Below are 92,157 nucleotides of genomic sequence, written 5' to 3'. Positions count from 1 at the left end.
TTTTAAACCGAGTATACGACTTTATCTTTTAGTATATGACTTTATTTCGAAGTATACGACTTGATTTTCAAACTACAACAAAAACCACAGCCACAAATTACGGCTATTACTCCACCGTCACACTCTTCGCCAAGTTCCGCGGCTTATCCACGTCACACTCCCGAGCTACTGCTGTATAGTACGACAACAGTTGCAACGGAACCACAGCCAAGATCGGTGTCAGCGCTGCATGAGTTCGAGGGATGGTGAGTACATGTTCGGCAAACTTACCGATCTCACTATTCCCTTCCTGAGCCACAGCGATGACAAACGCGTCCCGAGCTTTGACTTCCTGGATGTTAGACACGGTCTTGTCGAGGACCTGCTCCTGGGTAGCCAGGGCGATGACCGGGATCCGGTCGGTGATCAGGGCCAAGGTGCCGTGTTTCAGTTCACCGGCGGCATAGGCTTCGGCGTGGATGTAGGAGATTTCTTTGAGCTTCAGCGATCCTTCCATAGCGACAGCGTAGTCGATGCTGCGGCCGATGAAGAAGACGTCATTCCAAGCCTTGATCTGTTCGCTGATCTCTTTTACCTTGTCCGCTTGGGTCAGGACTGTTTCCACTTGGGCAGGGATCTGTTTTAAGGTTTCGGCAATAGCTTTGATCTCGCTGCAGGGAAGGGCGCATTGGCACTGGGCCAAGGCCAGGGCGACGATGTTCATGGCGACCAATTGGGTGGTGTAGGCCTTGGTGGAAGCCACAGCGATTTCCGGGCCAGCCCAGGTGTAGAGGACCGAGTCGGCTTCCCGGGCGATAGTGGAACCGACGACGTTCGTGATGGCCAGGACTTTGGCCCCTTTGGACTGGGCTTCTCGGAGCGCAGCCAAGGTGTCTGCCGTTTCGCCGGACTGACTGACGACGATGACTAAGGTCTTTTTATTGATGATCGGGTTCCGATAACGGAACTCAGAAGCGATGTCCACTTCTACGGGGATGCGGGCGAGGTTTTCGATGACGTATTTGCCGACTAAACCGGCGTGATAAGCGGTGCCGCAGGCGACGATGACAACTTTGTTGGCCTTGCGAAGCAGTTCCGGATCAATGCCGATTTCATTTAAATTGACGCCTTCTTCGTCAAAGCGTCCTTTGATCGTATCCCGCAGGGCCTTAGGCTGCTCATAGATTTCCTTCAACATAAAGTGGTCATAGCCGCCTTTTTCTGCGGCGACAGCGTCCCACTTCACTTCAAAGACTTCCTTCTCAATGGGCTCACCGGTTCTAGCATCCTTGACGGTGGCGCTGTCTGCGGTGAGGATGACCATTTCACCGTCATTCAAGATGTAGGTCTGACGGGTATGATTCAAAATGGCCGGGATGTCCGAGGCCAGGAAGTATTCCTTGTCGCCGAGCCCGACGACCATGGGGCTGTCTTTGCGGACAGCGACGATCTTATCGTCCTCACGACGGCAGACAAAGGCCATCGCGTAGGAGCCTTCGATGACAGAGGCGACTTTACGGACGGCTGCTTCCAGGTCCCCTTCGTAGAAGGATTCGACTAAATGGGCCAGCACTTCTGTGTCTGTTTCCGAGGTGAAACGGTGACCGTCAGCGATAAGGCTCTCTTTTAAGGTTTGGAAGTTTTCAATAATGCCGTTATGAACAACGGCAAAATCGCCCCAGCAGTCCTGATGGGGGTGGGAATTTTCATCGGAAGGCTTGCCGTGGGTAGCCCACCGGGTGTGTCCGATGCCCATAACGCCTGTAGGCGCGGTGTCGCCCAGTTTTTCTTCTAAGATGGCCAGTTTGCCTTTTGCCTTGCGGACTTCAATGCTTCCCTCTTCCATAATCGCGATACCGGCGGAGTCATACCCGCGATACTCGAGTTTTTTCAGACCTTCCACCAGGATCGGAGCGGCCGGTTTGCCGCCAATGTAACCAACAATACCACACATCGTTTTTGTTTCCCCTCTCTTATGTTGTCGGGTCGTGCCCCTCGAATCAAAACGGGCGCAAAAAAGCCGCCTCTTTCGCATCCTTTGGCGAAAGGCTTGGCGGCTCAAAGGCACAGATCTATCCCGACACTCACTGCCAGCTTTTTGTCTCCGCGATTGCTCTCGGGATTTGTAGCTTGGCTGTCGACCGTAAGCGGCCGAGGGGCCATCCGCCGAAACCTTCGATAAGCCCCTTCCTCGTCAACCGGAGTCCACCTATGTACACACTTGAATTCTACGAATGGAGTGGAATACCGGTTCTGGCGCTGCATATTCACCTGTCGAGTTCTGATACCTGTTAAGCCCATTTTCGAGTCATGATCATTGTATCAGTGGGACAAGAAGGCTGCAACCCTCCCATAAAAATATTCTTTGCCCTCATCATTCCTTAACTTCTAACTTATAGCTTGATTCTTCTTTTTTCGACAAATTGCTCGTCTGCGAGGCTATTGGGTTTCGATTCTGTCGTGGTTATTGATACAAAAGAAATCGGGCAGGTCCAAAACGTAACCGGACCCACCCGCTTCCTAATCTGTAGGTTACAGTTTAAACCTTGAAATCGACTGCTGCAATTCTTGAGCGGTAAAGGAAAGGGATTCACTGGCTGAGGCGATTTCCTCCATGGCTGCCGATTGTTCTTGAACACTGGCGGCGATGTTTTGACTCTGACGGGTCGTATTCTGACTGGTTCGGCTTACTTCGTTTAGTTGATCCTTCGCTGTTTTACTATTCTGGGCGATGCTTTGGGCTAGTTCGGCAATACCTTCCACATTGGTGGCTAAGGTCAACACCTTGTCGGTTAGATTATTGAAAATGGTTCCGGTACCGGTGACGATTTCGGTACTGCGGCTGACTTCCTGCTGACCGGTAGTCATTGCTTGGGCGATCTGGCTCATTTCCTGCTGAATCGTTTGGATCAGGACGGTGATATCTTCTGTCGCCTTGCGGGACATCTCCGCTAACTTGCGAACTTCATCGGCAACAACGGCAAAACCGCGTCCGTGTTCCCCAGCACGAGCCGCTTCGATCGCTGCGTTGAGTGAAAGCAGATTTGTTTGCGCAGCGATATCGGCGATAGTGTTAACAATTTGTCCAATCTCCTGCGACTGCTCATCCAAATGGGTTACAAAGGTGGAGAGGTTTACGACTGCGTCGCGAATTCGGTCCATCGCCTCTTTCGCGGTTGTCACCGATCCGTGACCGTCCTTCGCCATTTCGGCAGTGTTGTGAGCCACGGTGGCCACTTGTCCCGCCCGTAGGGAGGCTTGATCGAGTTGAGAAAAAATCGACTGTACCGTATTGATGGCATCTTCAATGCTGTGGGATTGCTTATCTGTATTGTCCGCGACGTCGGAAACAGCGGCAGCCATATGGTTGACCGTTTGGGCCGTTTGTTCGGCGCCGGCTGTCAGTTCTTCTGATGAGGCCGATAAGGTTTGCGAGGCCGTGGCGACGTCGCCAACGACACGGCGAAGATTGGCCGTCATCTCCCGAAAACTGCCCAGTAAGGAAGCAAACTCGGTGCTTGCCGCATCAGACTCAGACCAGAGCGTATCGGTGGTCAAATCACCGGCAGCAATTTGTTGCGCATTTTCGGCGAGGTGGGTCACCAACCGGCTGATACGGCGGGATACGATATAGATGATGACGATCAAGCACGCGATGATGGTCACCGTAGATATGAATGTCTTATGTTTTAAGGAATCTACGGCAGCATACTCTTCACTGATCGGTACACCTACGACGAGAACCCAACCTGTATTACCTACTATATGTGAGGCGTACTGCTTTTCCACATTATTAAAGGTGAAGCGCTGTAGGACCGGCTTGCCGCTGAGAAACTCTTTGCCCGCTATCGCAAAGTCTCCGTTATCTTGGGTATTGATGTTATCTTTTAGCGTTAAGGTGGGGTGAGAAATGAAGTTTCCTTGGCTGTTAATTAAAAAGCCGTATCCTGTCTGACCAATCTTTATGTTCGAGACCGACTCTTTCACCATGTTTAGATCTAGATCCGCCACGACAACCCCGAGGAACTGATCGTTTCTTAGGATCGGTGCGGCTACGCTGATGATGTCATTGCCGGTGATTGCGTCTTTATAGATCTCCGTGTAACCGACGGTTCCTAGTTTCGCATTTTTGCCGAGAGAGTACCAAGTCCGTTTTCGGGGGTCATAACCAGCGGGCGGAACCCAGCCCTTGGCATCGATGGCTTCCCCGTTTTCTAAGCCAATGAATAAGTTCGTCATGCCCGGATTGTCTTTCAAGATGGCAAGGCCAATTTCCCGTTGTTGATCTTTCGTCAATTGATTGTGAGCGACGATACCGGCATAATTGAGAACGGAATTTTCGCTTTCTCGCATCATTTGTTCAAGTTTGCGACTTTCACTTTCTACCTGATAGGCCAAGGTTTCTTTCAGTTGCTTGTCCATGATTACCGAAGCGTCATGATGAGCAAGGTATCCGAAGGCCGCTAGACCCAGAAAAACAGGAGTAATCAGAAATAAGATGAGTTGGGTCATCAGGCTCGCTTTAAGGATTCTCATTGGAGTGCCCTCCTCTCAAAGAATATGTACTAATCAATTATACACTGCCTTTCGACATTTTGTAATAATCATCTCAAGAACAAATATATAGTACCATTTAACTGAAAAACGGGCTGCCCCATCGGTTCCATGGGTCAGCCCGTTTATACATTTACTTATATATACCTTTTTCGAAGGAAATTAGGATTCCTATACCTCGTATCTTTCATTCAGTTACAGCATGATTATCAAGTTCGATCATCACTGCCGTTCTCGAGCCGAAAAACCATGGATAGCTAGGATAGCTCGTCCTATTGGAATGACCGGAACACGTCAGCGATCTCCTCTACAATCTGCTTCAACTCGACGAGATCGGGACCTTCTCCCATGACCCGGATGAGCGGCTCTGTGCCGGAGGGGCGAACGAGGATCCGACCACGACCGTCCAGTTTTTCTTGACCCGCCTGAACAGCTGCCAAGGCTTCCGGTGCATTCATGCAGCCTTTGTCTTTCACCCGCACATTGACCAGCAGTTGCGGAAGGCGCTGCATCTGCCCAGCCAGTTCCGAAAGGGGTCTTCCGGTCTCCTTCATCACGGTGATCAGTTGGAGGGCGGTAAGTTCCCCATCGCCAGTGGTGTTGTGCTGCAGGGAGAGGATGTGCCCTGATTGTTCTCCACCGAAGACGGCATCATGCTGCAGCAAAGCCTCTAGGACGTAGCGGTCGCCCACTTTGGTCTCTAGGATGTGAATCCCTGCTTGTTTTAAAGCGATATGTAAGCCCATGTTGCTCATGACGGTCACGGCGACGGTATCTTTCGGCAGTTGTCCTTTCGTTTTCATATGTAAGGCACAGGCGACGATGATCTGGTCACCGTCGACGATGTTTCCCTTTTCATCGACAGCAATGAGCCGGTCGGCGTCGCCGTCCAAGGCGAGTCCCAAGTGGGCACCATGATCGACGACAGCCCGGCTGAGTGTTTCTGGATGGGTGGAACCGCAGCCGTCATTGATGTTCGTGCCGTCCGGTTCGCAGAAGATCGGGACTACTTCGGCGCCCAGTTCCCGCAGCACACGGGGAGCCACATGAGAGGCGGCACCGTTCGCACCGTCCACGACAATTTTCAAACCGGTAAAGTCCACAGGGACAGTCTGTTTCAAAAACTTGATGTACATGGTCTCGGCATCAGCCACCGGGCAAACTCGTCCCACTTGGACACCGGTTGGGGCCGGCAAGCCATCACTATGGTGGCCCTCTGCATCGCCCATACAGTCGGTCGAACCGGCGTCACCGCAACTATCCTTGTCACAGCACTTATCGACAGATTCTTTGCCAGTTCCCAGAATGTAACTCTCGATTTCTTCCTCCACAGCATCGGGAAGTTTGAAGCCCGATGCGGAGAAGAACTTAATGCCGTTGTCAGCCACCGGGTTATGGGAAGCGGAGATGACGACGCCTGCCGTTGCTCCGAGCTTCCGGGTTAGGTAGGCGATACCAGGCGTAGGAAGTACGCCGACCGGTAAGGCTTCCCCGCCGACAGAGGTGATGCCGGCGATGAGGGCCGCTTCCAGCATATCGCCGGAGATCCGCGTGTCTTTTCCGATGACGATGCGCGGATGGGGGGCTTCTTTACTGAGCACATAGGCTCCAGCCCGGCCTAGTTTAAAGGCGAGTTCCGGTGTCAGTTCTTTATTGGCGACGCCGCGAACACCATCAGTACCAAAGAGCTTACCCACAGGTTCCATTCCCCTTTATCTCTCTTATTACCTAATGATTTTAATCTTATAATTGTCATCACATTTTTTTGCAGTAATTATTAAACTTTGCTTTTATTTGCTAATTTTACTTTTTAATAACCTTTGACTTTTTCTTTTCAAATGTCGCTATTCTATGCCCTTACTCTTTCACCAACCGGTAGGTAGAGATGATCGCTTCGGCCACCCGCAGGCCGTCAACCGCAGCACTGACGATCCCTCCCGCATAGCCGGCGCCCTCACCAGCGGGGTAAAGGCCGTGGATGTCCGGCGACTGCAGAGACTCATCTCGAAGGATGCGCCAAGGGGCCGATGTGCGCGTTTCCACACCTGTCAGCACCGCTTGGGCCATGTCAAAGCCCTGTATTTTCCGTCCGAAGTCTTTCAGCCCTGCTTGCAGCGCTTCGCCGCTCCCTTTCGGCAGGCTCTCATGCAAGTTGGCCGAAGTGACGCCCGGTTGATAGGTGGGGGTAACTAGCGCTCCTGCTACATCGCCTTTTTGGTCGGCCAAAAAGTCACCGACCGTCTGGGCTGGTGCCCGGTAATTTGAACCACCCAGTTCAAAGGCTTTTCGTTCCCAGATGCGCTGAAACTCGGCGCCGCCGAGCGGACCGGGCGAAGGAAAGTCTTCCGGGCTGACCGAGACGACCAGGGCCGAGTTGGCTACGCCCGTGTCGCGGGCGTATTCGCTCATGCCGTTCGTGACGACGCCTCCTTCTTCCGACGCCGCTGCAACCACGGTGCCGCCGGGACACATGCAGAAGGAGAAAACAGTCCGTCCCGCTTCTTGGATTTTCGTGTGTAGTTGATAGTCAGCCACGCCGAGGCGTTCGTGTCCAGCCATTTCCCCATACTGGGACCGGTCGATGAGTTCCTGAGGATGTTCCACCCGCAGACCGATGGCAAAGGGTTTCGCTTGCATCGGCACATCCTGATGGTATAAGTTCTTTACCGTATCTCGGGCACTGTGGCCGATGGCTAAAACGACGAGTTCAGCTGGTATCTCCCTACTTTCAGACAGACTATCTACGGGCAAACTACCTACGGGCAGACTATCTGCAGACAGCCCCCCTGCACCAGAGCCACCCGCACTAGACTTAGTCAAACCCTTTTGGTTAGCACGTTTATTCGAATGTTTGGCCATAAGCTCGCTCTCTTTCGCGAGCTTCACCCCGGCTACCCGGCGGCCGAGCGCCGTCTTCTCGAGGATCAGTTCGTCCACCTGAGCGCCGAAGAAAACGTCTCCGCCCTGTTCCTCCAAACGCTTCCGGAGGTTACGGACAACCTGACGGAGGACATCGGTACCCACATGGGGCTTGGCCTTATAGAGGATCTCCTGGGGCGCTCCCGCTTCAGCTAGCCGCTCAAAGACCTCCGTGATCCGGGGATCGTGGGTACGAGTGGTTAGCTTGCCGTCGGAAAAGGTCCCGGCACCGCCTTCCCCAAACTGAACATTTGAATTGACCTGTAGTTCTCCCGTCTCCCAGAACCGGCGTACGTCTTCCGTTCGCCGGTCCACGTCGTAGCCACGTTCTAAGAGAATCGGTCGGTAACCGGCTTCAGCGAGCTTTAAGGCGGCAAAGTAACCGCACGGCCCCGCACCGACGACGATAGGACGCCGGGTTAGGGGCTCGTTTCCTCGCAGCAACGGTTGGACTTTTTCCTCTTTGACGATGGTGATTTGGCTATCCTTTTCTACAATCCCATTGGGGATTTTTACGCCGGCCTTGAGGAGGACTTCCACCGTATAGACGAAACGGATATCCGTTTTTTTGCGAGCATCGACAGCTTCTCGTACGATATTCAGTTCAGCGATTTGGCCAGGCTTCAAGCCCAGCCGTTTTGCCGCTTTCGGCAAAAGACGGCCGGTGTCTTCCGACAAACCGGCCCGTAAGTTGGCAATCCGTATCTTCAAATTCGTCCTAAAGGCTCCTTTCGGCTCACTGACCTTCCTTCGCTGGTTCCTTCGTTCCATTCGGGGTTCCCGTGCCCGTCCCCGTTCCAGCAGGGGGAGGAGTTTGACCGCTTGCCGGCGGTACCGTCTCTGTCGGTGCTGTAGCCGGTACGGCCTCAATGACGACAGTCACTCTCACCATGCCTTGGGCGGCGTTCTGCGGACGCATCCCGTTCGGGAATTGAAGGGCCACATCTTTGACGACATCTCCTTTGGCATCAGTGATGTCTACCGGCGCGGTAGACAGGCTGCGTAGCTCCGATGACATTTCGACAGGCAATTGGACAGCAACGGATGCCGGTTCGACCCGGGTGGAGGCGACATGGTATCCTTTTGCCGGTGTTCCGACGACTTGCGGCTGGACATTCGCCGTCTTGGAGGTGATCTCCTGGGTAATCGGTAAGTTGACTTCGACGGAACGAGGCGAAATCTGGATCCGCCCGTCATCGTTATTGATGTACGGTTCCATGATGCTCACCGGCAGGCTGCGAAGGATCGGTTCTTTCCCCCCGACCGGTATCTGGACGCCGACCTTCCGGATCGCCTTTAGTTTTTCCCGGGGTCCGCTGAGTACAACGTCGGCTGGTTGAAAGGTGGGATCTCCCATCTTATATCCTGTCGGCAGAGTGCCTTTGTATTCCCATGCAACAGGAACGGTGCGGGTCTCTAAGACGTCTACGTTCAGGTTTAGCTCTGCCGGGGTACGACTGATCACCTGTACGTTAGAGGGTGAATCGACTTGAATACTGACCGTCAGTGGACCGGGCTTGGCGCCGGATAAGCTGAGCCGGGCCCGGAAATCTCGCGACGATAAGTTCGCTAAGACCGACTTCGGTCCCCGGACCTTAAGTTCCACCACGTTTGGCGGTTCCGGGTCGAGCACATAGCCTGCTTCCAGGCCTTCTCGTTCGAGCGTGACGGGAAAGGTCTGTGTTCCTTGCTGCTCCGCTTGTACATAGATCCATAACAGGATCGCCAAAGCGAGGGCAGCCGCCTTATAGAGCCAGTTACGGCGTGCTGTTTCGGCGAGATCCATTATTGCTGCCCCCTCCAGTGCCAGAATGACCGTGTATTCGATGACTTCGGTTGCAGCAATTCTTCTAATCGCGAACGCAAGGATGTCTCATCTAAGAAGCGGGTCAGTCTCCCATCGACAGAGAGCGATAAGTTACCTGTCTCTTCCGAGACGATCACCGCTACGGCGTCGCATTGTTCGGTGATACCGATGCCGGCTCGATGGCGTGTGCCCAGTTCCCGGGACAGATCAGGGTCGTCCGTCAAGGGAAGATAACAGGCCGCCGCGATGATCCGGTCGCCCCGGACGACGACAGCACCGTCGTGGAGCGGCGTCTTAGGGATGAATATGTTCACGAGAAACTCGCTCGATACTTTCCCGTCGATATATGTGCCGGTCTCGATGACGTCATTGACACCGGTTTTTCGTTCGATGATGATCAGTGCACCGATCTTGTTTTTGACCAGTACACCAACGGCACGAACGATTTCCCCGATGACTAAGCTTCGGTCTTCATCGCCCATCACAGCGAGCTGAGCCGGAAAGAGTTTGCCCCGGCCTAACTGTTCCAAGGTGCGGCGCAGTTCCGGTTGGAAAACGACAGGAAGCGCCACGATGAGTGCCGTCCAGGCTTGTTTTAAGAGCCAGCTCAAGGTGGTCAAGCTGAGAGCTTCGCTCAGATAGGAGGCGATGATTAACACACCGAACCCTTTGAGCAATTGCACCGCCCGGGTGCCTTTTATAAACATGGTAAGCCGGTAAATGATATAGGCAACGGCCAAGATGTCTATGAGTGCGATCAGGTTGAACTTTTCCAAGGCCGGTGGAATCATCAGATCACCTCCTCGTTTAGATTTTCTCTGTTCAGGGGCAAAATCCCTTGTGGCAAAATCCGGTTTGCGACTATAATGGAGGCAGAATCGTATTTCTTTTTTTGACAAGATTTTCATTTAAGGTGGTGCCAGGAACAGATGTGGTTACCTCTCGTCGGGCTCGCCCTGGGGGTTTTTATTGGTTCCGTATTATCCGTTACGATTCCTATTGAGTATGCCAAGTACATGTCGATTGCGGTCCTGGCGGCGTTAGACTCTGTCTTCGGCTCTTTACGGAGCTTTTTGGAGGACAAATTTGACGCCCTGATCCTGCTGACAGGCTTCTTCACCAACGCCGTATTGGCAGCCCTGCTCGCCTATATCGGCGATCGGCTCGGTGTCGACCTGTTCCTCGCAGCCGTTTTCGCCTTCGGTGTCCGGATTTTCCAGAACCTCGCCGTCATCCGCCGTTATATCATCGACCGGATCGTCCGGCCACGGGTGAAAACGCCGCCGAACAATCTGGAAAAAGCCTAGGCAACGATCATGTCCGATCCGATGGGGGATTTGTTGACGTCGTAACCTCTATTTTATCTTTACTTTTGTGGAAAAGCAAAGGCCTGCCCAGATTTTGGGCAGGCTTTTTCACTGTTTCTCTTTTGTAGTCTCGCGATTCCGTGTTACGCCGTCGTTTCCATTTGGTCGTTCTCTACCCGTCCGTGCTTGAGCAAACCGTACTGGAAGGAATCCATCAACGCTTGCCAGGACGCTTCGATGATGTTGGCCGAAACGCCGACGGTGCTCCAACTGTCCTGATGGTTCCGGGTTTCGATGAGGACGCGAACTTTCGCACCGGTAGCATCTTTCTCATCGAGCACCCGCACCTTATAGTCGGTGAGGTGGCAGTCGCCCAAGAAAGGATAATGGCTGATCAGCGCTTTGCGCAGGGCGTTGTCGACGGCGTTGACGGGACCATTGCCTTCGGCCGCGGTGTGGACGACCTGGTCGCCGACACGCAGTTTAATCATGGCTTCCGACGTGAACTCCGCATCAGAACGCTTTTCGATGATCAGGCGGATCGAATCAAGGACAAAAGGAACAGGATCCTCGCCGAAGGCGCGGCGGAGAAGGACTTCGAAAGAAGCTTCGGCACCTTCAAACTGGAAGCCCTGATGTTCCAGGTTTTTGATGTTTTCAATGATCTGTTTCGTGTCGGCATTTTCCCGATTTACGTCGAGGCCGAGTTCTTTCGCCTTGTAGACGATATTGCTCATACCGGACAGTTCGGAGACGAGCACACGGCGCTGGTTTCCGACTTGTTCGGGCTCAATATGTTCATAGGTGCCGGGGTCTTTTAAGAGGGCCGATACATGCATGCCGCCCTTATGGGCAAAGGCAGAGTGTCCGACGAAGCCCATGTCGTTGCGCAGGGTCACGTTGGCGATTTCAGCGACGTAATGAGCCGTTTCCGTCAGCAATGCTACGTTTTGGGCGGGCAGGCATTCCATGTTCATTTTCAGTTGCAGGTTGGGGATGATGGAGCAGAGGTTGGCATTGCCACAGCGTTCCCCATAGCCGTTGATCGTCCCTTGAATCTGGCGGGCGCCGGCCATGATCCCCATCAAGGAGTTGGCGACAGCCAGGTCTCCGTCATTATGGACATGGACGCCGACAGGGGCACGGAGGGTAAAGACCATTTCCTGGGTGATGGCGAGCATATCTTGAGGCAAGGTGCCGCCGTTGGTGTCGCAGAGGACGATCCAATCGGCACCGGATTGTTCTGCCGCCAGTACCGCTTCTTTGGCGTATTGGGGATTCGCTTTGTACCCATCATAGAAGTGTTCTGCATCAAACATGACTTCCAGCCCTTGCTCTTTGAGAAAGGAAATGGAGTCACGAATGATGCGCAGGTTCTCTTCCAAGGTCGTCCGCAGGGCGGCGGTGACATGGAAATCCCAGGTCTTGCCGAAAATCGTAACGACTGGGGCACCCGATTGTACCAACGCTTGCAGGTTGGCGTCTTCGCTGGCTTTTAAGCCGGGCCGGCAAGTGGCGCCGAAGGCGGCAATTTTAGCATGCTTCCAGGGCATGCTTTTCGCCCGCAGGAAAAACTCCATGTCTTTGGGGTTCGATCCGGGCCATCCGCCCTCAATGTAGGCTACACCAAGTTGGTCCAGTCGTGCTGCGATTTTGAGTTTGTCTTCCACACTGAGGGAGATGCCCTCCCCTTGGGTTCCGTCGCGGAGCGTCGTATCATAGATAAAAACACGGTCCAATCGGGGCACCTCTTTCTCCATCGGTAACTCTTATAGGTACAACGACGTGTTTCAGCCGGTATGTTTGCACTTGTGGGCACAATATTCCGGCGTTGATATGCGTGAAGAGCCGGCTTAAGCCAGCTCTTCTAGTACGCGATCAGTCATCTCTTCGGTGTTGACGAGGATTTTTCCTGCTTCCATGATGTCGCCCGTGCGGAAACCTTTCGATAAAACTTTTTCGACGGCATCTTCGATGGCCCGAGCTTCCGTCACCAGGTTGAAGGAATATTCGAGCATCATCGCCGCCGACAGGATCGTGGCCAAGGGGTTGGCTTTTTTCTGTCCGGCGATATCGGGCGCAGAACCGTGAGCCGGTTCGTAGAGAGCCACGTTGCCGCCGATGGAGGCCGACGGGAGCATCCCCAGAGAGGCCGAGAGCATGGAAGCCTGGTCGGTGAGGATGTCGCCGAAGGTGTTTTCGGTGACGACGACGTCAAACTGCCGGGGGTTGCGGACGAGCTGCATGGCAGCGTTGTCAACGTACATATGCGTCAAGGTCACATCAGGATAGTCAGCAGCGACACGGATGGCCGTCTCCCGCCAGAGCCGGGACGCTTCGAGGACGTTGGCTTTGTCGACGGAGCAGACTTCCTTGCGGGTGCGCTTGCGGGCCGCTTCAAAGGCCAGGCGGACGATGCGTTCGATCTCCGGTGTCGAGTACAGCATGGTATCCCAAGCTCTTTCGACACCGTCGACGGTTTCGCGGCCTTTGGGACCGAAGTACATACCTCCGGTCAGTTCCCGGATGACGACCATGTCGGTGCCTTCAAGGACTTCCTTTTTCAAGGTTGAAGCATCGGCGAGGGCGCTGTACATCCGGCAAGGGCGGATGTTGGCGTAGAGGCCGAGCTCCTTGCGCAGGGGAAGGAGTGCGCCCACTTCCGGACGGAGATGAGTCGGCAGGTTATCCCATTTGGGACCGCCAATGGCGCCGAGGAGGACAGCATCGCTGTTGTAGCAGAGTCCTAGCGTTTCTTCAGGCAGGGGATGGCCGGTGGCATCGATGGCGGCGCCACCGATGAGGCCTTGTTTATACTCAAACTGGTGGCCGTATTTTTCGGCGATCTTATCGAGGACGCGAATCGCCTGCGGGACGACTTCGGTACCGATGCCGTCACCGGGAAGGACTGCGATACGGTAAGCCACGGTTATCTCTCCTTAGGATGTCGTTGAGGTCATCGGCCGGTTCGCTATGAGTTCCGAAACGCACACCGTCCGATGACCCCAAGCAACCATCTGTGATTATGCTTGTTCATAGAAGTCAATTGGGTCGCTGAGCTAGTGTGCAAATTAGGCCTTAGCTTCGCTCAGACGGGTCTTCACATACTCCATGAGGCCGCCGTTGCGGATGATCTCTTGCATGGAGGCGTCGAGGGCTTTGGCGGTATAGGTTTGACCGGTGGTCATGTTGAAGATGACACCGCTGTCGGCATTCACTTGGATTACATCGCCTTCCCGGATGCCGTCAACCGCTTCAGGGCACTCGAAGATGGGCAGCCCGATGTTGATGGCGTTGCGGAAGAAGATGCGGGCAAAGGATTTGGCGATGACGCAGGAGACGCCGGCGGCGCGGATGCAGATGGGCGCATGTTCCCGGGAGGAACCGCAGCCGAAGTTTTTATCGGCGACGATGATGTCGCCGTTTTGCACTTTCTGCGGGAAGGTGGGGTCAGCATCTTCCATGCAGTGCTTAGCCAGCTCTTCCGGCACGCTCGTGTTCATGTAGCGAGCAGGGATGATAGCATCTGTATCGATGTCTTTTCCGAATTTCCAAACGCGGCCTGTGAACTCCATTTATTCCACCTCCCGGGGATGTACGATGCGGCCGGCGATGGCCGATGCGGCAGCGACGTTAGGTCCGCAGAGGTAAACTTCGCTCTCGGGATGGCCCATGCGGCCGACGAAGTTGCGGTTGGTGGTGGCGAGGGAGCGTTCCCCTTTGGCGAGGATGCCCATGTGGCCGCCTAAGCAGGGGCCGCAGGTGGGTGTGGAGACGGCACAGCCGGCGTCGATGAAGATCTCGATGAGGCCTTCTTTCATAGCCTGCTTGACGATGGCCTGGGTGCCCGGGAAGATGATGCAGCGCACGTTTTTATGCACTTTCTTGCCTTGCATGATCTTCGCGGCGACACGGAGGTCTTCGATGCGGCCGTTCGTGCAGGAGCCGATGACGACTTGGTCGAGCTCGACATGGCCTGCTTCGCTGACGGGTCGGGTGTTTTCGGGCAGATGCGGGAAGGCCACGACAGGCTCCAGTTTTTCGACGTCGTATTTGATGACGCGGTTATACTTGGCGTCTTCGTCAGACTGGTAGACTTTGTAGGGTTTGTTCGTCCGTTCTTCTACATAGGCGATGGTCTTTTGGTCGGCGGCGATGATGCCGTTTTTCCCGCCGGCTTCGATGGCCATGTTGGCCATGGTCATGCGGCCGTCCATGGACAGTTCGTCGATCGCGGAACCGGTGAACTCCATCGATTGGTACAGCGCGCCGTCGACGCCGATGTCACCGATGGTATGCAGGATCAGGTCCTTTCCGGTCACATCTTCCGGCAGTTTGCCGTCGTATTCAAATTTGATCGATTCGGGGACTTTGAACCAGGCTTCCCCTAAGGCGATGCCGGCGGCTAAGTCGGTGGAACCGACACCGGTGGCAAAGGCACCGAGAGCGCCGTAGGTGCAGGTGTGAGAGTCAGCGCCGATGACGACGTCACCAGGGGTGACAAGGCCTTTTTCCGGGAGCAGGCAGTGCTCGATGCCCATTTCTCCGACATCGAAATGGTTGGTGATGTCAAATTTACGAGCGAAGTCACGAACGACTTTCGATTGTTCCGCTGACTTGATGTCCTTGGCCGGGACGAAGTGGTCTTGGACCAGAACGACTTTATCTTTGTCGAAAACCTGTTCGAGGTTGATTTTTTCCAGTTCCTTGATGGAGACAGGAGCTGTAACATCGTTAGCCAAGACCAGGTCCAGTTTCGCACGGATCAGTTCGCCCGGCTCCACGGTGGCTTTGCCGGCGTGGGCGGCCAGGATTTTTTCGGTGATAGTCATACCCATGGTCGTTCCAGTCCCTCCTTCTGTCTTCAAAAGTATGTATTTTTCTACACAGCCCGCTCCGGCTTCGGTACGGGTGTTCTGTCATAGACGATTTTGTTGACGGCGTTCAGATAGGCCTTCGCCGATGCGACGATGATGTCTGTATCGACACCGCGGCCTGTATAGAATCGGCCTTCTCGCTCCAGCTTGACGCTGACTTCGCCCTGAGAATCTTCGCCCGAGGTGGTGGCGCTGATGACGTAGGCTTTCAAACGGGCGCCGACGCCGGTGATCTTGTCGATCGCTTTGTAAGCGGCATCGACGGGACCATCGCCGCAGGAAGCTTCTTCGAAGGTCTCTTCTTCCCGTTTCAGACGGACTGTCGCTGTCGGAACGAGGACGGTGCCGCTGGTGATGTGCAGGTAATCCAAGCGATACGCCTCAGGTACAGCCCGCAGTTCGTCTTCGACGAGTACGACCAGATCTTCATCGGTGATCTCGCTTTTACGATCAGCCAGGTTCTTAAAGCGGGCAAAAGCTTTCCCTAATTTTTCATCGTCCAGCTCAAAACCCAGCTCCTTGAGGCGCTCCCGGAAGGCGTGGCGGCCCGAGTGTTTCCCCAAGACGATGTTATTGGTAAAGATACCGAGCATTTGGGGATTCATAATCTCATAGGTGGTCCGCTCTTTTAAGACGCCGTCCTGGTGGATGCCAGACTCATGGGCAAAGGCGTTTTTACCGACGATAGCTTTGTTCGGTTGAACCAGCATCCCCGTCAAGTTCGAAACCAGGCGGGAAGTGCGGTAGATCTCGGTGGAGTTGATCGACGAGTCGAGCCCATATACAGACTTGCGCGTGTAGAGGGCCATGACGAGTTCCTCTAAGGAACAGTTGCCGGCCCGCTCGCCGATGCCGTTCATGGTGCACTCGATCTGTCGGGCGCCGTTTTCCAGGGCCGACAGGGAGTTGGCCACGGCGAGACCCAGGTCATTGTGACAGTGGACCGAAACGGTAGCCCGATCCATGTTGGGCGTGCCGTTGATGACCGTCTTGATAAAGGCGCCGTATTCTTGCGGTGTCGCATAACCCACCGTGTCAGGGATGTTGATGGTGGTCGCACCGGCATCGATGACGGCTTTGAAAATGCGGCAGAGGAATTCTACATCGCTGCGGAAAGCGTCTTCCGCCGAGAATTCGACGTCGGCAGTGAAGGTCTTGGCCAACTTGACAGCCTCGACAGCCGCTTCCAGCACTTGGTCCGGTTCCATGCGCAGTTTGTGGCGCATGTGGATGGGCGATGTGGCGATAAAGGTGTGAATCCGGGCTTGTTCCGCCGCCCGCAAGGCTTCGGCGGCCCGTTCAATATCTTTTCGGTTCGCCCGGGCGAGACCGGCAATGACTGGTCCTTTGACTTGGGCAGCGACGGCGCTGACAGCTTCGAAATCGCCCGGTGAGGCAATCGGGAAACCGGCTTCGATGACGTCCACGCCGAGTCGGGCCAGCTGATGGGCGATCTCTAGCTTTTCCTGAAGGTTCAGACTCACCCCCGGTGATTGCTCGCCATCGCGAAGCGTGGTGTCAAAAATAACGACTCGCTTGGACATCTCGAATCCCCCTTCTTTCGTTCAATCCGGTAGATTTATTCGTTCCATAGGCATTGGGTCAACCAACGCTTCGAAAACAGTAGTTATTGCGGCAGTGTATGCTGTTGCAAGATTTTGAATTAAGCAATTTTCGAAGGATTTTCACTGGAACGGAAGCTCCCTAGTTCGCGACCGTCTATCCTGCGTCTCCCTTGAGTTCGTCAGTCACAGACGATCAATTCGTCGAGGCCTTTTCCCCCTAAAACGGTGGGATAGACCATTTCCTGTTCGTCAACGGCCACTTCCACCATGACCATGCCCGGATGGGCAAAGGCTTCTTTCAGGGTCGACTCGACGGCCTCTTGGCTGGAGATATGGTAGTATTGAATGCCGTAGGCCTCCGCGAGCGATGAAAACTGCGGGTTGAAGGTCATCTTGACGCCAGAGTAGCGCTTGCCGCAGTAGAAGTGTTGCAGTTGCCGGACCATGCCTAAGGCGTGGTTGTTAAAGAGGATGATTTTTAAGGGGAGGTTTTCCTGCCGGGCTGTGCCCAGTTCCTGCATCTGCATCTGAATGGACCCGTCACCGGTAAAAAGGATGACCATGTCGTCGGGCCGGGCCATCTGTACACCGTTGGCGGCCGGGAGTCCGTATCCCATGGTACCTAATCCGGCCGAGGTGATGAAGCTTCCGGGACGGTTAAACTTGTAGAACAGCGCCGTCCAGATCTGGTGTTGGCCCACATCAGTGGCTACCCAGGCTTTATCGCGGGTCAGGTTACCGACCGTTTCGATGACCTGTTGAGCCGTCAGTTGATCGGTCCGAAATTTAAGCGGACGGTTCTGCTTCCACGCGGCGATCTGGTCCATCCATTCAGCTTGCTCCATCGGCGGGGTCAGCTTCAAAAACTCTTTCAGGACAATGCGGGCGTCGCCGACGATAGGCACATCGATATCGGCGTTTTTCCCGATTTCAGCGGGGTCGATATCGACATGAACGATTTTGGCATCTCGGGCAAACTTGCCTACATCTCCCGTCGCTCGGTCGCCAAAACGGACGCCGATGCCAATGAGCAGGTCTGCCTTGGAGATAGCCAAATTGGCGTAGGGAGTGCCGTGCATCCCCATGAGACCTAAGGACAGGCGGTGCGTCTCCGAAAAGGCGCCAATCCCCATGAGGGTCGTCGCCACAGGGATGTTCGCCCGCGTGGCCAGTTCGAACAGCTCTGCCGATGCCTGGGCATGGATGATGCCGCCGCCGATCATCAGAACGGGCCGTTTGGCCGCCTCGATCAGCTTGACGGCGTTTTTAATCTGGGACGGATGGCCTTTGACGTTCGGCCGGTATCCCTTGATGTCGACGACAGGTTTTTCGTCGGCATCGGGGCATGGGCATTGTGCCTGGAGCACGTCTTTGGGGATGTCGATCAGGACGGGACCAGGCCGGCCTGTCGAGGCGATGTGAAACGCTTCCTGCACTACCCGGGGGATCTCGGCGGGGTCTTTGACCAGATAATTGTGCTTGGTAATCGGTAAGGTGATGCCGGTGATATCCACTTCCTGGAAGGCATCGGTGCCGACCATGGAAGTGGGAACCTGCCCGGTGATGGCGATCATCGGAATGGAATCCATATACGCGTTCGCGATTCCGGTCACGAGGTTGGTCGCTCCCGGTCCTGAGGTAGCCAGGCAAACGCCCGGTTTGCCCGCAGCCCGGGCGTAGCCGTTGGCCGCGTGGGCCGCCCCTTGCTCACAGCGTACAAGGATGTGCCGGATCGGCGAGTCCAGTAGGGCATCGTATATCGGCAGCACTGAACCGCCGGGGTAGCCGAAAATCATCTCGACCCCATTGGCCTCTAAACATTTCAGCAGCGCCTGGGCTCCGTTCAAATCGTTCCACTCCCTTCTGTATCGCCGGACAAGAAAAGCCCCTTTGCGGGGCCTTCTTGCCGTAGTTCAGGCCAGATTATTTCTTATCTTTCAACCAGGGCATCATAGCCCGGAGCTTTTTGCCGACGATTTCGATCTCATGGGTTTCATCGGCTTGGGCCAGGGCGTTGAACTTCGGCCGGTTGACTTGGTTTTCCAAGAGCCATTCTTTGGCGAAGGTGCCGTTTTGGATTTCGGTGAGGACTTTCTTCATTTCTTTTTTGGTTTCGTCGGTGACGATGCGAGGTCCGATGATCATGTCGCCCCACTGAGCGGTGTCGGAGATGGAGTAGCGCATCCGGGAGATGCCGCCTTCGTACATGAGGTCGACGATCAGTTTCAGTTCATGGAGGCACTCGAAGTACGCCATTTCGGGAGCATAACCGGCTTCGACGAGGGTTTCAAAACCGGCTTTGACGAGGGCGGATGCACCGCCGCAGAGGACAGCCTGTTCGCCGAAGAGGTCTGTTTCGGTCTCTTCACGGAAGTTGGTTTCGATGACGCCAGCGCGGGTGCCGCCGGTGCCTTTGGCATAAGCAAGGGCGTAGTCTTTGGCACGGCCGGTCGCATCTTGGTGGATAGCGATCAGTGTGGGAACGCCAGCGCCCATGGTGTACATGCGGCGAACCATATGGCCGGGGCTTTTTGGGGCGACCATGAAGACGTCTACGTTTTTCGGCGGCTGGATTTGGCCGAAGTGGATGTTGAAGCCGTGGGAGAAGCAGAGGGCTTTGCCTTCGGTCAGGTGCGGGGCGATTTCTTTGCGGTAGACTTCGCCTTGCCGTTCGTCAGGGATGAGGATCTGGATGATGTCCGCTTTCGCAGCAGCTTCGGAGACAGGGTAGACTTCAAAACCGTATGCTTTCGCTTCGTCCCAACGGGCAGAGCCGGGGCGAAGGCCGATGATGACGTTAACTCCGGAATCTTTCAGGTTTTGGGCTTGGGCATGGCCTTGGCTGCCGTAACCGATGACAGCAATTGTTTTTCCATCTAATAACGAGAGATCGGCGTCGGCATCATAATACATTTTCATTGTTGGGGTTCCTCCATTCAAACGTTTAAACATATATTTGCTAGCTGCTTACTTGCTTCCCCGGACCATGGAGATCCGCCCGGTGCGGGCGAATTCGCGGATACCGAAGGGGCGCAGGGTGGTCAGCATGGCTTCGATTTTTTTCTGGTCTCCCGTCGCTTGGATCATGACGGAGTTGCGGCTGAGATCGACGATACTGGCCCGGAAGATCTCGCAGATCTGCATGATCTCACCACGGGTCGATGCGTCGGCAGCGACGCGGACCAGGATCAGTTCCCGGTGGACCGATTCTTCTTGGGTGATGTCGGAGATCTTGATGACTTCAATCAATTTGTGGAGTTGTTTGGTCACCTGCTCGATGATCTTCTCGTCACCGTCGACGACGATGGTCATCCGGGATACTTGCGGGTTTTCCGTCTCCCCCACGACGAGGCTCTCGATGTTGTACCCCCGGCGGGCAAATAAGCCGGCCACGCGCGTCAAAATCCCCGGTTTGTTTTCCACTATGACGGACAGGGTGTGCCGCATCGATTCCGCCTCCTTGTTATGTTCTTGCATTAGAGGTAATCATGGTTAGATGGGTACTCTGTAACTTTGTCTCTTCTTTTCGGCTTTTATCCTCGTCGTTGGAACTTTTATCTTTGAATGAGTTTTGTCTTCGGTGAGTTTAGTCTTCGGTGAATTTTTCCTTCGACAAGTTTTTTGGGGCGAGCTAGGGCGCCTATACCTGGCGTATTTACCCAGCATAGACACCCTAGCTCGGCCAAATCTCGAGATTTAAAATTTAGCGCATCCGCGCGCCGGTGGAGGCGGAAAGGACGTTCTGGGCGTAGCGCTTCATGTACCCTTTGGTTACACGGGGCTCCGGCGGCTGCCAGTTTTTCCGGCGTTCAGCCAGTGTGGCTTCGTCCACTTCTACGTTCAGCTTGCCTTCGGGAATGTTGATGGAGATAATGTCGCCTTCTTCCACAAAGGCGATGGGTCCGCCGTCGGCTGCTTCTGGAGAGACGTGTCCGATCGATGCGCCCCGGGTGGCACCGGAGAAACGACCGTCCGTGATGAGGGCCACGTCTTTGTCCAGGCCCATCCCGCAGATGGTCGACGTGGGGGAAAGCATTTCCCGCATGCCCGGGCCGCCACGGGGACCTTCGTAGCGGATGATGACGACGTCACCCTTTTGGATCTTGCCGCCGGTGATGGCTGCATAGGCCTCTTCCTCGGAATTGAACACGCGAGCGGGACCTTGGTGAACGTGCATCTCTGGAGCGACAGCCGCTTTTTTGACGACGGCGCCGTCAGGAGCGAGATTCCCCCGCAGGACTGCCAAGCCGCCGGTCTGGCTGTAGGCATTATCGACAGGCCGAATGACATCGGGCCGCAGGTTGGCACGGTTGGAGACGTTTTCAGCCACTGTTTTGCCGGTGACTGTAGGCAGGCTGCCATTGATGAGGCCTTGCTCGAGAAGGATGTTCATCACCGCAGGGATACCGCCGGCTTCGTCGAGGTCTTCAATGTGATGCTCACCAGCCGGAGCTAGTTTGCACAGGTGGGGTGTTCCCTTGCTTATTTCGTTAACGACGTCCAGGTTCAGATCCACACCGGCTTCATAAGCGATGGCCGGCAGGTGCAGCAAGGTGTTGGTAGAACAGCCGAGGGCCATATCGACAGTGATGGCGTTGCGGAAAGTCTGTTCGGTCATAAGATCGAGAGGACGAACGTCTTTTTCCAAGAGGTCCATGATCTTCATGCCCGTCTGTTTCGCCAAGCGGATCCGGGAGGAATAGACGGCGGGAATCGTCCCGTTGCCTGGGAGGGCCATGCCGAGAACTTCTGTTAAGCAGTTCATGGAGTTCGCCGTAAACATGCCCGAGCAGGAGCCACAGGTGGGGCAAGCGTTCTCTTCCAGGTCCTGCAGTTCGTCCGAGGTCATCTTGCCGACGTTATACTGGCCGACACCCTCAAAGACGCTGTTCAGGTTGACCTTTTTCCCTTGGAAACGACCGGCCAGCATGGGGCCGCCGCTGATGAAGATGGAAGGAATGTTTAATCGAGCTGCTGCCATGAGCATGCCCGGTACAACTTTGTCGCAGTTAGGGATGAAAACGAGGGCGTCAAAACCATGAGCCGTAGCCATGATCTCCACCGAATCGGCGATGATCTCCCGGGATGCCAGGGAGTATTTCATGCCGATGTGGTTCATGGCAATGCCGTCGCATACGGCGATGGCCGGAAAGGCCAGAGGCGTTCCGCCAGCTAAGCGAACACCCGCTTTTACCGCTTCGGCGATGGTATCCAAGTGGATATGGCCCGGGACGACGTCATTCTTGGCGTTCACAATCCCGATGAGCGGGCGGTTCATCTCCTCTTCCGTCAGGCCCAAGGCGCGAAATAGAGAACGGTGCGGCGCTTTTTCCACACCGCATTTCACGGAATGGCTGCGGGTGTTTTTGCTATCCAATTGGATCCCCCCTAGGTTTTGTTTTCTTCTGTTCGTTGTTCTCGCGATTGAGGAAAAGGTATAAAAAAACCTCCCGCCCAGACAGGTCCAAAATCCTGTCAGGGACGAGAGGTATTTCCCGCGGTACCACCCTGATTGTCGTACCATCGAAGTAGATGGCCGACCTCTTGTCCAGCGATGTTATCGCTGGAAGCTTGATAACGGACGCTTGCACCCGAAGGCGCTCCATCCGGCACCACCTACTACGCCGCGCCCTCAGGCTCGACAGTTCGGATAGCGACTTCGGGGAGAGACAACACTGTCGTTTTAGTACCGGTTTTCAGCTGCCCCGGCTCTCTGCTACTAAGGGACGTTCAGTGCCATAGTACCCCATCATCGTCTTTGCGTAGTATGTTATTAAAAAATAGTATAGTCATGGCTGCTCCCGGTGTCAATAACCCCTGGCAGTAAAAACTTTGTAAAGCTTTTTACGCTTTCCAGTTGCAATATTCACAATCTTGTGCTACCATAAAGGTGAGCAACACCCCTACAGCAAATTGACTCCGGTTCACCAAATCGCTAGGGTTTCGGAAACAGGTTTTCCCAGTCCAATGCAGGTGTTTACCAGTCTAACGGTGGGTCCTCAGGTTAGCCGAATCGGTCCTGAACGGTTGTTATCCCGTAAATCCCATCGGACACAAGTTAGGGTCTAGGTCGCTCAAGGGTTTCCAAGTCTCCCGTTTGTTGTCTCAGGTTTAGGTTTTTTCCCCAAGTGCGTTGTCTATCTGAATCAGTCCCTTAAGGTCCTTCGGTAGTTCGGTTCGTACCCGGTTCGGTTTAAGGTTCGTTCTCGGTATCTCCGGTTCGGTCCATCGGGTTAGGATTCAGGTTATTTCCTAGGTTGGGTCCCTATCTGGTTAAGGTTCAAGTTCTTTCTCAGGTACGGTTCCTTTCAAAACTCAGTTCTCGGTTTTTCTCGGTTTAGTTCCCTTTAGGTTTGGTTCCCGTTAGGTACGGTTCCTATCTCGTTCGGTTCCTCGCTCGTTGGATCCCGGTATCCCAATGGTTTGTTCCCCTATTGTCCGGTATCCCGTCTTCCCCCTGGGTAGGTACTCGTCTTGGCCCCTGGTCTATCCTTGGTCGGTTAGCTCAGTTGGTTCCTTGAACGATTCAGGTCCAGGTTGTTTGGTGAGATTTTATCCCTGGTTAGGTTCTTTCCTAGGTCTTCTGGTAACTGGGTCGATTCCGTATTGGTCAGTCGGTCGGTTCTTTCCTAGGTCAGTTCTTAGGCAGTTTGGTTATATCTGGTTCGGTTCCATCGTAGATTGGCTTTGACAAGGTTAGTATTTTCGCCTATCACTCAGTGGTGTCTTGTTGTTAAGGTAAGAGGTAGTCTTGATGCTCTTAGGAACGGTTACGCTGTAGGGGTAGTTGCTTCAAAGGAGAAGGCGCAAGCCTTCTTCTTTTATTTTTCTAGAGATTTCTTTTTCTACGGATATTTGCACTTTCTGTGGTAAATCAATAGGACTGAAGGCAGTTTCGTAGAAGGAGATCTGATCGACTTGAAAAAGTATGTCTGTGTTCCCTGCGGTTATGTCTATGACCCGGAAAAGGGCGATCCTGATTCAGGCATAGAGCCTGGCACCCCCTTTGAATCGATTCCCGATGATTGGGTCTGCCCCGTGTGCGCTGTCGGAAAAGATCAGTTTGAACCTATGGATTAGCTTAAGAAAGAAAAAGAGGCCCCTCTGTGCGGCCTCTTTTTCTTTTCTATATCTTAGAGAAAGTGCTATTTTTTCACTCCCTCTCTCGCTATAATGATAATGATAAAGTATAGTTCGGAGGTGAGCTCGGTGCATGACATGATCATAGTAGGCAGCGGTCCCTGCGGCCTCGCTTGTGCCATCGAAGCGAAGATCCACGGTTTGGACTTCGTGGTCCTGGAAAAAGGTTCTATCGTCGATTCTGTCGTAGGTTACCCCACGTATATGATCTTAAGCAGCACCACCGATATGCTGGAGGTTGGCGGATTGCCCTTTGTCGTTCAAGGTTGTCGACCAACCCGTCAAGAAGCCGTTCGGTATTATTTGAGAGCCGCCCAGCATTTTGATGTTCCCATTAAAACCTATCGTCAGGTGACCGATATTCAGCGCACGGATACGGGCTTTATGGTGCACGCAAAAAATGTATTTACCGGTGAAATCCGGATATATTTTTCGAAACGCGTCATCGTGGCGACCGGATGCTACAACACCCCCAACCTGCTTGGCATACCCGGAGAAAATCTACCCCATGTGAGCCATTACTATAAAGAGGCCTTTCCCTATTCGGGCCGTAAAACAGTGGTCGTCGGCGGGGGCAATTCTGCCGCGGAGACCGCCTTAGACCTCTATCGCCATGGTTCAGATGTGACCCTAGTCCACCGGTGTGAGCAACTCGATGGAAACGTAAAACCCTGGATCGGCGCCGATATCCTCTCACGCATTCTCAAAGAAGACATCCCCACTTTCTTCAACAGTCATTTGGAATCTATCCAACCGCGCTCAGTCACAATACGGCGAGACGGCGACCGGTATGAAGTAGAAGCAGACTTCGTCTTTTTGATGACGGGCTACCGGCCGAACGCGAAACTGCTCGTCGATGCCGGTGTCGCTCTCGATGAATACGGCTTCCCTACTCATAACCCTCTGACGATGGAGACAAACATTCCCGGTCTCTATGTGGCTGGTGCCATTTCCGAGGGCTGGCGTGTGACCCAAGCGAATATCGAAAAAGGCCGTTTTCACGGCAAACGGATCATCCAATCTTTTGACGAAGTGTAATCAGACGGATCGTGGCTTCATGTCCTGTGTTCCCTGACAGACTTGCTCGTCATCATCATGAGGGGGCTTCCTTACCGTGTCTACGTCGACTCCTATCCCCAATCCCGGCGATGTAATACCTCATTTTCAACCGATCCTTACGATGGATACACAGCGGATCTTCGCCTATGAAGTGTTGGGGCGCTGGCAGACGCCTCAAGGGACTCGCAGCCTGGGTCCTTTTTTTCACGATCCCTTCATAAGCACGGAGGATCATATTCGGATCGATCGCATCATCCGGCAGAAGGCGATCGCTGCCCTGGCGAAAGCACCGGAAGATACACGCCTCTTTCTCAATCTGAAACCCAACTGGATCTATTCGTTTCGAGACCACCCAGAGAAACTTCCGACCTTACAGTTTTTGCGGGAACATAACGTCGATCCGTCGAGATTCACCGTAGAGATCACCGAAGACAGTTTTAACGATGATATCGAAGATCTCGCCCGGGTCACCCAGACCTACCGGGAAGCGGGCTGTCAGATCGCCATCGACGATGTGGGCAGCGGTTTTATCAACTTTGACCGCATCGCCTATATCAAACCAAATATTCTTAAACTGGACCTAGAGCTGGTCAAGAAGTGCACTCGAGAAGACTTCTTTAAAGAAGTTCTGGCTTCCTTCGCCAATACAGCCGAAAAAATCGGCGCCTCGTTGCTCTTTGAAGGCATTGAGACCGAAGAAGAGGTGCAAATCGCCCTCTCTTTAGGCGCCCGTTACCTGCAAGGGTATTTCTTCGCGAAGCCGTACGATGAATTTCTAAGTCCAGACGTGTTCCATCACTGCCTGAGCTATCAGATCCGTCAGTTCGTCGACCACGCTCTTTGGGAGACTCATTCGGATCAGCGCGCCTCCGACGCGCTGCGCAACTCCTTGCTGGAGTGTTTACCCCGTTGGCCCGAGGGCACCGATCCACGCTGGCGAAAGGCCGACGAGTTCATCCTCCGTTTTCTCGATTCTCTTCCGAGACTCGTGTCTCGCGTCTATCTTTGTGACGAGCGAGGCTATCAATATTCATCGAACTTTACTCGCCATCACGGCGAATGGATCACCGAAGAGGAGTTTCGCGGACGAAACTGGGCCTGGCGGCCTTACTTCCTCAACAACATCGTGAAAGCCACCTATAAAGAAACAGGCAAACTGTCCAGCACCTACACCGATGCCCATAGCGGTTGTAAGATGCGGACCTACATATATCCCGCTGGTGACGAATTGTTTTTATGCCTCGATCTATGCATCGATTAAATTCTCACTATTCGAATAAAAGACGTTAAAAAATTAGAACAGGCCGGAAAGCGTAGTGCTTCCCGGCCTGTTCTTTTTTGATATCAGTTGACAAATTTCAGCCCTTCCGGAATCGTATCGGAAGGCAGTCGTTTCGGCTCTCCCGGTCCAGGCAATCCTTCAAAAGAGGGGATCTTATTCTCTTCGTTGCTGGGTTTCACCACGGCGGGAACCGTCGCTGTGGAACTGGACGCCCCCCCAGACGAGGTTTTGTCCGGGTATTTGCGGATGATCAACACTTCAACCCGCCGGTTATTCGCCCGCCCCTCAGCGGTATCATTCGTGTCTTTCGGATGATACTCACCATAACCGACAGCGGTAAACTTAGCCGGATCTAATTTTCCTTGGTTTAGAATGCGTTTCATCACATTTAAGGCCCGCTTGGCGCTCAGATCCCAGTTGGAAGGAAACTCGGCCGTACTGATGGGCAGATTGTCCGTATGACCGGCGATGCGCACATCATTCCCCTTCAACCCGCTCAGGAGTTCTGCCAACACATCCAGCGTCGGAAGTGCCTCCGGCCGCAGGTTGGCCTTGCCGGAATCAAAAAGAGCTGCGTCCCGAAAAGAGATCTGCAATCCTTCTTGCGCCAAACTGGTTTCGATCTGGTTTTGCAATCCTTTATCTTGGATGTATTTATCCATCTGGGTTTTCATCTCTTGAAAGTTCCGCGCTTCTCGGAGCGATTCCATTACGGCCATTTCTGGCGGCTGGTCACTCGCTCCCTCTGTGGGCATGGGACTGGAATTCATCATGAGGCCGGAGCCGCCTTTGAAGACTGTTTCCATCGCTTTTTTTAAGGCTTCAAATTTTTTTGTATCTACCTGGCTTACGGCAAACATGACGATGAACAAAGCCAGCAAGAGCGTCAACATGTCGGCGTACGGAATCAGCCATGTCTCATCAACGTGTTCTTCATGGTGCTGCTTCTTTTTGCTCATCAGCGAGCTCCTTCTTTGTCCATTGCCTGCCGTTCCGTCTGTGTCAAATGAATCATCATTTTTTCACGGATTTGAATCGGGCTGCTGCCGACTTGGATGGAAAGAATCCCTTCCAACATCATCGTCTTTAGCTTAACTTCTTCTTGAGATTTCCGCTTCAGCTTCGTAGCAAAGGGGTGCCAGAGCACATACCCGGTGAAGATACCAAACAAGGTCGCCACGAAGGCGGCGGCGATCATGTGACCCAGCTTTTCCACGTCATTTAAGTTACCGAGAGCCCCGATGAGACCGATAACGGCACCCAAAACACCGAGTGTAGGCGCGTATGACCCAGCGGAGGTGAAGATCATGGCACCGACCCGATGCCGTTCTTCCATGGCGGCGATCTCTGCCTCAAGCAGTTCCCGAACAAACTCTTCCCCCTGACCGTCGACGATCAGGCGAATACCGTTTTTGAGAAAAGGTTCCTCCAGCTTTTCAATGGCCGCTTCCAGCGAGAGCAGACCTTCCCGCCGGGCTTGTTGAGCCATTTCGGTCATCTGATCAATGATCACCTTCGGCGCGGTCAGTTTTTGTTCTTTAAAGATGATCCGGAACAGTGTCGGTATCTTTTTGACCTCATTCATCGGAAAGGAGTTCAGCAGTGCAGCAAACGTTCCGACAAAGATGATGATGATGGCGGCTGGGTTGACAAGAACAGAAACGTCGGCCCCTTTGGCAATCATGCCCCCGACAACCGCGAAGATGCCAAGAAATAATCCGGCTACAACGGCTGTATCCATGCTTTGCACCTCGTTTTTCACATTTCGGGATTCTATATTTTTCCTTCACAAGGAAGCTCAATTGTGACCCGGTAAAAGCTATTCGACGTCGATGAATTTGTTACCTTCCGCCAAAAGTCTCATTTCTCAAAAAGATTTCATGAAGGACAGGTAAAAAATAAGCCCCCGGCCGTTCGAATCTTCGAATTGCTCCGGGGGCTTTTAGATGCAATTCCGATATGTACCGACTTCTTACCGTTTGTGGCTCCGGCGCCAGATACCCATTTTTTCGGCGTCCTTGATCAGCTCTTCCCGGAAATCAGGATGGGCGATGCCGATCAAGCCTTCGGCCCGCTGCCAGGCCGATTGGCCTTTGCAGTTGAACATGCCGTACTCGGTCACCACGTACATGGTGTTGGAACGGGTGTCGGTGATAATCCCGCCCGGGGTGATCGTCGGCAGAATGCGCGATTTGAGGTTCCCCTGCTTATCCTTGTATGTCGATGACAGGCAGATAAAGCTGCGGCCCCCTTTGGAGAGGTAACCGGCGATGACGAAGTCCAACTGGCCCCCTTGACCGCTGATGTGGCGAACACCAGCCGATTCCGAACAGACCTGTCCAAAGAGGTCAATCTCGACGGCGTTGTTGATGGTGACGAGGTTGTCAATCTTAGCGGCCACTTCGGCAGAGTTTGTGTAATCGACGGGATAACTGGCGCAGAAGGGGTTGTCATCGAGAAAATCGTATAGTTTTTTGCTACCTAAGGCGAAGGTGTAGGCAATCCGGCCGTTGTCGATGTTTTTGCGGCGTCCGTTCATCCGTCCGGCCATAAACATATCGACGAAGCTGTCGGCGAGCATTTCCGTATGACCACCGAGATCTTTGAGGTCTGATTCAGCGATCATCGCGCCGAGGGCGTTCGGCATGCCGCCGATACCGAGTTGGACACAGTCGCCGTCGCGCATTTCCTTCATAACCAGCTGGGCGATAGCGCGGTCGACCTCACTGGGCGGTGCGGAAGGCAGTTCCGGCAGCGGCAGGTTATCTCCTTCAATGATGCAATCAACTTGGTCGATGTGGATGCCGTGGCCATAGCCGCCATGGACGCGAGGCATATTTTCGTTGACTTCCACCACGATCTTTTTGGCCCGTGCGATCGCGCCGTAATGATGGCTGTTGCTGATACCAAAGTTGAAGAAACCAAACTTGTCCATGGGAGCCGATTGGACGACGAAGATATCGGTCGGTTGATTTTCCAGTACATAGCGAGGTAATTCGGAGAATTTGATGGGATTATAGAAGGCGGCACCCATGCCGGCATACTTGCGATCCAGGCCTGTAAAGTGCCAGGAGTTCCATGTGAAATGTTCCCCGGTCGGATCGGATTCAAAGGCTTTCGAGGGGTGGACGGAAACGCCGACTCGAATATTTACATCGAACAATTCCTCTTTTCGCTCCGCCATGGCGGCGTCGAAGGCTCGCGGGGCCGTTAAACAAAAGCCGTATTCAATCCAGTCCCCCGATTTGACTAACTGTGCCGCTTGTTGTGGCGAAACGAGTTTCGAACGATAGATGTCTTGCAGACTCATCTTGTTTGGTTACCCCCTGTTGTTTTTCTTGCTCCTATAAACGAGGATTGAGCGAATGTATAGACTATTTGGATTATACTGAAATTTTTGTTGCCAGTAAATACCCCAATTGGCAACGCTTTTGGGAATTTACAGGATAAAAAAGAAAAAAGCCGCTCCCTTTTTAAGCGGCGACTTACCGTGACGGATAGTTTCATTTACCATTGGCTAGCCTTTCCTGCCGGTCACTTTTTCACGACGGATTCCCGCCTTTGATTCTCATTTACCCTTACGATTCACGGAAGAGGTAAGAAAGCAATACGTATTTCAAAAGTATTTTTGTGTATCAACACTTAGTCGAGGTTCTTCCGGAATCGCTTGGCCGCGAGGAAAAAGAGGACGAATGAAAAGGTCGCTAGGACCAATGTTTCCTTCCAGAGGTACTCCAGTCCGATTCCTTTTAAAAATATCCCTCTCACGATGACTAAGAAATAGGTCAATGGAACAACGCCACCGAGTCCCTTGAGCAAAAGCGGCATCGTATCGCGGGGAAAGATAAAGCCAGAAAGCAGGATGGATGGGAGAATCAGCAAGATGGTCATCTGCATCGCTTGCAGTTGGGTTTGAGAGATCGTAGAGATAAGCAAACCGATAGCGAGAACGGTCGTCACGAACAGCATCGATAATATGATGAGTAGCAGAAAGCTCCCTTTCGGCGGAACGCCGAACCAAAAGATGCCGACGCTCAGAATAAGCATAAGCGAGACAAAGGCGATGATCACAAAGGGGACGAGTTTACCGAGCATCAGTTCAGTGGGCCGCACCGGCGTCACGACTAATTGCTCCAAGGTACCCCGCTCTTTCTCCCGGACTAACGAAAAAGCGGTGAGCATGGCAATGACGTTTTGAATGATCAATCCGATCAGCGCGGGGATGTTAAAGACGAGCGATTTCATGTCCGGGTTATACCAAACCCTTGTCTCCACCTGTACCGGAAGGACCGGGGTTTGTCCTCCCTGCTGGGCGAGCCGTTCCGCTTGTACTTCCCAACCGGTGTTAAAGCCGACCGTTTGTACCGCCGACATTGCGGCCCGGGCGGCCGTCGGATCAGAACCGTCGACGAGAACTTGTACAGCCGTATTTCCGTTGCCCTGCACCTGCTTGCCATAGTCAGGGGGGATGATAACAGCAACCCGGGCCGACGAACTATCAAGATAGCCTCTGATCTCATCATATCCCCGGACGTAAAAATCGGGGTCAAGATAAGTGGAGTTTCGTAGGGAACTGATCACTTCACGGCTATCTTGGCTCATGGACTGGTCCCAGACGACCGTCGGCATGTGGTCTACGTCGGTATTGACAGCGTATCCGAAGAGCAAAAGCATGATCACAGGCATACCGACGGCCATGATGACGCTCGGTTTATCTCGGGCGATTTGACGGAACTCCTTGATCAAGATGGCCATAAAACGGGACCAGTTAAACCTCTTCATCCTTCTCCCCCCTTACCGCTTTCCCTTGTTTCGCGGATCGTCAGCGGCTTCCCGTTCGACGTAATGGATAAAGAGATCATCTAGGTTGGCTTTATTTTCCTTTGCCTTCATCTCAGCGGGTGTGCCAAAGGCGATCAGTTGGCCGTAGAAGACGAATCCTAGGTAATCACAGGTGTCGGCTTCGTCCATGTAGTGGGTGCTGACGAGGATGGTCATGCCTTCTCGAGCTAACGTATGGATAATCTGCCAAAAGACCCGCCGGGACACGGGGTCGACACCGGCCGTCGGTTCGTCGAGGACGAGCAGTTTCGGTTCGTGGAGCAAGGCACAGGCCAGCGCGACCCGCTGTTTCCAACCGCCTGACAGAGAGTGGACGAGTTGAGGCAGGCGTTCGTTCAGACCAATCCGCTCGATGACTTGCCGCTTGCGCTCAGCCGCGAGAACTCCCGTCAGGTTATAGATTCCCGCGTAAAAGTCGATATTCTCGCGAACGGTCAGATCCTCATAGAGGCTGAATTTCTGAGACATATAGCCGATATGCTGCTTGATTTCTTCGGGCTGCGTTTTTACATCAAAGCCGAGGACAGTAGCATGTCCCTCCGTCGGCATCAAGACGCCACAGAGCATGCGGATCGTTGTCGTTTTTCCGGCGCCGTTCGGCCCGACAAACCCCATGATCGATCCGACAGGCAGTTGAAAGGTCACACCCTGCACTGCCGTATAGTTTCCAAACCGTTTGCCCAGGTCTTGGCAGTCGATAGCCAGTTCGGTTTTTCCCATTCCCTTGCCTCCTTTCGGCGAGGGTAGTATTACTTAGATGTACGTTCTAACGTCTAGAGTTCTCAATCTCTAGAAATCTAGATTTCTGTAGTTCTAGATTTCTACAGCCATACAGTCTTGCTGAGCCACTGAATCTTATCTAGACGGTCAATCGGCTCAGTTCGTGTTTTCGAAAGCAACGTCTGCTGGCATCCCTGGCTTTAGCAGATCTAGTCCATTTTTTAGTTGAGTCTTTACACCGAACACGAGAGCCGTACGCTCTTCCTTGGTCTGTACGTTTTTCGGGGTAAATTCGGCCTTGTCACTAACTTGCGTGACTTGTCCGTCAAAGACTTGTTCCGGATAGGCGTCGACACTGACCTTGGCCGGTTTGCCGACGGCCATGTTGCTCAGCTCCGCTTCGGGAATATAGACTTTCACCCAAAGATCCTGTTCATTGAGGATCGTGACGAGGCGCGATGCCGTGTTGACGACTTGACCAAGTTCTACATGCTTATATAGAACCCGCCCCCTGACGGGGCTTTTGATCACGGTTTTGTCCAGATTGACTTGGGCCAGTCGTACCTTTTCCCGTAGACTGTCTACGACTGCTTTCTGGGCTTGAATGGTCGGTTCTGTGTATCCTGCCAAGGCTTGATCCAGGTTCGCTTGAGCGGCAGCTAACTGGGCACGGACAGATCCAATTTGGGCTTGACTCCCGTCCAACTGCGCCCGGCTGCTATCCAGTTGGGCTTGCAAGGTCTCTACCTTATTCTGCTCATTTTCCAGTTCGCGGCTGCTCAAGGCACCAGCGTCATGGAGGGTTTGGCTGTCTTTGAGTATCTTTTCTTCATGGCGTAAGTTCTCCTCATCTCGGGCTACGAGGGCCTTCACCTGCGCCGACGAAGCAGCCATCTGATCGACCGTCGCTTGATACTGATCGACATTGGCTCGGTAGCGGCGAATTTCCTCGGCACGGCTGCCGTTGACCAGGTCCAACAGCTTTGACTCGGCCTGTTTAAGATCATCTTCTGCGACGGACATATTCAATTGGGCTGTCTGTGGTTCTAAGACGGCGATCACATCACCCGCATTGATTTCTTGTCCTTCCTGAACGCGAAGTTCGGCAATACGTCCAGATATCTCCGGCTGAACCGGGACCATGGTACCTTCAATTGTCCCGGAATAGAGTGTCTTGGCTGGTTTGAAGATTCCGGCCATGATCGACGTGCCGCTATGCTTAGAAGCGTACAGGCCGATTCCCAACAGTGTCGCAGCGACAATAACGACTACGCCGCCTATGACGAGACCCTTCCCAGGCTTCATCGGTAAATCCCCCTCCCCCTTGTTTCTCCTCAGCTCGGTTTCGGTTTCTGCCTATAGATTCGTTTTCTATATCTGCTTCGGTTATCGGTTTAGCTTTGCTTTCTACACCGGTTTTGCTTTATGCACCGGCTTTGCTTTAGCTTCAAGCTATTTCTCTGCCACTGCCCCATTCAAAAAGAGATCGATAATTTTCAGGATCTCCTCTCGGTTGTCTTTTCCCGCTTCTCGTTTCGTCAACATCACCCCGGAGAGCATGTAAACGACTACCATGCCGAAAAAAGAACGGACTAACACCCAAGCGGGAAGGTCTTGGCGAATCTCCCCCTTTTGCTGCCGCTGCTCTATTAGACGGATGAGCTGTTCCTGGCTTTTGTAAGCTACTTCACCGATGATTGCTTCCCGGAGTTCGGGATGGTATTGGGCTTCCGTTAAGATCAAACGAAGCAGGGCCTGATTTTCTAAGAGGAAATCTTGCCGTTCAAGGGCAATCATGAGCAGCACTTCCCGCAGGGGAAGGTTTTCGTTTTTTACAATCATCTGGGTCAGGGAGTTTACGCTCTTGGGTCCCATCGTGTTTCGGATCAATGGAACCAGCATGGCCAGAAGGATGTCCTTTTTCGTCTTAAAGTGGCGGAAAATCGTTCCCTCGGAGACGCCGGCTTGACGGGCGATCTCGCTCGTCGTGGCGGCACTGAATCCTTTTTCTGTAAAGACAGCTAGGGCAGCGTCGAGGATGTTCCATTGTTTGTCCGTGAGTTGCAGGTCGGAAGGTTCTTGGAGACCCGTTGAATTCGGTCGTTCTGATAAGCTTCGATCATCCATCGAGTTTCCCACCTCTAGTTCAAGTTATTGCTCACGCTTTGAATGTATTCACTTCTAAAAAGTGAGTGATTACTTACATTGTGAACTGGCGACCAATACCTGTCAATAGCTAGTCACTATAATATTTCTTCGGGAATCTGGACAAAACTCCTGGAGCGGGCTAAGGTAACATTGAGGTGATTGTATATGGACTCGCTGACGATGAAGGAAGTACAGGCTCGGGTCGATGAGTATATTTCTCAATTTGAAGAAGGTTATTTTGATCCGCCCACACTCGTGATCCGTCTCTGTGAAGAGTTAGGGGAACTGGCTCGGGAAGTGTCTCACCAATTCGGTCCCAAAAAGAAAAAGCCCGGCGAAGCGGACGGCGATATGGAACTGGAGATCGGTGATATCCTCTTTATCCTGGTCTGTCTCTGCAACTCCCGGGGGTACGATCTAGGCGATATTTTCCGGCGGACGATGGAAAAGTACGAAGTCCGGGACAAGGACCGGTGGACGCGGAAAAAAAATTAAACCCATCGTTCGAAGGATGGGTTTATCTTCAGTAATGGGCTTTTGGATGGACTTTTTGAATGTCCCGGTTCCGTTTATGAGATCGACTGTACAATTACCTCACCGGTAAACAAGTCGATACGGCGGATGTTGTTGTATTGGGGATGGACCGAATGTTCCCGGATGACGATGGCGCTTCCTTCGACGGTAAAAGCCATCTGGTTCTTCCGGCGTGTCAACCCTGCCGAGAGACCGTCGACGAGTTGGAGCAAGCGCAGCATGGGCAGCAGCCGGAACGGGAAGGTGTCCGGAAGCTCTTGCTCCCGGTGATGATGGTACCGAATCAGTTCCACCACGTCCGGAGGTTGCCGGTAGTAATGAGCAGCGAATTCGGCACTCCGTTCGGCATGTTTTCGTCCATCCTCAAAGAACTGAACCGGTGTGACTACGTCTCCGATTTTGGCTTTCGGTTGGACTTTGCCTAAATCGTGAAAAAGGATGGCCTGTACCAGTGTATCTTTTTCGATGCCGATTTGTTCGGTAATGCCTTGTTTATGTAGATCGGCAAGAACTTTCAGCGCGTTGATGACATGGCGATAGGATCCATCTTGGATGATATCTGTAATCGTTATAGTCCCCGAGCCGGCGTCATAGACGTCGACATATTCCGGCGTCGTCTTGAGCTTTAGGGTCACTTTGGAGTTCGGCAGTGTAAGCGAGAAGGCCTCCTCGAGCTCTTGGTTGGCCCGGATTAGGCTTTCTTTCAGTTGTTTACTCGCCGTCACATCTTGAATCGTCGCCAAGACGCCTCGGACCTCTCCCTCTTTGATAACGGGAACGAAGTTCACCTGCAGATTTTTCCCCGACAAGGTTCGCCGTTCTACATCAAACCGAGGCACTCCCGATTCAAGCACTTGTTTCCAATGGCTCAATTGTGCATACTCTGCAGGAGTTGGGTTAAAGACTAGACCGACAGTCTCTTCAATTAACGTTCCCCGTACGGCTGCTACGCTTTCGAGTCCCAAGATGCGTACCGCCGCCTCGTTGATAATATTAATCCGTCGACGACAATCAATGAGCAGCAGCCCTTCATGCATCGACTTGATGATTACCTCAAAGAGATCCTCTTTACCCAGACATCCTTCTTCGCGGTTGCGCCGCGAGTCAGTTTCAACTGGGGTGCCCGAAATGCTAGGATTACCAGGAGTGTCCGGCGTGTCCGGACCGTTCGGATTATCGATCGAATCGATAGGATCGATAGCACATTCATTGGATGATACGGATTTACTCATGGTTGATCGCCTTCCTCCACCGAACAATAACGTTCATTAGATCCCTATTCGGCAAAAGCGAGCGAATTCCTATCCCCGGGTTTTATGATTTTTTCTCCTTACTGACGTCGAGTAATTATGAGAGTCTGGTGATATAGCCCTAGAAAATTTTCCAGTTGACTCGTTTTGCTCTTTGTGTTAAACTGATTCTCGTCCCAAGGGGAACGATACTCAAAGCAACAGAATACGCCGGTGTAGCTCAGTTGGTAGAGCAATTGATTCGTAATCAATAGGTCGCCGGTTCGAGTCCGGCCATCGGCTCCAGTGGAAATCAACGCCTCCAGGCATCTGGAGGCGTTTTGTTTTTCTGTTTTGGGGACAATCTGGGGACAAACAACACCTAATTACCCTAATTCAACCTTAAATCACACCCCGACGTAGCTTTTTAAGTAACCGAAAATGAAGGTAGCCCCATCTGAAAATCCGTTTTAATACACAATCCGTCAGACTTCAATGTACCGTAGAATTTTGGTGTAGTTAGGTTTACCATGATCCATACTTACACATAACAGTTGCTGGTATCTCTCATCGAAACTAAGGCAATATCGTAATTGATACTCCGAAATACGAGTAACCGTTACTCCCAATTCATTGATGAGCGAAAAGTCATAATCGTCGTCACCATAGAAGAGCGTATATGTCCGTCCATTATCGCAAACTAGTTTGTCGCCAACTTTCATAGACAAACATTCCTTCATAAACTAAACGTTAACAATTAAACTAGCCGAAGCGGATTATAAGATAAAAACAGGGAAGCCCTGATTTTCAATGAAGGAAATCAGGGCTTTTTCAACCTTAAATTAGCCTAGACTTCTGCAGTAGTCGTTTGACAATTACTGCGACTTCTGCCCTGGAGATATCATCTTTCGGTGCAATCATCGTTCCACTTTTCCCCGTTACGATTCCAGTCTTTATGCAATTAGCTATGCTTGTTTTTGCCCACTCAGATGAATCCCCGGAGTCTAGATACTGTTTCAGAAGATTATCCGATTCATCAATCTTCAAATCAACCTTTAAACCAGTAATCTTCATTGCTTTTGCAATCATTGTCATGGCCTGTTCACGAGTTATCATATCCGTGGGACCAAATTTATTGTCCCCGTACCCGTTAATGATGCCACGGTCAAAAGCTGTTTCGACGTATTGGCAATACCAGTCTGAAGGATTAACGTCGGTGAAATTATTCTTACCTGTCCCAGGTTTTAGACCAAGTGCCCTGACGATAATAGTTGCAAATTCAGCCCGAGTAATATTTCGTTCTGGCTCAAAATTTCCGTTTCCGACGCCACTAATCACCATTCTTGATCCCATGTCATTGACGGAATCCTTTGCCCAGTGATTAGATACATCGGAAAATTCTATGGGATGCCATATTACCGAATAGGCACTGTTTGTTAGGCTGTTAATTTTCGCAAAATACTTGCCGTTAATAGCGACGACCTTTGTGGGTACATGCCGAATTGTTCCGTCTACATCCAGGATGACACCAGTTGTTATTTTGCTCGGATCAATTCCATCCGGTATCGGGATAGTTCTTTCTACATAAGCGCTAAAGGTATTAACTTCTACTGTTTTTCCTGCGTATGAACATTTCACATTGAATTCTACCGGAGGTACCACGATAGTAAGCTCATTCGCTTTCGCTACATTTTGGATAACTTTAACCGTGTCCTCATTTGGCTTTGAAATCTCAACTTGTACGTTGACATCTTTTAAGGTGATGTTATTCCCCAGCTCTTTCGATATCTCATCAATATTAATTTGCTGAGCAGGAAGCGTATAGGTAGCCCTATCCGTTTTTACTTCCAGGACCGCCTCCTTGTTTTCCATATTTTTAATCATTTGACCGTTAATTTGGCCTACAATAATATCTGCCTTGGCGTTAACTGGAATGGTTATGACCGAATTTACCCCTTCGCTTTCTAGCTTCTGCTCGATTCTTCTTTCGTCAACCGTTATTGTTGCAACAGTTTTTCCGTCAATATTTGACGTAGTCAAGGTGCCAGCGTTTTCTGCCTTATTATTAACCAGAACGTCTACCTGATTATTCTGCGAGGGTGTAGAATTCTGGGTACTGCCACCTCCGCTAGAAGAGGAGTGAGGTGCAACTTGGTTGGAAGGGACTGACTCAGCACTTTCACCGACCGCGTTTTTTGCCTTAACTGTAAACGTATAACTTGTGCCATTACTCAGCCCCGTTACCGTAATGGGAGATCCATTTCCCGTAGCCGTAATGCCGCCTGGGTTTGATATCACTTCATACGATGTAATGGGAATACCGCCACTATACAATGGAGGGCTAAAACTTATAGTAGCTTGTCCATTACCTGCGGAAGCTGTTACATTGGTAGGGGCATCAGGCACGACGGCAACAAAGCGAATGAAACCATCTCCAAGTTCAAAGTTTTCTGGCTTAAAAATTCCCCTTAAATTTACCTCTAACTCAGGAACTCCTGAATTCCCATCAGTATCAATGTAGAGCTTGGTGGTATTTCCTGAAGTGAAAACCTGTACGGACTTTGCAGCAACATTAGTTCCGTCGCCGCTAGTTACCGCTCCTCCTGTAAAATCCACCACAGGCTGTCCATAGACATAACCATTAACGGAATTAGTAGCAAAACCGATTACATTAATGGCATCACCGGTGCCAAAATTGGTTAGAGTGTCTACCCCATTACCACTTTGGTTAAAAGCAATTACTTCGGCGTCTTGACCTAAGGTTATTTCGTCATTCCCTTGGCCGCTCCAAAAAGCGATTGCGTTATTTGTCAATTTATTTCCTGATGCACGCAAATGTGAACCGGCACTTGAACTTTCTTCTAAAATCCCATAGTCAAAACCGGAAACTACATTATCTTCAACAATGGCATTCGAATCCTCGTAAATATCAATGCCCATATTTGAGAATCCACCATCATCGGAAGTTCCATCGTTATGCCATGAAGTATACGGATGCCTAGTAATTGTATTTCCTTCAATCTGAACCCCATCACCGGCATAATAAAGTAAAATCCCTGAAGGCCCAGATAGTCCTAGGTTGAGATAGCTTCCTTCCTCGCCCTCCGGTGGAATTACAACCCCGATACCAAGAATATTATTATCCCTAATAATCCCCGTAGTTCCACGGCGATCACCATTAGCGCCACCTTGACCAGAACGATCGGAAGAGCCTACCTGTATACCATTTCCGGTGCTGTATAGCGTCTGCCCGTAACCCTGGATAAGGTTATCATGAATATTAACTTCCAAAGTTGGTCCCCAGGCAAGTATGGCTGTTTTCTGGAACTTATCTATTGTAGAGTTCTTTACAGTAAGAGTATGGGCTGCTGTTCCTTGGGCGCTTTCAGCGAAAATACCCTCGTTATGATTCGCCCCCGCTGGTTGGTCTGAAGGCAGGTATCCGCTTGGTGTAGACATGCCATAATCTGATGCCAGTTCACGAACACCGGTTACCCTTACCGAGTCGATGGTTACATTTGTGTTATAGGCACCGATTCCGACAAAGTCAAAGTCCATCCTATGATTTACATCATATGTACTTTCGGGTAGATATCCTTGATCATTACCATCCACCGTTAAGTCTTTAATTAGGACTTCCCCAGAATCCGAATCAGTTTTAATACCGATTACAGCGTATACGTCTTGGTTTTTAAGGTTTTTCCAGTCACCACCACTTTGAGCTAGCTCATTTCTGCTAGGTGATTGAATAATAGTTTGATCTGTGCCAGCTCCGTGTAGGGTGATATTTTTCGTTATGCTTACTTGTTCAACAAATGTTCCTGGATCAATATTAACAGTATCTCCGTCTACCGCTTCGTAAACTGCGTCTTGAACTGTATCATAGTCCCTTACGTTACCTGTATGGAATAAATGTACTTTCGGTGATGAAACACCAGCGCTACCCTGAGAAGCATAACAAGTAAAAACGATAAGAGTTAGCGAAAACAATAGTAAGATCTTTTTCACTAAAGTATGATTCAACGTTTCTTCCTCCTTCTTATCAAATATTAATTGAGCTGTTTCCTACTCCGATATAAAAACTTTACCCGCCTCCCTTTAGCTTTTTTGTAGTTCTGGTTAATGAACGTTATGCACTCCTGTTATTTATGTCAATATCACTTTATTACTAGAAAATTCTCTCTTTTCCTGCTTACATCGACTCCTTGTTTGTTAAAAGTTTAAAAGCTGACCATTCAGACAGGACTCCGAATGAAAAAACCCCGACACATAGGTCAGGGTTTGTTTTATTCCAACACATCGATAATGTCGCTCAACCTTACTTCCTCGATCGACACCCATATCCACTACATACAAAACTTCGCCGACAGCCACTTCCCGTCTTGCAACCAAATCCGCACCTCTCTCCGGTTGCGCATGGCTGCTGACAAAATATACTCCATCTCTTCCTTCTTTACTTCCTAGTACAACAAGTCTCACAACTCTAATCGAATTTAACACTTTTAGACTTCAACAGATTCATAACAATAGGTAGCTGGTTCGAGCCCGGCCATCGGCTCCAGTGAGATCGAGGCTTGCGAGAAATCGTGAGCCTTTAATTTTTGTCCTTACCGGCAATTTGACGGCGGAATTTCAAGAACTAGACCGGGACTTTCATTCAAAAAGAATTCCCCCTGCTAGCGTTTCGTACTCTCTAGTAGGGGGATAGTGAGTTGATGGGCCGGTTGCATCACCATTATATCATCCAGTAAATTATTGCACATACACAAAATACAAATATTAGCAAATATTTTTTATTTCTCGAGTTTTATCCGTTGAGAAGGTCTCTGTTAATGTTTCGAGTCATGACAGTGGCAATGTGCCGGGGGGGGTTACTATACGAAAGAGGACCGAAAGGCTGAACGAGTCAGTTCTCTTGATGATTTAAAAAGGCATATTGCTGATTATAAGCACATATATAAATGTTGACATGCCTTAAGTCTCTCTATGTCATTGCCCCGCAAGTTATCGCGGGGTATTTTTTCTAATTTGGTCCGTAAATTGATTGATTTCAACGTATATTTTACAGTCATGAATCAGCACTCCTTCATAACAAGCCACCCTTTCTATCCCCCCCGATTATTTCGTGGGGAATTTTTGTTTTTATAAAAATCACTGAGTGATAACATAGCACGATTAGAAAATCCATTAGTCTGGTAATAATATGTACTGTTGCACTGTTCTTTTGCGTAACTGGTTCATGTTCAATGCAACCCTCAATCTCTCCAATCTCTCCAATCTCCCTATACCCTATCAGAAAGAGTCCGTATCAACGGGCTACTTTCTATTTTGCTCATCTTATCGCTTATTGCGGCATATATTCTAATGTGCTTTTGCCCTCTGAAGAGCTCCAGTTAGTAGCACTCCGCGTTTTTGCGGGGTATTTTTTTATGCGTTCGTCTTAGATTTATCGGTCAATTTCTCCATAAAAAGCCGTTACATCGTACTCCCAAATGGTTCAATTGCTCTTATCGCTAATTCCGCAGTGGCAGCTTCCGGTCTGCGGTTAGCTCTGGCATAATGCTCCCTCCCTAAGAAATTTCCAGAAATTGCTCACAGTTTGTTAACAGGTGTGGATACGTCTTGAAAAGTCGACTTGAATCGTTCAATTTCCCCGGTCAGTATGTTTACTCGTCTAATCGGTGGGTCGATTGTGCTCTCTAGCATCTTTGGCCCGGATTCTCGTTTCGTCGCTGAAACAATCAGCTTGTCCGGGCGCTTTATCGTCAGTCGGTGCCCCGGGTCATATCGATATGTTCAAATAATTTTTTGTTTAAGCATGAAATTGTTTCGTTGAGTATAAATTATTAGTGGAGTAGAAACATTTATATGAAAGGGGAAAGGAAATGTTCAAGAAGGTTCTTATTGGCGTAGTGGCTTCTGCCATTCTTGCACTGACCGGTTGCGGCGGAGGTAGTAATCAGGCTCCGGCTAGCAGTAACCAGCAGCAAAGTACCGCTACAAATGTCCCCGCTCCCGAACCTACTCCATCTTCGAGTCAATCGTCTCCGACAATTGAGGCTGAAACGGCTGAATATCTCTTAAAAATTACACCTATCTTCGCTGATATCGAAAAAAACAATACCAACTTTGAAAACCTCCGCCAACAAGCTGCTAATGGTACCTTGAGTGGAAAAGACTTCGCCCAGAAAATAAGGGACGAAATTCTACCGTCTTACGCGAAGTCGTCTGAACAACTTTCAGGGATTAATCCGCCTTCGTCAATGCGTGAAGCCCAAGATACCATGATAAAGATGATTACAAAAAACAATCAGGGAATGAACGAGTTTATAGCGGCTTTAGAAAACAACGATTTATCCAGAGTTACTGTCGCTAACGGTTACTTTGCCGAAGCCAGTGCTTTAGATCAGCAGGTAGCAACCATTTTTCAAAATGCCGCTCCGACACCGGGCAAGTAAAACAAAAAAGCCCCAACCTTATAAGAGGAATGGGGCTTTTTTTCATTTTTTTGTAACGGATCAAAAAAGCGCCTGACTCGGAGCTCTCCTTAAAGCTGTTTTTACTTTCTTCAATGCTCTGGATTCTGGGGTATTCCAAAAATTTTTGCCATGGCGTCGGCTAACTTCTTTTCTATAGCCGCATTGTTGATCAAGATGATTTCTTTCACGATTTCCTTAACCTCTCCGGCAGATAATAGTTTGTCGTCGTCGATACCTTTTTTCAGAAAGAGTTGCTCCACTTCCGCATGGTTTATCCCTATCATCTCTAACCTCCCTTTCAATAGAAATTATAGCAATAATAGGTACGAGTTAGACATTCTTTTGTTTGTAAAGTTTCTACTATCTTTTCGTATATAGGCATATACCGTGGCAAAAAAATCCACCTTTCAAGATGGATCTTCAAAAGTGTGGTTTCCCTGTCGAGTAAACTTACATTTTTTCGATGATAATCTAACTGGCGTTCCCGAATGAAACCAACCAATAACACGATCAGTACAACCGTCAGAGTAACTAAGAATACAAGATTTCCATAATCCATCAATATTCTGCTGGCTACGCGCTCTGAAAAGTTAGCGTGAAGTATTTTTTCAATCTCAACAGGAAAATATCGTTCGCGTCTCTAATTGGTATCCATTAATTCCATATTACGGATACCAATTGTCTGCGAAAAGCAATGCTATTTAAACGGGTCAAATAGCAATACTGTTCTAGATATAACTGAATTCTGTGAACCACTTAGTGAAATTATAGGGTGGTGCCTATCGTGTTTGATGATGGATACGGGTATTTTTCGATAATAGGTATACTTGTCGGATGGTTGTTCATCGCGGTGCATAAACGGGAAGACTTTGTGAGGTTACAGCATCGAATTATTCGTTCCTCTTTGCCTGTTTTATATTTGGTTTCATTTGTTGTATTCATCTATGCTGTGGCGAGGATGTTTCTCCATTAGGGAGTACTACGATCGATATACATGGAGGGGTTACTATGGTGAAATCGGGCTTGTTGAAGAGTTTCAATAGCAACAAATTGGCGACAAAAGCCGCAATAAGCTGCTGTCTGTTGCTGTTCCCATTGACTGGATGCAGTGCTATTCATCCATCGCAACCTGTAAATGCGGTTCCTACAGAAAATCCACCAACCTCTCATGATATTTCCTCTTCAGCGTTACCAGACCTAGCCCTACAAAAGGAACTTGAAGATTATAAAGAGTTTAACGAAGTGGCTCTGAAAACAATGACCGAGGAACAACTCATCTCTGTTGCCGAAAAACTCTGTCATTATACTTTAACCGTTAATGATACACCCATCCCCAGCGACGGTGTGATAGAGATGCACGATTCTAAGATTCGGCTTGTCCTATCACAGCGGATTCAAATGTCTTCGACGCTCCCCGCCAAGTATGAGCAAATGGGTCCACTGAAAGGATTACAGGAGAGCGGTGACTATCACGATCACCTGAAAATCCTATCAAATATACCTTTTGATATACAGGGTTCCAGTGGAACCACCGTTTCAGGATATCACTACATATTTGAATCTCTTCAAGCTGGTTCGACGATTGTTGTAGGAGTGGCACCTGACCTTCAACGGCGTCTCGGTTTAAAAACGTCGAAAATTCAAATCCGTATTACGGTGTAGATCTGCTTATCAACTGTTGTTGATGGGTAGGGTATGAAATGAAGAGATATTCCATAGGATTCATCGTCGTTTCATTCATAATGACAGACGTTCCCAAAACATAACCGTTCCAAGTACATTAATCCAAGTCATTAACCAGTTATAGTTTCTACCCAACTATGGTTCATAGTGAACCGAATACCCCTTATACGATAATCGAAAAAAGAAAAACGGCATTAAAACAACGAAGTATCTACGATATTTCGTAGATACTTCGTATTCGAAATGTCCGGTTCGCAAAGGTTTATCTTTTATCGCATTCCGCGTCCGTGGAAGCCGCCACCGAATCCACCGAAGGATTTCCCCCCGGCGTTTCCTTGTTTGGTTCCAGCCTGTCCATTATCATTTGCCGGACGTTGAGGGAGTTTCGCTAAGATTGCATCGGCTTGGGCTTGAGTAATGGAACCAGCTGTGACCAAGTTCGCCAAGGTATCTTTCAGCGATAGGGGAGCTTTCTTTTCGGCAGGCTGACTGCCAGGCGTCGGCAGAAGGGCGACCGCTGCATCAGCTTGAGCTTGCGTGATGGTACCAGCCGTGACGAGGGGAGCCAGTAAGTTCGCCGGGCTGTGTTTTTCCCGTTCCTGTTGAATCGATGCTTTCATAGTGTCAACTTGCGCTTGCGTCAGGGTACCGTCGCTCACCAGTGTAGACAAGATATCTTCGTATTTTACAGGTGTACCTTGTTGGTTATCTCCGGGTTTCGGGAATTTGTCCATAATCGCTTTGGCTTGTTCTGCAGTGATGGTTCCTTCTTGAACGAATTGGGCGAAGGGGCCATCATGTTTGGGCATAGCGGCGGCAATCGCCTCGGACTGTTCTTGCGTCAGCGTATTATCGGTTACAAGAGAAGCGAGAATATCTTCAAACTTTACAGGCGCTTGGGATTTGTCGGCAGCTTTTTCACTGGGTTTGGGGAATTTCGCTTTGATCGCATCGGCCTGGGCCTGGGTAATCACGCCGTCACTCACCAGTTTAGTAAGCGGGTTTTCCCGTTTATCCCCTTTTAGGTCGCCTTGTTTGTTTCCGTGAAGGGCTTGCAGAATCGCATTGAGTTGATCTTGAGTTACCGTACCGTTTGTCACCAGCTGATTCAGCGAATTTTGGGGTGGTTGCGGAAGGGCCGCTGTAATCAGATCGGCTTGTGCTTGGGTTATCGTTCCGGCAGTCACTAACGAGGAAAGAATATCTTTAATATGGGTCCCCATCATCCGTGGACCTTGTTCTTTCCCTTGGCTCTGATGCCGTCCCCACATGGACGGTTGCGCATTGGTGGAATCGGCTGCAAAAGCGATACCGCCGATCAGCAAGATTCCGCCCATCACGAGGCCACAGATAGCTTTATTCAATTTGGTTGGTTTCATGACTTTCATCTCCTTGAGTTCGTTTTTATTTTTCTGTGGTAAGTTCTCCTTACAGATATATCGTAACGCTTGATTGTGTCCATTCTGTGAACAAATCTTGGGTATTTTATGAATTTGGTTTTAAGATTTTTTTAAGACAAAACTTATTTCTCGTGGTTCACATATTTACATGCGTACCTTTATACAAAACGGGTATTGCTGCTGCGATAAGGATCATACCCATAAACGCGGGCGCGGCATGACCCAGGGATACATAGAATTGCCCTCCCATGATAGGCCCAATCATTCTTGCTAAAGCCTGAATCGATTGGCTACCTCCTTGAATCCGTCCTTGTTCACTAGAATCAACAGATTTGGAGAGCATCCCATTGAAGGAAGGCCCAAAGATCGAATCGCCAAAACCAAATATAAACGTTCCAACGATAAAAAGGGGATAGAATGAGAACAACGCCGATGCTGCAATAAGACCGTATCCCATAATCTCCGAAACCATTCCAAGAATGGCTATCTGTTTATCACTACGTTTTATCAAAAGCTTTGGCATGATGAAACCTTGGGAAATGATGTCTTGGACACCCATAATTGAAAACATAAGTCCGATTAGGGCAGGCTTCCAACTGAAAGTATCCATTGTAAATTGTGAAAAAACTGCCTGTAATGATCCGTTGGGTATCCAAAGTAAGAACGCTGAGGCAAGTAGCATTTTTAAGTTTTTCATGGAAAGTACGTTTGCGAGCTGTGTGAATGGATTCAGTCTTACTAAGGTAATCTCTTTCAGCCTATTATTCTTGTCAAGGCTCTCGGGCATAAAAAAGAACCCATAAACCACATTCAATAAGGTTATTATGGCTCCAAAATACATGGGTACAGAATAACCAAACTTGGCAAGTAATCCGCCTAGCGTTGGGCCAATGACGGTACCTACACCGACAACTGCACTCATCCATCCAAAGTATTTGGTTCGCTGTTCTCTGGGAATGATGTCTGCAAAATATGCGAAGATAGTGCTTATGCTTCCGCCTGTTATACCTTCGATTATGCGTCCAGCAAAGAGTACCCATAGAGCTCCTCCGATGCCAAAAACGAAGTACCCGATGGCGGAACCTAAAAGGCATACTAAGAGCAATGGACGACGGCCATATTTGTCGCTCAAAGCGCCAAGTACGGGGGCCGCAAAAAACACGCAGACTGCATAAACAGAGGTCAGCAACGTAACAACGATAGCCTGATCTCCCGGATTGCTTATATAAGGCTGCACTAAGAATGGGACAACCGGTGCTATGATGCTGAAGCCTATTCCGCAAAGAAACACAGACATAAGACCGAATAGTAACGCCTTTTTATCTACAGTTTGTGCGGTGTTCTGTTCATTGTGTGATCTAAATTTGAACACTTACATTCTCCCTTCAAAAGTTATGATTTTGCTTCCTCGGAAACATATTTATCGTATCGTTATTTTGTTTCCTTGTCAACAAAATAATCACAATAAAAAGGCAGCCTGTTCTCAATAGAGTTGGGCTGCCTTTGGTTTCATTTTGATTATTTAAATTTATTCCGACTGAATATCTACACCCAGCTTCTTTATTTCTGCATCCAAATGCCTACTATACTTTTCTACAAAGCGAAGCATACTGTCAAACTGTTCCTCAGTTACCTGCTCAAATACGTCTTTATCCCGCTCTTGAAACTCTTTGTGCAGTTCCGCATGGATTTTATAAATTACTTTCCCCTGCTCCGTAAGCCTAAAATAGATTTCTTTCTTGTTATCCGGCTTCTGGTAGCTTTCGATGAGACCTTTTTCTATGAGCTTCTTCGTTAATTTACTGATGGCACCCCTAGTCATATAAAAGGACTCCGCAAGTTTTGTCACGTTGGAATCTAGATTTCTTCCAATGTATTCGATGCAATGTACTTCGGAAGACTTATACCCCTTAAGACTCTCTTCCATCTTAAACTTATTAAGCCAAACCATCTTGTTAAATAAGTCCCTAAAGCCCATTATAACCTGTTCTTCTTTGTTCATGGGTTGTCCTCCCACCCGTTGGTGCATTAACTATATAAGACACGTGTTTTTCAAGTTTTCCATAGCCCGGTAAATTTTAATGAAAGAACGGCTGATTATATCTCTTCTTCAAATGAAATTATCTCATTAATAATTTTAGTCCACGTTTCTTCATTGAACTCCCCTTCTGGAAAATTAAAAGTAAGGTGATCGTATCTCATTGCATACCCACTCAGAAGATTCTTCTCTGCTGAAATGGTGTAGGAATAGTGTTCGTTCTCTATGTACAGATTAACCCACTGTCTTTCTTCTATTATCTCATACTCATGCTTCATACCTGCGATGATAGGCGTATTGGATCGTAATTGTTCCAACCGCTCTTTAATTTGTTCAATTGTCATTTGTTTATCTCCTTGATATATTTGAAATCAGCACGTTTGACACTCAGAGTTCCCTTTTTGAAACCTTTTTCTCGGATACAGTCGAACCTCAATGGGGCCAAACTCGTCTACGCAAATGACCCGTCCGTCTTTTGGTGGTATTTCGTAGAGCGTATCAATTCTTTTCTTTTATTTTTATAGACAATTCTCCTGAATATTTTACCAAATGATTCACTATTTACAACTACCTGAATCCGAAAGCGACAAACAGAATAAGCTTGATTTCTTTTACGATGCTGAAAAAGCCAAGGCGGTTACGCCATTGGCTTTTTCCATTTATTCCGAAACAAAAGTAGGGCTAAGTTCTACCAACTCTTTCGACGAATCTATTCCATCATCGTCGACTTGCTTAACGGGGATGAGCATGACCAAAAACCCCGCAAAAACAATGATTCCAGAAACTAAAAAGGGATATTTCGGGGCAACCATGCCGCCGATGAGACCGGATAAGATGGGCGCAATCGCCGCCCCTAACCAACGAACAAAGTTATAAACACCGGATGTAATCCCTCGTGCGTACGGAGATGACTCCATGACATAACTGGTAAAGAGTGCATTATTCAGGCCAGAAATCAACCCGGAAAGAATGATAATTAGAATTTCCAACCATATGGGCTGTGCCAATAACAGCATGAGAAGCAACAAAGCGTAACCGATCAACCCAAACCGCAAAAGCGACTTTGTTTTCCATTTCTCCTCCAACTGATGAGAAAGTATCGCCGAGCCATAAGCTAGACATAGACCCCATCCAAAAAAAATGAATCCTAACTGAATGGCGGACAATTTAAGGATTAAGGGGGAATAGGCCAAAACGGTAAAGAAACCGTAATAATAAAACATACCGCCTACAGCGCCTTGTAGAAACGGCATATGGGCAAAGAGACGGCCCATTTCACGAAGTCCCGCCGATTTCCGTTTTTGCATATTTGCCGGTTCTTTCACGAAAATCAACTGAAGAAGAAAAGCGATGAAAATCAAGCTGCCTGTCGCGTAGAAAGGATACCGCCAGGAATAGCCCCCGAGGATTCCGCCTACGAGAGGTCCGCCAGCCATTCCGAGGCCGATCGCTGCCTCATACATGCCCACGGCGGAACTGACATCCTTCGACAGCGCGATCAGCAAAGTCATGGCCGTGGCAAAAAACATGGAATTCCCCAATCCCCATCCGGCCCGAAAGATGGAAAGCTGAGCTATCGAATCCGAAAACCCGCAAAGCATCGAGAATACGGGTACGATCGCTAAGCCGGACATCATCATCACTTTGTCGCCTAGTTTCCCGGCCAAGAGTCCTGAAGGGAGCATCATCAAGGCCATCGTAAAAATATAGGCGGTAAACAGCATCTCCACTTGCCAGTGGCTGGCTCCAATTTGTTCGGCAATCACAGGCAGCAGCGGGTCCACCACGCCTATCCCCATAAAGGCAAGGAACGTGGAAAAAACCGTAATCATTCTTCCGCTGCGTCGTTTACGTTCCGTTAGTTCCAATGGTTTTACTCCTTTTTCGATTTGCATTGACCGCATTTTTATCCGATAACTATGATAATGATAAACTTCTCTCGTGATAATATCCAATATATAATTAGTTATAAAACCATTCTCCTAAAGCTATGAATTGAGGCGAAACAACACGAATGGATCTGCTTCAGCTCAAATATTTTCGAATGACCGCTCAACTGGAACACATGACGAAAGCCGCGCAAAAACTTAACATTGCGCAGCCGTCACTAAGCAAAACCATTTCCCGCCTAGAAGAAGAACTGGGCGTATCCCTATTTGACCGCCAAGGCCGGCAGATTCGGCTTAATTCCTTCGGAAAAGCCTTTCTCCGGCGGGTAGAGAATGTTTTCATGGAACTCAATGAAGGAAAACGAGAGCTACAAGACCTAGCCGGCTTAGACCAAGGGGTTGTCTCTTTTGCAGTCACGAACCCCCGAATCCTCCCCGGCCTGCTCGGTTCGTTCTTACAGCGATACCCCCATGTTCGCTTTCGTCAGTTTTTAGGCTCCACCTTGTCTATGAAAGAGCAACTCGAAACGGGAGAGATCGACCTTTGTATCTCCTCCGTCCCCATCGAAGGCCTCTCCATCGATTGGCAATCTCTCTTGGAAGAGGAGATATTTTTAACCGTGTCGGTCGAACATCCATTGGCCGGCCAGCAATCCATTGATCTTAAAGATGCAGCCGATGAACCCTTTATCAGCTTACGAACAGGCCATGGATTCCGGGACATTACAGATGCGTACTGCCGGCAGGCTGGGTTTACCCCGAATATCACCTTTGAAGGCGACGAGCCAGCCGTAATCCGTGAATTAGTCAAGGCCGGATTAGGCGTGGCCTTTCTTCCGGCCCTTTCTTGGATTGGCGTTTCCGATCCCTTACTGCAGCCGCTGCCGATTCGAAATCCAAAGTGTCAACGGACCATCGGGGTAGCGAGGGCCAGAGGGCGTTATCAATCGAAAGCGGCACAACAATTCTATGACTTTGTCGTTGACTATCTTCAAAAAATGACGGCTAATCTTCAAGACCCCGTTTAATTCTGTGAGCGGTTTTTTACGTAAAGCATAGCGACAATGGCTACGATGAGTAGACCTGTGACTACACCACACATCAGAAAACCAAAGCCAGGACCCAACCCTTCTGTAAAGCTGCCGGCAAAAAAATTCCCTATCGGTGTAGTTCCGGCAAAAGTTAACGTATAGACACTCATCGCTCTTCCCCGATAGGCATCATCAGAATTCAACTGAATCGTTGAATTCACTGACGTCATAAAAATCATATTAAAAAATCCGATGATCGCCGTGACTATAACCGCTAACGGGGTGTAATGAATAAAGTTCATCAAGATAAGAAACAACGATATCATCATCGCGCTTAGAAAAATAATTTTTTGGCTGGGGTTCGTTTTTAACTTTGCCGCTAACAACACAGACCCAATAAGGGAACCGATGCCGGATGCGGAGAGCAACAACCCATAGCCATGTACTCCTTGGTGCAACACCCGGTCGGCAAAGACAGGAATAATTACATCCATATTCATGGCAAAAGTCCCAACGACCAGCATGGCCAGCACCGCGCTGAATATCGCCGGTTTTGCGGCTACATAGCGCAACCCCTCCCCAATGTCCGGAAGAATTTTTTGGGATACCCTTTTCGTGTTTAAGGCTATGGGTCTTGTCAGAAATAGACCGAGGATGACTGGGATAAAGCTAATCCCGTTGAGGAAAAAACATAGTCCTGCTCCAAAGCTGGCCATTAAGAGTGCCGAAACAGAAGGGCCGACAATTCTCGCCAGATTGACAATGGTGGAGTTTAAAGCAATGGCGTTCGTTAAGTCCTTTTTCCCGACAAGCTCGATGATGAAAGACTGCCTTGTGGGCATATCTAAGGTATTGACCAATCCCAGAGTTATCGCCAAAGTAAGAACTTGCCAATACCTGACGCCTCCCGAAAAGACCAAGTAAGACAATACAAAGGCCTGAATCATTAAGACGATCTGGGTAATTATCAGTATTTTCTTTTTTGAGTATCTATCGATAAGTACACCAGCAAAGAGAGAAAAAATCATCATGGGACCAAATTGGCCCACCCCCAAAATCCCCAACAAAAAAGCGGATTTGGTCAGTGTATATACCAGCCACTGCTGGGCCGCTCTTTGCATCCATGTTCCCAACAGCGAAATACATTGTCCGTACCAAAAGTATTGAAAGTTCCGGTGACTCAATGCCGGGAAAACATCGGTAACTTTCTTCGTGATTTTACTCATATTGCACGACCTTTAGTCGATATTAAGAGCACTTTCCGAACTTCTATGGATGAAGGATAAGCTGATCCTTGGCCATCAAATGATTCCTTTACGATGATTTTGTCCAGTTTCCCCCTTTAGCCAAAATAAAAACACCCCACGTCATTTATCTGACGTAGGGTGTCCGGAGTTAATCTTCTTTCGAGCAGGTTGATTTTTTAAGCCAATTAAGTACTCCCAAACCCATGGTTTTATGAGGTTTTTGGTGGAGGCGGCGGGAGTCGAACCCAGCGTCCGAAGAAATGCCCACAGAGGACACTACGAGCGTAGTCTGTCGTTTTAGATTTCGCCTTCCTTCCGCACGGCAGACAGAGCGTTGGTCAGGCTATCTCGATAAATCTCGCTTGGACCTCCGAGAATTGGTCGAAGCCAGCTCTCTTAAATGACCCCTTACATCCTCACCGAGAGCACAGAGGAGAAGAGGTTAGACTGCAATTAAGCAGCTAAAGCGTAGTTATCTTCGGCAATTAAAGCCTTCCGCCCTTTTTACGGTCCTGGCGGCAACCCGGCTCGCATCCCAAGCAAACACGTTCCCCGTCGAAACCATTACGCCCCCATGTTCATCTTCCTGAAGGCCTGATCGGCCTTTCAGGGAATCGGAGGGTATCCGAACGTAGTTATAGTATACCCGAAAGTGTTTGGGTTTTCAATGTTAATACAAACCAGTTAAATCAAAGGATGATTTTTAAGGAATTTAATTTGGTGATTTTTTAGGAACCGATTTCTTTGTCCAAATTTGAGCGCCGGTAGTACCAATATGCCTTAATTGGCATATGATGGAGCGAACATGAGGAGGTGCTCATTTACATGAATCGGATGAAACCGCCCGTTTACCCGGCGCCGCCGCAGATGCCTTATACTCCACCGATGGCCCCAATGCCCCCGGCTCCACCGGTGCAAGTGGCTCCGGAGGCACAAGTGCCGAAGATGAAACCTTTACCGCCAACTCCGCCGCCCCCGCCGCCGCCAGTGATTGAGCCGGTGAAGATGGAGCCGGTACCCTGCCAACCGGTCCCCTGTGAGCCAGTACCCTGCCAGCCTGTACCTTGCGAACCGGTCCCTTGCCAACCGATGCCCTGCCAGCCCGTCCCTTGTGAACCGGTCCCTTGTCAACCGACGCCCTGCGAACCCGTTCCTTGCACGCCTGTTCCCTGTGAGCCTCAGGAACCGATCATCGCACCGATTGAATACGTTCCGATGCCTCCTTGTCCCCCGATGCCCATGCCTGTCGAGACTGCGCCGATCGAGCAAATGCCCTATCGACCGATGCCTTGCCCCACGATGCCGGAATACGGCGAGGCCATATCTCCTTGTGAGCCCTGCATAGCTGGGTGGACGCTCGCCCGGGCCTATGTTCCCTGGCAACCTTATTGCCCGCCTTTTTACTCGCCCGCAGAGGCTTTATGCAAAGGAACCATCTTCCCCCCGCTCTATCATCCTTATGTTCGTCGCCGGCCCTAAAAAGTCATTTTATCGGGAGGGATTGTGAGGAAAATGGATCGATGCCAACGTGACCTTCTCCGGCGAATTCAAGAGCTTGAGTTCGTCGCCATCGACTTAAACCTCTTTCTGGACACTCATCCAGACAACCGGGCTGCGCTTCGAGACTACAGCCGTGTTGTCGACGAGTTGAAGAAGCTGAAGATGGCCTACGAACACAAATATGATCTGTTGACCGTGGAAAGTCATGCCGCCGGAAAGTACCCCTGGAACTGGATCGAAGCGCCTTGGCCTTGGGAGATCGAGTATTGAGTCTGGATCGGGGAGGTCGATAAACGAGCATGTGGATTTATGAGAAAAAACTGCAATACCCGGTCCGCGTGGAAAAATGCGACATCGGGATGGCCAAATATCTTTTTGCCCAATACGGCGGTCCCGACTGTTAATAACGATAAGATGATCAAGGGGCGGCCGATCCGGTTGAACACCACCGTTACTTCAGTGAGCGACTTTCATGGATGTTGGTTACATTGGCTACGTTGGGTACGTCGATTACGTGGTTACGTTGGTTACGTCGGGGAGCGTCACCAAAAAAGTCGTCTTAACATCGTTGCTGTCTACACGAATCGTACCGTGATATTTCTCTGTGATGGACTTTACTAAGGACAAGCCGACCCCGGAATTGGGGTTATCTTTACTGGAGACGCCGAAAACAAAGATCTTGCCGACCATCGCCGCCGGGATGACCGGTCCCGAATTAGAAACTCGGATTGTGGTTGCCTTATCGGCCCTTTTCGTCTCTATTTCAATGAACCGTTCTGATTCCTCCACTTTCTGCACTGCTTCCAAGGCGTTTTGCAATAAGTTACCTAGTAACGAGACCATCTCATTAGACTTAATGGGAATACCGGATAGATCATCTTCGAAATTCATAATGAACTTCGTCGTTTCTCCGATTCTCGAACTCATTTTACTGACAAGGATCGCACCTACGTCGGCCCGTGCAATTTTCCCGATATGGATCCCCTGCCGGTACCGAATATCATATTCTTTGATGTATTCGAGTGCCATTTCAGGCTTTTGAATCTGGATAAATCCGAAGATGACTTGAAGATGATTTAAGAACTCATGTTGATTTTTCCTGTACTGATCGACCAGCAGCTTCGACTTTTCCAAGTTCTGTTCCAGTTCGACACTATGCAGGGCTGTTCGATACATGGTCATGATTTTGCTGATCATTATGATGATGGTTATGGTCAGCACGATGGTACCGGCACCTACGGTCCTGACCATATTCGAAACATTCGCTTCTTCCCCGAAGAAATATTTGGACCAATTGGAGAAAAACATGATTAAATATATGACAATGAATAGCATGAGAGCTATACATGTGATGACCATCTGCACATTGGCTTCAAGCTTTTTAACTTTTTCATCTAATGGAATATCGGTTATCGCAACGAGCGCTTTATTCTCGACTTTTTTCTTGACCACTTGAATAATCATCGTCAGGATGATGATCGCAGCGAGTGTCATCCATCCGCCGACGATGTGCGTGCTCGAATTAATAAGAACGTATGGCATGTTTCCAAACAATTCGGTTTCGAAGGGCATGATAAACGCTTCCATGCAGGCAATCAAACTTAAGCCAAGGACGACTGTCGTGATGGCGTACCCAATGGGGATATTCAAAATAACAAACGCATTGACGATAGAAATAAACACAAGCGGAATCACGTGTAATCCAAATAAATACTGACTCAAGATTCCCCGGATTAGCCATGCGATGATTCCTGTGATGATGGAATAAATGCATAGCCTTTTCCGGGAAACTTGTTGCCCCATTAACACGAGACCTGGGATTAAGGAAATAGCCGGTTCGAATATTTGATAAAAAAAAAGGACCCTCAAATCTTCCATCGGTGGTCCCCCTATTTTTTCAGACTGTTAGGTACTTCAGGCTGATAACCATGCACAAAACAAGCGGAAGCGGAGCCGACTTGAGCCAGGAACGTGAGCACCATAGCCAACAGTGCCAACATACGATACTTCATCCGTCAACACCTCCTTCTAAACCATTTTGATACATTAGGAGTGATGGAGGATTTGAGGGTCTCTAGGGGGCATAAGTTGATCGGCGATCCTATCGATGAAAGCGGCAACGGCAAAGCCGGATTTCGTCATCGTAAAGGCTTGCCAGGTCAGGCCTAAGATTCCTGCATAGGCCATTGGTGTATAAGGAGATATATACAAGACCGCCAATGTGGGCAGGGCTAAGCCATATACCACGATGGCACGTTTTCTGTAGCGCTTTTTCTCTTCGTCTGTCAGCGGTTTTGTCGGTGCGGCCGCAGGGGCATATCGATATATTGACCATGTGATAAAGCCAAAGGCGGCGATGGGGATGAACCACCCCTGTGAACCGAATACATACCCGTAATCGGTGACGATACGCGCACTCATAAGGTGAACCGAAACGGTGACAAAGGCGCACATTTCCGAACGTTTTTGGTGAGCTCCCCCGCCATAGATACGGACGGCACTGGCAAAGATACTTGATACGAGCACAAGCAGAAGACAGTTCATCATCCAGCCACAAAAGATTATAAGTATGTAATTGATCAGGGTGCTTCCCCACACTCGCAGGGCGTATAAGTAAACCGCACGTTCTTCTTCGTCACTGCCTAAAATTTGCGCCAGAATTTGGGCAGCCCGTTTGTAAACACGATCCATGGAGTCCCTTCCCTTGCTTCATACCTTTTGATTATTTTTACATGATTATGGATAACTTCCGTTTATTCTCTTTCGTCGAATTTACCGACCAATATTCTCCATATTCACTGAAAATCCTCCTTGTTTTTTGTGCTTTTTTATTTAAATTTTTAATTATGTCGAATTTTGTAACTTAATATCGAAATTTTAAGGTTACTTTAGGTTTTCAAAACTCCAATGAATGGCGATCTCATACTGGGAATAGACGTCGACCCGGGAAATCATCTGATCGATTAAGGTGCGTTTTCGATCGCTGCTTAGCTGTTCAACACTACCTAATGAACTCATAATGTGAAGAGTTATGGCCTGTACGTTATCCTCTGTGGAATCGGTACAGGCCATTTTTTGGTTTAGTCTTTCTAACTTTTGCACCAAGTCTTCTTTTTCCTCTCGGAGCTTAGCCAGGCGTATTTTATATTCGTTTAGATCGATAACTTCTTCTTCGTACGCGACCTGTTGCAAGAGCACGGCTTTTTTATTTTTTTCCATCAACACTTTCAACTGTTCTCGCTCTTTTCGCTCCTTCGATAGATTTTTATGAAAGAAATCTTTATGGCGTTGGACATAAGACCCTACTTCTTCTGGACGGATAAGTTTGGGAAGCACCTTTGTAACCTCTTTTAGGATCATCTGATCAATGATGTTCATTTTGTAATACTTCGTCGGTCGATCGCATCGGCCGTTTTTGCCTTGACAAACATAACGGTATAAAAAACATTCTTTTTCTTCTTGTGATTTGACTTTATAGCGTTGACGAAAAAAGGAGCCGTGCATCCGTCCGCCGCAGACGCCGCAATAGACGAGCCCACTGAGTAAGTATTTTCTCTCAAAACACGACCGGTCCCGGTTGTCCTTTTCACGCCGTCGCCGGATCAAGTCCTGGACTCGATCGAATTTCTTTTTGGTGATCAGCGGCGGATGGGCCTCGTGAACGATTACCCATTCTTGTTGCGGACGGATGACTCTTTTTCGCTCCCCGCTGGCGGTCCGGACAAGCGTCGTCGTGTTGTAGATCATGATCCCTAGGTAAACGGGGTTTTCCAGGATGAACTTCACGGAGGAAGGGCACCACTTTCCCCCGCGAGGTCCCGGTATATTCTCACGGTTCAATTCTTTGGCGATTTTCAACCGGCCGTATCGGTCGTTCAAGAAGTTTTCGATAATCTTGCGATATACGGGGGCCTCGATGGGATCGGGAAGATAACGGCCGTCTTCTCCATAGCGGTACCCGTAGGGCGGGGGAACGTTGCCCCGCCCTTCCTTGGCTTTGAGCATTTGGGTAACTTTGATACGGGAACTGGTCGTTTTCCGCTCTTTCTGGGCGAGGGCCGCATGGATAATGAGAAGGAACTCATCATCGTCGGTACGACTGTCGTAATTTTCTCGAATACTGATGAGAAAGGCTCCCTGATCACTCATGTTTCGCTTTAGTTCGAGCGTGTCCATCACATCTCGAGAGGAACGGGCGATTTCTTTGGTGACGATCCCGCAAATTTTCTTTTCTTCAATGTCCGCCAGCATTTTGTTCAGATCGGAACGCAACCTGGCAAACTGACCGCTTTTGACGTCGATATAGACTTGATGCAGCTGGTATCCGTTGACTTCACACCATTCCCGTATGTACTTCTCTTGATTTTCAATACTCGTTTTCTGCCCCTCCTTTGCAGTGGATACGCGGATATACCCACCTACGAAGAGGTTTGGCATGTTCAATGTGCTTTTGATATCGGTTAGCGTTTCGAAGTTTCCCGATTGTCGCGGCTTTATTACTAGATCATCCGTGACGATTTCTCTGTCATCCAAAATGATTTCTATGTCATCTGTAACGTCTGCCTTTGTGGCAGGGTTTGTGTTTTTAGTCGCGTATCTTTTACCTATTTCTCCCATTTTTCCTCTTTGGCCGGTCTCTATCTTGAGGGTATCTTTTTGGGGGGTCTCTCTTCTGGGAATCTCTCTGTTTAGGCGCTCTCTGATTGGAGTCTCTTTGTCGAGATTTTGTCTTCTTGTCGTGGCCGACACCTCCTAGCTCCGGCGATTCATCTCCTATATCGATATTTACCTGCTCTCTGTCTTCCAAAGCCCATTGAAGAAAAAGCTTCAACAGCATTTGTCGGATTTCTTCCGGTTGATATTGAGACATGCAGACACCACCTCTAGGTTTCCTGTCTACATATATGCAACGGGCCTTGTCCAGGTAGCTTGGCCCCACGTAAAAAGCCCACTCCCCCTGCTTTGCCGGGGTTGTGAGCTTTATCAGCCTCCTTCGGCTACCTTATCGTTTTGGTCAGTCTGGCGGTCCCGACTCTGAATTGGCCGCTTCGCTGCGTTACCTCACCCAACGTTACTCCATGCCTACCAAGAAAGCGAAAGGGCTTTTTCTATGTTGATATGACATGGCTCCATCGCCGCTTGTGCTATTGGAATCCTCATTGAAAAGAAAAAAGGCCTTAGGGAAAACTCCCTTGGCCTTACTCTGAGGGAACTACTTCGTCTATGTCGCCATCCGTAATACATATCCGATCAGCTTGATGTACTCAGTAATCGTTACCATGATACCTCTATTTTTTTCCCACCATCTGGCCGGATTATAATCCTGATTATCAAAGGGTACATAGGCAAAAACATCGCTCGTTCCTTGAAAGACCTGCTCAAAAACTAATTTCGTACGTCTCATATGATAGTTCGAGGAAACGACAATCGCAGATTTGAACTGATATTTTTCCATAATCTCCTTACTGTGAGCTGCGTTCTGGTAGGTGCTGCTGGATTTGTTCTCGAGAATAATCGCTTCTTTCGGTACCCCCAACTTTATGGCATGCTTCTGCATCAACTCAGCCATAGTCGTTTCTTGGTATACCCGTCCGCCCGAGAGTATGATGTATGGTGCGTAACCCTGGTGGTACAGTTCAACAGCGCGTTCGGTTCTACCCCCGTCATCTCCAGACAGTACAATGATCGCGTCGGCTTTGGTAGGCTCGTCGGCCAATACCAGAAAATCACCGGCAAAGCGTAACATCAGGAGCAAAGTGCTCAAGGCTACCAATATCCATAAAAGCTTACTCTTAAAAAGACGCGCCAAACGCTATCCCTCCCTGGCTTTTGGGTTCGCCCTCAAGGGTTTAGTTTCCTTTCATTGAACTACGCTTTAGCAATTATTAACCATACTCTTTTCCGGAGATAATTAAGCTTTTCAAGAGATCACGTTGAACGGGGGTGCCTGAAAAAATCGTGGTTGTCCATTCCTTTCCTTATCATACACTCTACCATGACAAAGAACATTTCTCCGAGAACCTTGGCAGCCATTCGAATTATGGTTAAGGTCGCGATTCGTATCATCCAACAGAAAGAGGTGAAAAACCAGTCTACCCAGAAGAGTGGCGACTGTCTTCCCGATAAGAAAAACCCGGTCCCTTCATAGAGAGCCGGGTCTATAGATAATCGAAAACCCAGCCTCGCTAGAGCCTGGGTTTTGCGTTCAACTAGTTTGCTGGCTTACCAATGGTCCACCGAAGGCCCTTCAAATCACCGATCGTGATGTTTGTTTCCCGGCCTTGTGTGGTTCCGTCTCCTCTTCCTACTTTATAATCGCGTCCCAGTTCTCCATTTAGGAGAATAATCGGATAGCTTCCGACATCAGTTCCTTGTCCACTCGATTTCCAATTCCCATCGATTTGACCCGAGGCCGTGTTCCACGTATATGTGCCATCGCTACGAATAACAAGCGTCCCGATCGTGCCTGTCCCTGCACTTGTGATCTGAGTATCATAGGAAATTCCCGGGATGATGGTCGATCCGCCACCCACATTCAATTTCCACTCTTTGAAGAAGAAGCTTAGATCTTGGGTATTATCAGTCGATGCCACTTGATCATTGTTTGTCCCAACTTGTGGTGAGCCCGAATCCATCGTAATCGTTACTTTTTGGTTTACGCCGTCCCATCCGACATTAGCCCCTAATGACTCGCTGACAAAGCGCAGAGGCACATATGTCCGACCATTATGTAGCTGCGCAGGCGGGTCGACTGATACCAGTTGATCATTAACAAAAGCCTTGGTAGCGTTGATGCGCAGCACGACTATTTTACCTTCCTTGATCCCTGTTACAGTCTGGGTAGGACCATCCCATCCTACGTTGGCACCTAGAGCTTCAAAGATTTTACGCATTGGAACCATTACCCGGCCGTTCATCGTGATGGGATCTTGTCCATCAAAGTTCAGGAGATTGCCGTTATAGACTACGGAAATGGGCTTTGCTATATATTCTTGTACGGGATCGGAATAAATCGGTTTCACTTCTGTTGCTTGGTAATACTCAATCGGTTGAGAAGTAACCGGTTTCGTTTCCGTCGCCTGGTATTGAACTGGATCAGAAGTAACCGGTTTTACCTCTTTTGCTTGATATTGCTCGCTGTTCGTTTGGGCAGCGGGAACCGGTTTTACCTCTTGGGACTGATAATAGGTTGGTTGCGAAGGGATTGGCTTTATTTCTGTCGATTGGTACATTTCTATCGCTGTCGCCGGAGAGATTGCCGCCAGAGCCATACATAATGTGGTCGCTGTAATTGCTATCTTTCTCTTCATAGGACCTCTCCTTTCCAAATTTGAAGAAATTTAATCACAGACAATTTCGATGTTTTTTAATATTTCCCTCCATTATTAATACATATTTCTGTTTTCTTATTGAAAGACTCCCACACTTTTTAAATCATACTCCATAATATTCAGTCTTCGTAATGATTCAAGGTATTCTTTTTCTATCTCCTTATGGGATGGTCTCTCCAATGAAAGAATGACCAGGTATGCAGCACGAATAAGGGCTCCATAATATTCATTTTTTCGTTGTTCTAAAACTTCCTTGAATTTTGTCTCCGGGCCATCTTTGAGTTGAATTAATTTCGGTTCCATTGGATACCTCCCATCAAAAGTAATTTTGCCTATGTTCTTATGAATACATTCTAATGGTATATATTTATTTTCTAAAGTCCCAAAGAATTGTATTTCAATTTATTACCGCAAAAACAACCCTTTTTAATAGGAATTGATTCTGGATATTGTGATTGAAGAATAACCCAACCCGGAATATAGTTAGAAGTAAGTATCGTTAAAAAATTACGAATGGTGGTGATGCACGTGTATATTTTTATCTATCACGTCCCCTGTATCGATAACCGCAAGGTATTCTACGGTTTAGTAAAAGCAAACTCAGAAACCGAAGCAAAATCAAAGGTGATTGAGCTTTATAGAGGAAACAATATTCAGATTTATACTTCACAAATTGAGTTAGAAACAGTCGATTTGTCCGGACTGGAATCGAGTGCTATTCGTGTGGGAACCTTTTATCATCAATGACAATAAAAAGTAAACCGCCCCATCTCTCCTTTAAAAATGAGAGATGGGGCGGTACTCGTTCCAATACGTAATTAAATCGCATAACTGTGCTTCCTTGTGCCTGTTCATCGACATTTTCTCCTACCAGATTCATTTACCGTCACTTATTCGCCGTAGTTACAGTTCACAATTCGAAACCGTTGACCTCGGTGGATAATAAAGTATCCGCTCTTCAGTTCAGACGGGGACAGTTCCTAACCAAGGGTCGACCTTGATTTTTAGGCAAATAAAATCTTATCCAAAGTGGTAACAACGTGATATATCTGTTGTACTAACCCTCAGAAAACGTTATGATTCAAAACAAAGAAGACTGAATAATCTTTACGAAAAAGATCGGAGGGTTGTTTATGAAGAAATTAGTACTCTTAACTCAAGCCATCTTATTGGCAACCGCCCTGTACCCTGGCATAGTATCGGCTTCAGTGAATCCGGACATCGTGCTGAACGGATCAGAACTAACCACCTTAGAGGCAAAACCATTTGTTGACGCAAAAACAGGGGTAACGATGGTCCCACTGCGTACGATTTCCGAGGCACTCGGAACAAAGGTGATTTGGGAGAAGCCTTGTGTAATACTGACGAAAGCCGGTATGAAGTTAACGGTTCGGGTTGATTCGAGCACAGTGATGATCGGAAAAGGGGAAAAGCAGATCGGTGCACCCGCCGTGATCCTTGAAGATAGGGTTTTTGTTCCTCTCGGCTTTATGTTTGAAGAACTCAAAGCACAGGTAGAGTACGATCAACAGACGAATACGGTGCGAGTCAAAAATGGCCCGTGGGAAGAACCCTATAACCGTGCAGTGGAGCTAATGCAAACGGGAGAATTCGAAAAAGCTATTCCCCTTTTTACGAAAGCGATAGAGTTAAACCCCGATTGTGTGGACGCCTTTAGTAAACGGGGAGCCTGTCACGAAGGTCTAAAAGATTATCCGGCGGCGTTGGTTGATATCAATCAGGCGATTCGTCTAAACCCGGAGTATCCAAATGCATATAATAATCGTGGCTTAGTATTTTGGGATCAAAAAGACTACGATAAAGCGTTAGATGATTTAAACATGGCCATCCAGCTCAATCCCGATTTCGATATCGCCTATCATAACCGTGGAATGGTTTATGCCGATAAAAAGGTATATGAAAGAGCCATCGCCGATATAAAGCAATCGCTAGAATTGGCCCCTGATAGTTACGAAGACTATGGTTTGTTAGGGTTCTATTATTCTCAACTCAAAAACTATGATCAGGCACTCAAAGAATTGAACAAAACAATTGAACTAAATCCAGACTATGAAAACGCCTATATCAATCGCTCCGACGTTTTCATCCGCATAAATGATGCAGAGCGGGCTCTCAAAGATGCGACCATGGCAATTCAATTAGATCCAAAAGACCCGTTAGGTTATAACAACCGAGGGATCGCTTATTATTTAAGGAATGAAACGGATAAGGCAATGGACGACTTAAATAATGCCATCGAATTACAACCCGATCTTTCCGAAGCATATTTTTATCGCGCTAAAGTCTTTACATCTAAAGGCGATAAGGCAAGAGCGAACAAAGACCTCGAAAAAGCAAAAGAACTGGGATATGGCAACTAAATGTTCGAGAAAGCCCCGATTTCTTTTTAGATATCGGGGCTTATTGTTCGCCCAATACGGTATTAAATTTTTGTAATCACATAGGAATTAGGGCTGACTCTTGTTATTATTTTGTTGGGTGAAAAATACTTTAAGGAGGAGTTGGGACCATTGTCAACGGGTCAATTCGAAGTCTCTGGCGCCGGGCCAACGAATTCAAAAATTCAGGTCGGGGTTTCTAACGTTTTTTACCTAAAAGACGCTCATACTTACACAGTTATTGACAAAAACATCTATTTTCATTGCTATTGGACAGCAGAGATTGATGACGAATTATTCTTTCCGAAACAAATTTATTCCCCCGACAAAACACCACTGGGAACAGAAGTAGACTGCAACCTATACATAGCCCGCGGACTCGCTGAATTTAAATTTCCTTACCCGAGAAAAGACCCCGATCCGACCCGAAGGCACTACTCGGACCTGAACCGCGAGGATGGGTACAAAGATTGGTGCGGGATCATCTACGCGATTACAGGCGTCTGTCACCAAATGTGTAATGTGATCCTCTTTTCGGCAAGCAAGGGTACCATTGACAGTGCCCCGTTAAACTGGCCAGATAATTTTGATAATAGCCAGAAGTATTTTGGCCGTCATGGACTGGGACTGGATCATATCCTCCCCTTAATGTACGCCATATTAGAGAAGCGTTCGAAAAACATCGAAGACCCGGCGACCATCCTGGAAGACGACGTAAAAGAATTGCAGGAAGCCTATTATGGTTCCATTCGTAAATGGTTGGATACAACCATTCAGAAGGATAGCCCCCATATTGAAACGCTGCTGCGCAACTTTTTAGTATCTGACGAAGATAAGCCTTCTGTCATAGACGAATTTCATAAGTTCGCGTCAATTAAACAGGATTTGGATAACCAACTCATCCGGGGAACCGTATCGATGAAAGAGTACCTCGAATCGGTAAATAAAAGCCATAATGGTTTAGCAGAACTGATGGCTTCAATAAAAAACTGTGCTTCTTTTGAACCTACGAACTTAATTCACCCTGCCCAAATGCCGGATTCAGCCTATTACGAATTCATAAAAGAAACATTAGGTATTAAATAAACCGAGAAAAAAGCCCTAGTCTCCCTCTACGGAGATTAGGGCTTTTTTACGGCGATATTTTACGGTAGAGGATTTGGTAGAGGATTCGCGGTTACAGTTATGGTTCCGGTTACCACGTTATACATCGTCGAATTATCAGGGATAAATCTCCAACCAAACAAACCCGTCTCATTGACCGTCGTTCCGGGACTGTCCCATATTAATGTTCCATCTACGGATGTAGTATCAGACTCTGATACTTGAAATGTTCCGCTTAATATTGAGGACGATAATGTGTGCCCTATTGTCACTGCTGTGGCTGATACAGGTTCTGCCGCCACTGGGGTTATCGACGCTGGGGTTATTACTTGTTTGATCCAATTCCCTTCTTGTAAGGTGTAAGTTCCTTTTCCTTCTTCTATGTAGACGAAGCGGAAACTGTTATCTGTTTCATTGAGTAAATAATCTCCTAAAGTCACACTTGTTCCGATCGTAATTGATGATAACGAGTCATTTTGGAACGCCATATCGCCAACATTTACGTTATCAGGCAATGTGACCTCAGTGAGAAGTACGTTATCAAAAAAAGCACCATTGCTGATGATGGCTACACCGTTGGGAATTGTTACATTAGAAAGTGAGTTAGAACGAAAAGCATACCGGCCGATATTAGTTACACTATTAGATATGTTTACACTGGTAAGATCGTTATAAGCAAACGCATAGTCTCCGATGCTAGTTACACCGCTAGGTATTGTTACACTGGTAAGAGCATTGCCCATAAATGCATAGGCACCAATGGAATCTACGCTGGTGGGTATTGTTACGCTGGTAAGTAGATTGCCGGTAAAAGCGTGATGGCCGATGCTGGTTATGCAGTTCGGTAACGTAACATCGGTAAGATGGTTGCTCTCAAAAACCGCCGCACCAAGGCTAGTAACACTGTTCGGTATTTTTACACTAGTAAGCGCATTGCCTGCAAAAGCCTCATCACCAATACTGGTTACACCGTTAGGTAATGTAACACTGGTAAGAGCGCTTTCCTTAAAAGCGAGAGCACCAATACTGGTTACGTTATTAGGTATTGTTATGCTAGTAAGAGGGTTGTATTCAAAAGCCGAATCACCAATGCTTTGTAGACCCTTAGGTAGTATTACACTGGTGATACCCTTTTCAAGAAACGCTCCGTTGCCAATAGTTACTACGGTCGATCCATCTATTTGGGTGGGTATGACAACCTTGATTCCACCTTGTGAATCATCGTCCCATTGTGGATCACCGCCCCCTTGTGGATTATAGCCTATAATGGTTCCAGTTTCACTATCAAACATAAAGTGCTGCTTGTAAGTGCTGATGACCAACGTGTACGTATGGTTTATCGCCGCTGGCGGACTTGCACTATCTGTCGCTCTTACCGTGAACGTGTAGATTCCATGCGTATTTGACGCAGGAGTTCCGCTGATTATTCCGTTTTCAAACGAAAGACCGGTTGGAAGATTTCCTGTTATTATCTCGTAGGTCTTATTTCCCGTGCCACCTGTGGCACTAATCGTCGCACTGTAGCTTACACCGACTTGACCCTCCGGGGGGGCGACCGTTCCTAACGCCAGCGGTGTAGGTCCGCTATGATGCGTAGGTCTCGTCGGTATCACCGGTGTAGGTGGTGGCGGAGCTGCATTGTTAGAAAGAGCCGTTGCAGCAGCTACCTCCTCCTGATTGATCGACTGGTACAGCGATTGAATTGCTGGCGGAACTGCAGGTGGAACCGGTGTCGGGGCTATGGTTGGAGCCAATTGGGCTTGTAATGCGGGTGGAAGAGCTACTGGGGTTGGTTGGTTTTGTACGGTTCGTGCAGCTTGTTGGGTCAAAAATGATTGCGCTGCCACAAAGCTCTCGATTGCCGCCGGCGATAAGGGCGCAGGCGGGGCAGGTGGTTGACCGGGTGTAGCCACTGTTGTTTCCAGGCCAGGCGGAACAGCAAAGGATTGTCCGGCTGCGGAGATGCTACCCCGGCCGTCCATGACGCTAAACGATCCGGTTCCACCAGAATTTCCGCGAGCCGCAAATCGCGTCCCTTGGACAGCAGCAACTCCCCAAGCCATATCCATCTGAATGCGAGTCTTTTCTTCCGCCGAAACTTTCCACCACTCTTCGCCCGTAGCACCTTGTTCTTGTGCTTCCTCTGCTAAGCGAAACCGCTTCAATGCTTCCGTAAGGGTATTTTCGTCGGTCGAGGCTAATCGTAAGCCGGATGGATTCAACATGGCATTGGGTGTCGTTGTATGCTCTTTTCGTAGGATTCGGTTGGTGGCCAACACACCGATAGTTTCACCATCCGGCATCTCTACTCGGAGCCAATCGACAGATATCCCGGGCATACCCAAACTTTTTATGTAGGCACGTCCTTTACCCTCTTTCACAGTCATCCGGGTTCCATTTTTTAAGAGCATACCGGTACCGTCTTCAAAGAGAAGTTCGGCACTTCCTGTTTCCACCCAAATGGAGTCTCCAGGTTTTACCGATGTCTCACCCTTGATCTGCTGGGAAGCAGAATTAGTCGTCAGGGTCGTTTTTCCTTCCTTCACTACCAATGTCATCGGCAGTTCGGTTTCACGAAGTGATGGGGCCAACGTATACAACATCGATAGGGCTCGGGCCATCTCGCGCCGAGTAAAGGTTTGATTGGGAGAAAATACTTTGCTGTCCCTCAGATCAACTAAACCAGTTTCCGCTGCTACAGCAGCTTGTCGCTTCGCCCAATGGTCTTCTGAAACATCCGTGAAACTTCGCTTCACCACCGGTAGGGGCGTCTTTTCAAGGCGAAGCAACAGGGCAACCGATTGAATTCGTGTTAATGGTTCGTCAGGCCGGAAGGTTCCGTCTTCAAAACCCCGCAATAACCCGGCTCGGCTGGAAGCAGCAATCGCTGACTGTGCCCAATGGTCGGCGGGCACATCGGGAAACGGAGATTTGACTGTCTCGTCCTTCGATAGATGCATACCCTTGGCGAGCAGAGACGCCGCTTGCGCCCGTGTCAGTCCCTCATCGGGATGAAAAGATCCATCAGGGTAGCCCGTAAGCAATCCTCGTTTTACGGCGTAATTAATAAAAACGTAATTCGGATCATCGCCCGTTACATCACTGAAAAGTGCCGGAAGTGGCGAAGGTGTCGCTTGTTTGGTTTCATTAGCCAGCGCGGCGAGTGGATTTAACATGATTACTAGGGTCATCGCTATGACCAATGTGGCACTTAACCAATTTCGTTTTGGCGATCGTCGATACAATAGCTCCATTTGCACCCTCCTAATTCCAAATTAAATTTTGGTATAAGCTTAGATATTTTGGTTATTATTATTTCTACGTCGGCCATATTTTTCCTTTAGCGAAAGTGTTAACTATATTAAATTATTTGGAGAAGAGCCCCTACCTCGGACGGGACTGATTTAGTCAACTAGTGATCGGAACTAACAAAACCGCCCTGAATAAGGACGGTTTTAATCATGTTTTATATGAAATTAGTTTCACGTAAAATAACGGAGAAGATCTCGGCTTACGTTCTTTTCTATGTTTGCTGTTTCGCTCTGGACTTTTACTATTTTGTAACCGTTATACGTTCTATATGGTCTTTCGTCGAATACCCTTTCTCTGGTGAATATCTATCGACTGCATAAAAGGTATCTACTGTAAACCCGAGGTATTCCGCAACTTTAGCTGGTACACACATTATTTCGTCTATGTTCAAAGGGTTGCAGCCAATATTTACTTCCTTTTCATCAACATAAATTATCTGACTACCTGGATGTACAATCACAGTATGTCCATTCGCTTTTATCGTCGTATCATTTAGAGCTAAGTCAAACGTGAAAGATGCACCTAAAGGAGATAGAACATCTTTAATCGGTATGTATGGAACTTCATTACGCCAGAATGGTGAAACCGACAACCACAGGGGTTCTGCAGTATCATTTGTCCATACACTTCCAACTCGGAACTCCCCAAAGACGTTTACAGATATATGTCCAGACTCGGGAAGCTTAGGGTAAGCCTCCATAGGTAGTGTTCTTGTCCAACCAAATACTTCTCGATGGTTTAGTCTAGCATTGTATCTATCCCCAAATTTTTTTACCGCCCAAGGATCTGCTTTCCACGGCTTACCATTTATGGAGATTATGTCTTCCCCGCTATAATTATCTAGTAATATCCTCACATCAGCCCAATCGATTTCATCTTTTCCGACGAAAGACAGATCGGGTTGACATCCAAATACCGTATTACCCATACGGTATAGGACATATGGCCGAGTTTTAAACTTGGGTACATACTTCTTCGTAGGCGTTGCGGTGTCTTCCTTAGAGGAGAATTCATAGATAGTACCTATAAAATTAAACTTATCAACTTCTTCTTTAGTTTGCCAAGCGTATGCTTTTGTCGGTAGTAGGCTTAACAGTATTACTCCAAAGAAAAATGCTATGAAGGAAGATACGGTAAGCAGCTTTTTCATTTTTTTCATGTTCACTGGCCCTAAACTCCGTTCGCTATATTCATAGGAACACTTCGTGTTTTATAGTTTACCATTAAATATTCACATTTCAATAAGGAGGATGTATTTTATAGGAAATAAACCAATTCTAAAAAGAAAACACCCCGAAGAGTGTCTTATCGCTCATACTTCTTTTCCACAGCTACGTACAAGTGTTTAACATTTTTGTTCGTGTCGACTTTTAATATCCTAGACTTTACTTTGTAATGTGAAGTTTTCTCTGGCTCCTGTATGACTACATAATCACTGCCTATAAGCGCTGATATTTCGGCAGCATCAAATTCTGACTCGTATACTGCGTTTTGTGGATCTACATGTGGCATAAAAACAACCTTCATCTATCCACCCCCACGATTCCATCATAGGATGAATCTGGGGAGGATAGACAAACTATCGATCGTAATATTCCGTCAAAATTCGTATGTTTTACACACTCGGTTCGTATACCGGTACAAAGGCTACTTCGTATCCGCCGTTATACAATTCTTCTAAAGGATAAATATTTTGCTGTATGTAATTTCTTTTGAAGAGCTCAATTCTCGCTTTTAATCTATTCGCGATCGTGAATCCAATTTTTTCGTTTTTGTGTTCATCGTAATATTCCTGGTCCAATACGTTTTCGAATGCAAGAACATTAAAGGCGTTTGCTAACTGCACTTCTTTGTTTTGGACATGAACAGGGATAAAGTAATTTCCTCTTTCGTCGACAAACAAGTCTTTGCCCGTTGTTACAATCATTGCTACATCCCCCTCCTATTTCCTATCATAGGCAATTCAAAAGGTATTCGCAACGCATTGTTCTTTAAGTTTCGGAAAAACCCGTAAAAAAGTTTATACTTCCATTTAAATGGAGAAAATATTTCTTGTTGCGCTGCTTTTTGTGCACCTTCGTAACCGGTTCCTGGCTAGTGCAACCGCTCATATTCATCTCCTACCTCTTGAGGGAGTCCGTCGTCAAAACGGACTCCCTCACATTTTATGTAGACCCCGGCAGGAGATTATAAACTAAATAAAGGGCACTTTTAGGACATGCCCTTTGGGTTCGCAGCATATATAAAAATAGTACCCCAGTAATTCCAAGTCCTCCCTGTTCATGCCTCGTAAGTAATTACGAGGTCTTTTTTTATTAGTGATTTATGAAGTAACTTATCACTTAACCTCAAAAAAAGAAGAACCAAATCGATTTATCGAACATGTGTTCTTAAGATTTTAGTAGATATTGGGAGGTATTGGAACGTATGTGCTATTTATCAGGCCTAATCCGTCCTCAGAGGGTTTGTCCAATTTCCATTCCTCTGGTACATTAAAACCGTAGCCGGCACAAACAAACGTTCGAAAAGGAGGTCAGATAGAATGGCTATCAACAAATCCGCTATCACCGCCAGTCTGCGCTTATCGGTCCAAACGGGCACGAACAGCAAAGGGGAGCCGCTGGTGCAAAACCGGGATTACAAAGGCTTGAAGCCCAGTGCCACCGACGTAAACGTTTTTACCACCGCTCAAGGCCTGGCGAGCTTGATGAGTATCCCTGTCAGCCGCATCTCCCGGATCGACCAAAACGCCTTAGTCGAAGCCTAAGGCCCGGTGAAGCTGAGACAAGCCCTTTCATAACCGTAACTCAACGCACATAAAACTCGACCGGGTAGAATTCTGCATCCTCCGCCCGGCCTCTCAAGGAGGTGACAATTCGATGGCAACGAAAGAAACCCTTGAGTTGGTATTTACCAACCAACTGGGCCGCGACGTGGTGCTGCGGGTCCGCGACCCCAAGGCGGGCCTCACGACGGACGAAGTAACCACCGTCATGGACACCATCATCGCCAACAACGTGTTCACGACCTCTGGCGGGGACCTGATCGGCAAAAAAGACGTCCGCATGGTCTCCTCAAACGTGACCGACCTCTACAACCCATAAGAATAAACCCGGGGATACGGCAAAGAAAGAGCCATCCCCATAAAAAAGGGACCGGGAACTGAAAGATAGACATCGTTCCCGGTCCTCTCTGATCTTCAACTTAAATCTCTTTCACTTCAAATGACATCAAGGAGGTGCAAAAGACGTGGACGGTCTCCTAGAGTCCGTGGCCAATGTGGGGTTTCCCGTGGCGATCGCCTCATACCTGCTCATTCGCATGGAGGGAAGGCTCGAAACGCTGAGCAGTGCCATCAGCGAACTGGCTAAGAACGTGGAAATCCTAAAAGGACAGGTGTAACAAATTGTAAGCCCCTGCTATTGGTTAGCAGGGGTTTTCTTGTGCAAAACTACCGATTATATGAGTTGTAACTTGACACGGATGTCCATGGGTCAAATCTCTTTCGGTAGAGGGAACTCAATCCCGTCGTCTTACGTTCGTCATTTCAATAGCCATCGTGTTTGCTTTTAGCCCCGCCGTCGCTTCCACAATTCGATCGAGGATATTTGACTTGGCTTCTGATTTTCGGATACGAATGTTCAATAGGCCAGCCAGTTTCTCTAAATCCGCTTTTTTCGAGAGATGTTTTGCATTCATGATGTAACTACGAGCTTCTTCACGGTTATCATAGGTAAGCAACAAGTTTGCCGATTGCTGAATTAATTCTTCATTTACCATTAGAGAATCTTTTGGAGTTGTCGATTTCGATTCCCCTTTGGTCTTCCTTCGTTGCGGTTTTTCTTTCGTTTCTTGACGATACGAATCGGAACTATCCATAAAACCATTCTCGCGTTCCTCGATAGATCCATCCACGGGATCATCAGATAGTATGGTTTCCATTGGATTTGGTTCTCGCGGGCATTGATGATAACGGTTTGAGACGAATCGCCAACTCCCTTTTCCTTGGATAAGTTGCTCATATTCTTCTGGAGATATTTCCTGTAACGCAACCGCAAATGTCATCAATAGATTCGATAACTCATCCTTTCTGTGGGTCATTCACTTCATCTCCCGCTCTTCATTTGTTGAATTTTCGCCTCCACTTCGCTCGTCAATGCTTTTAATCGCATGTGGATCGAGGCATATCTATCCTTACTTGCCGGCGTAAGTACGACGGGGATACCCTTTTCTGGGGCTTCACTATAATCGGTTTTGTTTTCGGTGATGAGCGTTTCAAAAGTACCGATTTGCTGGCGTTTTACCCTATCGATATAATCCTGCAACGTTTGGTAAGGCTCGTTTTTCCACAAACCTACCATCGTAAAAACAACCCCGAGCCAATAGGGACAAATGGGTTTGTATCCATAAGGCTCCATTTGCGCCTTTGAATTATAATCTTCAATCAATTGATTCAAATGCTGCTTTAATTCACTGATTCCCAAGGTAGATAGATAGTCCGGTTTCGCCGGAATGAGCAGTCCATCACTGGCAATGATGGCTGTTTGGGTGACGTAGTTCAAATTGGGGGGGCAGTCGATCAATATGATGTCGTATTCGTTCTTCGCCAAGGGGATAAGGCCTGTCTTCAATCGGGACAGGATACGCAAATATTCGTAGCGATGGGATCGTTCCGTGACGCCTTGATTCCCTTTCCATATTTTTATGGCCAAATCATTATCTACGTTCACTAAGCCCAAGTGAGACGGGATTAAGTCCAAGATTCCAGTCGCTTCTAATGCACGCAATCGTTTATGGGCTCGTTCTGGTCGGGTGATAAAATCTTTCAAGTCCAGTTCCTCGTCCTTATCAATGAAGGCATCATACCAACGTTTAATCGTTTGATGTTGATAAGCATGCTGCCATTGCTCTACCGTCAAAAAGGAAAATGTCAAATTTGTCTGCGGATCTAAGTCAAGAACAAGTACTTTTTTGCCACGGTAAGCCATCTCAGCCGCAATATTGGCGGTCATGGTTGTCTTACCTACACCGCCTTTATAATTGATTACCGATATGATCATCGATTGGTTTCCCCCTTCACCAGGTGTGCCTGTCTAATTGTTATGAGATAAAGAAGCAACACATAGCTTGTCCCGGCCTGGGAAAGAAAGGGAGATGTTGTATTGGATTTGTACCGGCAGAATTAAAGTGAAAACAAGAACCCCCTATCACTTCGTTATGAGGCGATAGGGGGTTCTTGTCGACCTTGGGATTAGGTCTTCTACTTGGTAAAAATCGAGCCATTAAAATGAAGCATTTCGAATGTGCTTTGGCCGCTAAAGACAGGTCTACTCATTTCAATTGCCGACTATTTTATCTTCTCATAATAATTCTACTCTCCAAAAGGATGAACCTGTTATCGCTCTGAAGAAATTGTTTGAATCACCGCCAATGATCTTTCGACCTATCCCACCGCGTATTTAAGCGGAATTCATGTAAAAATACACGAGTTGCCCCATCTATACTATAATAATACCAACAATTCAAGAACATAAATCCCAGCAAGGAGCACATCCCTTCTTATGAGCTATCAGCCATCAAACCCAATCATCGTTCAAGGCGATTTCAGTCTGTTGCTTGAAGTGGACAACCCTCTTTTTCAATCCGCTCGGGACGAAGTGGCCCAGTTTTCCGATTTGGAAAAAAGCCCGGAACACATCCATACATACCGGCTTTCTCCCCTATCTCTCTGGAACGCCGCCGCAAGCGGCCTCACTGCCGAGCACATCCTTACCGCCCTAGAAAAATACAGCAAGTTTGATCTTCCGCAGAACGTCCGCCAGGAAATTGAAGACCAAGTGCAGCGCTTTGGCCGGATCAAACTGATTCAGGAAGACTGCGGCCTGTTTTTAGTCTCCGACGATCCCTATGCCATTCAGGAAATCGCCAGTCATAAAAAACTTCAGTCATACTTCCGGGGACCCGTGGAAGGTCAGCGGATCCCGGTAAACCCCATGATGCGGGGGCATGTAAAACAAGCCTTGATCAAGCTAGGCTTCCCCGTGGAAGACCTGGCCGGATACGAACAAGGCACGACATGTCCCATGTCCCTGCGGTCAGTCACTTCGCAAGGACAAGCCTTGGCATTACGGGACTACCAACAAATGGCCGCCGATGCTTTTTACGCCGGCGGATCCAACCGGGGTGGCAGCGGTGTGATCGTGCTCCCCTGCGGTGCCGGCAAAACAGTCACCGCCATGGCCTTGATGGGGCAGCTCCAAACGGAGACCCTCATCATCACGACAAACATTACGGCCCTTCGCCAGTGGCGACAGGAACTACTCGCTAAAACCACCTTGACGGAAGACCAGATCGGGGAATATAGCGGCGAAATAAAAGAGATCCGCCCCGTAACGATCACCACCTACCAAATCCTGGCCTACCGCCAAGATAAAAGCAGCCACTTCCCCCACCTGGAGATTTTCACAAAAAAGAACTGGGGCTTTATCGTCTATGACGAAGTCCACCTTCTGCCGGCGCCGGTCTTCCGCGTCACCGCAGAGATTCAGGCCAAGCGCCGCTTAGGCCTGACGGCCACCTTAATTCGTGAGGACGGGCTCGAAGAAGACGTATTCAGCCTCATTGGGCCGAAAAAGTTCGATGTCCCCTGGAAGGAACTTGAGAAAAAAGGATGGATCGCCTCGGCTCACTGCATCGAAGTGCGCGTTCCCATGCCCGGACCTATGCGTCTGCCTTATGCTGTCGCTGACAGCCGCGCCAAATTTCGCATCGCCTCGGAAAATCCCGAGAAAGAAGCCGTGGTGCACCGCCTCTTACAGCGGCATCCAGACGATCAGGTTCTCATCTTCGGTCAGTACATCGATCAGCTTGAATCCATCGCTGCTGTCCTCGGCATCCCTGTCATCACCGGGAAAACGCCAAACCAAGAGCGCATTCGCTTGTATGACGCCTTTAAATCAGGAAGTCAAAAGCGCTTGGTCTTGTCCAAAGTGGCCAACTTCGCCATCGACCTGCCTGATGCCAACGTAGCGATCCAAGTCTCCGGTACCTTCGGCTCTCGGCAGGAAGAAGCCCAGCGGCTTGGCCGGGTGCTTCGCCCGAAAGTCGGCGACAACCGGGCTTATTTTTACAGCCTCGTCACTGCAAATAGCCGGGACCAAGACTTCGCGGCCAACCGCCAGTTGTTCCTTACCGAGCAGGGGTATAAGTACTCGATCGTCCGACCGGAAGAACTCAACGATTGAACCATAGAGAATATCATTCATGCACACCACGTATGGAGTCCATAACGCATGGAGTATACAATTAATTCATGGGGTACACAATTCACAGAACATACAATTCATGGAATATGCAATTTATCGAATATATAATTCACGAAATTTACAATTCACGGATCACACCATTAAGGAGATAGAATACGAATGAAGGCATTACTCGAAACATTGACCACCCAAGGCTATGGCGACTCCCTGCCGAACCTATTGCGCCTAGCGTCAAACCCGCCCCGACACGGAAAGCTGACATGATTACAGCCCTGGACAACTTTTACTGCCGTGAGGAAAATCTCACCGCCCTCTGGGGTCGCCTCAATGCCTTTGAAAAGGAACTACTGGCGGAATACGTTCGTTCTGGACGGCTCGATAGCGATGATCTAACAGAGCTATGTCAAAAACACGGCCGCAGTCGGAAAGATCAATACTACTTTCAATCCTACCGAATTACCGACGTCCTCGATGCAAAGTCACCGGCTCGGCTCTTTTTAATTCGCAACAGCGTCCCCGTCCCACTGGCGGCTTTTATAAAAAAGCAACTTAAGCCCCTCAAACATCAATATCAAGCCGTCAATGCACTAGGGGAAGACGATGCCGATGAAGTCGTCGTAATCCGGGAGAACTTTGAAAAAGAATTTTTTCGTCTGATCAAACTGGCCAATCAGACAAAACTGAGTTGCACCCGAGTCGGCGGCTTGCCAACAAAGTCGGCCATGAAAAAAATCAACGAAGCGTTGGCGATAAAAGAATACAGTTTTGACGACCCCGACGGGGTCAGTTCATTTCGGACTATAGAGCAGTCCGTTCGAATCTATGGAATGGCTCGTTTGGCCCTGGAAAGCGGTATTTGGAATATCATCGGTGACCGCTTCGTGCCTGGACACCGTTCGGGTGAGTTCCTCCAGGCAAGCCGCGTCGATAGATGTAAGATGCTGCTCAAGGAATACATAGCTTCAGCGGACATTGATGAATTGTCCCGCATTCCGGAAGTGAAAGTACAAACAGAGCGAGATCCAAAGTATTCTAGCTGCCGGAGGTTGATTTGCGACCATCTCGCCCACTGTCCCGTCGACCAATGGGTTCATATCGATGAATTCCTTAAATATATAAAAAGAAGCGACGCACTCTTTTTGGAGCGAGTTACCGGTGAAATCGAGTCCTACGCTGATTATGAACGAATGTATCTCGGCCGCTCTCAAAACTGGCGCCAACTTGAAGGACGGTTCGTCGAAATCGTGTGCTTGGAATACTTATGTACCATGGGCATCATCGACACTGCCATAAGATTTAGCAGCGGTGGAACCTACGGGGAGGTCGACACCATTGAAGTCGACTACATCCGCTTGACCCCTCTCGGCGCCTATGTTCTTGGAGCTGCCGATTCCTATGAGGAACCAAAACTGGAGGAAGATTCGGGATTTATCGTCCAGCCCAACTTCGAAATCCTCTTATCAGAAGGGGCCATGAAAGAAACCCATGAATTATTCCTCGACCAAGTGGCAGAAAAATTGTCGGACCACCCCGCCTGCCTATACAAACTCAGCTTTAAATCTGCCGCCTCTGCCCTTGATCAAGGGATACCCATCCGTGAAGTGATCGAGTACCTACAGGATTGGTCCTCCAAGGAAGTCCCGCAAAACGTACTTCATACCTTGGAAGAATGGAGCCAATCCAGTCAAAAAATCCGCATCCGCAAAGCGATCATCTTAGAGACCGACGACCCCTATGTTCTCGAAGAATTAAAAAGCTACAAATCCCTCCGGAATCACATGATCAAGGAACTACCCTATGTGATTGAACTTGATCCGAAATCACCGATAAAAGTAAAGCGGGAGATTGAAAAAAAGAACCGTTTTTGTATATACGACGCAGAATCATAGTAAAAACTGAAACCCAGGGCAAGCGTCCCTGGGTTTTTGCTCATGTAATAGTACAGCAATCGTTAACATTTCCCTCAGACAAAGCCATCCCAATATCCCCAATAATCCGCTCTCGCAACAGATGAACATCATTCATAGTAATATCGAAATTCAGAACATGCAACTTCATAGTGCGCCCTTCTACATCGAACGGAATGGACGCCAAGGGATTTGCCCATCGAACATTATCCTTAAACTGGGGATACACCAGGAACAGGTTGTCGCAATTGTAACGAACAGCATAAGCGATCAGTTGATACACGTCCGATTGGGCCGGTTTCACGGTACCGACGGTCACCGGATTTTTATATTTCGCATCGAGAATCATTTGGATCGCTTTACCTTCCGACCCTCGCCGCGCCATGCCAGTGCTTGACCACGGGAGGGATGGTAACCACGTCGCCGGGGTGCAATGCTATAACGGAGAGCAAATAAAGAAAAACTGGACCTTCTTGCCTGTACCGATACAAGAAGTGGTCCAGTTTGTTTGCCGGGAAATGTATGTCCACAATGCGACTTTATTCTCCTAAACGGGCCTTCTGGAAAGAGTACGGATTTTAACTTCATGCTCACCTATGATTGCAGTCATGGATCGCTGATCCTCTTGAAGATCGTCAATCTTACGACTGATGGTTTTCAGCATCCCCACGATATCGTCTTCTTGGCTACGCTCCATGCGATCCAAGCGACGATGTATTTCCTTTTGGCCTTCTTTTAGCTCCTTCAATTCTTGGAGCACAATGCGTTGAAACTCCTCGTTGTTCACCCTTAAATCCCTCCCAGGGGGCTACTTTTCAAGTACATCCAGTATAGCACGTTTCTTTCCCAGTTTAGCACGTTTCTTTCTCTGTTACGATGTGGCTGCACTGGATTTGACGCCTAACGTTACGCCTACGGTAGTTCGACAACGTTCGAAATAGTGAGAAAAACGAAGGCCAGGATGATTGTCCTGGCTTTTTGCTGTGGATTATCGGATTTTGTGGTGCAGCGTGGTGGAAGTGACGCTGAAGTCTGGAATTTGGTGTTGAGGGCGCCCGCCGATTCAACGTTTCGAATCGGCGGGCGCCCTTTTTTCGTTCCACGGTTACGCAGCAGCACTCATGATCTCGGAGCCGTTCTAGGTCGGCGTCGGTGAGTTCAGTTAGCGGGATTTTTGGCTCACCTTAGTTACAGATTCGTCCGAAGAGGATCGACCGGGTTGGCCGCTTTGGCCTGGAAGACAAAGGAGCCCAGAAAGTACTCCGAATCGGGCTTTTCCATCATGGCATAGGTGAGATCATCGAGGAGTTCGACCACTTCATCGGCGCCCCACACATAGGGGCGTTGGTACTCAGGGATGCGAAACCACATATGAGAAAAAATATCTTTGATCAGGATTTTTTCGCTTTTGATTTCTCCTTTGCCGGACATGGTACGGTTCTCCTTTCTTTACTTCAATAATCCCCTTCTACGATGCGTCGAATATTCCTGCCACAAGGCGCCTTCACCAGAGGGGAACTCACGTAAGAATCTTAAATTAACCTTGAGAAGAAGGGACTTGTAACTCTAATCGCTTCTTCAAAAAATGATCCAAACCAATACTTTCAAATCGTTGAGCAAAGTCTATAGTGATGAGTCGGACATGATTGTGGTTCGCTTGAATCTGAATTAGGTTCTCTTCAAGCTATATTAGGTTCTCTGTGGCTGTTCAAAGTTCTCTCCGGACCACCCAAGGTTCTCTCCGGACAATAGATTCAGGTCTCCATCGCCACCGTGGAAAAAGAAAAAGCTTTCGCCATATGGGGGATGCATTGCTTAGCTTAACTGCAGCAAAAGGCCCTGTGAGACCTCTTTCCTTCTCACAGGGCCTTTTCTTGTTCTCATCGAAGGTCTTATAGCGGTAGACTTCATTCCGGCGAGTACAAATTGCCACAACACTTTTTATATTTCTTGCCACTGCCGCAAGGACATGGATCGTTTCTGCCGATTTTGTTGAATTTCCCACTCTTAGGAAGAGGCCGTAAATTAGGCCTTTCCTTCATGTTAAATATCTCGCTCGGCGTGTGTCCATTATTTTCCCAAATCCTCGTATTGTTTGCCAAATCCATGACTCGCCGTAGCACTTCATTTACTTGATCTTCATTCTTAAAGATCACATCTTCACGATTAAAGACGTTAAAAATGAGTTCCATTGAAAAGCAATTTTCACATATGCCCTGAACTTCTTCACACAGTTTTTCTGCTTTAACCTCATCACCCTCAAAGATGTTCAGGGTTAAATAACTTCGTAAAGCCTCATACTCTTTCGTAACTTCAAAGTAGGACTCTTCTTTATATTTCAAAAGCTCTTCTCGCTTCGGAATATAGAAGGGCTTACCCTTACGCTGCCGTAATTGTTCTTCAAACTCGCCAACCTTCATAATCGCTTCAGCTACAAAATAATTGCCATGAATCTTCACAAAGTTATCTGTTAGCTCTTGATTCGCTTGATGAACAACATCGTTCATCATCTCTATATCAACCTTGTCATCATTTTGCAGGTTATAAATATCGATCACTTTATCCTTAGGGACCAGACCATACAGATGGGTGAGAGAAATTACGTAGTCAAGCAATAAATTGTTTTCCACGCCGGATAATGTATGTTTAGAATTCACAATAATACCCCATTTTCTAAAAGTTATATGACTCCCTATCTCCATGGCTCTCTTCTCTACGCTGCTCATCACGGTGGCCCATTCGTAAAAGGAGTCTTCTCTCGCATGATAAAGGGCCATGGCTTCTTCGTCTCTTCGTAAATCGTTCATCCGCTCATAAGCCGCTTATTGCAACATCCCTTTGGGCTACCTCCTTGCGGTTCCCACGCGTAACGTACTTGTCATAGAAGTAAAGCCAGCGGTGCAGTGGAGTATTATCTAGATCGTTAGCACCATCGAAGCGAATTAAACATGGACTCGGACTATCCTTATCTATTCTAACAGATTCTCTTAATTTGAAATCATAAACATATCGGGATGTTGTGCGATGGCTGTTCAAAAGCTCGCATAACCCTTCGTTAATATCTCGAATTGCGTTTGTAACTTTATTTCTAATGCCTTCTCCATCTATAGGGTATGCCTGTCCAACTCCTTTTACGGAGTACCTTATCATTTAACCTCAAAAAAAGAAGAAGCAACTCGTTTTATCGAACATGCGTTCTTGAGATTCCAGGAGATATTGGGAGGTATTGGAACATATGTGCCAATCAATAGTCCTAATCCGCCCTCAGAGGGTTTGTCCAATTTCCATTCCTCTGGTACATTAAACCCGTAGCCGGCACAAACAAATGTTCGGAAAGGAGGTCAGAAAGAATGGCTATCAACAAATCCGCTGTCACCGCCAGCCTGCGCTTATCGGTCCAAACGGGCACGAACAGCAAGGGGGAGCCGCTGGTGCAAAACCGGGATTACAAAGGCTTGAAGCCCGGTGCCACCGACGTAAATGTCTTTACCACCGCTCAAGCCCTGGCGAGCTTGATGAGTATCCCCGTCAGCCGTATCTCCCGGATCGACCAAAACGCCTTAGTGGAAGCCTAAGGCCCAGTGAGGCTGGACAAGCCCTTTAATAACCGTACCTCAACGCACATAAAACTCGACCGGGCGGAATTCAGCATCCCCCGCCCAGCCTCTCAAGGAGGTGACAATTCGATGGCAACAAAAGAAACCCTTGAACTGGTCTTTACCAACCAACTGGGCCGTGACGTGGTGCTGCGAGTCCGCGACCCCAAAGCGGGCCTCTCGACGGACGAAGTAACTACCGTCATGGATACCATCATCGCCAACAACGTGTTCACGACCTCAGGCGGAGACCTGATCGGCAAAAAAGACGTCCGCATGGTCTCCTCAAACGTGACCGACCTGTACAACCCGTAAGAATAAACCCGGGGATACGGCAGAGAAAGAACCATCCCCATAAAAAAGGGACCGGGAACTGAAAGATAGACATCGTTCCCGGTCCTCTCTGATCTTCAACTTAAATCTCTTTCACTTCAAACGACATCAAGGAGGTGCAAAAGACGTGGACGGTCTCCTACAGTCCGTGGCCAATGTGGGGTTTCCCGTGGCAATCGCCTCGTACCTGCTCATTCGCATGGAAGGACGGCTCGAAACGCTGAGCAGCGCCATCAGCGAACTTGCCAAGAACGTGGAAATCCTGAAGGAACAGGTGTAAGAAATCGTGAGCTCCTGCAATGAGTTAGCAGGGGCTTTTCTTTTGATATGGCAAATTGTTTTTCTTTCTTTGGTGCATTTCATTGTCCACTACTCATCTTCAGTAATATCAATCATTCTCAATTGGAACTTCCAACCTTCCCATGACGACATCATCTTGCCGAATTCATCCCATGTAAAAGTACGTCCATCTATAACTACTTTGGGCCCTTCCGCGTGTGGACTTTCCTCGTATTCTACACGTCCACGAACTGTTCCTGGGTAGACAAAGGCCGGTAGTCCATAGTTAAAGGAAAGAGACGGTTCGGCTAATACTCGTACAAGTTTAGCCATCAATTTTTCATAGATGATCTCTTGAGCTGTACCCACTGGCATTAGAACGGATTCCTTATAGCCTACAGTCTTTTCACCATTTTCGTCTATCCACTCAGTGGCTTCTAGTGCCATTCCATTCGGTGTGAGCAGACTCGCTATTTCAAAGGTATGGCCTTTTCCCTCAAAATCACTCAGCGTAATCCGATTATTCTGAATGGGGCTAAAGGGCACGCCCAATTGTTTGGCCATAATCTTGCTGAAACAGTCCCTGCAGATTTTTTGGTTACTAGTGCCTTCTGTAAGGTGAACCATTGCCTGTTGGAACGTTTCCTGACCGCAGTGTTCGCATAAAAACTGTTTGATAAATACCACCCCTATCAACTTCTAGCCCTGTTTGGATTATCGGCTCGTAAGAGTTGGCCCAAGGTATACATAGGCACTGTGCATCAAACCTCTTCTGTCCATACTGTACAAGCTCCCGATTATATAAGTTGTCTCTTGAATGAGGTTCAGAATTTAATCGGTAACATTTTTCTCGGACAAATCCATCCCAATATCCCCAATAAGCCGATCAAACCGAAAAGGTACATTCATGTTTCAACGCAGGCAAATATAGACAGGGTAAGTGATTTCACGCAATAATGTGGTAAAATATGAAATATATTGAGATATTGTATCGCTAAATCCATGAAGGAAAGATAAATTATGAAAAATGGGAGTGAGCAATGTCATGATTTTAGAAGTACCGGAATTTGAGCCTAATATTTTAGAGCAAATGCAGGGGATATTGAAAAAGCTCCCAGATACCCACCCCAAATACAAAAGAATTGAATCAGATATGCGTAAACTGGCAAGTGGAAATGCCGGCGAGAATAACATTGCCTACCATATCAAGTTCTGGTTCGGAAATAATCATAATGTCATCGGAGTACATAACTTAACTCTTGAACAGGATGGGCGGAAAGCTCAAATCGATTACATTCTTGCGGTTCCAGCCGGGTTCCTTGTGATTGAAAGCAAATCAATTACACAACATATCCGAATCGATAACTTAGGCAACTGGGTGAAAACTGATGCAAAAGGAACCGCTCAAAACAAGGGAATGTATAATCCAGTCGAACAGAACCGTCGTCACATCGCCGTGTTAAAGGATTTATCCAACAAAATTTGCAACTCAGAGACTACTATCCCCTTTGGTAATGTTATCGTTCTTTCAAATCCTGATACCATTATTGAGGGATATAAACCCAGTAAACAATATTCCGTATTAAAGATTGACCAACTACGAAACTTCATCGAACGTTGTTTACAAAGACCTGCTGTGCCTTCACAACCCGGTCCACTTGAACTTATTCAACAATTTACCCAGTACCATATTCCAAGCCAGTGCAACTTAATGGAGAGATACGGTCTTGATTATCGGGATTTGCTGCCTCTAAATGAACGTGTTTCTTTTGATATTGAGTCCAAGTCAATTAAATGCACCTTTTGTGACGCTAGAATGATTCTGAAGAAGCGTAAAGACAATTTATTTTGGGGCTGCAGTAATTACCCTTCATGCAAGAATATCGTTCCGGCACAGATCGTTGCCCTAGTTAGTAAGGATCGTATAAACAAACATGAGAAAGATAAAAGCTTTCTATCATCACTGTTTTCAAATCCAATCCGAACTTGCCCGGTGTGTGGAAGCTCGTTAATCATTAAAGAGAATCGCAAGGAAAAATACCATTCTTGCCCGAACGCAACTCTGTGTAAATATTATCGGGAGAAATAGAAGGAAGCGCCTTGGTCCGCTTCCTTCTACATTTCCTATATTTACGTTCAGTACTTTCACATGGAAAAATAAATGACATTAGAAACTGGTAACCATTCTTCTTGGAAGCAATTCGCAGATCTTCAAACCATCCATTAGTAAAATATTGTTGTTTTCCGCCAATCTTTTGGCGTCATCATCAAAGTCATCGGCCAATGACATCACACAACCATCCGCATCTGGTTCGGTTTTCATCATTTGAAGCAATTGTTCTACAGCCCATTTATCTGTTTTTCCAACATGCTTCTTCACTTGAACGAATAGTTTCACCTGACCGTTTTCAAAAGGAGACTGGTCCTTTTTCGAATGCAATAGAAATCGATATCCCCGCCTTTACCGTCGTATTTGTTCCGTCCAATAATCGTATAGCCGTTGAATTCCAATAGATCTTTACATATGTTCTCAAAGGAAATGCTGCTTAGACTTGGGTTCATTAGGTTCAGACTTTTCTTCAATTCCTCAAGAATCCGCTTATACTCTTTTTCGAGAAATTGTTCTAAGCTTGATGCCGGGAAGTCTGTTTGGGGATTCTGTGTTAACGCGCCAATGATTTTCTCAAATTCAGAAGTATATTGTTCTATGGGAAAGATAGGTAGGCGCATCCACTGTAACTTTCCATACCAAGCGGTAAGGTCACTATGATACACACTAATATTCTCATCGAGACCGAAAGCGTTTTTTATCTTAATTCTGTGATTAAGATGGGTTTGGTCATTCGGCAAGTAATCATAACAAGTAGGGAAATCGCCATCGACCACAAAGATAGACACACGTCCATGTTCGGGTAGATGGGGTACAACGAGCAGATCGCCATCTTTAAAGTCTCTTAATCGTGATAGATTAGTGGGTATCCGGGTGCTTGTCATGCCATAGTAGTTCTTGCATCGCTCAACAAAATCGGACCGTTCCACTCGCAGATCGTAGTCTCCGCCTCCCCACCCCTGGGATAAGAGGCTTTCTTCTCTTATTCTTCGAATCACTTCTTCCTGTTCATTACGGTCATAACGGACATTATAAATCATGCCCGTCACCTCGATCAGTATATTTCCAGTTCAATAATTTTCCTGTTCGACAACGATATGTAATCTCCCTGTTACTCGCCTATTGCAATTCCATGTGGTCGATAAATTCGGCTTAGTTTCTTTCACCGGGATTCGGTCCAAAACACCTGCGACCCTCGTTTACGAATGGCCCTTTGCGCTTGCCAAAGCAAACGACCACCATGAGACGCCGGATTGGTTCGCAGTGGTAGTCCCGGAGGCGTCATCGGTCTCGTTCGTCTCGCCGCCGTTTGAGGCAACCGACTCCATTGAATGTTGTCAAAATAACCTAGTGGCACGGGCACGCATCATCACTCCTCGGTAATGTGTGGCTTTTTAAAAGCGGTGATATTCATTAACTTTTGCTTGCTTCGTTCCTGTTTCCCCATGGCTTTCTCCAGATCGTTCATCGTATAACTGGATTCGCCTCTTAACACAGTCGCTCGTAATCGGTGTTTGTCAATATAGTTGACGCATGGACCTATGTAAACTTTAACGTATATGCAACCGCCGGTCTTGACAAATGTGCTGTGAAATAAGTCACCCCGACCGACGGACATACGCCTGTGGAACATTAGCTCTGGTCGGCTTTGCTCAGTCTAGCACATTCGTCAAGACGCTTCGCTTCGCTCCGACCGCAAGCGGCAGCTGCCGAGTTGCTTAGCATCCGTTTTACGAACCGACCCCCTCCCTCGGGAATCCGCCTGTGATCTTCTTTTATCGGATTTAGGGCCACGTTATCAATCAAAGCCCAGTTTCGGGTTCCTCTCGCCCAACGTTCGGGGTGACGGTTCCGAGCTTCTTCGTATACCTTGCGGCGTTTTTCCAAGATCTTCACGGCGCTTCCCTCATGACGTTGTCGAGGTGTAACAAATTGCAAACCGCTGTGCCGGTGCTTTTCGTTATACCAGTAGACAAACTGACTCATCCACTTCCGGGCATCTCGTAGGGTCCCAAATCCTTTGATGGGTAGTCCGGACGGTACTTGCACGTTCTGAATAACGACTCGGAATACGGGTTGTCGTTACTGACACGAGGTCTTGAAAAGGATGAACTGACCCCCAACTTTTCGAGCTGAACAAGGAAAGAGGATGCCTTCATGGGGCTGCCGTTATCGGAATGGAGCACCAAGGGTTGTCCTTTAATCTTCTCTGAAATGACTGCTTTTTTAACCAATTCAGACGCATACTCTGCGGTTTCCTTCTCCCAAATCTCCCAGCCCACGATGTATCGGCTAAAGATGTCTAAAATCAAGTACAACCGATAATAGATGCCCTGGGCAGGACCGGGAAGCCAACTAATATCCCAAGACCAAACCTGGTTGGGGGCTTTGGTAATGTGTGTTTCCGGTGGATGCGAGCTCAGCCGTTTGCTTCTTCCTCGATGGTGTTGCTGTTCCGATTCTCGTAGGATTCGATACATGGTCGACTCGGAGGCGAGATAAACACCTTTATCGGCTAAGTCAGGCACGATTTGAGATGGGGGCAGACTACTGTATTCCTTTTGATTGACGGTGTTGAGAACTTCTTGTCTCTCTTCTTCCGTCAGCTTGTTCTTCGGCACGGGACGCCGTGCCCGTGGTTTTCCGTCGGCAATGTTATCTCCGGATTTGCTCCATCTTTCATAGGTCCTTCTTGATATATTTAGTATGTTGCAAGCCTTTGAAACCCTGGCTCCGTTCGCGTTCGCTTCATTGATCAGTTCTACAGCTGTTTTGCGATCTTGGGCACTGATCATTCGTCCTCTGGCTCCCCCCAAATCGCTTGGACCTTTTTTTGCAAAATCAAAAGGGCTACGGTTTCTGCCAGGGCTTTTTCCTTTCGACGCAAGTCTCTCTCTAGGCTTTTACTGCGTTTTTTCTCCTCGCGTAGTTCCGTCTTTAATTCTTTGCTTTCCGCCGTCTGTCGAGCGTTGGCATGAAGGCAGGCTTCCCGCCATGCTTCAATTTGTTCCGGATACAACCCTTTTTTGCGGCAATACTCACTCAGGGCATTCTCATTCATGGCGTAGGTTTCCATGACAATAAGAAACTTGTCTTCCGAACTCCATTGCTCGGATTCACGCCCGTCCCCTGGTGTTGCGGTTCCGTTTATCCGTGCTTCTCGTCTCCATTTATATAAAGTCACCTAAGTGACACCCGTCTCTTCTGACAATTCGGCTACGGTGGCGTTCTCTGGCGGCATCATCCGACGGATGATGGATTCTTTAAACTCTGGACTGTATTTATGTCCTCGTTGGCCAGTCATGTGTACGTCCTCCCTAAAGGCTTTTTATTATTATAATCCTTTAGGTCCTGCGTCAACTAGCCTAACACAGGGGGTAATACATCCAAACAAATTCGCTCGATTTCGGCATGGCTCTTGCCGGTAAGCCGGGCGGTCACTGATTCCATTGGTAAACTGGGTCCCTTTCCGGGAGACAGTTTTTTTCGCAGCAATTGGCCGATCTGTTCCACCTCTGTCTTGCCGAAGCGGATAATCTCGTCAAAACAACGCCACAATGCGGGATCCAATGATTGTTCAAAATTAGAGACCGCCACTACAAGCGAACTACCTGAAAACTGGCCCAACATCTGCAAGAAAGAATTGACGACTCGTTTTAGTTCACCATTGCTCTAAGTTATCATCTCGGGAACGGCTGATAGCATCAAACTCATCAAATAAGATGACCCAACAGCCTTGAGCCGCATAATCGAAAACCTTGCGCAGATTGGCCGCAGTTTCAGCAAACTGGAAACAACAGCGTCGAAACGTACGTATAGAATCGGGATTCCCAATTCGCGCGACAAAGCTTCCACCGTTGTTGTCCGGAACTCCAATAAGGATGCACCACGATCAACGTTCTTCGGTAGCGGCTCCAGCGGAATGAATGCACCCGGTCCAGCAAGAGGCTTGCCATTTTCCAATATCCGTGCCAGTTCGTTGGCAAGAACCACATGAGTTTTTTCCGCTCTTCAGTCGATAATGTCATTTGCTGCTTCCAAAAACATCCGACGGTCGCCTAGCTTGTATCCGCAAAATTTTTTTCAACAAATCGGCCCTTGCCATCATGCATAATCCTTTCTTAATCCATGCGGCACGACTGAATAGCTGTAAATTAAACTACTTTAAGAAATCTTACCATACACTCTGTAGTACCGTCCCAGCGACACGGGACACTTAGGACAAACTTCCTTCTATTAATAGTATGACTGCGGAGAACAGCTGCAGGAATGCGGGAATCATTTTGCCCCTCCTTATGTGGGGTATCTTCGTCAAAAAAGCCTTTGATTCCCTCGATTCATTTGAGATCGTATAATTCTTTGGACGCTCGTATGATGAACTATATTTCAACGATATTGTTGAAATTCTTTCGTTTTTCCTATAATTTATTTTAATTCCTTACGCAAGTGTAAGTTATTGAAGGTAAATAAAAATACCATGCTATTTCTTTGCATGGTACCAAGCTTTTCGTATTTCATTTTCTGGAACGTTTAGCATTGCTGCCATCTTCTTTATGGTCTCATCACCGGGGCGCATCTTTCCAAACAGAATATTTGATAAACTTGCCGGGCAAATATTTGGGATAAGAAGGAAGCCTTCCATAAATAAGACTTCCTTCCACGCTCTTGTACAACTTACCGTAGGCCCAATAATTTACTAACGCTAAAAAACCGCCTGATTTCTCCTTGGATGATTAGAAACCTATCTTCTTACACACTTCGTATTGAATCTAATAACTGCAGTCCATTTAAGGTTATAAGGTTATGAAACAGTTTTGCATTTATATCGAACCGGCTTATTTAACTTACTTTCGACCAAAACTATTGACCGATCCCAACCCTCTGCGACTGCTCGTTTTAGCCAATCTTGAATTTGCTTTTTTTCACCTTTGTTATTTCGACGAGTTCCTTAACTGTTCTTCCCTTTTCAACTAGTTTACATAATTTAGGAATTACATAACCATACATATCATACTCACCAGCAGGAGGATCTGTACATTGTTTTATCCTATTTATAGCTAATTGAACTTTTGCACTTGCTGTTTAGGTTTCGCAAATGTTTTAGCTTTCTAAAAAAAAATCGGGAATTACAGGTAAAGCCAGCCATTGGGCAAACATATTATATTTTTTAGCAACTTCTTTAATCATAAGAATTACCTCTTTTGACCCAGCTATTGTCTTATTAAGCTCGGAGTCCTTATCATTAAACTTAGACAGAAATCTACGTAGCTTATTTAATGGACGATTGAAGTCCTCCTTTTTACTCTCGGGAGATAAAGAGTCAAGCTCATCAGCGATATCTTTTAGTTTAGGATCAACTGTTGACGCAACTTGATTTATTGTATCTCTTAGTTCGTCAAAATACGATTGTAACTCTGGAAGCTCCAAACTTAAATTAATATTACAGTTTAAAGAGCTCGACTGTTGCTGATTGACGCTTTGATTATTATTCTGAATAAAAGAAGGGGTAAGATTTATTGTCGTATTTAAGTTAATTTCTTTATCACTTAATAATTGGTTTTTAGTTGACATTCTATCTTCCTCTCTTTCTATCCCATTCAGCAATAGCTTAACATCATAATCTTTCCCTAATGTTCCCACAGGATAGTATCGGTGACCCTTTTGCTCACAATAAATTAGATTTTGATATTCTATCGCCTCATTTGGATGATCGGGTAACGGAATCATTTCTTTAACTATTAAATTTGTAAAATTTTTATTAATGTCTCTAAAAGTATGTCTTATAATCGAAAAGTAATCTCTTGCTAAATTACCATTTACTGATATATATATTTTCTTTTCAATTCCGTCAGCCTTAATTAGGGCCCTAGTTTGGTAATCACTATTTTCCAAAACCATACCCGTTTTCCATCTAAGACTTTCTTTGATATCTGACTGCATTCTCACCATAAATCTTGGAATAATTGATTTTGGTAAAAACAAATCATAGTCGAGTCTAAATCTAAGTGAATTTTCTAAATCAAAGCTAAAGTTTGGTTCCTCTACACCAAGTAAATCGGGTACCAAAATATTATTTCCATCTAGACTATAACAAAGTTCAAACTTCTTCATTAACTCGATAATATAATGATGTTTATCTCTCGGATATATAATGGGATCTAATATATCTTCTAAATAAGATAAACATAAAATCCCTTGATTTTTCGATAATATTTCCGAGTTTAAGATTGCATATACACCACCTGTTACCCATCTTGGATTGATAACACTTGTATCTTTTAATCCGATTTCATCAAAGTGTAATGCAACACCTAGGTGATGGATAAATCCTAACAACGCAATTTGGCTTTCATTATCATATATCTTTTCATCCCTGCAAATCATAAGATAATCTTCATGACTAATATAATCACATGTTAATTCTTCTATTTTAAATTTAACATTAAACCACGCTTCAGGCCACATTACTTTTAAATAATCTAGTTTTGACAGCTCTTCAAACACTTTTGAAATTAAATCTTCAGTTCCGTAGCCATTTTTACAGGAAACCTTGTAAAAAGCTTTAATGTTCTTGTACTTTTCTATCAACCATTTTCTATTTACATCAAAAGAGGGATTTTCATCACATTTGTTAATTACAATAATAACCGGAGAATCCCCTCCAAAACTTTCAATATGTTTTAACCAATATTCCGTTTTATCCTCTCTTCTTCCATCCAAAACTAACAAATATATACTGCGTAATGATAAAAAGAATTGATGCGTAGCGTGCATAATTTCTTGACCGCCAAAATCCCAAAAATGAACAATCAGATCTTTTTCATTCACTTTAACTTTCATATCCTTAATAACTATACCATGGGTTTGTGGTTCATTTTCGTAAAAGGGTTCTTTAAAAAATCTCTTTACTAAAGAGGTTTTTCCAGATCCACCTTCACCTACAAGAACAACTTTCACTTCGTTTAAAGGCCGTTTTGCCCCCTGTAGGGATTTAAAGTACGTATTTATGAAATCTTTTCCTTTTTCCAATATTTCAAGTGGAGGTGTTTCAACTGGATTACCTTCTAAACAAATCCCTCCATTAACTTTTTCTTTTCCTTTTCCTTTTCCTTTTAATATGATATCTAAATCTAAACTAGTAATTGATGCTGGTAGTTCTGTAATTCTATTATTTCGAATATCCAATGTTTTTAACTTTTTTAAACTACCAATTTGCCACGGAAGTTTTTTAATTTGGTTGTTTGTTAAATTTAGATGTTCTAGGTTTTGTAACTTACTAATACCTTCAGGTATTACCTTAATATTGTTATTCGATAAAATTAGCGTTTTAAGTGACTTTATCATGAGAACATTATTTGGAATACCTTCTAAGTCACAATTGGGTAGAATTAGTTTTTCGAGGTTTTGTAATCTTACAATGTCGTTAGGTATATAACTAATTTTATTTCCTCCAATCGACATGCCAACTAAAGAATTAATTTTTGTTATTACTGAAGGAAATGTTGAAAACATATTATTGTCTAAAAAAAGATTCTTTAAATTACACAACTGAGCTAAATCACTAGGTAAATCTTTTATTTTATTGTTACTTAGTAATAAGTCACTTAAATTATTTAAGCAAGCTATTTCTGGACATAATTTATTTATATTGGTATGTATTATTATTAATATTTTTAATTTTTTTAGATTGTAAATTGATTTTGGAAGCTCATTTATTTTTATTTTGTCAATTACAAGTTTCTCAAGATTTTCTAAATCACTTATTTTATTGGGTATTGTATCTAAGTTTAGGCCTGACAAACTTAAACATTTTAAATGTTTAAGTTTGTACAGAGCTGAAGGTAATTTATGAACTATACTTTCACCAACACTATTTATGTATAAATCAGTAATGTAATCATTGTTATCTATAATGCAAGTTGCCGGATAAAACGCAATTGTATATGGAAAATGACTACCTTTTTGTTTGGAAATGGAAATTTCAATACCTAGCTCACTTTCTATCTCTTTCAACAGCCTTAAATCAGACATATTTATCCTCCTTAATTGTATCTAATTTACTATATCACTATTTTTTTGTCGAAGTAAGGCTTTTTATGTCATAAAAACAACTTTATTGGTTAAATAAACTTTTTAATAAATAAAAAAGAACCGTAAGGTGTATACCCTACAGTTCAAGAAATTAATATTTTATTTACCTCAATCAGCTCTTTTGCTCCATCAACGCCCGCACCTTCATCGGTAGGCCGAACAGGTTGATGAACCCTTCCGCATCCTTCTGATTGTACACTTCATCCCGACCGAAGGTGGAGAACTCTTCATTGTACAGCGAGTAAGGAGACTTCGCACCCGCCGGGGTGACGCTGCCTTTGAACAGCTTCATCCGCACCAGACCGGTGACCGTTTCTTGAGTGACATCGACAAAAGCATCGATCGCTTTGCGCAGCGGATGGTACCAAACGCCATCGTAAACAAGTTCGGCGTAACGTAAAGCAATCATTTCTTTATAGTGCATGGTAGCCCGGTCGAGGCAGAGATACTCCAATTCGCGGTGAGCCGCGTAGAGAACCGTACCAGCCGGAGTCTCATAGACGCCACGGGACTTCATACCGACGAGGCGGTTTTCCACCATATCGCAGATGCCTACGCCATGAGCAGCGGCGATCGTGTTCAGTTTCTCGATCATTTCAACAGGGCCGAGGGCTTCGCCGTTCAGTTTAACGGGGATGCCCTTTTCAAATTCAATCTCTACATACTCCGGCTTATCCGGTGCTTGTTCCGGCGGCGTGCAGATCATGAACAGGTCGTTTTGCGGCTCGTTCCAAGGGCTTTCCAGGTCGGCCCCTTCGTGGCTCAAGTGCCAGAGGTTCCGGTCCATCGAGTAGGGGCGGTCTTTCTTGACCGGCACAGGAATGTTCCGGGCCGTAGCGTAATCGATGGCATCTTCCCGGGAGCGGATGTCCCATTCACGCCAGGGAGCGACGATTTTGAGGTCCGGAGCCAGGGCTTTGACGGTCAGTTCAAAGCGAACCTGATCGTTGCCTTTACCAGTGGCGCCGTGAGCAATCGCTTCGGCACCTTCTTTGCGGGCGATCTCGACGAGTCGCTTCGCGATGAGGGGACGAGCGAAGGAGGTGCCCAGCAGGTATTTGCCTTCATAGACGGCACCCGCTTTGAGCGTCGGCCAGATGAATTCGGTGACGAACTCTTCTTTTACATCTTCAATGTAGATCTTGGTGGCGCCTGTTTTGATGGCTTTCTCGTTTAGGGGTTCCAATTCTTCCCCTTGACC

At 47.8% G+C, this 92,157-nt stretch carries 77 protein-coding genes, 1 tRNA gene, 1 other RNA gene and 3 pseudogenes; 25 read left to right on the top strand and 57 right to left on the bottom strand.

Features of this window, described 5'->3' with window-relative positions; genetic code table 11:
- Positions 1 to 106: 106 nt before the first annotated feature.
- From glmS to cdaA, 6 genes are all read right to left on the bottom strand, one after another.
- On the bottom strand, positions 107 to 1,933 hold the full coding sequence (gene glmS / locus H1S01_RS12900) for a glutamine--fructose-6-phosphate transaminase (isomerizing) (RefSeq protein ID WP_188040865.1): 1,827 nt from the start codon (positions 1,931 to 1,933) through the stop codon (positions 107 to 109).
- A gap of 578 nt (positions 1,934 to 2,511) precedes the next feature.
- The gene (locus H1S01_RS12895; protein ID WP_188040864.1) at positions 2,512 to 4,515 is read right to left on the bottom strand and encodes a methyl-accepting chemotaxis protein; all 2,004 of its coding nucleotides are present in this window, start codon (positions 4,513 to 4,515) and stop codon (positions 2,512 to 2,514) included.
- 290 nt (positions 4,516 to 4,805) lie between these two features.
- On the bottom strand, positions 4,806 to 6,230 hold the full coding sequence (locus H1S01_RS12890; protein WP_188040863.1) for a phosphohexomutase domain-containing protein: 1,425 nt from the start codon (positions 6,228 to 6,230) through the stop codon (positions 4,806 to 4,808).
- Positions 6,231 to 6,390: 160 nt separating this feature from the next.
- Positions 6,391 to 8,163 carry an NAD(P)/FAD-dependent oxidoreductase gene (locus tag H1S01_RS12885; protein WP_188040862.1) on the bottom strand — a complete coding sequence of 591 codons (1,773 nt, stop codon included), beginning with the start codon at positions 8,161 to 8,163 and terminating at the stop codon, positions 6,391 to 6,393.
- A 25-nt stretch (positions 8,164 to 8,188) separates the two neighbouring features.
- Positions 8,189 to 9,238: a CdaR family protein gene (locus tag H1S01_RS12880; protein WP_188040861.1), complete on the bottom strand. Its 1,050-nt coding sequence runs from the start codon at positions 9,236 to 9,238 to the stop codon at positions 8,189 to 8,191.
- Entirely contained in the window at positions 9,238 to 10,050 is an 813-nt protein-coding gene (gene cdaA / locus H1S01_RS12875) for a diadenylate cyclase CdaA (protein ID WP_188040860.1), read from the bottom strand. Before cdaA ends, H1S01_RS12880 begins: the two co-directional genes overlap by 1 nt.
- A gap of 138 nt (positions 10,051 to 10,188) precedes the next feature.
- Here cdaA and H1S01_RS12870 point away from each other — a divergent pair, with 138 nt between their 5' ends.
- Positions 10,189 to 10,566, top strand: a complete 378-nt coding sequence (locus H1S01_RS12870; RefSeq protein ID WP_155475425.1) for a small basic family protein — start codon at positions 10,189 to 10,191, stop codon at positions 10,564 to 10,566.
- A gap of 143 nt (positions 10,567 to 10,709) precedes the next feature.
- Here H1S01_RS12870 and cimA read toward each other — a convergent pair whose 3' ends face one another.
- The 9 genes from cimA to ilvD all read right to left on the bottom strand — a co-directional run bounded on the left by cimA (position 10,710) and on the right by ilvD (position 22,385).
- Complete coding sequence (gene cimA / locus H1S01_RS12865) at positions 10,710 to 12,326, bottom strand: citramalate synthase (RefSeq protein ID WP_188040859.1); 1,617 nt, start codon at positions 12,324 to 12,326, stop codon at positions 10,710 to 10,712.
- Positions 12,327 to 12,419: 93 nt separating this feature from the next.
- Positions 12,420 to 13,493 carry a 3-isopropylmalate dehydrogenase gene (gene leuB, locus H1S01_RS12860; RefSeq protein ID WP_188040858.1) on the bottom strand — a complete coding sequence of 358 codons (1,074 nt, stop codon included), beginning with the start codon at positions 13,491 to 13,493 and terminating at the stop codon, positions 12,420 to 12,422.
- A gap of 144 nt (positions 13,494 to 13,637) precedes the next feature.
- Positions 13,638 to 14,141: a 3-isopropylmalate dehydratase small subunit gene (gene leuD, locus H1S01_RS12855; protein WP_155475427.1), complete on the bottom strand. Its 504-nt coding sequence runs from the start codon at positions 14,139 to 14,141 to the stop codon at positions 13,638 to 13,640.
- Positions 14,142 to 15,404: a 3-isopropylmalate dehydratase large subunit gene (gene leuC / locus H1S01_RS12850; RefSeq protein ID WP_188040857.1), complete on the bottom strand. Its 1,263-nt coding sequence runs from the start codon at positions 15,402 to 15,404 to the stop codon at positions 14,142 to 14,144. It lies immediately after the preceding gene.
- A gap of 44 nt (positions 15,405 to 15,448) precedes the next feature.
- Positions 15,449 to 16,987, bottom strand: a complete 1,539-nt coding sequence (locus H1S01_RS12845) for a 2-isopropylmalate synthase (protein WP_188040856.1) — start codon at positions 16,985 to 16,987, stop codon at positions 15,449 to 15,451.
- Positions 16,988 to 17,187: 200 nt separating this feature from the next.
- The gene (gene ilvB, locus H1S01_RS12840; RefSeq protein WP_188040855.1) at positions 17,188 to 18,855 is read right to left on the bottom strand and encodes a biosynthetic-type acetolactate synthase large subunit; all 1,668 of its coding nucleotides are present in this window, start codon (positions 18,853 to 18,855) and stop codon (positions 17,188 to 17,190) included.
- Positions 18,856 to 18,931: 76 nt separating this feature from the next.
- Positions 18,932 to 19,927 carry a ketol-acid reductoisomerase gene (ilvC, locus tag H1S01_RS12835; RefSeq protein WP_188040854.1) on the bottom strand — a complete coding sequence of 332 codons (996 nt, stop codon included), beginning with the start codon at positions 19,925 to 19,927 and terminating at the stop codon, positions 18,932 to 18,934.
- A 48-nt stretch (positions 19,928 to 19,975) separates the two neighbouring features.
- Positions 19,976 to 20,455: an acetolactate synthase small subunit gene (gene ilvN, locus H1S01_RS12830; RefSeq protein ID WP_155475432.1), complete on the bottom strand. Its 480-nt coding sequence runs from the start codon at positions 20,453 to 20,455 to the stop codon at positions 19,976 to 19,978.
- Positions 20,456 to 20,711: 256 nt separating this feature from the next.
- The gene (gene ilvD, locus H1S01_RS12825; protein ID WP_243237297.1) at positions 20,712 to 22,385 is read right to left on the bottom strand and encodes a dihydroxy-acid dehydratase; all 1,674 of its coding nucleotides are present in this window, start codon (positions 22,383 to 22,385) and stop codon (positions 20,712 to 20,714) included.
- A 1,541-nt stretch (positions 22,386 to 23,926) separates the two neighbouring features.
- Between ilvD and rd the strand changes: the two genes are divergently transcribed.
- The 3 genes from rd (at position 23,927) to H1S01_RS22345 (ending at position 26,468) form a co-directional block, all read left to right on the top strand.
- Entirely contained in the window at positions 23,927 to 24,088 is a 162-nt protein-coding gene (gene rd / locus H1S01_RS12820; protein WP_188040852.1) for a rubredoxin, read from the top strand.
- Between the two features lie 138 nt (positions 24,089 to 24,226).
- Positions 24,227 to 25,186 (top strand): YpdA family putative bacillithiol disulfide reductase, encoded by a 960-nt coding sequence (locus H1S01_RS12815; protein ID WP_243237306.1) that lies wholly within the window; start codon positions 24,227 to 24,229, stop codon positions 25,184 to 25,186.
- Between the two features lie 76 nt (positions 25,187 to 25,262).
- Positions 25,263 to 26,468, top strand: a complete 1,206-nt coding sequence (locus H1S01_RS22345) for an EAL domain-containing protein (protein WP_188040850.1) — start codon at positions 25,263 to 25,265, stop codon at positions 26,466 to 26,468.
- A gap of 83 nt (positions 26,469 to 26,551) precedes the next feature.
- On the opposite strand, the gene H1S01_RS12805 is transcribed toward H1S01_RS22345, so the two are convergent.
- The 7 genes from H1S01_RS12805 to H1S01_RS12775 form a co-directional block, all read right to left on the bottom strand.
- A complete protein-coding gene (locus tag H1S01_RS12805; RefSeq protein ID WP_188040849.1) occupies positions 26,552 to 27,448 on the bottom strand; it encodes a flagellar motor protein MotB in 897 nt (298 codons plus the stop codon).
- Positions 27,448 to 28,230 carry a flagellar motor stator protein MotA gene (gene motA / locus H1S01_RS12800; RefSeq protein WP_188040848.1) on the bottom strand — a complete coding sequence of 261 codons (783 nt, stop codon included), beginning with the start codon at positions 28,228 to 28,230 and terminating at the stop codon, positions 27,448 to 27,450. Before motA ends, H1S01_RS12805 begins: the two co-directional genes overlap by 1 nt.
- Positions 28,231 to 28,461: 231 nt before the next feature.
- A complete protein-coding gene (locus H1S01_RS12795) occupies positions 28,462 to 29,799 on the bottom strand; it encodes an acetyl-CoA hydrolase/transferase C-terminal domain-containing protein (protein WP_188040847.1) in 1,338 nt (445 codons plus the stop codon).
- Between the two features lie 332 nt (positions 29,800 to 30,131).
- Positions 30,132 to 31,271, bottom strand: coding sequence for an ABC transporter permease (locus tag H1S01_RS12790; protein ID WP_188040846.1), 1,140 nt, complete (start codon positions 31,269 to 31,271; stop codon positions 30,132 to 30,134).
- 12 nt (positions 31,272 to 31,283) lie between these two features.
- Positions 31,284 to 32,051, bottom strand: a complete 768-nt coding sequence (locus H1S01_RS12785; RefSeq protein WP_188040845.1) for an ABC transporter ATP-binding protein — start codon at positions 32,049 to 32,051, stop codon at positions 31,284 to 31,286.
- 156 nt (positions 32,052 to 32,207) lie between these two features.
- Positions 32,208 to 33,356: an HlyD family secretion protein gene (locus tag H1S01_RS12780; RefSeq protein ID WP_188040844.1), complete on the bottom strand. Its 1,149-nt coding sequence runs from the start codon at positions 33,354 to 33,356 to the stop codon at positions 32,208 to 32,210.
- 147 nt (positions 33,357 to 33,503) lie between these two features.
- Entirely contained in the window at positions 33,504 to 34,178 is a 675-nt protein-coding gene (locus tag H1S01_RS12775; protein WP_188040843.1) for a TetR/AcrR family transcriptional regulator, read from the bottom strand.
- Positions 34,179 to 34,364: 186 nt separating this feature from the next.
- Between H1S01_RS12775 and H1S01_RS12770 the strand changes: the two genes are divergently transcribed.
- A complete protein-coding gene (locus H1S01_RS12770) occupies positions 34,365 to 34,694 on the top strand; it encodes a nucleotide pyrophosphohydrolase (RefSeq protein WP_188040842.1) in 330 nt (109 codons plus the stop codon).
- Positions 34,695 to 34,768: 74 nt separating this feature from the next.
- On the opposite strand, the gene H1S01_RS12765 is transcribed toward H1S01_RS12770, so the two are convergent.
- Positions 34,769 to 35,965, bottom strand: coding sequence for an HD domain-containing protein (locus H1S01_RS12765; RefSeq protein WP_188040841.1), 1,197 nt, complete (start codon positions 35,963 to 35,965; stop codon positions 34,769 to 34,771).
- 227 nt (positions 35,966 to 36,192) lie between these two features.
- On the opposite strand from H1S01_RS12765, the gene H1S01_RS12760 reads away from it, so the two are divergent.
- Positions 36,193 to 36,268: transfer RNA gene (locus tag H1S01_RS12760), tRNA-Thr, on the top strand.
- A 531-nt stretch (positions 36,269 to 36,799) separates the two neighbouring features.
- On the opposite strand, the gene H1S01_RS12755 is transcribed toward H1S01_RS12760, so the two are convergent.
- On the bottom strand, positions 36,800 to 39,985 hold the full coding sequence (locus tag H1S01_RS12755; protein ID WP_188040840.1) for an S-layer homology domain-containing protein: 3,186 nt from the start codon (positions 39,983 to 39,985) through the stop codon (positions 36,800 to 36,802).
- 1,862 nt (positions 39,986 to 41,847) lie between these two features.
- Here H1S01_RS12755 and H1S01_RS12750 point away from each other — a divergent pair.
- Positions 41,848 to 42,420 (top strand): hypothetical protein, encoded by a 573-nt coding sequence (locus H1S01_RS12750; protein ID WP_188040839.1) that lies wholly within the window; start codon positions 41,848 to 41,850, stop codon positions 42,418 to 42,420.
- A 110-nt stretch (positions 42,421 to 42,530) separates the two neighbouring features.
- Here the strand turns inward: H1S01_RS12750 and H1S01_RS12745 are convergent, their stop codons facing one another.
- Positions 42,531 to 42,725 carry a hypothetical protein gene (locus tag H1S01_RS12745; protein ID WP_188040838.1) on the bottom strand — a complete coding sequence of 65 codons (195 nt, stop codon included), beginning with the start codon at positions 42,723 to 42,725 and terminating at the stop codon, positions 42,531 to 42,533.
- A gap of 724 nt (positions 42,726 to 43,449) precedes the next feature.
- Here H1S01_RS12745 and H1S01_RS12740 point away from each other — a divergent pair.
- The gene (locus H1S01_RS12740) at positions 43,450 to 44,103 is read left to right on the top strand and encodes a hypothetical protein (RefSeq protein WP_188040837.1); all 654 of its coding nucleotides are present in this window, start codon (positions 43,450 to 43,452) and stop codon (positions 44,101 to 44,103) included.
- Between the two features lie 290 nt (positions 44,104 to 44,393).
- Here H1S01_RS12740 and H1S01_RS12735 read toward each other — a convergent pair whose 3' ends face one another.
- From H1S01_RS12735 to H1S01_RS12715, 5 genes are all read right to left on the bottom strand, one after another.
- The gene (locus H1S01_RS12735; RefSeq protein WP_188040836.1) at positions 44,394 to 45,503 is read right to left on the bottom strand and encodes a hypothetical protein; all 1,110 of its coding nucleotides are present in this window, start codon (positions 45,501 to 45,503) and stop codon (positions 44,394 to 44,396) included.
- A 157-nt stretch (positions 45,504 to 45,660) separates the two neighbouring features.
- Complete coding sequence (locus H1S01_RS12730) at positions 45,661 to 46,896, bottom strand: MFS transporter (RefSeq protein ID WP_188040835.1); 1,236 nt, start codon at positions 46,894 to 46,896, stop codon at positions 45,661 to 45,663.
- A gap of 156 nt (positions 46,897 to 47,052) precedes the next feature.
- Positions 47,053 to 47,526, bottom strand: coding sequence for a MarR family transcriptional regulator (locus H1S01_RS12725; RefSeq protein ID WP_188040834.1), 474 nt, complete (start codon positions 47,524 to 47,526; stop codon positions 47,053 to 47,055).
- Between the two features lie 95 nt (positions 47,527 to 47,621).
- Positions 47,622 to 47,906 (bottom strand): hypothetical protein, encoded by a 285-nt coding sequence (locus tag H1S01_RS12720; protein ID WP_188040833.1) that lies wholly within the window; start codon positions 47,904 to 47,906, stop codon positions 47,622 to 47,624.
- A 315-nt stretch (positions 47,907 to 48,221) separates the two neighbouring features.
- A complete protein-coding gene (locus H1S01_RS12715) occupies positions 48,222 to 49,430 on the bottom strand; it encodes an MFS transporter (protein WP_341479098.1) in 1,209 nt (402 codons plus the stop codon).
- A gap of 146 nt (positions 49,431 to 49,576) precedes the next feature.
- On the opposite strand from H1S01_RS12715, the gene H1S01_RS12710 reads away from it, so the two are divergent.
- Positions 49,577 to 50,479 (top strand): LysR family transcriptional regulator, encoded by a 903-nt coding sequence (locus H1S01_RS12710; RefSeq protein ID WP_188040831.1) that lies wholly within the window; start codon positions 49,577 to 49,579, stop codon positions 50,477 to 50,479.
- Here the strand turns inward: H1S01_RS12710 and H1S01_RS12705 are convergent.
- Together H1S01_RS12705 and ssrA are read right to left on the bottom strand one after the other, a co-directional pair.
- On the bottom strand, positions 50,476 to 51,708 hold the full coding sequence (locus tag H1S01_RS12705) for an MFS transporter (RefSeq protein ID WP_188040830.1): 1,233 nt from the start codon (positions 51,706 to 51,708) through the stop codon (positions 50,476 to 50,478). The two genes, H1S01_RS12710 and H1S01_RS12705, sit on opposite strands and share 4 nt — an antisense overlap.
- A gap of 242 nt (positions 51,709 to 51,950) precedes the next feature.
- Positions 51,951 to 52,303: a transfer-messenger RNA gene (gene ssrA, locus H1S01_RS12700) on the bottom strand.
- A 251-nt stretch (positions 52,304 to 52,554) separates the two neighbouring features.
- On the opposite strand from ssrA, the gene H1S01_RS21540 reads away from it, so the two are divergent.
- The 3 genes and pseudogenes from H1S01_RS21540 to H1S01_RS12685 all read left to right on the top strand — a co-directional run.
- Entirely contained in the window at positions 52,555 to 53,208 is a 654-nt protein-coding gene (locus H1S01_RS21540) for a spore coat associated protein CotJA (protein ID WP_188040829.1), read from the top strand.
- A 33-nt stretch (positions 53,209 to 53,241) separates the two neighbouring features.
- Positions 53,242 to 53,499, top strand: a complete 258-nt coding sequence (locus H1S01_RS12690) for a spore coat protein CotJB (RefSeq protein ID WP_155475453.1) — start codon at positions 53,242 to 53,244, stop codon at positions 53,497 to 53,499.
- Between the two features lie 29 nt (positions 53,500 to 53,528).
- A pseudogene (locus tag H1S01_RS12685) lies at positions 53,529 to 53,627 on the top strand (manganese catalase family protein); the annotation flags it as partial.
- A gap of 112 nt (positions 53,628 to 53,739) precedes the next feature.
- Here the strand turns inward: H1S01_RS12685 and H1S01_RS12680 are convergent.
- The 4 genes from H1S01_RS12680 to H1S01_RS12665 form a co-directional block, all read right to left on the bottom strand.
- Positions 53,740 to 55,107, bottom strand: coding sequence for a sensor histidine kinase (locus H1S01_RS12680; protein ID WP_188040828.1), 1,368 nt, complete (start codon positions 55,105 to 55,107; stop codon positions 53,740 to 53,742).
- An 11-nt stretch (positions 55,108 to 55,118) separates the two neighbouring features.
- Entirely contained in the window at positions 55,119 to 55,241 is a 123-nt protein-coding gene (locus tag H1S01_RS12675; RefSeq protein ID WP_188040827.1) for a cyclic lactone autoinducer peptide, read from the bottom strand.
- Between the two features lie 34 nt (positions 55,242 to 55,275).
- The gene (locus H1S01_RS12670; RefSeq protein ID WP_188040826.1) at positions 55,276 to 55,920 is read right to left on the bottom strand and encodes an accessory gene regulator ArgB-like protein; all 645 of its coding nucleotides are present in this window, start codon (positions 55,918 to 55,920) and stop codon (positions 55,276 to 55,278) included.
- A 192-nt stretch (positions 55,921 to 56,112) separates the two neighbouring features.
- Positions 56,113 to 57,846: a recombinase family protein gene (locus H1S01_RS12665; RefSeq protein ID WP_188040825.1), complete on the bottom strand. Its 1,734-nt coding sequence runs from the start codon at positions 57,844 to 57,846 to the stop codon at positions 56,113 to 56,115.
- Positions 57,847 to 58,244: 398 nt separating this feature from the next.
- Between H1S01_RS12665 and H1S01_RS21180 the strand changes: the two are divergent.
- Positions 58,245 to 58,334 (top strand): annotated as a pseudogene (locus H1S01_RS21180) (manganese catalase family protein); the annotation flags it as partial.
- A 116-nt stretch (positions 58,335 to 58,450) separates the two neighbouring features.
- On the opposite strand, the gene H1S01_RS12660 reads toward H1S01_RS21180, so the two are convergent.
- The 3 genes from H1S01_RS12660 to H1S01_RS12650 form a co-directional block, all read right to left on the bottom strand.
- Positions 58,451 to 59,038, bottom strand: coding sequence for a YdcF family protein (locus H1S01_RS12660; protein WP_188040824.1), 588 nt, complete (start codon positions 59,036 to 59,038; stop codon positions 58,451 to 58,453).
- Positions 59,039 to 59,438: 400 nt separating this feature from the next.
- Positions 59,439 to 60,539, bottom strand: coding sequence for a copper amine oxidase N-terminal domain-containing protein (locus tag H1S01_RS21535; protein ID WP_243237294.1), 1,101 nt, complete (start codon positions 60,537 to 60,539; stop codon positions 59,439 to 59,441).
- Between the two features lie 96 nt (positions 60,540 to 60,635).
- Entirely contained in the window at positions 60,636 to 60,863 is a 228-nt protein-coding gene (locus H1S01_RS12650; RefSeq protein WP_188040823.1) for a hypothetical protein, read from the bottom strand.
- Between the two features lie 225 nt (positions 60,864 to 61,088).
- Here H1S01_RS12650 and H1S01_RS12645 point away from each other — a divergent pair, with 225 nt between their 5' ends.
- The 3 genes from H1S01_RS12645 to H1S01_RS12635 all read left to right on the top strand — a co-directional run bounded on the left by H1S01_RS12645 (position 61,089) and on the right by H1S01_RS12635 (position 64,045).
- Positions 61,089 to 61,307, top strand: a complete 219-nt coding sequence (locus tag H1S01_RS12645; protein ID WP_188040822.1) for a hypothetical protein — start codon at positions 61,089 to 61,091, stop codon at positions 61,305 to 61,307.
- Between the two features lie 386 nt (positions 61,308 to 61,693).
- On the top strand, positions 61,694 to 62,941 hold the full coding sequence (locus tag H1S01_RS12640; RefSeq protein ID WP_188040821.1) for a tetratricopeptide repeat protein: 1,248 nt from the start codon (positions 61,694 to 61,696) through the stop codon (positions 62,939 to 62,941).
- Positions 62,942 to 63,091: 150 nt separating this feature from the next.
- Positions 63,092 to 64,045 carry a hypothetical protein gene (locus H1S01_RS12635; RefSeq protein WP_188040820.1) on the top strand — a complete coding sequence of 318 codons (954 nt, stop codon included), beginning with the start codon at positions 63,092 to 63,094 and terminating at the stop codon, positions 64,043 to 64,045.
- A 59-nt stretch (positions 64,046 to 64,104) separates the two neighbouring features.
- On the opposite strand, the gene H1S01_RS12630 is transcribed toward H1S01_RS12635, so the two are convergent.
- The 3 genes from H1S01_RS12630 to H1S01_RS12620 form a co-directional block, all read right to left on the bottom strand.
- Positions 64,105 to 67,317: a leucine-rich repeat protein gene (locus H1S01_RS12630; protein ID WP_188040819.1), complete on the bottom strand. Its 3,213-nt coding sequence runs from the start codon at positions 67,315 to 67,317 to the stop codon at positions 64,105 to 64,107.
- Positions 67,318 to 67,616: 299 nt separating this feature from the next.
- On the bottom strand, positions 67,617 to 68,534 hold the full coding sequence (locus H1S01_RS12625) for a stalk domain-containing protein (protein ID WP_243237299.1): 918 nt from the start codon (positions 68,532 to 68,534) through the stop codon (positions 67,617 to 67,619).
- A 456-nt stretch (positions 68,535 to 68,990) separates the two neighbouring features.
- Positions 68,991 to 69,302 (bottom strand): hypothetical protein, encoded by a 312-nt coding sequence (locus H1S01_RS12620; RefSeq protein ID WP_188040817.1) that lies wholly within the window; start codon positions 69,300 to 69,302, stop codon positions 68,991 to 68,993.
- A 615-nt stretch (positions 69,303 to 69,917) separates the two neighbouring features.
- Here H1S01_RS12620 and H1S01_RS12615 point away from each other — a divergent pair.
- The 3 genes from H1S01_RS12615 (at position 69,918) to H1S01_RS21175 (ending at position 70,777) form a co-directional block, all read left to right on the top strand.
- On the top strand, positions 69,918 to 70,142 hold the full coding sequence (locus tag H1S01_RS12615) for a DUF1659 domain-containing protein (protein ID WP_188040816.1): 225 nt from the start codon (positions 69,918 to 69,920) through the stop codon (positions 70,140 to 70,142).
- A 112-nt stretch (positions 70,143 to 70,254) separates the two neighbouring features.
- Complete coding sequence (locus H1S01_RS12610) at positions 70,255 to 70,479, top strand: DUF2922 domain-containing protein (protein WP_155475465.1); 225 nt, start codon at positions 70,255 to 70,257, stop codon at positions 70,477 to 70,479.
- A 145-nt stretch (positions 70,480 to 70,624) separates the two neighbouring features.
- The gene (locus H1S01_RS21175; protein ID WP_188040815.1) at positions 70,625 to 70,777 is read left to right on the top strand and encodes a YvrJ family protein; all 153 of its coding nucleotides are present in this window, start codon (positions 70,625 to 70,627) and stop codon (positions 70,775 to 70,777) included.
- A gap of 117 nt (positions 70,778 to 70,894) precedes the next feature.
- Here the strand turns inward: H1S01_RS21175 and H1S01_RS12600 are convergent, their stop codons facing one another.
- On the bottom strand, positions 70,895 to 71,476 hold the full coding sequence (locus tag H1S01_RS12600) for a hypothetical protein (RefSeq protein WP_188040814.1): 582 nt from the start codon (positions 71,474 to 71,476) through the stop codon (positions 70,895 to 70,897).
- Positions 71,477 to 71,481: 5 nt separating this feature from the next.
- Positions 71,482 to 72,435, bottom strand: coding sequence for a ParA family protein (locus H1S01_RS12595; RefSeq protein WP_188040813.1), 954 nt, complete (start codon positions 72,433 to 72,435; stop codon positions 71,482 to 71,484).
- A 501-nt stretch (positions 72,436 to 72,936) separates the two neighbouring features.
- Here H1S01_RS12595 and H1S01_RS12590 point away from each other — a divergent pair.
- On the top strand, positions 72,937 to 74,619 hold the full coding sequence (locus H1S01_RS12590; RefSeq protein WP_188040812.1) for a DNA repair helicase XPB: 1,683 nt from the start codon (positions 72,937 to 72,939) through the stop codon (positions 74,617 to 74,619).
- Between the two features lie 281 nt (positions 74,620 to 74,900).
- Positions 74,901 to 76,529 carry a helicase-associated domain-containing protein gene (locus H1S01_RS12585; RefSeq protein WP_188040811.1) on the top strand — a complete coding sequence of 543 codons (1,629 nt, stop codon included), beginning with the start codon at positions 74,901 to 74,903 and terminating at the stop codon, positions 76,527 to 76,529.
- Between the two features lie 40 nt (positions 76,530 to 76,569).
- Here the strand turns inward: H1S01_RS12585 and H1S01_RS12580 are convergent, their stop codons facing one another.
- The 4 genes from H1S01_RS12580 to H1S01_RS12565 form a co-directional block, all read right to left on the bottom strand.
- Positions 76,570 to 76,932 carry a 5-methylcytosine restriction system specificity protein McrC gene (locus H1S01_RS12580; protein ID WP_188040810.1) on the bottom strand — a complete coding sequence of 121 codons (363 nt, stop codon included), beginning with the start codon at positions 76,930 to 76,932 and terminating at the stop codon, positions 76,570 to 76,572.
- Positions 76,933 to 77,094: 162 nt separating this feature from the next.
- On the bottom strand, positions 77,095 to 77,334 hold the full coding sequence (locus H1S01_RS12575; protein WP_155477612.1) for a hypothetical protein: 240 nt from the start codon (positions 77,332 to 77,334) through the stop codon (positions 77,095 to 77,097).
- Between the two features lie 401 nt (positions 77,335 to 77,735).
- Complete coding sequence (locus H1S01_RS12570) at positions 77,736 to 77,978, bottom strand: DUF262 domain-containing protein (protein WP_188040809.1); 243 nt, start codon at positions 77,976 to 77,978, stop codon at positions 77,736 to 77,738.
- A gap of 476 nt (positions 77,979 to 78,454) precedes the next feature.
- Positions 78,455 to 79,354 carry a YecA family protein gene (locus H1S01_RS12565; RefSeq protein WP_207732323.1) on the bottom strand — a complete coding sequence of 300 codons (900 nt, stop codon included), beginning with the start codon at positions 79,352 to 79,354 and terminating at the stop codon, positions 78,455 to 78,457.
- Between the two features lie 543 nt (positions 79,355 to 79,897).
- On the opposite strand from H1S01_RS12565, the gene H1S01_RS12560 reads away from it, so the two are divergent.
- The 3 genes from H1S01_RS12560 (at position 79,898) to H1S01_RS12550 (ending at position 80,756) form a co-directional block, all read left to right on the top strand.
- Positions 79,898 to 80,122 carry a DUF1659 domain-containing protein gene (locus H1S01_RS12560; RefSeq protein ID WP_155477605.1) on the top strand — a complete coding sequence of 75 codons (225 nt, stop codon included), beginning with the start codon at positions 79,898 to 79,900 and terminating at the stop codon, positions 80,120 to 80,122.
- A 111-nt stretch (positions 80,123 to 80,233) separates the two neighbouring features.
- Entirely contained in the window at positions 80,234 to 80,458 is a 225-nt protein-coding gene (locus tag H1S01_RS12555; protein WP_188040808.1) for a DUF2922 domain-containing protein, read from the top strand.
- 145 nt (positions 80,459 to 80,603) lie between these two features.
- Positions 80,604 to 80,756 (top strand): YvrJ family protein, encoded by a 153-nt coding sequence (locus H1S01_RS12550; protein ID WP_170291680.1) that lies wholly within the window; start codon positions 80,604 to 80,606, stop codon positions 80,754 to 80,756.
- 89 nt (positions 80,757 to 80,845) lie between these two features.
- On the opposite strand, the gene H1S01_RS12545 is transcribed toward H1S01_RS12550, so the two are convergent.
- On the bottom strand, positions 80,846 to 81,442 hold the full coding sequence (locus H1S01_RS12545) for a DUF7713 domain-containing protein (protein WP_188040807.1): 597 nt from the start codon (positions 81,440 to 81,442) through the stop codon (positions 80,846 to 80,848).
- A 358-nt stretch (positions 81,443 to 81,800) separates the two neighbouring features.
- Here H1S01_RS12545 and H1S01_RS12540 point away from each other — a divergent pair, with 358 nt between their 5' ends.
- Positions 81,801 to 82,844 (top strand): nuclease-related domain-containing protein, encoded by a 1,044-nt coding sequence (locus H1S01_RS12540; RefSeq protein WP_188040806.1) that lies wholly within the window; start codon positions 81,801 to 81,803, stop codon positions 82,842 to 82,844.
- Between the two features lie 78 nt (positions 82,845 to 82,922).
- Here the strand turns inward: H1S01_RS12540 and H1S01_RS12535 are convergent, their stop codons facing one another.
- From H1S01_RS12535 to H1S01_RS12500, 8 genes and pseudogenes are all read right to left on the bottom strand, one after another.
- The gene (locus H1S01_RS12535) at positions 82,923 to 83,135 is read right to left on the bottom strand and encodes a restriction endonuclease (protein ID WP_188040805.1); all 213 of its coding nucleotides are present in this window, start codon (positions 83,133 to 83,135) and stop codon (positions 82,923 to 82,925) included.
- A 14-nt stretch (positions 83,136 to 83,149) separates the two neighbouring features.
- Complete coding sequence (locus tag H1S01_RS12530) at positions 83,150 to 83,905, bottom strand: hypothetical protein (RefSeq protein WP_188040804.1); 756 nt, start codon at positions 83,903 to 83,905, stop codon at positions 83,150 to 83,152.
- 721 nt (positions 83,906 to 84,626) lie between these two features.
- Positions 84,627 to 86,169, bottom strand: a pseudogene (locus tag H1S01_RS12525) (IS3 family transposase); the annotation flags it as partial.
- Between the two features lie 56 nt (positions 86,170 to 86,225).
- Positions 86,226 to 86,462 (bottom strand): ATP-binding protein, encoded by a 237-nt coding sequence (locus H1S01_RS12520; RefSeq protein WP_188040803.1) that lies wholly within the window; start codon positions 86,460 to 86,462, stop codon positions 86,226 to 86,228.
- Between the two features lie 64 nt (positions 86,463 to 86,526).
- A complete protein-coding gene (locus tag H1S01_RS22555) occupies positions 86,527 to 86,631 on the bottom strand; it encodes a hypothetical protein (protein ID WP_207732326.1) in 105 nt (34 codons plus the stop codon).
- Positions 86,632 to 87,345: 714 nt separating this feature from the next.
- A complete protein-coding gene (locus H1S01_RS12510) occupies positions 87,346 to 87,507 on the bottom strand; it encodes a helix-turn-helix domain-containing protein (RefSeq protein ID WP_188040802.1) in 162 nt (53 codons plus the stop codon).
- A gap of 458 nt (positions 87,508 to 87,965) precedes the next feature.
- Positions 87,966 to 90,896 (bottom strand): COR domain-containing protein, encoded by a 2,931-nt coding sequence (locus tag H1S01_RS12505; RefSeq protein ID WP_188040801.1) that lies wholly within the window; start codon positions 90,894 to 90,896, stop codon positions 87,966 to 87,968.
- A gap of 172 nt (positions 90,897 to 91,068) precedes the next feature.
- A partial coding sequence (locus tag H1S01_RS12500; RefSeq protein ID WP_188040800.1) for an argininosuccinate synthase occupies positions 91,069 to 92,157 on the bottom strand: 1,089 nt, incomplete at its 5' end.

Source organism: Heliobacterium chlorum, from assembly GCF_014502795.1.
Lineage (GTDB): Bacteria > Bacillota > Desulfitobacteriia > Heliobacteriales > Heliobacteriaceae > Heliobacterium > Heliobacterium chlorum.
The sequence above is the reverse complement of the archived record's forward strand: the minus strand, read 5'-3'. Positions and strand labels throughout refer to the sequence as shown.

Coding starts and splice junctions, on each gene's coding strand:
- leuD (WP_155475427.1), bottom strand. CDS start 14,141: ATGGAGTTCACAGGCCGCGTTTGGAAATTCGGAAAAGACATCGATACA.
- H1S01_RS12600 (WP_188040814.1), bottom strand. CDS start 71,476: ATGACCCACAGAAAGGATGAGTTATCGAATCTATTGATGACATTTGCG.
- H1S01_RS12745 (WP_188040838.1), bottom strand. CDS start 42,725: ATGATAGGGATAAACCATGCGGAAGTGGAGCAACTCTTTCTGAAAAAA.
- H1S01_RS12615 (WP_188040816.1), top strand. CDS start 69,918: ATGGCTATCAACAAATCCGCTATCACCGCCAGTCTGCGCTTATCGGTC.
- H1S01_RS12555 (WP_188040808.1), top strand. CDS start 80,234: ATGGCAACAAAAGAAACCCTTGAACTGGTCTTTACCAACCAACTGGGC.
- H1S01_RS12620 (WP_188040817.1), bottom strand. CDS start 69,302: ATGATTGTAACAACGGGCAAAGACTTGTTTGTCGACGAAAGAGGAAAT.
- H1S01_RS12590 (WP_188040812.1), top strand. CDS start 72,937: ATGAGCTATCAGCCATCAAACCCAATCATCGTTCAAGGCGATTTCAGT.
- cdaA (WP_188040860.1), bottom strand. CDS start 10,050: ATGATTCCACCGGCCTTGGAAAAGTTCAACCTGATCGCACTCATAGAC.
- H1S01_RS12805 (WP_188040849.1), bottom strand. CDS start 27,448: ATGAGCAAAAAGAAGCAGCACCATGAAGAACACGTTGATGAGACATGG.
- H1S01_RS12540 (WP_188040806.1), top strand. CDS start 81,801: ATGATTTTAGAAGTACCGGAATTTGAGCCTAATATTTTAGAGCAAATG.
- ilvC (WP_188040854.1), bottom strand. CDS start 19,927: ATGAAAATGTATTATGATGCCGACGCCGATCTCTCGTTATTAGATGGA.
- H1S01_RS12705 (WP_188040830.1), bottom strand. CDS start 51,708: ATGAGTAAAATCACGAAGAAAGTTACCGATGTTTTCCCGGCATTGAGT.
- H1S01_RS12530 (WP_188040804.1), bottom strand. CDS start 83,905: ATGATTTATAATGTCCGTTATGACCGTAATGAACAGGAAGAAGTGATT.
- H1S01_RS12795 (WP_188040847.1), bottom strand. CDS start 29,799: ATGAGTCTGCAAGACATCTATCGTTCGAAACTCGTTTCGCCACAACAA.
- H1S01_RS12580 (WP_188040810.1), bottom strand. CDS start 76,932: ATGGCGCGGCGAGGGTCGGAAGGTAAAGCGATCCAAATGATTCTCGAT.
- H1S01_RS12610 (WP_155475465.1), top strand. CDS start 70,255: ATGGCAACGAAAGAAACCCTTGAGTTGGTATTTACCAACCAACTGGGC.
- H1S01_RS12665 (WP_188040825.1), bottom strand. CDS start 57,846: ATGGGAGAAATAGGTAAAAGATACGCGACTAAAAACACAAACCCTGCC.
- H1S01_RS12650 (WP_188040823.1), bottom strand. CDS start 60,863: ATGGAACCGAAATTAATTCAACTCAAAGATGGCCCGGAGACAAAATTC.
- H1S01_RS12775 (WP_188040843.1), bottom strand. CDS start 34,178: ATGGATGATCGAAGCTTATCAGAACGACCGAATTCAACGGGTCTCCAA.
- H1S01_RS12720 (WP_188040833.1), bottom strand. CDS start 47,906: ATGACAATTGAACAAATTAAAGAGCGGTTGGAACAATTACGATCCAAT.
- leuC (WP_188040857.1), bottom strand. CDS start 15,404: ATGGGTATGACTATCACCGAAAAAATCCTGGCCGCCCACGCCGGCAAA.
- H1S01_RS12750 (WP_188040839.1), top strand. CDS start 41,848: ATGTTCAAGAAGGTTCTTATTGGCGTAGTGGCTTCTGCCATTCTTGCA.
- H1S01_RS12770 (WP_188040842.1), top strand. CDS start 34,365: ATGGACTCGCTGACGATGAAGGAAGTACAGGCTCGGGTCGATGAGTAT.
- H1S01_RS12595 (WP_188040813.1), bottom strand. CDS start 72,435: ATGATCATATCGGTAATCAATTATAAAGGCGGTGTAGGTAAGACAACC.
- H1S01_RS12560 (WP_155477605.1), top strand. CDS start 79,898: ATGGCTATCAACAAATCCGCTGTCACCGCCAGCCTGCGCTTATCGGTC.
- H1S01_RS12625 (WP_243237299.1), bottom strand. CDS start 68,534: ATGAAAAAAATGAAAAAGCTGCTTACCGTATCTTCCTTCATAGCATTT.
- H1S01_RS21540 (WP_188040829.1), top strand. CDS start 52,555: ATGAATCGGATGAAACCGCCCGTTTACCCGGCGCCGCCGCAGATGCCT.
- H1S01_RS12510 (WP_188040802.1), bottom strand. CDS start 87,507: ATGGAAGGCTTCCTTCTTATCCCAAATATTTGCCCGGCAAGTTTATCA.
- H1S01_RS12845 (WP_188040856.1), bottom strand. CDS start 16,987: ATGTCCAAGCGAGTCGTTATTTTTGACACCACGCTTCGCGATGGCGAG.
- glmS (WP_188040865.1), bottom strand. CDS start 1,933: ATGTGTGGTATTGTTGGTTACATTGGCGGCAAACCGGCCGCTCCGATC.
- H1S01_RS12790 (WP_188040846.1), bottom strand. CDS start 31,271: ATGAAGAGGTTTAACTGGTCCCGTTTTATGGCCATCTTGATCAAGGAG.
- H1S01_RS12640 (WP_188040821.1), top strand. CDS start 61,694: ATGAAGAAATTAGTACTCTTAACTCAAGCCATCTTATTGGCAACCGCC.
- motA (WP_188040848.1), bottom strand. CDS start 28,230: ATGGATACAGCCGTTGTAGCCGGATTATTTCTTGGCATCTTCGCGGTT.
- H1S01_RS12630 (WP_188040819.1), bottom strand. CDS start 67,317: ATGGAGCTATTGTATCGACGATCGCCAAAACGAAATTGGTTAAGTGCC.
- H1S01_RS12675 (WP_188040827.1), bottom strand. CDS start 55,241: ATGAAGTATCGTATGTTGGCACTGTTGGCTATGGTGCTCACGTTCCTG.
- H1S01_RS12735 (WP_188040836.1), bottom strand. CDS start 45,503: ATGAAACCAACCAAATTGAATAAAGCTATCTGTGGCCTCGTGATGGGC.
- H1S01_RS12690 (WP_155475453.1), top strand. CDS start 53,242: ATGGATCGATGCCAACGTGACCTTCTCCGGCGAATTCAAGAGCTTGAG.
- H1S01_RS12710 (WP_188040831.1), top strand. CDS start 49,577: ATGGATCTGCTTCAGCTCAAATATTTTCGAATGACCGCTCAACTGGAA.
- ilvN (WP_155475432.1), bottom strand. CDS start 20,455: ATGCGGCACACCCTGTCCGTCATAGTGGAAAACAAACCGGGGATTTTG.
- H1S01_RS12780 (WP_188040844.1), bottom strand. CDS start 33,356: ATGAAGCCTGGGAAGGGTCTCGTCATAGGCGGCGTAGTCGTTATTGTC.
- H1S01_RS12570 (WP_188040809.1), bottom strand. CDS start 77,978: ATGTCCGGCAAAGGAGAAATCAAAAGCGAAAAAATCCTGATCAAAGAT.
- H1S01_RS12880 (WP_188040861.1), bottom strand. CDS start 9,238: ATGGATCTCGCCGAAACAGCACGCCGTAACTGGCTCTATAAGGCGGCT.
- H1S01_RS12680 (WP_188040828.1), bottom strand. CDS start 55,107: ATGGAAGATTTGAGGGTCCTTTTTTTTTATCAAATATTCGAACCGGCT.
- H1S01_RS12585 (WP_188040811.1), top strand. CDS start 74,901: ATGATTACAGCCCTGGACAACTTTTACTGCCGTGAGGAAAATCTCACC.
- H1S01_RS12870 (WP_155475425.1), top strand. CDS start 10,189: ATGTGGTTACCTCTCGTCGGGCTCGCCCTGGGGGTTTTTATTGGTTCC.
- H1S01_RS12765 (WP_188040841.1), bottom strand. CDS start 35,965: ATGAGTAAATCCGTATCATCCAATGAATGTGCTATCGATCCTATCGAT.
- H1S01_RS21535 (WP_243237294.1), bottom strand. CDS start 60,539: ATGAAGAGAAAGATAGCAATTACAGCGACCACATTATGTATGGCTCTG.
- cimA (WP_188040859.1), bottom strand. CDS start 12,326: ATGGAGAAAGAGGTGCCCCGATTGGACCGTGTTTTTATCTATGATACG.
- H1S01_RS12895 (WP_188040864.1), bottom strand. CDS start 4,515: ATGAGAATCCTTAAAGCGAGCCTGATGACCCAACTCATCTTATTTCTG.
- H1S01_RS12565 (WP_207732323.1), bottom strand. CDS start 79,354: ATGAACGATTTACGAAGAGACGAAGAAGCCATGGCCCTTTATCATGCG.
- H1S01_RS12670 (WP_188040826.1), bottom strand. CDS start 55,920: ATGGATCGTGTTTACAAACGGGCTGCCCAAATTCTGGCGCAAATTTTA.
- H1S01_RS12740 (WP_188040837.1), top strand. CDS start 43,450: ATGGTGAAATCGGGCTTGTTGAAGAGTTTCAATAGCAACAAATTGGCG.
- H1S01_RS12785 (WP_188040845.1), bottom strand. CDS start 32,051: ATGGGAAAAACCGAACTGGCTATCGACTGCCAAGACCTGGGCAAACGG.
- H1S01_RS12725 (WP_188040834.1), bottom strand. CDS start 47,526: ATGAACAAAGAAGAACAGGTTATAATGGGCTTTAGGGACTTATTTAAC.
- H1S01_RS12505 (WP_188040801.1), bottom strand. CDS start 90,896: ATGTCTGATTTAAGGCTGTTGAAAGAGATAGAAAGTGAGCTAGGTATT.
- H1S01_RS12815 (WP_243237306.1), top strand. CDS start 24,227: ATGATCATAGTAGGCAGCGGTCCCTGCGGCCTCGCTTGTGCCATCGAA.